96 protein-coding genes and 2 riboswitches (1 of these 98 cut by a window edge) are annotated in these 115,343 nt (G+C 43.5%); of the genes, 40 read left to right on the top strand and 56 right to left on the bottom strand.

The genetic code is table 11. The features are described 5' to 3' along the window. From JMX63_RS00990 to JMX63_RS00970, 5 genes are all read right to left on the bottom strand, one after another. Positions 1-562 carry the 5' portion of a hypothetical protein gene (locus JMX63_RS00990; RefSeq protein WP_201570172.1) on the bottom strand. Its footprint begins 74 nt before the window's first position, so 562 of the gene's 636 nt are visible here — the first part of the coding sequence; the start codon lies at positions 560-562; its stop codon lies off the left edge, out of view. 396 nt (positions 563-958) lie between these two features. Next, positions 959-1,942 carry an acrylyl-CoA reductase (NADPH) gene (acuI, locus tag JMX63_RS00985; RefSeq protein WP_201570170.1) on the bottom strand — a complete coding sequence of 328 codons (984 nt, stop codon included), beginning with the start codon at positions 1,940-1,942 and terminating at the stop codon, positions 959-961. An 81-nt stretch (positions 1,943-2,023) separates the two neighbouring features. After that, entirely contained in the window at positions 2,024-2,656 is a 633-nt protein-coding gene (gene acuR, locus JMX63_RS00980; RefSeq protein ID WP_201570168.1) for an acrylate utilization transcriptional regulator AcuR, read from the bottom strand. A 97-nt stretch (positions 2,657-2,753) separates the two neighbouring features. Further along, positions 2,754-3,338: a YqiA/YcfP family alpha/beta fold hydrolase gene (locus JMX63_RS00975; protein ID WP_201570166.1), complete on the bottom strand. Its 585-nt coding sequence runs from the start codon at positions 3,336-3,338 to the stop codon at positions 2,754-2,756. 57 nt (positions 3,339-3,395) lie between these two features. Beyond that, complete coding sequence (locus JMX63_RS00970) at positions 3,396-4,310, bottom strand: hypothetical protein (protein ID WP_201570163.1); 915 nt, start codon at positions 4,308-4,310, stop codon at positions 3,396-3,398. 739 nt (positions 4,311-5,049) lie between these two features. Between JMX63_RS00970 and JMX63_RS00965 the strand changes: the two genes are divergently transcribed. Beyond that, entirely contained in the window at positions 5,050-6,249 is a 1,200-nt protein-coding gene (locus tag JMX63_RS00965; RefSeq protein ID WP_201570161.1) for a sugar transporter, read from the top strand. 369 nt (positions 6,250-6,618) lie between these two features. Continuing rightward, positions 6,619-7,896, top strand: coding sequence for an MFS transporter (locus JMX63_RS00960; RefSeq protein WP_201570159.1), 1,278 nt, complete (start codon positions 6,619-6,621; stop codon positions 7,894-7,896). Between the two features lie 180 nt (positions 7,897-8,076). On the opposite strand, the gene arfB is transcribed toward JMX63_RS00960, so the two are convergent. The 6 genes from arfB to JMX63_RS00930 all read right to left on the bottom strand — a co-directional run bounded on the left by arfB (position 8,077) and on the right by JMX63_RS00930 (position 14,440). Next, entirely contained in the window at positions 8,077-8,490 is a 414-nt protein-coding gene (arfB, locus tag JMX63_RS00955; RefSeq protein WP_201570157.1) for an alternative ribosome rescue aminoacyl-tRNA hydrolase ArfB, read from the bottom strand. A gap of 346 nt (positions 8,491-8,836) precedes the next feature. Then, entirely contained in the window at positions 8,837-9,679 is an 843-nt protein-coding gene (locus tag JMX63_RS00950; RefSeq protein WP_201570153.1) for an HpcH/HpaI aldolase/citrate lyase family protein, read from the bottom strand. Between the two features lie 216 nt (positions 9,680-9,895). Then, the gene (locus JMX63_RS00945; protein WP_101205627.1) at positions 9,896-10,657 is read right to left on the bottom strand and encodes an SDR family oxidoreductase; all 762 of its coding nucleotides are present in this window, start codon (positions 10,655-10,657) and stop codon (positions 9,896-9,898) included. A gap of 161 nt (positions 10,658-10,818) precedes the next feature. Beyond that, positions 10,819-11,601, bottom strand: coding sequence for an SDR family NAD(P)-dependent oxidoreductase (locus tag JMX63_RS00940; protein ID WP_057760664.1), 783 nt, complete (start codon positions 11,599-11,601; stop codon positions 10,819-10,821). A gap of 3 nt (positions 11,602-11,604) precedes the next feature. Continuing rightward, the gene (locus JMX63_RS00935; protein ID WP_102091185.1) at positions 11,605-12,612 is read right to left on the bottom strand and encodes an NADP-dependent oxidoreductase; all 1,008 of its coding nucleotides are present in this window, start codon (positions 12,610-12,612) and stop codon (positions 11,605-11,607) included. A gap of 22 nt (positions 12,613-12,634) precedes the next feature. After that, positions 12,635-14,440 carry an acyl-CoA dehydrogenase gene (locus JMX63_RS00930; protein ID WP_201570152.1) on the bottom strand — a complete coding sequence of 602 codons (1,806 nt, stop codon included), beginning with the start codon at positions 14,438-14,440 and terminating at the stop codon, positions 12,635-12,637. A 181-nt stretch (positions 14,441-14,621) separates the two neighbouring features. Here JMX63_RS00930 and JMX63_RS00925 point away from each other — a divergent pair, with 181 nt between their 5' ends. Further along, on the top strand, positions 14,622-15,644 hold the full coding sequence (locus JMX63_RS00925; protein WP_114700239.1) for a GlxA family transcriptional regulator: 1,023 nt from the start codon (positions 14,622-14,624) through the stop codon (positions 15,642-15,644). Between the two features lie 19 nt (positions 15,645-15,663). Here the strand turns inward: JMX63_RS00925 and JMX63_RS00920 are convergent, their stop codons facing one another. Further along, positions 15,664-16,941: an LD-carboxypeptidase gene (locus JMX63_RS00920; RefSeq protein WP_201570151.1), complete on the bottom strand. Its 1,278-nt coding sequence runs from the start codon at positions 16,939-16,941 to the stop codon at positions 15,664-15,666. A 203-nt stretch (positions 16,942-17,144) separates the two neighbouring features. On the opposite strand from JMX63_RS00920, the gene JMX63_RS00915 reads away from it, so the two are divergent. Next, positions 17,145-17,624, top strand: coding sequence for a YkvA family protein (locus JMX63_RS00915; RefSeq protein ID WP_165597862.1), 480 nt, complete (start codon positions 17,145-17,147; stop codon positions 17,622-17,624). Between the two features lie 109 nt (positions 17,625-17,733). Here JMX63_RS00915 and JMX63_RS00910 read toward each other — a convergent pair whose 3' ends face one another. Further along, the gene (locus JMX63_RS00910; RefSeq protein WP_165597863.1) at positions 17,734-18,039 is read right to left on the bottom strand and encodes a hypothetical protein; all 306 of its coding nucleotides are present in this window, start codon (positions 18,037-18,039) and stop codon (positions 17,734-17,736) included. Between the two features lie 116 nt (positions 18,040-18,155). Then, on the bottom strand, positions 18,156-18,701 hold the full coding sequence (locus tag JMX63_RS00905; protein ID WP_227673194.1) for a hypothetical protein: 546 nt from the start codon (positions 18,699-18,701) through the stop codon (positions 18,156-18,158). Positions 18,702-19,051: 350 nt separating this feature from the next. On the opposite strand from JMX63_RS00905, the gene dnaQ reads away from it, so the two are divergent. The 8 genes from dnaQ to JMX63_RS00865 all read left to right on the top strand — a co-directional run bounded on the left by dnaQ (position 19,052) and on the right by JMX63_RS00865 (position 28,328). Continuing rightward, positions 19,052-20,698: a DNA polymerase III subunit epsilon gene (dnaQ, locus tag JMX63_RS00900; RefSeq protein WP_201570145.1), complete on the top strand. Its 1,647-nt coding sequence runs from the start codon at positions 19,052-19,054 to the stop codon at positions 20,696-20,698. A gap of 144 nt (positions 20,699-20,842) precedes the next feature. Beyond that, the gene (locus JMX63_RS00895; protein ID WP_201570143.1) at positions 20,843-22,525 is read left to right on the top strand and encodes a hypothetical protein; all 1,683 of its coding nucleotides are present in this window, start codon (positions 20,843-20,845) and stop codon (positions 22,523-22,525) included. 267 nt (positions 22,526-22,792) lie between these two features. Then, positions 22,793-23,731: an NAD(+) diphosphatase gene (nudC, locus tag JMX63_RS00890; RefSeq protein ID WP_201570141.1), complete on the top strand. Its 939-nt coding sequence runs from the start codon at positions 22,793-22,795 to the stop codon at positions 23,729-23,731. Between the two features lie 257 nt (positions 23,732-23,988). After that, positions 23,989-24,834 (top strand): RnfABCDGE type electron transport complex subunit B, encoded by an 846-nt coding sequence (locus JMX63_RS00885; RefSeq protein ID WP_201570139.1) that lies wholly within the window; start codon positions 23,989-23,991, stop codon positions 24,832-24,834. Between the two features lie 120 nt (positions 24,835-24,954). Beyond that, complete coding sequence (gene nth / locus JMX63_RS00880; RefSeq protein WP_057760685.1) at positions 24,955-25,650, top strand: endonuclease III; 696 nt, start codon at positions 24,955-24,957, stop codon at positions 25,648-25,650. Between the two features lie 489 nt (positions 25,651-26,139). Further along, a complete protein-coding gene (metK, locus tag JMX63_RS00875; protein ID WP_057760687.1) occupies positions 26,140-27,306 on the top strand; it encodes a methionine adenosyltransferase in 1,167 nt (388 codons plus the stop codon). Positions 27,307-27,382: 76 nt separating this feature from the next. Then, entirely contained in the window at positions 27,383-27,739 is a 357-nt protein-coding gene (locus JMX63_RS00870) for a DUF3144 domain-containing protein (RefSeq protein WP_102078350.1), read from the top strand. Between the two features lie 232 nt (positions 27,740-27,971). Further along, the gene (locus JMX63_RS00865) at positions 27,972-28,328 is read left to right on the top strand and encodes a hypothetical protein (protein ID WP_201570130.1); all 357 of its coding nucleotides are present in this window, start codon (positions 27,972-27,974) and stop codon (positions 28,326-28,328) included. Between the two features lie 143 nt (positions 28,329-28,471). On the opposite strand, the gene JMX63_RS00860 is transcribed toward JMX63_RS00865, so the two are convergent. The 13 genes from JMX63_RS00860 to JMX63_RS00800 all read right to left on the bottom strand — a co-directional run bounded on the left by JMX63_RS00860 (position 28,472) and on the right by JMX63_RS00800 (position 46,285). After that, complete coding sequence (locus tag JMX63_RS00860; RefSeq protein WP_057760694.1) at positions 28,472-30,124, bottom strand: BCCT family transporter; 1,653 nt, start codon at positions 30,122-30,124, stop codon at positions 28,472-28,474. A 242-nt stretch (positions 30,125-30,366) separates the two neighbouring features. Next, positions 30,367-32,019 (bottom strand): BCCT family transporter, encoded by a 1,653-nt coding sequence (locus tag JMX63_RS00855; protein ID WP_201570122.1) that lies wholly within the window; start codon positions 32,017-32,019, stop codon positions 30,367-30,369. 244 nt (positions 32,020-32,263) lie between these two features. After that, a complete protein-coding gene (locus JMX63_RS00850; RefSeq protein ID WP_160021307.1) occupies positions 32,264-33,907 on the bottom strand; it encodes a BCCT family transporter in 1,644 nt (547 codons plus the stop codon). 189 nt (positions 33,908-34,096) lie between these two features. Continuing rightward, complete coding sequence (locus JMX63_RS00845; RefSeq protein WP_201570120.1) at positions 34,097-35,374, bottom strand: PQQ-dependent sugar dehydrogenase; 1,278 nt, start codon at positions 35,372-35,374, stop codon at positions 34,097-34,099. 207 nt (positions 35,375-35,581) lie between these two features. Next, positions 35,582-38,179: an ATP-dependent chaperone ClpB gene (clpB, locus tag JMX63_RS00840; RefSeq protein ID WP_101205647.1), complete on the bottom strand. Its 2,598-nt coding sequence runs from the start codon at positions 38,177-38,179 to the stop codon at positions 35,582-35,584. 296 nt (positions 38,180-38,475) lie between these two features. Continuing rightward, positions 38,476-39,057: a L,D-transpeptidase family protein gene (locus JMX63_RS00835; RefSeq protein ID WP_201570118.1), complete on the bottom strand. Its 582-nt coding sequence runs from the start codon at positions 39,055-39,057 to the stop codon at positions 38,476-38,478. 111 nt (positions 39,058-39,168) lie between these two features. After that, positions 39,169-39,960 carry an SDR family NAD(P)-dependent oxidoreductase gene (locus JMX63_RS00830; protein ID WP_201570109.1) on the bottom strand — a complete coding sequence of 264 codons (792 nt, stop codon included), beginning with the start codon at positions 39,958-39,960 and terminating at the stop codon, positions 39,169-39,171. 72 nt (positions 39,961-40,032) lie between these two features. Continuing rightward, positions 40,033-41,751, bottom strand: coding sequence for an AMP-binding protein (locus JMX63_RS00825; protein ID WP_201570091.1), 1,719 nt, complete (start codon positions 41,749-41,751; stop codon positions 40,033-40,035). 304 nt (positions 41,752-42,055) lie between these two features. Further along, the gene (locus JMX63_RS00820) at positions 42,056-43,186 is read right to left on the bottom strand and encodes a DNA topoisomerase IB (RefSeq protein WP_201570089.1); all 1,131 of its coding nucleotides are present in this window, start codon (positions 43,184-43,186) and stop codon (positions 42,056-42,058) included. Positions 43,187-43,397: 211 nt separating this feature from the next. Continuing rightward, positions 43,398-43,682, bottom strand: coding sequence for a pyrimidine/purine nucleoside phosphorylase (gene ppnP / locus JMX63_RS00815; RefSeq protein WP_201570087.1), 285 nt, complete (start codon positions 43,680-43,682; stop codon positions 43,398-43,400). Between the two features lie 61 nt (positions 43,683-43,743). Next, positions 43,744-44,839, bottom strand: a protein-coding gene (prfB, locus tag JMX63_RS00810; protein ID WP_102078362.1) for a peptide chain release factor 2 whose coding sequence is annotated in 2 segments (ribosomal slippage) — positions 43,744-44,766 and positions 44,768-44,839 — 1,095 coding nt in all. Because the reading frame shifts where the segments join, the coding sequence is not laid out codon by codon here. Between the two features lie 124 nt (positions 44,840-44,963). Further along, positions 44,964-45,665 carry an HAD family hydrolase gene (locus JMX63_RS00805; protein WP_201570085.1) on the bottom strand — a complete coding sequence of 234 codons (702 nt, stop codon included), beginning with the start codon at positions 45,663-45,665 and terminating at the stop codon, positions 44,964-44,966. 83 nt (positions 45,666-45,748) lie between these two features. Continuing rightward, complete coding sequence (locus JMX63_RS00800; RefSeq protein WP_201570083.1) at positions 45,749-46,285, bottom strand: gamma carbonic anhydrase family protein; 537 nt, start codon at positions 46,283-46,285, stop codon at positions 45,749-45,751. A gap of 503 nt (positions 46,286-46,788) precedes the next feature. On the opposite strand from JMX63_RS00800, the gene carA reads away from it, so the two are divergent. From carA to JMX63_RS00775, 5 genes are all read left to right on the top strand, one after another. Next, positions 46,789-48,027 carry a glutamine-hydrolyzing carbamoyl-phosphate synthase small subunit gene (gene carA / locus JMX63_RS00795; protein ID WP_201570081.1) on the top strand — a complete coding sequence of 413 codons (1,239 nt, stop codon included), beginning with the start codon at positions 46,789-46,791 and terminating at the stop codon, positions 48,025-48,027. Positions 48,028-48,029: 2 nt separating this feature from the next. Next, positions 48,030-48,989 carry a restriction endonuclease gene (locus JMX63_RS00790; RefSeq protein ID WP_201570071.1) on the top strand — a complete coding sequence of 320 codons (960 nt, stop codon included), beginning with the start codon at positions 48,030-48,032 and terminating at the stop codon, positions 48,987-48,989. A 50-nt stretch (positions 48,990-49,039) separates the two neighbouring features. Beyond that, the gene (carB, locus tag JMX63_RS00785) at positions 49,040-52,303 is read left to right on the top strand and encodes a carbamoyl-phosphate synthase large subunit (protein ID WP_201570069.1); all 3,264 of its coding nucleotides are present in this window, start codon (positions 49,040-49,042) and stop codon (positions 52,301-52,303) included. A gap of 330 nt (positions 52,304-52,633) precedes the next feature. Further along, the gene (gene greA / locus JMX63_RS00780) at positions 52,634-53,110 is read left to right on the top strand and encodes a transcription elongation factor GreA (protein ID WP_057760725.1); all 477 of its coding nucleotides are present in this window, start codon (positions 52,634-52,636) and stop codon (positions 53,108-53,110) included. 471 nt (positions 53,111-53,581) lie between these two features. Further along, on the top strand, positions 53,582-54,475 hold the full coding sequence (locus JMX63_RS00775) for a hypothetical protein (RefSeq protein WP_227673193.1): 894 nt from the start codon (positions 53,582-53,584) through the stop codon (positions 54,473-54,475). A 189-nt stretch (positions 54,476-54,664) separates the two neighbouring features. On the opposite strand, the gene JMX63_RS00770 is transcribed toward JMX63_RS00775, so the two are convergent. After that, positions 54,665-55,216, bottom strand: coding sequence for a hypothetical protein (locus JMX63_RS00770; protein ID WP_165597199.1), 552 nt, complete (start codon positions 55,214-55,216; stop codon positions 54,665-54,667). A gap of 245 nt (positions 55,217-55,461) precedes the next feature. Here JMX63_RS00770 and JMX63_RS00765 point away from each other — a divergent pair, with 245 nt between their 5' ends. From JMX63_RS00765 to JMX63_RS00745, 5 genes are all read left to right on the top strand, one after another. Next, positions 55,462-56,730: a putative DNA modification/repair radical SAM protein gene (locus JMX63_RS00765; protein ID WP_179799254.1), complete on the top strand. Its 1,269-nt coding sequence runs from the start codon at positions 55,462-55,464 to the stop codon at positions 56,728-56,730. Positions 56,731-56,806: 76 nt separating this feature from the next. Beyond that, on the top strand, positions 56,807-57,679 hold the full coding sequence (locus JMX63_RS00760; protein ID WP_201570052.1) for a TIGR03915 family putative DNA repair protein: 873 nt from the start codon (positions 56,807-56,809) through the stop codon (positions 57,677-57,679). Between the two features lie 150 nt (positions 57,680-57,829). Then, positions 57,830-59,152 (top strand): glycosyltransferase family 4 protein, encoded by a 1,323-nt coding sequence (locus JMX63_RS00755; RefSeq protein ID WP_201570050.1) that lies wholly within the window; start codon positions 57,830-57,832, stop codon positions 59,150-59,152. 55 nt (positions 59,153-59,207) lie between these two features. Further along, entirely contained in the window at positions 59,208-59,417 is a 210-nt protein-coding gene (locus JMX63_RS00750) for an agmatine deiminase family protein (protein WP_265089080.1), read from the top strand. 120 nt (positions 59,418-59,537) lie between these two features. Further along, entirely contained in the window at positions 59,538-60,911 is a 1,374-nt protein-coding gene (locus JMX63_RS00745; protein WP_201570048.1) for an NAD-dependent succinate-semialdehyde dehydrogenase, read from the top strand. Positions 60,912-60,989: 78 nt separating this feature from the next. Here the strand turns inward: JMX63_RS00745 and JMX63_RS00740 are convergent, their stop codons facing one another. The 4 genes from JMX63_RS00740 to JMX63_RS00725 all read right to left on the bottom strand — a co-directional run bounded on the left by JMX63_RS00740 (position 60,990) and on the right by JMX63_RS00725 (position 65,683). Continuing rightward, complete coding sequence (locus JMX63_RS00740) at positions 60,990-62,432, bottom strand: APC family permease (RefSeq protein ID WP_201570046.1); 1,443 nt, start codon at positions 62,430-62,432, stop codon at positions 60,990-60,992. A 60-nt stretch (positions 62,433-62,492) separates the two neighbouring features. Continuing rightward, positions 62,493-62,669 carry a hypothetical protein gene (locus JMX63_RS00735; RefSeq protein WP_201570044.1) on the bottom strand — a complete coding sequence of 59 codons (177 nt, stop codon included), beginning with the start codon at positions 62,667-62,669 and terminating at the stop codon, positions 62,493-62,495. Positions 62,670-62,756: 87 nt separating this feature from the next. Beyond that, entirely contained in the window at positions 62,757-64,019 is a 1,263-nt protein-coding gene (gabT, locus tag JMX63_RS00730; RefSeq protein WP_201570042.1) for a 4-aminobutyrate--2-oxoglutarate transaminase, read from the bottom strand. A gap of 200 nt (positions 64,020-64,219) precedes the next feature. Beyond that, the gene (locus JMX63_RS00725) at positions 64,220-65,683 is read right to left on the bottom strand and encodes an NAD-dependent succinate-semialdehyde dehydrogenase (protein ID WP_201570039.1); all 1,464 of its coding nucleotides are present in this window, start codon (positions 65,681-65,683) and stop codon (positions 64,220-64,222) included. Between the two features lie 220 nt (positions 65,684-65,903). Between JMX63_RS00725 and JMX63_RS00720 the strand changes: the two genes are divergently transcribed. Beyond that, positions 65,904-66,665 carry an IclR family transcriptional regulator gene (locus tag JMX63_RS00720; protein WP_201570037.1) on the top strand — a complete coding sequence of 254 codons (762 nt, stop codon included), beginning with the start codon at positions 65,904-65,906 and terminating at the stop codon, positions 66,663-66,665. An 81-nt stretch (positions 66,666-66,746) separates the two neighbouring features. Here the strand turns inward: JMX63_RS00720 and JMX63_RS00715 are convergent, their stop codons facing one another. The 3 genes from JMX63_RS00715 to JMX63_RS00705 all read right to left on the bottom strand — a co-directional run bounded on the left by JMX63_RS00715 (position 66,747) and on the right by JMX63_RS00705 (position 70,562). Beyond that, complete coding sequence (locus tag JMX63_RS00715) at positions 66,747-67,817, bottom strand: histone deacetylase family protein (protein WP_201570035.1); 1,071 nt, start codon at positions 67,815-67,817, stop codon at positions 66,747-66,749. 147 nt (positions 67,818-67,964) lie between these two features. After that, positions 67,965-69,173, bottom strand: a complete 1,209-nt coding sequence (locus JMX63_RS00710) for a CaiB/BaiF CoA transferase family protein (RefSeq protein WP_201570247.1) — start codon at positions 69,171-69,173, stop codon at positions 67,965-67,967. Between the two features lie 204 nt (positions 69,174-69,377). Continuing rightward, positions 69,378-70,562: an acyl-CoA dehydrogenase gene (locus JMX63_RS00705; protein WP_179799224.1), complete on the bottom strand. Its 1,185-nt coding sequence runs from the start codon at positions 70,560-70,562 to the stop codon at positions 69,378-69,380. Between the two features lie 175 nt (positions 70,563-70,737). Between JMX63_RS00705 and JMX63_RS00700 the strand changes: the two genes are divergently transcribed. Continuing rightward, on the top strand, positions 70,738-71,565 hold the full coding sequence (locus JMX63_RS00700; protein WP_227673192.1) for an IclR family transcriptional regulator: 828 nt from the start codon (positions 70,738-70,740) through the stop codon (positions 71,563-71,565). Between the two features lie 73 nt (positions 71,566-71,638). Here the strand turns inward: JMX63_RS00700 and JMX63_RS00695 are convergent, their stop codons facing one another. From JMX63_RS00695 to JMX63_RS00680, 4 genes are read right to left on the bottom strand one after another with little or no spacing between them, the layout of a single operon-like run. After that, positions 71,639-72,637 (bottom strand): hypothetical protein, encoded by a 999-nt coding sequence (locus JMX63_RS00695; RefSeq protein WP_201570257.1) that lies wholly within the window; start codon positions 72,635-72,637, stop codon positions 71,639-71,641. Between the two features lie 18 nt (positions 72,638-72,655). Further along, positions 72,656-73,468 carry a Hint domain-containing protein gene (locus tag JMX63_RS00690; protein WP_201547794.1) on the bottom strand — a complete coding sequence of 271 codons (813 nt, stop codon included), beginning with the start codon at positions 73,466-73,468 and terminating at the stop codon, positions 72,656-72,658. Positions 73,469-73,501: 33 nt separating this feature from the next. After that, a complete protein-coding gene (locus JMX63_RS00685; RefSeq protein ID WP_201570033.1) occupies positions 73,502-74,323 on the bottom strand; it encodes a Hint domain-containing protein in 822 nt (273 codons plus the stop codon). A gap of 3 nt (positions 74,324-74,326) precedes the next feature. Then, the gene (locus JMX63_RS00680; RefSeq protein WP_160021331.1) at positions 74,327-74,542 is read right to left on the bottom strand and encodes a hypothetical protein; all 216 of its coding nucleotides are present in this window, start codon (positions 74,540-74,542) and stop codon (positions 74,327-74,329) included. Positions 74,543-74,810: 268 nt separating this feature from the next. On the opposite strand from JMX63_RS00680, the gene JMX63_RS00675 reads away from it, so the two are divergent. Together JMX63_RS00675 and JMX63_RS00670 are read left to right on the top strand one after the other, a co-directional pair. Further along, the gene (locus tag JMX63_RS00675) at positions 74,811-76,625 is read left to right on the top strand and encodes an FMN-binding glutamate synthase family protein (protein ID WP_165596781.1); all 1,815 of its coding nucleotides are present in this window, start codon (positions 74,811-74,813) and stop codon (positions 76,623-76,625) included. Between the two features lie 105 nt (positions 76,626-76,730). Then, positions 76,731-77,543, top strand: coding sequence for a phosphodiester glycosidase family protein (locus JMX63_RS00670; protein ID WP_201570031.1), 813 nt, complete (start codon positions 76,731-76,733; stop codon positions 77,541-77,543). A 232-nt stretch (positions 77,544-77,775) separates the two neighbouring features. Here the strand turns inward: JMX63_RS00670 and JMX63_RS00665 are convergent, their stop codons facing one another. The 5 genes from JMX63_RS00665 to JMX63_RS00645 all read right to left on the bottom strand — a co-directional run bounded on the left by JMX63_RS00665 (position 77,776) and on the right by JMX63_RS00645 (position 83,018). Then, positions 77,776-78,993 carry a globin domain-containing protein gene (locus JMX63_RS00665; RefSeq protein WP_201570023.1) on the bottom strand — a complete coding sequence of 406 codons (1,218 nt, stop codon included), beginning with the start codon at positions 78,991-78,993 and terminating at the stop codon, positions 77,776-77,778. A gap of 312 nt (positions 78,994-79,305) precedes the next feature. Next, positions 79,306-80,529, bottom strand: a complete 1,224-nt coding sequence (locus JMX63_RS00660; protein WP_201570021.1) for a vWA domain-containing protein — start codon at positions 80,527-80,529, stop codon at positions 79,306-79,308. A gap of 147 nt (positions 80,530-80,676) precedes the next feature. After that, the gene (locus JMX63_RS00655; protein WP_101205695.1) at positions 80,677-81,540 is read right to left on the bottom strand and encodes an AAA family ATPase; all 864 of its coding nucleotides are present in this window, start codon (positions 81,538-81,540) and stop codon (positions 80,677-80,679) included. Positions 81,541-81,839: 299 nt separating this feature from the next. Continuing rightward, positions 81,840-82,436 (bottom strand): hypothetical protein, encoded by a 597-nt coding sequence (locus JMX63_RS00650; RefSeq protein ID WP_201570019.1) that lies wholly within the window; start codon positions 82,434-82,436, stop codon positions 81,840-81,842. A 261-nt stretch (positions 82,437-82,697) separates the two neighbouring features. Beyond that, the gene (locus JMX63_RS00645; protein ID WP_057760762.1) at positions 82,698-83,018 is read right to left on the bottom strand and encodes a YcgL domain-containing protein; all 321 of its coding nucleotides are present in this window, start codon (positions 83,016-83,018) and stop codon (positions 82,698-82,700) included. Between the two features lie 249 nt (positions 83,019-83,267). Further along, positions 83,268-83,407, top strand: a riboswitch (glycine riboswitch). 69 nt (positions 83,408-83,476) lie between these two features. Further along, positions 83,477-83,625: riboswitch (glycine riboswitch) on the top strand. 168 nt (positions 83,626-83,793) lie between these two features. Here JMX63_RS00645 and gcvT point away from each other — a divergent pair. From gcvT to JMX63_RS00620, 5 genes are all read left to right on the top strand, one after another. Then, positions 83,794-84,978 carry a glycine cleavage system aminomethyltransferase GcvT gene (gene gcvT / locus JMX63_RS00640; RefSeq protein ID WP_201570017.1) on the top strand — a complete coding sequence of 395 codons (1,185 nt, stop codon included), beginning with the start codon at positions 83,794-83,796 and terminating at the stop codon, positions 84,976-84,978. A 117-nt stretch (positions 84,979-85,095) separates the two neighbouring features. After that, positions 85,096-85,476, top strand: a complete 381-nt coding sequence (gene gcvH / locus JMX63_RS00635; protein ID WP_057760766.1) for a glycine cleavage system protein GcvH — start codon at positions 85,096-85,098, stop codon at positions 85,474-85,476. A gap of 352 nt (positions 85,477-85,828) precedes the next feature. Further along, positions 85,829-86,587: a nitroreductase family protein gene (locus tag JMX63_RS00630; RefSeq protein ID WP_201570009.1), complete on the top strand. Its 759-nt coding sequence runs from the start codon at positions 85,829-85,831 to the stop codon at positions 86,585-86,587. A gap of 85 nt (positions 86,588-86,672) precedes the next feature. Continuing rightward, positions 86,673-89,570, top strand: coding sequence for an aminomethyl-transferring glycine dehydrogenase (gene gcvP / locus JMX63_RS00625; RefSeq protein ID WP_201570007.1), 2,898 nt, complete (start codon positions 86,673-86,675; stop codon positions 89,568-89,570). A 207-nt stretch (positions 89,571-89,777) separates the two neighbouring features. Then, positions 89,778-90,467 carry an esterase/lipase family protein gene (locus JMX63_RS00620; RefSeq protein WP_201570005.1) on the top strand — a complete coding sequence of 230 codons (690 nt, stop codon included), beginning with the start codon at positions 89,778-89,780 and terminating at the stop codon, positions 90,465-90,467. Between the two features lie 95 nt (positions 90,468-90,562). Here JMX63_RS00620 and JMX63_RS00615 read toward each other — a convergent pair whose 3' ends face one another. From JMX63_RS00615 to JMX63_RS00600, 4 genes are all read right to left on the bottom strand, one after another. Continuing rightward, positions 90,563-92,020, bottom strand: a complete 1,458-nt coding sequence (locus JMX63_RS00615; RefSeq protein ID WP_227673191.1) for a ribonuclease D — start codon at positions 92,018-92,020, stop codon at positions 90,563-90,565. A 135-nt stretch (positions 92,021-92,155) separates the two neighbouring features. Then, positions 92,156-92,749 carry a recombination mediator RecR gene (gene recR, locus JMX63_RS00610; RefSeq protein WP_057760773.1) on the bottom strand — a complete coding sequence of 198 codons (594 nt, stop codon included), beginning with the start codon at positions 92,747-92,749 and terminating at the stop codon, positions 92,156-92,158. Positions 92,750-92,866: 117 nt separating this feature from the next. Beyond that, positions 92,867-93,196 (bottom strand): YbaB/EbfC family nucleoid-associated protein, encoded by a 330-nt coding sequence (locus tag JMX63_RS00605; protein ID WP_045445429.1) that lies wholly within the window; start codon positions 93,194-93,196, stop codon positions 92,867-92,869. Between the two features lie 111 nt (positions 93,197-93,307). Next, positions 93,308-94,600 carry an O-succinylhomoserine sulfhydrylase gene (locus tag JMX63_RS00600; protein ID WP_201569996.1) on the bottom strand — a complete coding sequence of 431 codons (1,293 nt, stop codon included), beginning with the start codon at positions 94,598-94,600 and terminating at the stop codon, positions 93,308-93,310. A gap of 429 nt (positions 94,601-95,029) precedes the next feature. Here JMX63_RS00600 and JMX63_RS00595 point away from each other — a divergent pair, with 429 nt between their 5' ends. The 3 genes from JMX63_RS00595 (at position 95,030) to dusA (ending at position 99,292) form a co-directional block, all read left to right on the top strand. Next, positions 95,030-96,673, top strand: coding sequence for a phospholipase D family protein (locus JMX63_RS00595; protein ID WP_075106542.1), 1,644 nt, complete (start codon positions 95,030-95,032; stop codon positions 96,671-96,673). A 221-nt stretch (positions 96,674-96,894) separates the two neighbouring features. Then, positions 96,895-98,199 carry an MFS transporter gene (locus JMX63_RS00590; RefSeq protein WP_102093637.1) on the top strand — a complete coding sequence of 435 codons (1,305 nt, stop codon included), beginning with the start codon at positions 96,895-96,897 and terminating at the stop codon, positions 98,197-98,199. 109 nt (positions 98,200-98,308) lie between these two features. Then, positions 98,309-99,292, top strand: a complete 984-nt coding sequence (gene dusA / locus JMX63_RS00585; RefSeq protein WP_102093635.1) for a tRNA dihydrouridine(20/20a) synthase DusA — start codon at positions 98,309-98,311, stop codon at positions 99,290-99,292. Positions 99,293-99,358: 66 nt separating this feature from the next. Here dusA and JMX63_RS00580 read toward each other — a convergent pair whose 3' ends face one another. The 4 genes from JMX63_RS00580 to JMX63_RS00565 form a co-directional block, all read right to left on the bottom strand. Continuing rightward, positions 99,359-100,147, bottom strand: a complete 789-nt coding sequence (locus JMX63_RS00580) for a CPBP family intramembrane glutamic endopeptidase (protein WP_227673190.1) — start codon at positions 100,145-100,147, stop codon at positions 99,359-99,361. Positions 100,148-100,215: 68 nt separating this feature from the next. Next, positions 100,216-101,106 carry an alpha/beta fold hydrolase gene (locus JMX63_RS00575; RefSeq protein WP_102093634.1) on the bottom strand — a complete coding sequence of 297 codons (891 nt, stop codon included), beginning with the start codon at positions 101,104-101,106 and terminating at the stop codon, positions 100,216-100,218. A 280-nt stretch (positions 101,107-101,386) separates the two neighbouring features. Beyond that, the gene (gene sppA, locus JMX63_RS00570) at positions 101,387-102,439 is read right to left on the bottom strand and encodes a signal peptide peptidase SppA (RefSeq protein ID WP_102093633.1); all 1,053 of its coding nucleotides are present in this window, start codon (positions 102,437-102,439) and stop codon (positions 101,387-101,389) included. A 264-nt stretch (positions 102,440-102,703) separates the two neighbouring features. Further along, the gene (locus tag JMX63_RS00565) at positions 102,704-105,622 is read right to left on the bottom strand and encodes a ComEC/Rec2 family competence protein (RefSeq protein WP_227673189.1); all 2,919 of its coding nucleotides are present in this window, start codon (positions 105,620-105,622) and stop codon (positions 102,704-102,706) included. Positions 105,623-105,867: 245 nt separating this feature from the next. Between JMX63_RS00565 and JMX63_RS00560 the strand changes: the two genes are divergently transcribed. Then, on the top strand, positions 105,868-106,443 hold the full coding sequence (locus tag JMX63_RS00560; protein ID WP_227522947.1) for a DUF2062 domain-containing protein: 576 nt from the start codon (positions 105,868-105,870) through the stop codon (positions 106,441-106,443). A 63-nt stretch (positions 106,444-106,506) separates the two neighbouring features. Here JMX63_RS00560 and JMX63_RS00555 read toward each other — a convergent pair whose 3' ends face one another. The 3 genes from JMX63_RS00555 to JMX63_RS00545 form a co-directional block, all read right to left on the bottom strand. After that, positions 106,507-106,812: a hypothetical protein gene (locus JMX63_RS00555; protein ID WP_057760791.1), complete on the bottom strand. Its 306-nt coding sequence runs from the start codon at positions 106,810-106,812 to the stop codon at positions 106,507-106,509. Between the two features lie 178 nt (positions 106,813-106,990). Then, positions 106,991-107,671 (bottom strand): lipoprotein-releasing ABC transporter ATP-binding protein LolD, encoded by a 681-nt coding sequence (lolD, locus tag JMX63_RS00550; protein ID WP_057760792.1) that lies wholly within the window; start codon positions 107,669-107,671, stop codon positions 106,991-106,993. Between the two features lie 57 nt (positions 107,672-107,728). Then, on the bottom strand, positions 107,729-108,964 hold the full coding sequence (locus JMX63_RS00545; protein ID WP_102092330.1) for a lipoprotein-releasing ABC transporter permease subunit: 1,236 nt from the start codon (positions 108,962-108,964) through the stop codon (positions 107,729-107,731). A gap of 443 nt (positions 108,965-109,407) precedes the next feature. Here JMX63_RS00545 and JMX63_RS00540 point away from each other — a divergent pair, with 443 nt between their 5' ends. Then, positions 109,408-110,382 carry a hypothetical protein gene (locus JMX63_RS00540; protein WP_165596796.1) on the top strand — a complete coding sequence of 325 codons (975 nt, stop codon included), beginning with the start codon at positions 109,408-109,410 and terminating at the stop codon, positions 110,380-110,382. Positions 110,383-110,530: 148 nt separating this feature from the next. Here JMX63_RS00540 and JMX63_RS00535 read toward each other — a convergent pair whose 3' ends face one another. Beyond that, entirely contained in the window at positions 110,531-110,920 is a 390-nt protein-coding gene (locus JMX63_RS00535) for an SCP2 sterol-binding domain-containing protein (RefSeq protein WP_057760797.1), read from the bottom strand. An 866-nt stretch (positions 110,921-111,786) separates the two neighbouring features. Here JMX63_RS00535 and ccoN point away from each other — a divergent pair. The 4 genes from ccoN to JMX63_RS00515 are packed head-to-tail and all read left to right on the top strand — an operon-like array spanning position 111,787 to position 115,240. Next, positions 111,787-113,268, top strand: coding sequence for a cytochrome-c oxidase, cbb3-type subunit I (ccoN, locus tag JMX63_RS00530; protein ID WP_057760799.1), 1,482 nt, complete (start codon positions 111,787-111,789; stop codon positions 113,266-113,268). 9 nt (positions 113,269-113,277) lie between these two features. Beyond that, positions 113,278-113,916: a cytochrome-c oxidase, cbb3-type subunit II gene (gene ccoO / locus JMX63_RS00525; protein ID WP_057760802.1), complete on the top strand. Its 639-nt coding sequence runs from the start codon at positions 113,278-113,280 to the stop codon at positions 113,914-113,916. Then, positions 113,916-114,098 carry a CcoQ/FixQ family Cbb3-type cytochrome c oxidase assembly chaperone gene (locus JMX63_RS00520; RefSeq protein WP_010199605.1) on the top strand — a complete coding sequence of 61 codons (183 nt, stop codon included), beginning with the start codon at positions 113,916-113,918 and terminating at the stop codon, positions 114,096-114,098. Before ccoO ends, JMX63_RS00520 begins: the two co-directional genes overlap by 1 nt. Next, positions 114,095-115,240 carry a c-type cytochrome gene (locus JMX63_RS00515; RefSeq protein WP_201569994.1) on the top strand — a complete coding sequence of 382 codons (1,146 nt, stop codon included), beginning with the start codon at positions 114,095-114,097 and terminating at the stop codon, positions 115,238-115,240. The genes JMX63_RS00520 and JMX63_RS00515 overlap by 4 nt, the downstream gene beginning before the upstream one ends. Positions 115,241-115,343 lie beyond the last annotated feature (103 nt).

Raw genomic sequence — 115,343 nt, 5'->3', positions numbered from 1 at the left:
GATAAACTTTGATAACACCATCGTATGGCAAACTGCCCTCATACTGCTGATAATGCTCGCAGATGCTGTCTTGAATCACTGATTTACGTTGAGCATCGTCTAATTTGGCAAATCCATCTGGGAGACGTATGTGAGCCAAACGTGCAGCATTACCACGAGACACCCAATTATCGACACTCGTAAAGGTAAAATCCACTTCCGCTCGTAAGCTATATCTAGGTAGCGTATTAGAGTGGTTCGTCAAGTCATTTTTAATCTGAGCAATATCTTCTGCGAATGGTTGATATGGTATCTCAAGCACGACAAATAGCTTTGCCAAAAACTCATCAGCGGTAAAGTATTTGTCCATATAGCTGCTATCAAGTCCAAGATATCTATTCGACAGTACATGGCGCAAGCGGTCACAGGCAGGAATGGTATGCTTGATAGGATAACCCATGGCGCTGACAATATCTTGCAAACGTAGCTCAAGTGTGGCTATCTGATTGATTGCATATTGTGCTAAAAGATGGCGTGGGTGATAACGACGGGTATATTGAGATTGGTTGGCAATGTGGCTCATGATATTGAACACCTTAGACTCCTATAACTCCGACGAAAAAGGTTGATATACGCCCAAATAGGCAAAAAATCAGGCACAAATGAGGTTGTCGGAGTACAGGCTCATGCGCTTTACCAGAGTTGTTTTATATCGTGCTGGAAGTTGCAAGGTTTGTCATGCTGCCATGAGACGGTTGTCACAGACGGCGATAACAAAACTGTTAAACCCACGATAGTTCGTTCAATGATGATAGCACAACAGACAGCAGAAAATAAATACCGATATTTGTGACCGTTTGTGAATGGCTATTTTTCACTTTACGTACTCAAGCTCGGACACTTCTATACACTACTTATTCCTATACTAGTACGAGACTAAAGATCGAAAAGTCAGTGTTGAAGCATTAAAAATTATTGCCTAACGATTGACGTCAACGACTATTCGACCACGAACTTTACCATCCAACAACTCGCTTGCTGTCGGAATGACTTCGCTTAGACCAATCTCTCTGGTGATTGCATCCAATTGCGTCATATCCAAACTTGTACTCAAACGCTGCCATGCTTCTACACGCTCATCATAAGGTCGTGTCACACTATTGATACCAAGCAAACTGACTCCGCGCAAAATAAAAGGCGCAACAGTAGCAGGGAAATCCATGCCTTGAGCCAATCCACAAGTAGCGACTAGACCATCCTCACACGTGCTAGCACAAACGTTGGCCAGCGTATGACTACCAACAGAATCAATTGCGGCAGCCCATTTCTCCTTACCAAGTGCACGTCCCGGACTATTCAACTCTGCTCGGTCTATGATCGTCGTTGCACCGAGGCTTTTTAAGTATTCTGCTTCCTCTAGGCGACCCGTAGACGCAGTGACAGAGTAGCCTTGGTTTGCCAAAAGTGCGATGGCAAAGCTACCAACACCGCCATTAGCACCCGTCACCAATACTTCGCCACGCTCTGGTGTCAGTCCATTACGCTCTAACGCGATCAAGCAAAGCATCGCAGTATATCCTGCCGTACCTATTGCCATTGCTTGACTTTCAGTCATCGATTCAGGGAGCGGGATAAGCCAGTCACCGTTTAATCGCGCTTTTTGTGACAGACCGCCCCAATACTTCTCACCCACACTCCAACCATTTAACAACACCTTGTCGCCTGCTTCGTAGCGAGGATGGCTGCTTGTTTCTACAGTTCCTGCTAAATCAATACCTGGAACCATGGGAAATGTGCGTACCACAGGGCTACGACCCGTAATAGCCAATCCATCTTTATAGTTGAGTGTGCTATATGCCACACGGACCGTGACATCCCCTTCTGGCAATTGCGCGTCCTGTATCTCAGTCAGATTAGACTGATAAGCATCATCATTTTTTTCAATTAATATTGCTTTAAACATAGTAGCTCCTATTTAGACCAATCGTCTATAAATGAGTAAAAAATAATTTAGACCGGTCGTCTAAAAATATAGATAAAAAAATTACTTCTGTATCCCTGCTGCAAATCCTCGGAAAAAGGTATCTAATGGGCTGACGTCTTGTACCAACTTGGCACGCAAAACCGCACCTTCCCAACCAATCCAAAAGTAAGCAGCAAGCTCATCACAATCACTATGAGAAGGTATTTGTCCTTGTTGTACTGCCAGACGCAAGCAAGCCGCTAAACGCTCTTGCCAATCAAGCAATATATTTTCTAACTCACAACGAAAACTGTCAGGCAACACCACAATCTCTTGACCCAAGTTACCTACCAAACAACCGCGGCGAAATTCATGCTTGATCATTCCCGACTTAGCATCTTCAACAAAGTCACTAATACGCTGCATAGGAGACACTTGCTCGTTTAAAAAACAATGATCTAGCTTGCGAGCAAAATACAACGCGTACTGCCGCAACACTTCCTGTCCAAACGCTTCTTTGTTTTTGAAGTAATTGTAGAAAGAACCTTTAGGCACATTGATGCGTTTGAGTACGGCATCAATACCAGTGGTAGCAAAGCCTTGCTCTGTCATCATCTCCATCCCAGATCTCAAAAGAGCCTCACGGGTATCCGTAAACTCTCGTTCAACATTGGGTGGACGCCCTCGACGGGCTTTTGGCTTAGTAATCGTCATTCATAGATATTATGACCGATCGTCTTTAATGTCAATCGATTATTTTTAGCGGTTTATTTATCCATCAGTCGCGACAGTTTTTTGACTATCCTTGCTATCAGTCTTCACTATGATACGTCGCCTCATCCATCCAAACAATGGGATCTTCGCACAGATGAGTTAAGTGATACCAAATATCACTACTACGAGCGATACGGTGATGACCGCCTGCAAAATAATCGACGTCCCAGCTATCAGGCAGATTCACTAAGGTTCTTCTAGCCACTGCCACATCAAGACTTTCATCATCGACTTCTACCATGACTCGTACCATCTCGGTATTGTTTGTGGGAAAAGACAGCTTCATATCAACCACGTCAGGGATACGGTCAACCAATACCTCACTTGGATAGATACAAGGCGCAATCAACAGCGCGCGCAAGTTGTATTTATGGGCAAAATGATTGGCAAACCAACCATCAAGCGAATGCCCTGCCAACACCACTCGTGGATACTGTGTCATTTTCTCACAAATCAAAGCATCATAAATCTCAAATATTTCTGCAAAACTCTCGCGGTAATTGACCGTTTGACAGTATTTTGGCTCACGCGTGATAAAAGTATATTTATTGGTATCATTGCTGGAATCAAGACCATGAAAAAACAATAAAAACGTGTCGTTATTTTCGATAGGAAACATCATGAGGTTCTCCTTTTTTAATTATTATTTAGGTTTATTATTGACAACTTGGCTTATAAATCAAACTGGTGTCTGGCTAGCAACCTGCGCTTGATACAGGTTCAAAAACTCCTCACAAGCTTGCATTGAAATATTTTTTGTAAAACCTTCATTAAACCAAAAGTCATAAACTGCTTGGACAATAGCTTTCACCGCTTCCGTATTTTCTGGCTTTTGTGCGGTTAGTTTCATCGCAATGTCTTGCGCCTGTATATCCGACTCACTATAGGGCGCGCTCCAGCCCACGCCATAACGATAAAGCACATCATTGATTGCCAATATGAATATGGCATTTGATATGCCAAATGACCCGATAAGCCTGTCGAGCATTGCACAGCGCTCTTCGTAAATACTGACCTCTATCGGCATATCAGCTTGCTCAAACAGACAGTCACAACTCACCATGTGAGAGGGTTTACTGAAATCATTCCACAGCAATGAATAAGTTCCGCGAACTCCGCCCTTTTCCACTACATTAAATTGCCAAATCGCATAATGAGTATCTGGCCCCTTATAGGGCACATGTATGAACCACTGCATCATCGCATCACTGTCGTACATGATATGAGTACTACCAATCCGCACGCCCTGCTTAGGCAGTACATCTCGATACACGTTATCCATGCCATCACTATAAAGCTTCACTTTATTCAGGTTTTCATCACTGGTATCGCCTAACTTCGCTCGTGCTTCGTTTATATTTCGATAGGGTTTAAAAGGCGCTACCCAACTGAGCGTCTCATCGGTATTATTCACGAAGTAAATATCATCTTCATAACTGTCTACAGAAACCGTTTCGAGGTAAAACAATGGCTGTTTGCGTACTCGGCCTTTCTCATCATTTGCTAGTGCCGTTATACCAGATAGCTTTGAGCCATCCGACCATTGCATATTATCTAACCGTTTTTTCTCAAACTGATACGTTAATGTCGTCATCGTTATATCCTTATTATTTTGATTTTGGTTTTTTCGCTGCAGTTTTTCATTGTTGTTATATTCTGAATGCTGATTTCAAGCCAGCCGAGCCTATTCGCCATTGTTTAAATGACGTCATTATCTATAAAGTTACGTAAATTAATCGACTTGGTAAGGTAGTATTTTTTTAATTCCGATGGGCTTTTTAGCCACAGTTTTTTGCTGTTGCATTGCTTATATTTTTGCAATGTTAACGAGTTTTTTTCTACTAAGTTTTTTGTTTATCAATAAATATAATTTTTTGGGTTTATACAGGCACAGAAGTTTAGGATTAAACGTAAATAACACTACTAGAAAGACTGCGCTAAGATAGCGTTTAAAAACTCAATTAAGAAGTGAAGCATTGCGCTCCGAGGGTTAACTGGTTTTCATCTCATGTCATTTTGCCTGACCTAATAACTATAGTATAAGCTCACATAAAAATAAAGCTGTTTAAAACCTTATACGACAACTGGTGTCGCTTCTTCTTAAATGAATTGTAGTTTAATCATTAGCAAGTATCCCAACGCATTCAATATAATTAGCGACAGTTTCATATTGCTCAAGTATCTTCAATAAACGTCCAATTAACAATCCTTATCAAAAAACACCTTTCACGATTGGCTTGGGCTTGCTATCTTGCCCCGCAAACCTTGTATTCTACTTAAGCCTGCCCCACTTTGACCTATCACACGTAGTATTCGTATCTGTATTGGATTTTATGACACATAATAATGAGGCCAGCTCAAACGCTCGCCGAAATCAGTATTTTCAAGTATTTTTGATGGGCGTTAGTGCCTTTATTATGAACACCACAGAATTTGTTCCTGTGGCACTGTTGAGCGACATTGCCCAAGATTTCTCTATTACGACGGCAGAGACTGGCTGGATGTTGACACTCTATGCTTGGATTGTCGCAGCGATGTCATTACCACTAATGCTACTAACCAGTCGATTTGAGCGCAAGCGGTTGCTCTTAGGGCTTTTTGCCGTATTTATTGCCAGTCACGTACTGTCCGTATTTGCCTGGAGCTTTGATGTGCTGCTCATTAGCCGAGTTGGAATTGCATTATCTCATGCGATATTTTGGTCGATCACAGCTGCTATCGCGATACGCGTCGCACCTGAAGGCAAAAAAGCCATGGCGCTTAGTGTACTGGCGACGGGTACGTCGTTAGCAATGGTACTGGGTGTGCCGCTGGGGCGTTTGGTTGGGCAATGGTTTGGCTGGCGAGCGACCTTTGGCGGTATTGGCGTCATTGCCTTAATTGTATTTATTCTACAAGCGAGACTCTTACCAACGCTACCTAGTATGTTTGAGGGGTCTTTTAGAAAGATTCCAGAACTCCTCAAAAACCCCTTATTGGTCTGTCTATACTTGCTTATTTTATTGGTCTTTACAGCGCACTACACAGCTTATTCTTATATAGAACCATTCATGCGCAAAGTCGGTAATATCAGTGAAAATGCTGCTACTTTTGTACTGTTACTATTCGGTGCAGCAGGAATTGTAGGCAGTATTATTTTCAGTCGTTGGGGCGATCGGTTCAATACCAGATTGATGCTGATATCGACCATACTGATGCTCGTGTCTATGCTTGCGCTGTTGCTAGCAGTGACCTCTGTATGGGCCCTCAGCTTTATCGCCTTACTATGGGGCGCGGCGCTCATGCTACTAATTATCTCCATGCAGGCCAAAGTCATCATGGTCGATGTCAATGCGCAAGACATGCTGATGTCGATGTTCTCAGGCATTATCAACTTAGGGATTGGTACGGGTGCACTATTCGGCGGTTATGCCGTGACGCACATTTCACTATCTAGCGTAGGATATACAGGTGCGGCTATCGCAGTTGTGGCGTTACTCTTGATGCTATTTATGATCAAGTGCTTTCCTGAATTGAGTAAACGACTTGGCTAGCTAATAAACTGATATTAGATAATAGCCAAAAAACAGTAGTTAGTAGGTAACTGTCAGGAACAGCAAGCAGAATGCCAGCCATCTAAATGGGCTGGCTTTTTCTTTATGCGTGAATATAACAATGTAGCCTGTAAATCATTTCAAGGATTTTTTACACATTCATTGAACGAACGTTCAGGTGCGGTTATACTAATTTTATTGGACATGAGTATGCTTAGAATATAAGCGTATTCAATAAAGGACTGATAGGGATTAAGCACAAAAGGATGAGTGTGAAATGGATACTATTCAAAACAAGGAAGTCATTACCTACGATCTAAATTTAGTAACGATATATATTACGAGTTTTCAACTTGATGGAGATTCGTGATGGCTGACGGAATGACTCAACAAGACAGTCCAGATCAAAGAAATCAAGATAACACTGCGCCCCTTAGATTGGGTAAATTGCATTACGCTTGGATAGTCGCTGCGACAGGCTCTATAGCAATGTTCTGTGGACTTGGGTTAGGACGATTCGCATTTGGCATGTTACTACCGTCCATGTCGCCTTCTTTAGGGTTAAATTATACTCAAAGTGGAATCTTGGGATTCACTAACCTGATAGGATATCTGGTTGCAGTGCTTCTAAGCCCTTTTATTCTACCTCGGTTGGGTACTCGAACGACTGCGACGGCTAGTCTACTCCTCATTGCAGTCTCTATGTTCGGTATGGCTTTTACCATCAGTTCTCCCATACTTTGCGCGCTATATGTGTTGACGGGTATTGGTAGCGGCGGCGTGGTCTTACCAGTGATGAGCGTCATGTCGCATTGGTTTTTCCCTTCACACCGCGGGCTTGCTCTAGGACTGGTCATGGCTAGGCCTGGATTTGGTATCATTTTATCGGGATTTGTCGTACCCAAACTCTTACCCATCTCTACTCTACTGTCTTGGCAGACAGGTTGGCTAATTTTTGCCGTAATTAATATTGCGGTAGCTTGGCTTACCTTTACTTTGATTCGCAATCATCCAGACAATGTCAGCCAAAGCCCTTTTGGGCGCGCACCTACCTTACCTGTTAAAAATAAGAAAAAGCTAGAACGTAGCAATATTAAACTACTCGTACATCTAGGTGTCATTTTTGCTATTTATGGCGCTACTTATATGGTTTACGTTACCTTCATAGTGACCAGTATGGTTGGCTCGTATCAACTGAGTGAAGCGGCGGCTGGTGGTGTATGGGCATGGATTGGACTGCTTAGCATGTTCTCAGGCATGTTGTTTGGCTGGATTTCTGACCATATTGGTAGACGCCTTGGGCTTGCTTTGGCCTTTGTTTTCCTTGCCAGCGCTTACCTCTTGGTCGGATTGACTGATTGGCATTCAGGACTGTATTTGTCAATTATTCTGTTTGGCTTAGTGGTGTGGAGTGTGCCTGTCATCATGGCAGCTTCTGCAGGCGATTATTTCGGGCCTGCGGCGGCGGCAAGTGCGCTCGCAGCGCTGACTTTTGCTTTTTCAGGTGGACAGGCTCTTGGGCCAGTAGCCGCAGGTTATCTTGCAGAAATCACTAGAGATTTTAGTATCAGTTATATGATATCTGGTATCGTCGCTTTTGTAGCACTTGGACTCGCCTTATTATTGCGTCCACAAAAACAAGCTTAATTTCAGTTTACATAATATTGATACTGCTAGCTAGCTATACCTTACTCTTGCCGCCAGTGACATAGATATGCACACTTGGCCTGATTATCTTATTATGGAGTGCTGAGTTTATACTATATATAATTGAGCAGTTTTCCAAGTTGAGTAGCTAGATGACTAAACTATTGACCAAATAACTCTCTAAAAATCCACTTTACCGCGCAAAGCCTTTGTCTTACCGCGCTGGGTCTTTTTATCCACCCGTTTACGTTTGGCATTTCTGCTTGGCTTGGTAGGCCTTCTCGTTTTATTCACGTAAGTGGTTTTGGTGATAAAACTTTGCAAACGCTCAAGCGCATCTATTCTATTGCGCTCTTGCGTTCGAAACTGCTGCGCCTTGATAATTAGCACGCCTTCCTTGGTTATTCGGCTATCTTTACTATTTAGCAGTCGCTGCTTGTACTCATCGCTCAGACTTGAGTTATTAATATCAAAACGCAGGTGAATGGCAGAAGATACTTTGTTGACATTCTGCCCACCTGCGCCTTGCGCTCGTATGGCGCTGATCTCTACCTCATTATCATTGAGGCTAATATTATTATTAATAAAAATCATAGTATGCTGTTATCGAATGTGAATGGATATGGTTTATGATAAAGCATTATATAGTCAATCCTCTATAAATTAGGTACGGTGTCAGTCTCGCTTAGTATACTGCTTGTAATACTTCCACTCGGCTTTCTAGGGCGTGTCCTCATTTTAAGAATGGCGATAAAAATGAGATAAATCGCAGTCAAACAAGGAAAATAGCGCAGATAATAGTCAGCTATTTGACGCCATTTGGCAAGATTTAGCCGTTTTCAACCCATTTAGATAACTATCGATTAAATTGAGGACACGCCCTAGTAACCAAATTATATTGAACCGACTACTTATATTTAACTAAATATGGATTGGCCTGCTACTTTGCCAACAGTTGACGACTACGCTCAATCACTGGTGCATCGACCATCTCGCCATCTATTTTGAATACTGCCTGCCCGCTCCGCTCATACTCCTCGACTACATGCTGTGCAAATAACAAAGTCTCATCTGTTGGTTGCAATGTTTGTTGGACAACTGCCACTTGCTTGGGATGGATACATAGCATTCCTGACATCCCCATTTGTGACCATAACTGTACTCGATCGCTCAGTCCAACTTTATTGTTGAAGTCAGGATAAATGGTATCGATGGGTGGCGATAATTGGTGCACTTTGGACGTCAGGATTAGTTGATAGCGGATTTGATTGGCGATAATATCTGCGGCAGGTGTTCCTACTTGTACTTGCAAATCATTGCACAGATCTAAAAATCCATAACTAAATGCGGCCAGTCCGACTGCTTTTGCCATACTATCGATTTGATACAATCCTATCGCACTCTCAATCAGTGCAATCACGGGTAAATTGGTAAGCTGATGTACGCTTTCTATATCATCTACTTGCTCAGCTTTGGCCAATAATACTCCCGCTAAATGTGACATCTTCTGACAGAGAACTATGTCCTTAAAAAACTCCTCGCTACCTGCCTTATTAATACGTACCCAAATCGGCTGATAATCTTTACTGTCATGATACTGTTGCAATGCTTCACGTGCGGATGCTTTGTCTTCTGGCGCAACGGCATCCTCTAAATCGACAATAACCGCATCTGCTCCACTAGCAAATGCTTTCGCTACTCTATCGATGCGAGTCGCTGGCACAAACAGCCATGTTTTATTTTGAGAAATCATATTTATTTTATTTTTGATAACTGAATCCATGCTTAATTCCTATATTTTTCAAGTAGCGGTTAGCAGCTTTATTATGCCATTATATCGCTGTTCCTCATTCAAAATTAGCGATTTATTCGATAGTGCAAAACCAAGATTACTTAAACATTCCATTAAAAAACCAAATCAAAAGAGCCGCATGAAAATGAATCTCATGCGGCTCTTCATAGTAAATTGTTCTTGAACTTATATGCTGTATTTTGCTAATTAAGCTAACATACCGCCGTCGACAACGATAGTCGCACCTGTAGTATAGCTTGAAGCGTCCGATACTAGATACAATACGGTACCAGCCATTTCATCAGGCTCAGCCACACGTCCTAGCGGAATTGAGTGTAGCGCCATTTTTAAGACTTTATCGTTGGTAGTCAAAGCCGAGGCAAACTTAGTATCTGTCAAACCTGGCAATAGCGCATTAACACGGATATTAAGTGGGCCACATTCTTTAGCAAAGGCTTTGGTCATGCTAATGACTGCCGCTTTGGTGATTGAGTAGATGCCTTGCTTATCGCCTGCTACTAAACCATTGACTGATGCGGTATTCAAGATGACACCGCCACCCTGCTCTTTCATCATTTTGCCAGCGGCCGTCGACATAAAGAAGTAACCGCGGATATTAACTTCAACCGTTTTATCAAAGGCGGCTAAATCCGTGTCTAAGATATGGCCATAGTAAGGGTTGGCTGCTGCATTATTAACTAAGATATCAATTTGACCAAATTCACTTTTGATATGCTCAAAAATTGCGTCAATTTGCTCCATGTCTCCTACATGACAAGCGAAAGCACTGGCCTTGTGACCATCAGCTTTGATGCTATCTGCGACTGCTTGGCACGCATCAATTTTGCGGCTTGAGACAATCACATGTGCGCCTCTTGATGCCAATAGACGGGCAATAGACTCACCAATACCACGGCTAGCACCAGTTACTAGAGCAACCTTACCAGTTAAATCAAATAAATCTTTCATAGTTGTTCCTTATATTTTTATAAACTTTATATTTTCAATAATTCTTGAGCGCTAAATTCATGTATCTAAAATCAGATAACTAAATGCAGATAATCGTTGTCAAAACTAACAGCGATTATCGAGCACTAATGAACTAAACTGAAAGCGCTCAACGATCACAGTTACGCTAGCATACCACCATCTAAGGTGAAGGCATGGCCATTCATAAAGCTGCTTTCATCGCTGGCAAGCCACGCAATCGCACTAGAGATTTCACTGACGTTTCCTAGGCGGCGCAGTGGACTGGCCTTAATCGTTGCTTGCTGCGTACGCTCATCCATCGTTGCCATGGTATTGCGTACCATTGGCGTATCAATGAAGCTTGGGCATACAGCGTTAAAACGGATATTGGCACGGGCATACTCATGGGCAGCAGATTTGGTCAGACCCATGACCCCATGTTTAGCTGCACTGTAGGCTGATATCATAGGCGCTGAACGCAAACCTGCAATAGATGCGACGTTGATCACATGACCACCGCCATTAGGCAGCATACAATTGACTGCAGCACGCATACAGTGCCAAACGCCTTTTAAATTCACTGCGATATTACGATCAAAATCATCATCACTTAGCTCATGCATTGGTGAAGGCTTGTGGTCGATACCAGCGTTATTCACCACAACATCTAGGCCACCAAGCGTTTCTACTGCAAAGTCAAACAACGCACGCACTTCATCACCACTGGTCACGTCTACTTTTTTAAAGACGATACTGTTGCCAGCATCTTGGCCTTGCTTGGCAACCGCTTCACCCATCTCTTCTGCCATATCACCAATAACGACTTTTGCGCCGCGGCTGGCCAGCAACAACGCGCTTGCTGCCCCGATGCCTGATGCACCGCCCGTGATCAAAATTCGTTTGCCAGCTACATCTGATGCAATTCCATTTGTATTCAGTGTCATGATCTATCCCTCTACCTTAAGTACTAATTTGCCGAAGTTTTCACCATTAAAGAGCATCATCAAAGTATCAGGGAACGTCTCGATACCTTCAACGATATGATCTTTCACTTTCATATCACCTGACTGAATCCAGCCAGCAATCTCTTTCATGGCGATTGGGTATTCTTTGATATTATCGAACACCACGATGCCTTCCATGCGAGCACGATTGACCAACAGTGATAGATAGTTCGATGGGCCTTTTACTGCTGTGGTGTTGTTATATTGGCTGATAGCCCCGCAAATAACGATACGCGCATGTAGATTAATCTGAGTAAGCACGTCATTTAAGATATCACCGCCTACGTTGTCAAAGTATACATCGACGCCGTCTGGGCAGGTTTTTTTTAGTGCTTTTTTCACATCTTCGTTTTTGTAATCAATCGTCGCATCAAACCCAAGCTCATCGACCAAGAACTTGCATTTCTCAGCACCGCCCGCGATACCGACGACGCGGCAGCCTTTAATTTTGGCAATCTGACCGACCAAGCTACCAACCGCACCAGCAGCGCCAGAGACGACCACGGTCTCACCCGCTTTTGGCTGACCCGTCTTTAGGAGACCGAAATACCCTGTCATCCCCGGCATACCGAGTACACCCAAGTAATAAGACAGCGGCGCTAGGCTCGGATCAACTTTATGCAGACCAGTACCATCGCTGACCGCATATGACTGTACGCCGTCGTGACCTGCGACATAGTCACCTACTGCAAATTTTTCATTTTTACTTTCAATCACTTCACCCACGGTACCGGCGCGCATAACCTCACCAATTTGTACTGGTGCGATATAAGATTTGGCATCGTTCAACCAACCCCGCATCGCCGGATCGATAGAGATGTATTCAACCTTAATCAGCAACTGACCATCAGTAATCGTCGGTATTTCTGTCTCGGTATAATCCCAAGTCTCAGCGCTTGGCTCGCCTACAGGTCTTGCTTTTAGGCGCCATTGTTTGTTTATCGTTGTCATGTCTCTTTCCTTAGAGTTGTTCTTAGAACCAGTCCGCTTGCATATCAGTGCAAACCGAGTTGGTGTTGGTTAATAATTCGATGTCGCGTTTAACTAATGGTAGTTCCCAATCGATGAAGTATTTGGCCGCTTGTATCTTGCCTTTATAAAAATTCTGCTGCTCGACATCTTGCGTCGTACTTAGTAGCTGCTCGGCTTTACTGGCTTGGCGAATCCAAATCCAGCTCAGTACAATTGAGGCAAAAATATTCATTAATGCTTGAGCATTACCAGTCAATGTCAGCGCTTCTTCTGTCTGCAACACTTTGCCCAAATGCACGAGCACTTCATGCAGCTGACCCATGTAAGGCATCAGCTTGCCTGCAAGTTGCGCGCTCTCAGGCGTAGTGATACTTTCTAAATCTTGTGTAATCTCACGTTTTAGGATTTGAATGCCTAACCCACCTTTTTGCCATAACTTGCGGAATGACAAATCTAGCGCCTGCACACCGTTTGTGCCTTCATGGATAGGATTTAGACGATTGTCACGCCAAAATTGCTCAGCTTGATATTCACGCGTATAGCCTGCGCCGCCTAATACCTGAATACCTAAGTCATTGGCTTTTGGGCCATACTCAGATGGCCATGCTTTTAGCACTGGCGTTAGCAAATCCAACAACTCTGTTAGCTCATTTTTTAGCGTTTCGTCTTCACAGGTATTGATACGGTCAATTAGGTTTGAACCATATAGACATAATGAGATGCCGCCTTCAGAGTAAGCTTTTTGTGCCAACAGCATGCGCTTTACGTCACCATGCTGAATAATGGCCGTTGCATCATCTTCAGGCTTATTGTTTGGCGCAATGCGACCTTGTGTACGGTCTTTGGCATAATCTAGCGAGTACTGATAGCCACGATAACCAATCATAGAAGCGCCAAAACCGACAGCGATACGTGCCTCATTCATCATCTTGAACATATAACGCAAGCCAAAATGCTCTTCGCCGATCAAATAACCATGACAATCGCCTTCATCACCGAAGCTCAATGCCGTAGAAGTCGCACCTCTATAACCAAGCTTATGAATCAACCCAGTCAAATGTACATCGTTACGCTCGCCTACAGACATATCATCGTTCAAGCGATACTTAGGCACGGCAAATAAAGAGATACCTTTGACGCCACCTGGGCCACCTGGCACTTTGGCCAATACCAAATGTACAATATTGTCAGACAGCTCATGATCACCTGCTGAGATATAAATCTTGCTGCCTTTGACGCGATACGAGCCATCGTCTTGTTTTACCGCGATGGTTTTGATATCGGCAAGTGATGAACCTGCATGCGGCTCTGTTAAAGCCATAGTGCCAGTAAATTCACCTGTCAGCATACGCGGCATAAAGGCTGCTTTGATATCATCACTAGCAAAATGAGAGATGACGTTGATTGCCGCAGTGGTCAGAAATGGATAGGCAGTCGTTGATGGATTGGCTGCCATAAAGTAACCTGCCACAGCAGTCATCACCGTCTCAGGCAGCTGCATGCCGCCATCTTCAAAGCTATAACGACCGGCGATAAAGCCAGACTCGCGGAACGCATCAAAAGCCACCTTTACATCGTTTATCATGCTGACTTTCTTACCATCGAACTGAGGCTCGTTCTTATCCGCAATATGGTTGTGCGGTAAAAATAAATCTGTCGCAATCTTATTTGCCGTCTCTAATACAGCATCAAATGTCTCGCGGCTATGTTCGGAGAACTTTGCGTGTTCAGTGAGTGATTCTGTGCCTAGCACATCATACAATTGGAAAGGTAATTCAAAATCGTTTAGGAGGGTATCTGCGGCCATAGTATTCTCGTTAACTGATTAAATGTGGTTATCAATTGATATTAGTCTAATTTGACACCTGTCCGTATTGTCATTTATGACATAATTATGGTCAAATAAGACATAAACAGAGTGTCTAACCGGTTAAAATCAGCCAAATAATGGCTATTTTGGTAAGCACAGCAAAGGAAACGAGTGACTTATGCCCTATTTCAAACCTTTTAAAATGATTATTCTTGGCTTCGATGGTGTGCTCGGTAGTGTACTATCTGGCGCATTGGACTTGTTTTCATTCACGGGGGTCAGCTGGCAGCGCTTTTCGAATGAGTCTGTAGAGCCACGATTTAATGTACAGATTGCAAGCTTAGGTGGCGGTGATATCAGGTGCAGCAATCGGTTAATCATGCAAGCCCACTGTGATATCCGAGACGTGACAGAGTGCGACTTATTGCTTGTGCCCACCATTGGCGATTCTATTGATAAGGTATTGACGCAAAACAGTGAGCTACTGCCACATTTAGTACGGCTTGCGAATACCAAGGCCGATATAGCAAGCAATTGTAGCGGAGCATTTTTTTTGGCAAAGGCGGGATTGTTAGATCATAAGATAGCCACCACACACTGGGGCTATGCCAATAAGTTTAAGGCAGACTTTCCATTAGTGGACCTACAAGAGAATCAGTTTGTGACCCATTCAAGAAGCGAGTCGACAAACCAGTCGGGCAATATATTTTGTGCAGCTGGCGGCAGCGCCTTTTATGATTTAGGGCTATTATTGATTGAGCGATACTGCGGACGTGAGATCTCTACACAAGTGGCAAAAACCCAAATCATCGATAGCAAAAGAGGCAGTCAAAATAGCTATACCAATGTGACCCTGCACAAGCCGCATTCTGATCATTTGATTAAACAAGTACAAGAGTATATCGAAGAAAACTTTCAACATTCTTTGCAGGTCAGCAGTTTAGCCGCTATGGTAAATATTACCCCGCGCACTTTAAACAGGCGCTTCCAGTCCTGCGTGGCAATGCGACCGATTGAATATATTCAGGCCGTCAGAATTGAACAAGCCAAACGCTTACTTGAATTAGGCGATGTATCAATAAAATCGCTTGCCGATCAAGTAGGTTATGATGATATCTCTTCATTCACGCGTCTATTTAAACGTGCGACAGAGCTGACACCAAAAGAGTATCAAGATAAGTTTTCGCGGTTGGCTATTTAAAAAGGACAGTGATTAGCGTTTAAGCAGTCTGCCACAAGCCTTCCACTTGGATGGCATCAGCCTTGATGGTTGGATAATCGGTAAATACTAGCTGATAGCCACCATTTACATCAGGACTCATCTGGCAAGTTACTCCTAGCGGAAAACTGTATTTTTTGCCGATATGACCAAAAGGCATACCACTATATATCGGCAATCCTGTCAATTCATGCAGCTGACGAATGACTGTGGCGACATCATAACGTTTGTCATAGCTGTCCTCGCCCGTACCAGACAATGCTCCAAATACAATCGCTTGCTGATTTTTAAAGACGCCTGCGAGATATAAGTCATATAACATGCGCTCAATACGATACGCCTGCTCGCCGACATCTTCTAAAAACACAATACCGCCATCGATACGCGGTAAATACTCACTACCTGCCATCGCTGATACGACACTTAAGTTACCACCCCAAATCGTACCAGTTAACAGTTTTGGCTCACCCTTTGTCAGTATGGCAGGTAGCTGCTGACTGGTTAACGAAGCATCTTGTATACTGATAGTTAGATTGGGATTGGTCAGCACTTCAACAAACTGCTGACAGCTGACTTTATCAGGCGCGGTTTTACCAAACTCACTATAGAGCATCGGTGCTGCAAATGAGCTCATTGACCCTTTTGCCAATAGCGCACATTGAATAGCCGTTACATCACTGAATCCTGCGAGTATCGTGCCGCGCTCCTTCATAATTCGTCCTAGTGTCGACCAATCCACCATAGGCAATATGCGCATGGCACCGTAGCCGCCGCGCACACCTAACAGCAGCTTGGGCGCGGCTATTGCCCCAGTGGCAAGGTTTTGAAAATCGCTAGCACGCTGTGAGTCCGTTCCCGCAAAGCGTAAATACTGACGATTGGTAATAGCAGGATTCTCTACTTTAAACCCAGCACAAGCCACACGATCTAATGCCAACTGATTACGCTCATCACTACCACCCACATTGGAGCTAGCAAAAAGTCGCGTCTCAATCGTGGGCGTGATACAACCTGCCTGCGTCAGTGATTCCTGTGACGTTTGTGCTAATGAGCGATTATCCAATAACGAAGTTGGCAGATCATCCTTGGTCAGTTGCGAGTTATTGCCAGACTCGATGTGACTGGCTGCCAACGCTTGAGAAATACCTTGGCTCGCTAATACCGCTGTGCCTGCACTCACACCGATTCGACGTAGAAACTGCCGACGGTTTAGCCCAGATGTTGTTTCAGTTGCACGACTATTTTTATCATCTGTCCATGCCTGACGCTTAATCCCCATATCTTACTGCTACCTTATCGCTTTTATTTTTATGACTTGTGTTTTTAGACCTTGTGGCAGCATATTGTAGACGCTTTTCTGATGCTGATGGTTGCCTAATCTTTACCGATATTTACTTTTTCGCTACTGAGACACACAATATAGGTCAATTAGATTTGTTACTGTAAATACAAATTCATCGCAAAAAACAAAAGGTAATAATTATGTTTAATAAAAAAACCGATAAAAACAAGTCACTTGACTCTAATTTAGAATACTTGCTAGGTAAAGAAGACAAGCTGAAAGAAAAGTTAGAAGATAGCGGCTACCTTGAGCCGTTTAGTGATGATTTAATGCTATTTATGAGTCTTGTCAAAGACTATTATAAAGGTGACTACCGTAAGATTCCTTTTAAGACAATCTCAGCTGGCGTTATTGGTGCGCTCTATGTGCTAAATCCAATTGACCTTATTCCTGATTCTATTCCGTTTATCGGTCATATCGATGATGCGCTAGTACTTAAATTTTGTTTGAAGCAGGCCAGAAAAGATCTGCAAAAATACAAAGAATGGAAGCAGGAACAATCAGCTACTAAGGATAAGTTAGAATCTAACAATGATACGGATAAGACTGATAACGACAAGACTAGTACTGATGAGAAAGACAGCGACGAGACTGGTACTAATTTGAAGAAAGCCTCATAAATATTAGTACTTTCAGCTATGAAAAAACTGCACTATCGAAAAAGCCACGACCGCGAATTAATATTTCGGTCGTGGCTTTTGTTATTCACAATTCATTCAATACTGTATTTTAATCAGGCACTTCATAATTAGCTTTTTCTGGATTAAGACCAAACGAGTAGACGAATGTTGCAACGAGGCTATTGACAATAATGAAAGGTAGATCAATCGTAGCATGACCAAGTGCATAGCGACCAAGCAGCCAAGAGACGATCAACATGATAATAAGAAATGCACCCAAATATGCCAAAATCGCAGGATGTTTTAGATTATAAGGCTGCTCAGGCGTCGGTTGTTTGTCTAATACATACGTCCTTACCGCCCAACCAGCTGCATAAGAGAACCCACCTAACACCACGTAACTGAAAAAATTCATATCGCTTAACTCTAATGGTATGACTGTTTATAACAAAATGCTGTTTATACAAATATCATCGACCAACAATAATATTTATAGTCGATACTTATCCAAGTACTATCGTTAACGCTTATTTAAATACTATCATCAACATTATCGATAACAAGATTAGCATGTGGATTGGCTAAAATATCAGTATTCACCTCGTCGCACTCCACGCGGTAGATCGTGTTGGCACCTCGGTAAATATACGACAAGTACTCACTGTCTAAGAGCGGATCAATATTTGCATAGGCTGGTTTGACATGAGCCAGTACAAGTACTCGATCAGGACGACCAATAACTGCATTGACATTATCTGGATCGATAGAGAAGAACTGCGGTATGTCGCTATTTTCAATCACTTCTAACGGCTCTGGAGTATCCCAGACACGCTTAGCAGTGACGGGTTCTTTCATCTGCATCACCCAAGTGTCGTCTTGCTGGCTGACCTTTATCTGAGCAGGCTCATCTTGACTCACCGTATAACAACCTTCAAAGACAGACAGATCTGCCGCAACTTCGGTATCTGCTTGAGGGCTGGTATCATTACAAGCGCTCAGAAAAATCGCGCTGCTAGCAGTCACACTGAGCATTAAATACGTCAGTCTCTTATTAAATAAATTCGAGCGTAAGGACATAATGGGGTTATCCTGCAATCATGCATTAAAAACTTTTATTAAGTGTACTATTATCAAAATGTCACTAGATAGCTGTATCAGAAAAATGCGCTTGGGCATCTTTGTAGCAAAGGCAGCTCTGTAACTAAAAACTAGAGCCTTTCAGAGAGCTTCGCTATTTTAACAGAAAACCAAGACGTTACTATTATGTTATAAGTTACCGTAAGAGTTTTCTGACTTTGTGCGTCACGACTGCCCATATTTATGATAGATTTGCTATACTCACAACGTCATCATCATCGTTCGAATAACGTAAACGAGATGCTCTAATACTACCCTATGCTTACCACTTATCAGGTCCATACTCCTTTATGTCAGACAACCGTAATTCAATGCCAAACACTCATAAAGACAACGCGATTGATCCATTGGCTGCTAAAACAAATACCACTGTGGCCTATACTGATGGTGCTTGCAAAGGCAATCCTGGCGCTGGCGGCTGGGGCGCACATCTTATATTTAGTGATGGCAGCACGCAAGATTTGTACGGCGGCGACAAAGAAACCACCAATAACCGTATGGAGCTAATGGGTGCAATACAAGCCCTGACCCATAGCCCGCATGAGCATACTCTTGAGATTTGGACTGACTCCAGTTATGTCAAAAAAGGCATCACTGAATGGATTGAAGGTTGGAAGAAAAAGGGCTGGAAAACTGCCAGTAAAAAGCCAGTCGCCAATCAAGACCTATGGCAACAATTGGATAAGCTCTGCCAACAGCGTGATGTTAGCTGGCATTGGGTCAAGGGTCACGCTGGACATGCTGGTAATGAAAAAGCAGACGGGCTGGCAAACCTAGGTGTCACATCAAACAGCGGCCATTCAGCTATAGTCAGTGAAGCAGATACGACTAAAAAAAAAGACCACATAGCGTCTGATATTGTTATTAATATTGACGCTAACACTGATACCTTGCAAAAACCATCTAGCGCTGACTGGCTAAGTTTCGATCCATTGGGTCTAGATATAATGGACGATGAGTTTGATGAAGAGCTCTTAGAAAATGAGCCGCTAAAAGAAGATAGTCAGAGTACAGCTAACACCCTTAAGATGAATAAAGACATTGCTGTAGAATCTAGCAATCATCAAGACAATACATACAACCCGACGAGTACCAAAGCTATGCCAGATATTCAAACGCACCTAGATGATACCGTCGACAACGATATGTTGCCAAGTGTAGAATCTGATGCCCCTAAGTTCGATGGGGATACTAGCCGTGCCAACCCATATTTTAAGCCGCTACTACCAAAGCCGATACACCGCCATGAAGCAGATCGCCAGCTTATCATGGATACAGAAACTACAGGGCTTGATGCACTAAAAGGCGACCGTATTATCGAGGTCGGTATTGTGGAGCTGGTCGGACGTAAGTTTACTGGTGAAAAGCTGCACGTTTATATCAATCCGCAGCGCGGTATGGATGATGAAGTCATTCGTATTCATGGTATCTCTGAAGCATTTTTGACTGACAAGCCGACCTTTGATCAAGTTGCTCAGTCTTTGTATGACTTTATGGACGGCGCTGAGATTATCGCTCATAACGCTACTTTTGATATGAACTTCTTAAATATGGAGTTTGCAAAAGTTGGTCTGAATGATTTTGCTAATCGAGTGCAAGTAACCGATTCACTGGCGATGGCCAAGCAGCAGTATCCTGGGCAAAAAAACACGCTAGATGCCCTCGTGCGTCGCCTAAATGTTGGTAAGCAAGACCGTACTTTTCACGGGGCATTACTTGACTCAGAGATTTTAGCCGAAGTTTATCTGGCGATGACTGGTGGACAGGTCACGCTTGCCATCGAAGAGGATACAGATACCGATGGCGGACAAACCGCTCATGCAAGTTTCGCCAATTTAGCGAATTTATTGCTGGCATCAACGGCGGATGAAACTGCTGACCAAAGCTGGTATGCGGCTTTGGCAGAAGATTATCCTGCCCTAAAAGCTAGCATGTAATTGTCGTTCGAATTTTTATTGAACCGACATTTGTATAATTTAGTCTTGATTATTATGATAGAAAGCGTTAAAACATCACTAGCCAATACTTTCTGAATCAAATTTATATTGCTATTCTCATCAGTACATTATGGAAAAATACTTATGGACCAGTCTGCGCAAATGAAGCTAACCGCCCCAACGCTTAGTGTTACTGATTTTAACCTACCATCACTCCATTTACTGCATGATGAGGTTATAGCAACGCTTAAAGATACCGAGATTCATTTAGGTGAGTTCAATGATGATAGTAGTCAGGCGCCTTTGTTGTCAGATTCTATCGAAGTATTAAAGCAGCTGTCTTGTATTTTCAAACTCATTTCTTTGGTCGGTGCAGAAGCATTGAATGATGCCATTGTTGGTGGTTTACAGAGACTTTATGACAATGGTGATAATAACGATACTGATTTGATCATGGATCTATCAGAAGCCATCATGACCTTGGATCGTTATGTTGAGTTTGTCCTCTTGACTGAATCGGTAGAGCCTACTCTACTGATACCTGTAATCAACAAGCTTAATGCGCATAGTCAAGAAGCTCCTATTACGGCAGACTATTTCTCTGCATTTGGTAGCAGTAGTGTCATCATCGCCAACCCTGAACAAAACTTTGAATCTCTAAGCACGCTTAATCTAGACACAGAGCTGCTGACCAACGCGTATCGTAGTGGCCTTAGCATTGCACTACTCAATCAAGATGGCAAAATTGACTCAGCAGATCAGCAAAAGCTGGATGCTATGAGTGCAGCTTGTGCATTAATTGCCTCAAATACTGATAGCTTATTTTGGCAAGCGGCGACTGCTGCTGTGACTGATATCGCAGCAGTATTACCATTAAACTTGAGTCAAAAACACACACTTATCTATTTAGAGCAGCAATTTCAAAGCTATTTACCAGTCATGGATACCCGCTTTGCAGATTTAGTGAGCTTTGCCTGTCAACGTGATAACGAGCAAGCGCATCAACTACGTGAACAGTATGCCAGTAACCATTTAGAAGGTGCTCAGCTAGAACAAATGAAACGCTTTTTATTCGGTCCTAACCGCGAACTTACCGATACGTTAAACACAATTATTCAAAATCAGATCAATAATATTAAAGAACACGTCGATAGTTATGCACGTGGCGATTCAATCAACCCTATTGATATGCAGACCGCGCAAATTATCGAAGAGCTGACTGAGCTTAGTTCAGCATTACGTTTATTAGGTCTGTCCAACGCAGCCAATAGTCTTAGCGAAGCAGCAGAAGCTGTGAGCCATTGGCAAGCACCTTCCCCTGACGATTTTGATCATTTGCTACTAGCGTTAATGCATGCAGAGAACGCCGCCATTGCCATGGCAGAGATGCATACACCAGGGGCAATCTATCTGCCACTGAATAACCCGCATATCTCATTGCATCAGCTTAATACGGCTAATGATACCTTGATACAAGAAAGCCGAACTGCTATTGCTAGTGCCGAGCAAGCCATCAATGATTATTTGGCGGAGCCTGAGCGCGATATGCTCAATATCCAAAATATTCCTGGGATGATGCGTCAAGTAGCAGGCGCAGTACGCTTCTTACAACTGCCCACACCTTCCAGCATGCTGAGTCAGCTAGCCAACTACATTGAAAAGCGTATCGAAGGCGGACGACGTATCGAAGACAGTACGTTAGCCTGCATCGCTGATGTTATCATGGCGGTCGATCATCACTTAGATGGTTTTGAGAATAATCGCCCTGTCAGCAAACAAGCGCTTGATGTGGGGCAGCAAAGCTTAAGCCACCTACTTGCTGCTTAACTTTTCTTATTGTCATGGCATGGTTATTATCTCTTAGCCATGACATCTCATTTACGTATAGATAATTCAAGATAATGTAGGTACGAGTCAGGCACGTGAAAGCGCTACAGTCATTAGGTTGAACTAGCCTGGTCATGAGGCTGAACCAGCCTGGCAACATATATGGATATCTGGGTATCTGGTTTACATAGAATTGATGATATTTTACTCTAAAACAGTCTGTGTCTACGTCGATGCGGACTTACTTTATAATGTTTGGAATTTTATATGGCCCATGCTTTTGTATTAAGTGATGACAGTATCTTATGCCGTCAAATGCCAGATGGTTGGTGGCCTTTGCAAGTTCAGCTATCGCCCGATAGTAATGACTTAAGCGAGCAAGCTTATCAGGTTGGTCACGTAACGCTGCACGAGAGCCTAGCACCAAATCATTGGTTATCAGACGACAGCACTGGTAACGATGCAGATGATACGGTTGATGCCAATATGGCTCATAGCTTTACTGCCCAATCGACGAGCGCCATGACTTATGACTATGCAGTTGCTCATAACGTGACGCTACCAATTATTGCTGAAAGCAGTGGTAACACTTTTGTTCCTTATCGAAAACTGATGACTCATCTACCAGTCGCCTTGTCAGATCAGATTAGCCAGGCAATACAACTACTAAGCTGGCAAGCAGATACACAGTTTTGTAGTCGCTGTGCTAGTCCTACTGTACATGCTGACCAAGGCGAACGTGCCATGGTTTGTCCAATATGTCGATTGCGCCAATACCCTCGCGTACAACCTTGCGTCATCACTGCTATTACTCGGTCAAATCCAGTGACGGGTGAGATGCAAATCTTACTGGCTCACCATCACCGTCATGGACAGCAAAACCTGCCGCCAATGTATGGTTTGATCGCAGGGTTTGTAGAAGTTGGAGAGAGTCTGGAGCATGCCGTAGTACGTGAAGTCGCAGAAGAGGTCAATATCAGAGTATCAGATATCCGCTATGTGAGCAGTCAGCCATGGCCATTCCCCTCTAATTTGATGCTTGGTTTTCGTGCATCGTATGCCAATGGCGATATTATCTTGCAAGAAGATGAGCTAGCACATGCTGATTTCTTTGATCTCTCAAACCTACCCAGAATTCCACCAAAGGGTAGTATCGCTCGCGATTTGATTGATCAAGTGGCTAAAGAACAAAATATAGATTTATAATCAGTACTTATCTACAAATACCACATTACGCTATAGTATTGTATTTTCAATCTCATCTCTTTAAAATCGCTGCTCCTGTGATAAGCGTTTTACTTTAAATCTTATTTTTTAATAAGTAACACGCTAACCTGAGCAGTAAGACGCTGACAGAGCAGATGCTCTTATAGATACTGTTTTACAAAGACCGCTTTCTCAACCTTTTATCTCTATTTATACTAATACCAATTCTAACGACTGGTATTAAGGTCCTTAATTAAATGCAAAGTAGCACCAATATACGCTTAGTTAATCTACCTATCTTATTCGATGCATTACACATTGATACCTTGCCCGCTGACATACAGGCAAAAATTGCACGTGTGGATGCTTGTTTGCCACAGACGCAGTGCGGGCTATGTGAGCATCCAGATGGTTGCCTGCCATATGCCGCTGCGATTGTATTAGATGGCGAGCCGTATAATAAATGTGTGCCTGGTGGTCAGCCAGTCACCAATGCGATTGCTCAGACTCTCGATATAGATACTCTTGACACTACGCTGACGGCGGTGCCTTCACAGTGGCCAATAGATGCCACCTCTGAACGTCCGACCGAGGTTCGTGCGGTTATCCGTGAAGATGACTGTATCGGCTGCACCAAATGCATCCCTGCTTGCCCAGTCGATGCTATCGTTGGTACTGGCAAGCATATGCATACGATTTTTACAGATTTGTGCACGGGCTGTGAGCTATGTATCGCGCCCTGCCCTGTTGATTGCATTGACTTAGTTACGATTGAGCGAGAAATATCTGAGCCTGAGCGAATAGCAGAGCAAGAGGATTTGAGACAACGCTACCATACCCATTTAAAACGCGTCACAGAACAGCTTGCTGATACGAGCAATAGTAGACCTGTCGTTAGTATGGTAGAGGCTAAGCTCAATAATGCAGCAAGCCAGTCTCTAAACATCAGTGAGTCACAAGCAAAAAACACCATTGCTGCTGCCAAGCTCCGTACCAAAATCAAAAAACTAGAAAAGCAACTGAGTGTGCGTGCAAACGATAAGAATCAAGCAGAGCTCGAATCTTTACAAGCCGAGCTTGAGTCATTGCAAGTAGCGCTATAACGGTAATAACTGATTACGCAGTTAGTTCATTAATAAATTGATACTTTAATCATTAACATGAATGCTAGCGCTAGCATATAATTTGGCACCACCATTCATCAAAATAATAGCCAAAATGCCATGAGTAAAACGGTCAAACATAAAACAGCTGACACGCCGCCCTCTAGACGAATGCCCAATCGTGACGTGCGTCCATTCTTTGAAAAGCTGGCAGCGACTATTGATGAGCCTGTCACCGAACTCAATTATGACAGTAATTTTGAATTACTTATCGCGGTAATTTTGTCCGCACAAGCGACTGATGTCAGTGTCAATATTGCTACCAAGCAATTGTACCCTGTGGCCAATACACCTGAAGCCATACTGGCACTAGGCGAAGACGGTCTAAAATCCTATATCAAAAACATTGGTTTATATAATGCCAAAGCAAAAAACGTCATCAAAACCTGCCGTGATTTGATTGAGAAATTTGATAGCACCGTTCCTGATAACCGCAAAGACTTAGAGTCACTGGCAGGTGTCGGCCGTAAAACTGCCAATGTCGTGCTAAATACGGCCTTTGGCCAGCCGACCATGGCCGTTGACACGCATATCTTTCGTGTGGGTAATCGTACTGGGCTTGCTACTGGCAAAACCGTACTCATCGTCGAAAAAAAGCTGGTCGAGCGCATTCCAGAAGACTTCATCGTAGACGCCCATCATTATCTTATCTTACACGGCCGCTATACTTGCCAGGCTCGTACACCCAAATGCGGCGCTTGCCCTGTCTATGAAGAATGTATGTTTAAAGATAAAGCTGCATTTTTAGAGTTGTAACGTATTGTTCATTCCAAGCAGACGCTACTGCTAGCTAATCACTCAGCTAAATAAACCGCTATCCAGTAACCAGCTTTGATTGCAATGAACTGCTTGTTGAGCATTTCTTATAGTAGAGCAAGTGTTGCTCACTAGAGTTTTATAACGTTTCAAGGTAGAATAACCCTATTTTGCGTTAAGAGATTTTGGCCATTACCCTGCTTCTGATAAGGCAATCTGCACATTAGCGTTGTCTATTAGGGCAAGTACTGACCCAACTCGTTACCGCCAAGACCATATTAGAGCGAGGCAGTATCATTTTATATATTGATTGAATGATAGTCCGCTCACCCTTTGGTCATATTTATTAGAAAAGATTTTAGTCAAAACCGATTTTAAATTAAGAAATACCAATTATCTGCCGCGTGAATGCGTGGTCAAAATTAATTAGAGCAGCACCCAGATGTGCTGCTTTTCCTACCCTTATTGATTCAATTAAGCGATCCCATTATGCGTGAATACAACTTATTTACCTCAGAATCTGTGAGCGAAGGCCATCCTGACAAAATGGCTGACCAAATATCAGACGCTATCCTTGACGCTATCTTACGTGAAGATCTGCACGCACGTGTGGCATGCGAAACCTTAGTAAAAACAGGCGCAGTCATACTTGCAGGTGAAATCACTACAACGGCAAATATTGATTTAGAGCGTCTGGTTCGTGACACCGTAAATGGCATTGGCTATCACCATTCAGACCTAGGCTTTGATGGCGAAACTTGTGCAGTCATCAACATGCTAGGCAAGCAATCTCCTGAAATCGCGCAAGGCGTCGATCGTAGCGACCCTGAAGAGCAAGGTGCAGGCGACCAAGGTTTGATGTTTGGTTATGCAAGTAATGAAACCGAAGTACTGATGCCAGCGCCTATCGAGTATGCTCATCGTTTGATGGAGCGTCAGTCGGAGCTGCGCCGCGCAGGTGAGTTGCCATGGTTGCGTCCAGATGCCAAAGCGCAGGTAACCTTGAAGTATGACGGCAATCGTCCTGTCGCCATCGATGCTGTTGTATTATCAACACAGCATGATCCAAGCATCTCGCAGTCAGATCTACAAGAAGCGGTGATGGAATCTATCATCAAGCAAGTGCTACCAGCTGACTTATTGCACGCTGGCACACGCTATCATATCAACCCAACTGGTAAGTTTGTGATTGGTGGTCCTGTTGGTGATGCTGGTCTGACTGGTCGTAAAATTATTGTTGATACTTACGGCGGTATGGCACGTCATGGTGGCGGTGCGTTCAGTGGTAAAGATCCTTCAAAAGTGGATCGCAGTGCTGCTTACGCGGTACGTTATGTGGCCAAAAACATCGTAGCAGCAGGTCTTGCTGAGCGCTGTGAAGTACAGGTCAGCTATGCGATTGGTGTCGCTGAGCCTACCTCTATCTCTGTTAATACCTTTGGTACTAGCAAAATCAGCAACGATGAAATCATCCGCTTGATTCGTACGCACTTTGACCTACGTCCTTACGGCATTACCCGTATGTTGAACTTACTACAACCAATGTATCAGCAGACTGCTACCTTTGGACACTTTGGTCGTCCAGGTTCAGAGACTGCCTTTACGTGGGAAAAAACAGACAAAGCTGATATCTTAAAAGCAGACGCTGGTTTATAAGAGTCACTACTTTAAAACGTTTACCAACCATTTTTATATACTAAAAACTACTGACACTTATTATTAGGAGTTGCTTATGTCTCAAGACAATATTCAAGACCAAAACGCTGATGCTAACATCGAAATCACCCCTGAAATGCAGGCATTTTATCAACGTGCTGACGCTATCATCGGTATCGCCAACAGCCAGCTAGGCCCTGAAGCACATTCAGGTCAAGTAGGTGCTTCTTTATTGTATGCTGCAGCACGCTATAGCGCGTCAGTTGCCTCTATCGGCTTCGTCAAAGGTGATGATTTCGCCAAAGAAAAAGATGATATCGTCGAGTTTTATGTCAAACAGTATCGCCAAATGCTAAGCGATAATTTAACTGATTATGCTCAAAACTTTGACAAATACGTGCAGCTAAATCAAGATGACAAACCAGCTGAATAAGCGAATCTCGTCATTCTAGATGTCTTTGATTTAGACATACTGTTGTAAAATTAGTATTTGATAGCAGAAAACAAAACCCCAAACTCAATTGAGCTTGGGGTTTTTGTATGGTGTTTAAGTGGATAGCTACTGACAAATGAGCTACCATAAAAGACTAAATATTTATCATTAGTAGGCAAATCCATTATCGATAACAGGACGCTATCGAATATTATTAATAAGGACATTTTTTATGAAACAAGCTCTATCTACTCGTCGATTTTCCACAATTAATCAATCTCCGTTCAAACCATCATCACTTATATTGATATTAGTTCTAGCTTTAACGGGCTGTAGCTCTATGTCTGATATCGGTACGTCGGGTCAAACACCTACCCCATCCAGTCCTGATATCAGTCAACAATTTGAAGGTGCTCTGACTCAATGCCCGCCCGCTAACCCTGCCAACAATATCTGTACAGCCCAGTATGAGCCGGTCTGTGTAAAAACGAAAGTTGGAGCAGTTGTTAGCTACCGAACGGCTAGTAATGCCTGCTCAGCCTGTAATATTCCTGAAGCCGTTGGTTATTCAAAAGGCGAATGTAGCTAATCTACAAAGTGGTTGTATCGAGATCTGCTGTACTGAAAGCTGATGTATTGAAAGGTTTTTTATTAAAAATATTGAGCATCCATAAAAATACCCAGCTTATGACAAGCTGGGTATTTTTGTAGCTAAGAAATAAACTCTAAAGCTTAAGCATCTTTCTCAAGTGCTGGTGGGCCTTTTAGCAACTCTTCATCACGGAACTCATTAGCCGAGTTGTGCTCTGCTGACTCTTCTGTGGTGAACCATTGCTGATTACGATACAGTATCAAGCGATCTCGACTGAGACCGCGCAATAGAGAATACATCATCACGACAATCACAATAGCAAAAGGAAAACCTGAGACAATCGATGCCGCTTGTAATGCACTTAAGCCACCTGCTGCTAGCAATACAGCAGCGATAACACCTTCAGAACCAGCCCAAAATAAGCGCTGAATCTTTGGTGGATTGGTATCACCACCTGATGTCAGCATATCGATGACAAAACTGGCTGAATCTGACGAGGTAACAAACCATAATACAATCATCACCACGATGAGCAAGTTGACCGCACCTGTTAATGGATAAGACTCCATCAATTTAAAGATAGCGCTACCCGTATCGGCTTTGACCGCTTCGATCAGACCTGGGCTAACTATGTTAGGGTCTGCTGCTGCTACCAACTCCATATTTACCGCAGAACCACCAAAAGCAGTAAACCACAGGAACAATATCGTGATAGGAATTAACAGTACGCCTAATATAAATTCACGGATGGTACGGCCACGAGAGATACGTGCAACGAATACCCCAACGAATGGTGACCAGCTAATCCACCATGCCCAATAGAAAATCGTCCAAGAAGCTTGCCAATTTTCTTCGCCTCTATAAGACTCTGTCCATAGACCTAATGGCACGATTTGATGCAAATAGTTGCCGATGTTTTCTACGAAGCTGTTAAAGATAAACTGCGTAGGCCCAAAGATAATCACAAAACTTAGCAATATCACAGTGAACAATATATTGGTATCACTTAGACGCTTGATGCCTTTATCCAATCCCATAAACAGAGATAACCCTGCTAGCATGGTGATAAGGCCAATCAAAATAATCTGCACCGTAATATTATTGGGTATACCAAATAACGTCTCAAGGCCTGAGTTGATCTGCAAGACGCCAAGACCTAACGTGGTCACTACCCCAAACATCGTACCAAATACGGCGAGCGTATCTACCGTATGTCCCCAACCGCCGTAGATTTTTTTACCCAATATTGGATAAAGTGTCGAACGGATAGCCAGTGGTAAACCTACTCGATAATGAAAATAAGCAAGCGATAGCGCAACCATGCCATATAGCGCCCATACATGTAGACCATAATGTAGGAACGAGATATTCATCGCTTGCTTGGCAGCGGCAACTGTCTCCGCCTCGCCTAATGGTGGTGCCATGAAATGATACAATGGCTCAGCGGTGCCCCAATAAAGCAGCCCAATACCGATACCGGCTGAAAACAGCATACCAATCCAAGAAACCATATTGTACTCTGGCCTCTCATTCTGATGACCGAGTCTGATATCGCCGTAGCGGCTAAATATCATATAAATACTCATGACCAATGTTAAATTGACCACGACAATAAAGAACCAGCCAAAGCGTAAAGAGACAAATGCTTTTGCTTGGTTAAATACGACTTCTGCTTGTTCGTTGAATAAAGCGCCAAAAATAATGAACGCCAGTATCAAGATTGCTGAAGTCAAAAATACAGGTTTACTTACCCGCGGAAAAGGGCCTAATCGGCCAACTTTTACATGATCCATAGGTATATCCCCAAAAAAGTGCGTAACCATACCAAGGTATGAACGAATTATCAAATATAACACCTTGTAAATACTGCCGAATGTATAGAAATGGTAGTAACATTTCGGTAATAATTTTCAACAATCCGAATTTGTCCTGAATAAATTTAAGTATCTTTACCCAATAAAGAAGCCCCAATTTAAAAATAAATTGGGGCTTCTTCTGTTAAAAGCTTGAGTAGCTGTCTTACTTTTACCTACTTTTAGTCACCTTTAACAATCTTAGGTGGCCCTTTTAGTAGGTGCTCATCAGCAAATTCATCTGCCGAGTTGTGATCTGCTGATTCTTCAGTAATATAATGCTGCTGCGCTCTATATAATATCAATCGATCGCGACTCAAACCACGCAGTAGCGCATACATCATGGCAAATATAACCAAAGCAAATGGCAATCCTGCTACGATAGCGGCTGCTTGTAACGCGCTCAATCCACCAGCAGCCAACAAAACAGCAGCAATGACGCCTTCAGTGCTTGCCCAAAATAAACGTTGAATCTTTGGCGGATTGGTATCACCACCAGCCGTCAGCATATCGATGACAAAACTTGCTGAATCTGATGAGGTCACGAACCACAATACAATCATAATCACAATCATAAATGTGATGGGTTGCGCCAATGGATAGTACTCAACCAATTTAAAAATGGCACTACCAAAATCTGTTTGTACTGCCTCGACCAGTCCAGGACTAACCAACGCCGGATCAATAGCAGCGAGCAGCTCCATATGAATAGCAACGCCGCCGAAAGTTGAAAACCAAAAGAACAATATGGTCATAGGGATAAGTAATACCCCAAGTACAAACTCTCTAATCGTACGACCACGGCTGATACGAGCAATAAACACGCCGACAAACGGTGCCCAACTCACCCACCATGCCCAATAAAATATCGTCCATGCTGACTGCCAGTTTGCCTCACCTTCATAGGACTCACCCCACAGACCTAATGGCACAACCACTGAAAGATAGTTGCCGATATTTTCTAGGAAGCTATCAAAAATGAAAAGCGTCGGTCCTAAGACGACCATAAAACCAAGTAGAATAGCCGTTAAACCGATGTTCACATCACTTAGACGCTTGATACCCTTATCCAAGCCCATCATGACAGAACAGGCGGCTAAAGCAGTAATAAAAGCAATCAGAGCGATTTGTATTGTGAGAGTATTAGGAATACCAAATAACTTCTCAAGCCCTGAGTTAATTTGCATAACGCCAAGACCGAGTGACGTCACCACACCAAACATCGTACCGAATACGGCTAAGATATCAACGGCATGACCCCACGAGCCATATATCTTTTTACCCAATATAGGATAAAGGGTTGAGCGAATCGATAGTGGTAAGCCACGGCGAAAATGGAAATAGGCTAAAGATAGCGCTACAATCGCGTACAATGCCCAAGCATGTAAGCCCCAATGTAAAAAGGTAATATTCATCGCCTGTTTGGCGGCTTCTATCGTTTCCTTTTCACCGAGTGGCGGTGCCATAAAGTGATATAAGGGCTCTGCTGTACCCCAGTAGACAAGTCCAATACCGATGCCAGCAGAGAACAGCATACCGATCCACGAAAATAGACTGTACTGTGGTGTCTCAGTTTGAGCACCAAGACGAATATCGCCATAACGGCTCATAGACAAATAAACACAAAGTCCTAAGGCCACATTAACGAGAATAATGAAAAACCAACCAAATTTATCGGTAATAAAGCCTTGTAAAAAACTGAACAACGTACCGGCAGATTCAGTAAAAAAAACGCCAAGAACAATAAATATAATAATAAGTAATGCTGAAGTTAAAAAAACAGGTTTACTTACCCGCGGGAAAGGGCCTAACCTGCCAACTTTTACATGATCCATAGGTATATCCCCAAAAAAGAGCGTAACCATAGCAAGGTATGAACGAATCACTAAATATAACACCATGTAAATACTGCCGAATGTATAGAAATCGTAGTAACATTGCAGCAATAATATTTCGACAAACTGAATTTGTTCTGAACAAATTTAAATATCTTTACCCAATAAAGAAGCCCCAATTTACTTTTAAATTGGGGCTTCTTCTATTAAAAGCTTAAGTAGCTGTCTTAATCCTATCTACTTCTTAGTCACCTTTAACAATCTTAGGTGGCCCTTTTAGCAGATGCTCATCAACGAATTCATTCGCTGAGTTATGGTCTGCTGATTCATCCGTAATAAAGCCTTGTTGCGCTCTGTATAGAATCAGACGATCGCGACTCAAACCACGCAGTAGCGCATACATCATGACAAAGACCACTAAGGCAAACGGTAGTCCCGCTACGATAGCCGCCGCCTGTAGCGCAGACAATCCACCAGCCGCTAGCAAGATAGCGGCGATAACGCCTTCTGTCGTCGCCCAAAATAAGCGCTGGATTTTAGGTGGGTTGGTATCGCCACCAGCAGTCAACATATCGATGACAAAGCTAGCAGAATCTGACGAGGTCACAAACCATAGCATAATCATGACGACAATCAGTAGCGTAATCGGTTTTGCCAATGGATAGTACTCGACCAACTTAAAGATGGCACTACCAGAATCCGCTTGTACTGCTTCAACCAATCCTGGGCTAACACCTGACAGAGCAGAAGCAAGCTCCATATGAACAGCAACGCCGCCAAAGGTGGTAAACCAGAAGAACAAAATCAGCATTGGAATCAGTAGTACACCAAGCGTAAATTCACGGATAGTACGGCCACGAGAGATACGAGCAATAAAGATACCAACGAATGGTGCCCAGCTTACCCACCATGCCCAATAAAATATCGTCCAACTACTTTGCCAATCTGTACCGCTATAAGACTCACCCCATGTACCTAGAGGTACAATCACAGTCAGATAGTTGCCGATGTTTTCGATAAAGCTATCAAAGATAAATAGCGTTGGTCCTAAGATGACCATAAACGCTAATAAGACGATAGTGAAACCAATATTGATATCACTTAAACGCTTAATACCTTTATCCAAACCCATCAAGACTGAAGCTGCTGCTAGCGCTGTGATGAAAGCGATCAAACCAAACTGTACGGTAAGACTGTTAGGCATACCAAACAGCTTTTCGAGTCCAGAGTTGATCTGCATAACCCCAAGCCCGAGTGAGGTAACCACACCAAACATCGTACCAAACACAGCCAAGATATCGACCGTGTGTCCCCAACGACCATAGATCTTTTTACCAAGTAAAGGATACAAAGTAGATCGAATCGATAATGGTAGGCCGCGACGGAAATGGAAGTACGCTAAAGATAGCGCTACAATCGTATAAATCGCCCAAGCATGTAGACCCCAATGCATAAACGAGATATTCATTGCTTGCTTGGCGGCTTCTACTGTCTCGGCATCGCCCATTGGTGGTGCCATAAAGTGATACAACGGCTCGGCTGTACCCCAGTAGACAAGTCCAATACCGATGCCGGCAGAGAATAGCATGCCAATCCAAGAGAACAGATTGTACTGCGGTCGTTCTGTTTGGTTACCTAGTCGAATATCACCATAGCGACTCATTGCCAAGTAAATACAAAGCGCAAGCGCAGTATTAACTAGAATAATGAATAGCCAACCAAACTTATCGGTAATAAAATTTTGTAAAAAACTAAAAACAGCCCCTGCTGTTTCGGTGAAAAACGCACCGAAAATAATAAAGCCAACAATCAGCAGTGACGATGTAATAAACACAGGTTTACTTACCCGCGGAAAAGGTCCTAATCTGCCTACTTTTACTTCTTCCATGTGCAAGTCTCAAATTTCAAGGAACGTTACCTTAACAAAATAGGTCTTAACTATCAATCTATTACAAAATAAAACTTGATAAAACTATTAATTTACTCTAAAAGAATTCGATAGTTTTATTAAAATAATTAAATATACAGGTAGATAAATACGTCTTTAATTTGATGTTTTTTCAATATTGTTTCGATGTTATTTGGGCAATAATCTGAGTAATTGTGCATCATTACCGTCTTCAAGTGTCCACACTTGCCCGTCTACTGCTAGCACACTGCGTACACGCTCTCCCATGTCATAGCGATAACGCTCAGCCGCGGTATTGTCGTCGTTTATGCCCACTACGATAAGCGCTTTAGACGATAAGCCACTGATAAGCGCATTGCCCTGCCAGCTAGGAAAGTCATTATGAGTACCAGCCGCATAGATGCTCATAGCAGATGGTGATATGACAGGTGTCCAAGTAATTTTGGGTGCCGCAAACTCTGGCTTAGTATCATGGTCAGGAATATCTAGACCTGAATAATTGCGTCCATTGGATACCACTGGCCAGCCATAGTTGTTACCCTTCTCAATAATATTAAATTCATCCCCGCCCTTTGGTCCCATCTCGTGCGCCCAAAGCTGTCCGCTATCGTCAAATGCCATACCAAGCACATTGCGATGTCCGATGGTCCAAAACTGTTTGGCCAACTCATTATCAGTAAACGGATTGTCTGTCGGGGCGTTACCATCAGGACTCAACCGTATTATCTTACCCAAATTACCACTCATGTCTTGTGCTGGGTCTTTGTCTTGACGCTCGCCTGAGCTGATATATAGATAGCGGCCATCGGGCGAAAACAGCAGGCGATGACTATAATGTCCTTGCCCTGTGACTTTCGGAGACTGTTGCCAGATAGGCGTGATATCTTGCAACGTAGGTGTGGTTGTCTCTAATCCTGAAAGTGTCGCTTTGATCACTTTAGCACCAAATTTATTGCTATCACTTCCTGTTCCTGCTTCCGCGTAGCTAAGATAGACGGTATTGGACGTCGCAAAATCTGGAGCCACGATGATGTCTCCTAAACCGCCTTGACCACCGTAAGCGACTGTAGGAACGCCTTCGATTTTGGACTTATTACCCGTCGCGGTATCTACGATAAATAGCTCACCTGTTTTTTGTGTTACTAGTAATTTTGGCGCTTTGCTATCTGTAATGGGTAACGCTGTCATGGCCCAAGGCTCATCAAAGGTAGCGATTGCCTTAGTGGTAAAGTCAGGCTTGCTAGTCTTTGTTTGTGTGGTCGTTTGTGTGGCGGTTTGAGTATCGCTATCTGAAGTGGAAACTTCTGTAGACTCTGTTGCAGTGCTTTTGTTATTGCTAGGACTTACTGTAGAAGGATTGGAGCACGCGGCAGTGCTAAACAGCAATGCTGCAATGATTAGTGGCGAAGTTAAAGGTATATTTATACGTTCAATATGGGCTGTCATCGGTCTGTTTCTCCATTCAGTTGATACTGGTACTATTAGTCATTGATTTAGTTATAGCATAGTCCTGATACTTAAGAGATATCGAAATGGTAAAAAAACAGTAACGTAAAACGCGCCTTATAAATAAAAACCCCTTACCTACGATTGTAGATAAGGGGTTTGTTTTAAGCGTAAAGTTGGGTCATAAAGACATCGATGCCAATACGATTAGCTCATTCTAAGCTTATCAAAAGTTAGCTTGTCATCGGCACCCACATCGACTTTGATAATATCACCAGCGACAAAATCACCTGCTAATAGTTTCAATGACAATGGGTTTTCGATCTCTTGTTGAATGGCACGCTTCAAAGGACGAGCACCATAAACAGGGTCATAACCCACGGCAACCAATTTATTCATCGCATCTGCTGACAGCTCAATATCCATCTCACGCTCTTGGATACGCTGACGCAATCGATCCAATTGAATATCTGCAATACCTGCCATCTGTGACATACCAAGCGGATGGAAAACTACGATTTCGTCAATACGGTTGACGAACTCTGGACGGAAATGCTGCCCAACAGAATCCATTACTTCCGCTTTGATATCCTCGTAGCTCTCGCCAACCATTTCTTGAATCTTATGCGAACCTAAGTTACTGGTCATGATGATCACAGTGTTTTTGAAATCTACCACCCGACCTTGCGAATCGGTTAAGCGGCCATCGTCCAATACTTGCAGTAAAATGTTGAACACATCAGGATGCGCCTTCTCTACTTCATCGAACAATATGACGCTGTATGGCTTACGGCGTACCGCTTCAGTCAACGTACCGCCTTCTTCATAACCGACATAACCTGGAGGCGCGCCTACCAAACGGCTGACACTGTGTTTTTCCATATACTCACTCATGTCGATACGTACGATTGCATCTTCAGAGTCAAACAAGAAGTTTGCTAGTGATTTGGTCAGCTCAGTTTTACCAACGCCTGTAGGCCCCAAGAATAAAAACGAGCCTGAAGGACGGTTTGGATCAGACAAGCCTGCACGGCTACGACGTACCGCATTGGCCACCGATTCGACCGCTTCGTTTTGACCGATAACACGCTCATGGAGCTTTTCTTCCATTGCGATCATCTTGTCACGCTCGCCTTGCATCATTTTGCTGACAGGAATACCAGTCGCGGCCGCAACCACTTCGGCGATTTCGTTGTCTGTCACCTTGTTACGTAGCAATTTAACACCGCTACCTTCACCTGTCTGCTCTTTTTGCTCAGCCAAATCAGACTCATGAATACGTCGCTCTAACTGCGGAATAGTTTCGTACTGCAGCTTACTCATGGTCTCATAGTCGCCTTCGCGGCTAGCCTTGTCATACGCAATACGGGCTTTATCTAGCTCGTCTTTTAACTGTTGACTGCCTTTGACCAGTGCCTTCTCTGCCTGCCAAACCTCGTTGAGATCAGCATACTCTTTTTCCAATTCCGCTATTTGCGCATCGAGCACTTTACGCTCGGCTTGCGCGCCAGCATCTTCTTCATTTTTGAGCACTTCACGCTGCATTTTTAGCTGAATGAGGCGACTATCGAGTTTACCTAATGATTCAGGCTTGCTGTCCATCTCCATACGCAAGCGGCTGGCTGCTTCGTCAATTAAATCAATCGCCTTATCTGGTAGCTTACGGTCAGTGATATAGCGATGGCTCATGCGCGCAGCAGCAATGATGGCGCTATCTTGAATATCGACGCCATGGTGCAGCTCGTAACGCTCTTTTAAACCCCGTAATATCGCAATGGTATCTTCGACTGTTGGCTCATCGACCAAAACCTTTTGAAAACGACGTTCAAGCGCAGCGTCTTTTTCGATGTACTGGCGATACTCATCAAGGGTGGTCGCACCAACGCAGTGCAGCTCACCGCGTGCCAAAGCAGGTTTTAGCATATTACCCGCATCCATCGCACCTTCAGACTTGCCTGCACCAACCATCGTATGCAGCTCATCGATGAACAGAATGACATTGCCTTCTTGTTTGGCCAAGTCGCTCAATACGCTTTTGAGGCGTTCTTCAAACTCACCACGGAATTTTGCCCCTGCAATCAGCGCGCCTAAGTCTAATGACAGCACTTCTTTACGGCGCAGACCTTCTGGTACGTCGCCATTGATGATTTTTTGTGCCAAGCCTTCGACAATCGCCGTTTTACCAACGCCCGGCTCACCGATGAGCACAGGGTTGTTTTTGGTACGGCGCGACAGTACCTGAATGGTACGGCGAATTTCTTCGTCACGGCCAATGACTGGATCTAGTTTGCCAAGCTCTGCTTGCTCAGTCAGATTAATCGTATATTTGTTGAGTGCATCACGCTGATCTTCGGCGTTTTGGTTATTGACGGTATCATCACCGCGCAGCTGCTCAATGACCGCTTTTAGTTTGCTTGCCGTCACGCCTGCACTTTCAAATATTTTTTTGGTTTCGCCTTGCTCAGCGAGTGCCAACATGACCCATTCAGTCGCAATAAAATCATCGCCTTCTTTTTGCGCCTGACGATCTGCCAAGTTCAATATTTTTACCGAGTTTGGGTTTAGATTGACGTCACCTGTCGGCTCCGAAATGGTCGCTTGGTTATCCAATGCTTTAGCAACGCCATTTTTTAACGCTGGAATAGAAGCACCTGCTTGTTGGCAGATAGATAAATTAGACTCATCTTGTAGCAACACGGCAAGCAAATGCACAGGATCGATACCCGTATGATCGCGACCTAATGCTAGGCTTTGTGCTTCTTGAATGGCGGATTGCAGTTTTTGAGTAAACTTCTCAAATCTCATGTCTATATCCTTTTATAATTGGTATTTTCAGTCGCACCTCTAAGGATTATCTTAGTCTAGTGCCTACTGTTATCTGTCACTTATATAAGGTATATATACACCTATTTCAAGAAGATTACCAAATAAAACCTTACTTAAAACAATGATATTTATTATTAATAATATTTAAAGGGATTGTTAATTATAGATAAAATAAATCAAAAGGGTAACAAAGCTATTTATTGGTGCAAATAAATGATAAATTCTGCCGAAAATAGTAATGAGCAATGCACTTATTTGTCATAAACCTAACGGTATTACTCCACAATTTCGATAGGAGTACCAAGTTTCACCGCTGCCATAATTTCATCCATCGCATCGTTAGTGACAGCGATACAACCATCTGTCCAATCACGTCGTTGATTAAATAATGCCAAGTATCCAAAGCCGTTCATTTGCCCATGAATCATGATATCGCCACCCGGATTAACCCCTAATGACTTCGCTCGCGCTTTGTCTTCATCATTGGGATAACTAATATGAATAGAACGATGCGCAATAGAGTTCTCATTTTTATAATCTAAGGTATAAACCCCAACTGGCGTACGCTGATCACCTTCTTGTTGCTTATGACCCACTGGACTACCCCCTAGCGCAATACGATACGACTTAATGGCTTTACCATCGCTCATCAGTTTTAAGACACGATCTGATTTGTCGACGAAGACTCGGTCAATCACTATAGAAGGAGGAATGGGATTCTTGGGTTTTGAGGTGCTTTTGACATAAGCAATAGCGCTGGTGCTGACAATGGCAGCAAGACTAAGAACAATAGTAATAGGCAGCCAAGGCATACGCTGCTCATTTGATGAGTAAGATTTTTTATAAAAAAATAGCATAGGCTTTGATTCCCATAATTAATTTTTTGTCATTAATCATATGTATCAAAGCACTATGCCAGTTTCTGTAGATACGTTTTGTGCAAAAGTGATGAATCACTCAATAGACTGCTACACCATACGAATTGCACCATCTAAGCGAATAACTTCACCATTTAGATAAGCATTATCGATGATGTGAGTGACCAATTTAGCAAATTCATTGGGAGCTCCTAAACGTTTAGGATATGGCACACCTGCTTCTAGCTGCTCGCGTGCCTTTTCAGGAATACTGTCCATCATCGGCGTAGCAAAGACACCCGGTGCGATAGTCATAACACGAATCCCATGCCGTGCCAACTCACGAGCAAGTGGCAAGGTCAGACCAACCACACCTGCCTTAGACGAAGAATAGCTGGCTTGACCTATTTGACCATCAAAGGCTGCGATAGATGCTGTATTAATAATAACACCTTGATCTATGCTATTTTTTACATGGTCACCTGCAGTACCATCACTCGCTATACGTTTAGCAATGCTAGCAGCGACCAAACGGGCGACGTTAAATGAACCGACCAGATTGACATTGACCCCGCGGCTAAATGCCGCCAGGTCTGCTGGATTATTATCACGATCTAGCAGCTTTTGTACCACTACGATACCAGCACAGTTGATTGAGCCTTGTAAGCCGCCGAAAGCTGACTCTGCTATCTCAACCGCTGATTGTACTTCATCGCCATTAGTGATATCACAGCGCACAAAACGTGCGCTATCACCCAGCTCAGCGACCAGTGCTTGACCTGCTGCTTCGTTTAGATCAGCGATGACGACGTTACCGCCTTGAGAGACAATTGCCCGAACCACTGACTCGCCCAAACCTGATGCGCCGCCTGTGACCAAAAAGCTGTTTTCTTTAATTTGCATGATTATTCCTTTAAATCTTCACTTTTTATTAGCTGTTTTCTATGAATTATCTATAAACGCTCTATTGGGTAGTTACGCAGCAGATAAACTACGCAGCAAAAAGCGTTGAATCTTGCCACTTGGTGTTTTTGGTAATTCGGTCACAAACTCGACCTCACGTGGATAGGCATGAGTGGATAGACGTTTGCGCACCAGCTCTTGGATTTCTTTGGCGATTTGCTCACTGCCTTCGATACCCTCTTTTAACACCACATAAGATTTGATCGTATGTCCACGCACTTCGTCTGGCACGCCTACCGCCGCAGATTCTGCCACTGCGTCATGCTCTAATACCGTGTTTTCGACATCCGTAGGCCCTACGCGGTAACCTGCCGTAATGATAATGTCATCATCACGCCCTGAGAACCAATAACTGCCATCACTATGACGCTCAACCACATCACCTGTCAGATAGTAGTCATCTACAAAGGCTTGTTTTTCGTTCCAGCTATAACCACGGAAATAAAACGCAGGTGACTGACTGACGACAACTGCTAGCTGACCCTGCTCTCCATCTGGTAGTACATTCATATCATCATCTAATACCACTAGCTTATGACCTGGTAGTGCCATTCCCATCGAGCCTACTGGAGATTCGTGTTTTAGCGCATGATGCGCACAGCAAGTCATGCCCGTTTCTGTCTGACCGTACTGATCTTTTACCTGACAGCCCAGATAGGTTTCGACCCAGTTGACCACTTCGGTGTTCAGTGTCTCCCCTGCTGAGTTCGCACAGCGCAAAGCGAGTTTGGCATTAGTATCAAGGTCATCTTGACTGTCGTCTTTATTGTCAAATACGCCGCTGGATTTCATCATACGAAATGCGGTGGGTGAAGACGCTAAATTGGTAATCTTATGACGCACCATAAAGTCACGCGTATTGGTCGCGTCAAATCCTGCTTCATTAAAATAAGTCGTGATACCCAATAGCAGCGGCCCTGTGATGGCATAATATAAGCCATATGCCCAGCCGGGATCGGCCATGTTCCAATATTGATCGTCTTCGCGTAGGTCAATGGCATAACGCATATAGAGGTAAAATGCAGGTAAGGCTGATAATGGCACACTCACGCCTTTAGATTTGCCGACTGTCCCAGAGGTAAACATTTGCAAAAATGGCGCGTCCGTATCGAGCGTGACGGGTTCCATCGTTTGCGGCTGTGCTGTCATAGACTGGCTATAGTGATCGTCACCCCATGCCTGGGCATCTTCTATACTGCCGACCAATACCATTTTGGTTTGCTCAGCCAAATCTTCAAACTTACTGCGATTTTCTAAGTTAGTAAAAACGACTTTGGTATCGGCTTTATCCATCCGATACTTGATTGAATCATAGCCAAAAGCAGTAAATAGTGGCTGATATACGGCGCCGATACGCCAAGTTGCTAACACAACAGTGAGCAGCTCTGGCGTACGCGGTAGCATCGTCGCTACTTTGTCGCCCGCTTTTACCCCATACGACTGTAGTAAGTTAGCGATTTGAGCACTTGCTTTATCAAGCTCACCAAAGCTCATGCGCGTTATATTGCCTGCGGTGTCTTCGTGTACTAGCGCGGCATTGTCAGCGCGGCCGTCACGTACATGACGACCACAGCAAGCCATATAAGCATTTAGTCGATCACCTACCTGCTCGCCAAATATTTCTGACAGCAGTGTATTCATATCAAAATTATTATAGTAATCGGTATAGTTTTTTGGCGTGATGGTAATATCTGTATCAATATTCGTCGGGGTTTGAGAGGCGGTGTTCATAAGCTAATCCTTTAGCAATAGCAGGTAACTGGTAAAATGGTATTTATGATTGAATAACGGCCACATCCTATAGACCGTTTCATAGGTTCGTATTTATCATGCTCTATTAGTAACGCATTTTTACGTTTATTTCAATACATAACGTATCATTTTTATTTTATAGAAATAGAGATAATCCATAACTAATTATCATTAATTCGCTATAAGTCCGCGAAGACACCTACAATAGCTAAGGTACTGCCACATATTTTCAATTTCCTATTAAAGAATTAACACCTTAATATTATTATCTAAAACCTCACACTTAAACATTAGCTCTTAAAAACCCTAACAACGCTTTCTCTTCACAGCTTTGGTATTTTTTGGTTCGACCACGGCGTGCTTGTTTGTAAGTCTCAAAAAACTGCCCTGCCAAAAAACGCTCAATGACAATGGGATGAATATAAGAAGCACGGCATACGGTCGGCGTGTTGCCCAGCTCTGCTGCCACACTTTTTACCATATCAGTGACTAACTGCTGTCGCTCAGCGCTTTCTGGCGCACTGGCTAGTATGCTAGCGCCTGCAGACGTTTGTAGCTCGTCGTAGAGGTAGCTTGCCGCGAGTACACTTGCCATCCATGTACGAAAATCTTTTGCGCTGTATAGCTTGCTTTCGCAGTCCATGCCGCATGTGTGCATCCGTAAGTAGTCATTGATATCGCTACTGTCAACGACTTGCTTATGTCCGTTGTCATCTAGATATTTGAATATCTGATAGCCTGGCAGCTCAGAACAGGCTTGCACGATGTCAATCAATCGCTCATCTTGCAGCTCAATGTGGTGTTCTTTTGCGCTTTTGCCGACGAAATCAAACGCCAGTCCATTGTCGGTTTCACTGACATGCTTGCTGCGTAGCGTACTCAGACCATAGCTTTTATTTTGCTTGGCGTAGCGGCTGTTGCCAATACGAATCAAAGTGGTCTCTAGCAATTTAACGACGGCAGCAAGCACATTAGTACGTGACAACGACTCTGCTTCTAAATCTGCCTCCACCTGCGCGCGTAGATTGGGCAGTGCCTCTGCAAATCCTATCATCGCATCAAACTTTGCTTGGTCACGGATATTGTTCCATGACGGATGATATAAGTACTGTTTGCGCAATTTTTCGTCTCGCCCTGTTGATTGCAGATGTCCTCGTTCGTCTTGGCATATCCACACCTCTGACCACATGGGCGGTATCACCAATGCATCAAAACGTTGGCGCAATGCTTTGTCTTTGACCGTATTGCCCGTTGCATCACGATAAGTAAAGCCGCGACCCCAACGTCTACGCTCGTAGCCTGGTTCATCGTCACTCACATAACGCAAATTGGCACGGCGTGCGAGATGCTCGTAATCATGACGCACGTCTTTGGTAGTTGTCTGCTGGCTTGTCTGTAATTTTGCCTTTGTCATAAACCTGTATACCTTTAAGAATTCATGGTTTTAGCATAATTAATGGCGGTAGTTTTTGCTGTTTATTTGGCACAGACAAAGTGTAATCCTGTGTAAAACATTATTCTCATAATGATAGCTTAAAATTCATTTGAAATATGACACACAAAAAAACGCCAAGCATAAAATACTTGGCGTTTTTCGTTTTGATACTACTATAACTTAGAAGTCATTATCTACCGTATACACATAGATAAGCGGTTTCGACGTCTACTTTCACTTGGAACTTTTTATCAGCTTCAACAGTAAACTGCTTGCCAGCGTTAAAGGTTTGCCACTCATCACTCTCTGGTAGCTTGACAGTCAATGCACCGCTCACCACGCTCATGGTTTCAAATTCACTGGTGCCAAACTCATACTCACCAATTTCCATAACGCCGACAGTTGCAGGCTTAGTAGCCGTTTGAAAGGCAATAGAAGTCACTTTATCATCAAAATAATTATTAACGCTTGGCATAATTTTCCTTAATTAAATATTGGTTACTATTTTAAAACGGCTGCTTGTTTAAAACGGCCTTTTACAGTCCTGCTTTTAAACTCGCTTCGATGAACTGATCGAGGTCACCATCTAGTACGGCACCAGTGTTAAAGGTTTCAACACCCGTACGCAAGTCCTTGATACGAGAGTCATCGAGCACGTATGAGCGAATTTGACTGCCCCAGCCAACATCAGACTTACCGTCTTCTACCGCTTGCTGTGATTCCATACGTTTTTGCATTTCAAGCTCATAAAGCTTAGCACGTAGCATCTTCATGGCGGTGGCTTTGTTACCATGTTGACTACGCTCATTCTGACAGGTCACTACCACGCCCGACGGCTCATGGGTAATACGTACCGCAGAATCTGTCGTGTTTACGTGCTGGCCACCCGCTCCAGATGAGCGATAGGTATCGATACGCAAGTCAGCTGGATTGATATCAATCTCGACGTTATCATCTATTTCAGGTGAGACAAATACCGCTGCAAACGAGGTATGACGACCATTATTACTATCAAATGGAGATTTACGCACCAAACGGTGGACGCCAATCTCGGTACGCAACCAACCAAACGCATAATCGCCTTTGATCTCAATCGTTGCCGACTTAATACCAGCCACGCTGCCTGAAGATACTTCAATCACATCTACTTTAAAGCCATGAGCTTCTGCCCAGCGCGTATACATGCGTAGTAGCATTTCAGCCCAATCTTGCGCTTCAGTACCGCCACTGCCCGACTGAATATCTAAGTAGCAGTTATTTGGATCCATCTCACCGCTAAACATCCGGCGAAATTCTAAATCAGCAACGCGTTTCTCAGCGCTATCTAGCTCGCTCTGCACATCGGCTAGCAATGACTCATCTTCTGCTTCGACTGCCAACTCTAGCATGGCAGACGCGTCTTCTAGTGTCGTCTCAAGAGAGACCACCACATCGATAACACCATCAAGGTGACTTTTTTCTTTATTAATTTTGGTCGCACGCTCTGGATCGTTCCATAGCTCGGGGTTTTCTAACTCTAAATTAACTTCTTCTAAGCGTTCTTGCTTACCATCGAAGTCAAAGATACCTCCGCAAGTCCTGACCACGCTCTGATAAATCTTTAATCTGCTCTTGATACGGATTGATTTCCATAAATGTTCCTGTTTTTCTAATAAAATAAATAACGCATGTGGCGCTATTTTAAATGAGATTGAGACTAAATGGTTCGCTAATTGTCGCTATTGCCAATGTTGCTACTATTACTAGCTTAAATAATCTAGATCGACCAATCTTCTACTGCCCAGCGATGGGCCAAAGCATGCGCATGTAACGCATCATCAGGTGACACGCAAACGGCCACATCTGCCCATTCGAGCAATGGGATGTCGTTCTTAGAATCTGAATACGCATACGTTTTTTCAAAGGTAACACCAGCTAACTGCTGCTTATTCACCCATTTGTCTAGATGATATATCTTACCTTTTTTAAAATTGGGCTTGTCCGCTAACTTACCTGTATAGCGATTGTCTTTTATCTCGAGCGGTGTTGATAACACATTGGCGGCTTCTATACCAAAACGTTTGGCAATGGCAGAGACCACAAAATCATTGGTCGCAGAAATAATCACGACTTCGTGTCCTTGCTCAATGTGCTGACACAATACTTCCATCGCTTTTGGGCGAATATGTGGCTCGATTTCGCTTTTGATATAGTCTTCTCTTAGCTCATCAAGTCTATCAAGCGGCAAACTACTCAAAAACTGCGCAACGAATTCATTGTACTCTGTCGCGTCTAGCGTACCTTCAATATAGTCATTATAAAATTTCTGATTGGCCGTACGGTACTGCGCCTCATCGACAAGGTCATGCTTGACGATATACTCGCCCCAAAGATAATCGCTATCGACATCAAGTAATGTATGATCTAAATCAAATAACGCCAGTTGTTTTTGTTGTGTTTGTGCTTGATTTGCCTGCATGGTGAGACCTTATCGTTGGTTGCGAAAAAATATGGAGTGTTGAATAAAAGGGTATAAAACGTAGGAGACAAGTCTATCTGTCTTTAGTCAGGCATAGTTATTTCTGTTAAACCAGTTTTGAATTTTTGGCAACGCTCAGCATAATGTAGCGCTGACATTTTTAGCATCGCTGCTTGCTCATCGGTCAGCGTCTTGACCACTTTTGCAGGCGCGCCCATCACTAGCGAGTTATCAGGAATAACCTGACCTTCAGTAATCAAGGCTTTCGCCCCTATCAGACAGTTTTTACCGATTTTGACATTGTTAAGTACCACAGCACCAATGCCAATCAGGCTGTTATCACCGACTTCACAGCCATGTAGCATAGCCAGATGACCGATAGTCACGTAATTACCGATTTTCACCTCAATACCTGCATCAGTATGAATCACACTGTTTTCTTGCACATTACTATAGTCACCGATATGGATACGATCGTTGTCACCGCGTATCACTGCACCGAACCAAATATTGGCCTGATGGCCTAAATACACATCGCCCATCACTTGCGCTGAATCTGCTACCCAACCGTTGAACGGTGCGGCAAACTCAGGGGTTTTGTCTAAATACTGATAAATCATAACGACTCCTTGTCATCTTCATTATTGTTATAACAAACGATCATAAAAATTGGGTCTAGCGCTTCGCTGTCCATTGTGGCAAAGCCAACTGCGAAAATCCAGCGCTATTAATACACGCTGGATGTTGATTTTGATAAAAGAAAAGGTAGCTTTTATTCGCTTAGGCTATTTCTATAGAGTCAATATCTTTATAAAGACCCTATTATTAGCCATGAAATGACTATTAATCCAGTAAATCGGCTAGCTATAACCGTCTATTTTGTATATAATACGCAAAATCTGTGCCTAAGCGAGCGGACATGATGCAAGTTACCTATTCACTATCTAGTGGGTTTTGTAGTTTTCATCAATAATGTCTTCTCGCTTTTTTGTGGAAAATTTTTGTGTATCGCCCTTTTTTTACTTTTATATGACAACAGTCAAATGCCGTAAATAAAAGGATACGGAGCAATTTTAGACCAACAAAACACGATGGCACTCACCAATAACAGCGGAGGCAATCCTTGAATTCATCGGCAGAAATACAAGCAATTTTGGCACTAGCAGACGGTACAATCTTTCGCGGTGTCAGTATCGGCAGCCTAGGTCATCGTATTGGTGAAGTGGTATTTAACACAGCCATGACAGGGTATCAAGAAATCCTAACCGATCCAAGTTATGCCCGCCAGCTGGTGACTTTGACTTACCCTCACATCGGTAATACAGGCACCAATAGCGAGGACACAGAATCTGGCAATGGCCACAAAGTATGGGCAGACGGTCTTATCATCCGTGATGCCACCATGGCAACTTCGAACTTCCGTAACTCTGAGTCACTCAGCGACTATTTACAGCGTAATGAAACAGTGGCTATCGCTGAAATTGATACGCGTCAGCTAACACGTCTATTACGTGATAAAGGTGCACAGAACGGCTGTATCATGACTGCCTCAAACGGCGAGACGATCAGTAGCGACGATGAGCAAAAAGCGATTGAGTTAGCAAAAGGCTTTGCAGGTCTAAAGGGTATGGACTTGGCAAAAGAATGCTGCACTACAGAGAACTTTGAGTGGACAGCGGGTACCTGGGATTTATCAGACACCCTACTCAACCGTGATATTCCTGGTAGTCATGATAGTGGTACTGGCGGCTTCTTTAAGCAACTCGGCACTCACATCGATTCTAAATACAACGTCGTCGCTTATGACTTCGGTAGCAAAACCAACATCCTACGCATGCTCGTTGACCGCGGTTGTCACGTAACGGTTGTACCAGCACAGACCCCTATCGCAGATGTGCTAGCAATGAACCCAGATGGCATCTTCTTATCAAACGGCCCTGGTGATCCTGCAGCTTGTGATTACGCTATCGATGCGGTACGTCACATCATTGAGCAAACTGACGTGCCAACGTTTGGCATTTGCTTAGGCCATCAACTGATTGGTCTGGCTAGCGGTGCAAATACTATCAAGATGAAAACTGGCCATCATGGTGCCAACCATCCAGTACAAGACTTAGCGACTGGCACGGTTATGATCACCAGTCAGAACCATGGTTTTGCGGTTGATGAAGACACGCTACCTGACAACGTTAAATCTACTCATCGCTCACTGTTTGATGGTACTAACCAAGGTATCGAGCTAACCGACAAGCCTGTATTTAGCTTCCAAGGTCACCCAGAAGCCAGCCCTGGTCCACATGATGCTGCACCACTGTTTGATAAGTTTGCAGACATGATGGCAGCGGCAAAGGCTAAACAATAAAGATGACCATTCCACATTTTGATGACCTGAGAAAACCCATACTGATGCTATCAAGCGACGGCGAGATATGGAAAAAATCAAAATTTACTGACCCTTTGATAAAGCACTTTAATCTTACTGATGAAGAAGCAACAAAGGAATATGAATCAGGTAATGGTCTTATTTTTGTTGATAGAATTTCTTGGGCATTAAGCTATTTTGCTCTTACAGGAATATTGAATAGACCTAAAAGAGGCTACTATGTTATTAGCTCTTTAGGAAAAACTTTTCTAGATAAAACTAATGAAGAAATCAATATTTTTGTTAAGCAAAAAATGGCAGAAAGACAAGCAGAAAAGCTAAACAATACTGAATTAGGGCAAGATGTTGAAAAAAACAACATTAACCAAAATGCTAATACACCGCAAGAACAACTTTATGCATCTTATGAAACTATTCGTCAAGAAACCTATGAAGAAATACTAGATACTATCTTAACAAAAACACCTATGGCTTTTGAGCGTCTGGTTGTTGAGTTGTTACAGAAAATGGGTTATGGCGGTGCGGTTGAAAAAGCGGGACGAGTAACGCAATACTCTAAAGACGGTGGTATTGATGGTGAAATCTATGAAGACGTATTGGGCTTAGGACGAATACACATTCAGGCAAAACGCTATCAAAAAAGTAATACTATTGGTCGTCCTGATATTCAAAGTTTTGCTGGTGCTTTATTGGGTGATAACGCAAATAAAGGCGTCTTTATTACCACCTCAAAGTTTTCTGCTGATGCCATCATTTATGCTCAAAACCTATCAAACGCAAGAATTGTCTTAATAGATGGTCAAAAACTGGCTGAATATATTTACAAGTATGGTTTGGGTGTGCAGGTTGAACAAACCCTTAGCATCAAGAAACTTGATACAGACTATTGGGATAATATTCCTGATGACGTAAGTTCAACTATGACTCATCTTTCTATATAGTTTCATCGTAAATTCGCAACATATAAATTTAAAACTAAAAGGTCTTACTTATGCCAAAACGTACCGACATAAAAAGCATTCTTATCATTGGCGCAGGCCCTATCGTCATCGGCCAAGCATGTGAGTTTGACTATTCAGGCGCGCAGGCGTGTAAAGCGCTAAAAGAAGAAGGCTACCGCGTCATCTTGGTCAACTCAAACCCTGCGACCATCATGACCGACCCTGTCATGGCTGACGCGACCTATATCGAGCCGATTACTTGGCAAACCGTTGAGCAAATCATTGCCAAAGAACGTCCAGATGCAATCTTGCCAACAATGGGCGGACAGACAGCACTAAACTGTGCGCTAGAGCTGGACAAGCACGGTGTATTGACTAAGTATAACTGTGAATTGATTGGCGCGACCAAAGACTCAATCGAGATGGCAGAAGACCGCAACTTGTTTGATAAAGCCATGAAACGTATTGGCCTTGAGTGCCCTCGCGCTGAAACGGCTGAAACCATGGAAGAAGCCTTTGCGACTCAAGAAAAAATGGGCTATCCGTGTATCATTCGTCCATCATTCACGATGGGTGGCTCAGGCGGCGGTATCGCTTATAACCGCGATGAGTTCATTGAAATCTGCGAGCGCGGTTTTGATTTGTCTCCAAACCATCAGTTACTTATCGATGAGTCATTGATTGGTTGGAAAGAGTACGAGATGGAAGTGGTTCGTGACAAAAACGACAACTGCATCATCATCTGTGCCATCGAAAACTTTGACCCAATGGGTGTGCATACCGGTGACTCAATCACCGTCGCACCTGCACAAACCTTGACCGACAAAGAATACCAAATCATGCGTAATGCGTCATTAGCAGTACTACGTGAGATCGGTGTAGAAACAGGCGGCTCAAACGTCCAGTTCGGTATCAACCCTGATACTGGTCGCATGGTGGTCATCGAGATGAACCCACGCGTATCACGCTCGTCTGCCCTAGCCTCAAAAGCCACTGGCTTCCCGATTGCCAAAATCGCAGCGAAACTGGCCATTGGTTATACGCTAGACGAATTGCAAAACGACATCACTGGTGGCAAAACGCCAGCCAGTTTTGAGCCTGCGCTTGATTATGTCGTGACTAAGATACCTCGTTTCAACTTCGAAAAATTCCCGCAAGCAGACAACATCCTATCGACTCAGATGAAATCGGTCGGTGAAGTGATGGCGATTGGTCGTAATTTCCAAGAGTCGATGCAAAAAGCCTTACGCGGTATGGAAACAGGTGCGGATGGTTTTGATGAGCAAATTGACTTGTTAAAAGTAAGCGCCGAAAAAGCGCGTAGCGAAATCATCAACCGCCTAACCATTCCAACACCTGAGCGTATCTACTACGTTGCTGATGCATTCCGCGTCGGTATGAGTGTCGATGAAGTGTTTAACTTTACCAAGATTGACCCATGGTTCTTGGTACAGATCGAAGACATCGTTAAAACAGAAGCTACCGTAAAATCACTTGGCTTTGGTGGATTGAACGAGAAAAATCTACGTAGCTTTAAACGTAAAGGCTTGTCAGATTTGCGTTTGGCTAAATTGCTTGGTATCTCACAAAAGCAGCTACGCAAAAAGCGTTGGGATCTAAACGTCTATCCAGTCTATAAGCGTGTTGATACGTGCGCCGCAGAGTTTGCGACCAGCACCGCTTATATGTACTCAACCTACGATAGCGAATGTGAAGCCAACCCAACAGACAAAAAGAAGATCATGGTTATCGGTGGCGGTCCTAACCGTATCGGTCAAGGTATTGAGTTTGATTACTGCTGTGTGCATGCAGCGCTTGCTATGCGTGAAGATGGTTACGAAACCATCATGGTCAACTGTAACCCTGAAACGGTTTCAACCGATTATGACACTTCTGACCGTCTATACTTTGAGCCAATCACGTTAGAGGACGTGCTAGAGATCGTCCGTATCGAAAACCCTGATGGCGTGATTGTGCAGTTCGGTGGTCAAACGCCATTGAAACTTGCTCGTGCACTAGAATCAGCAGGCGTTAAAATCATCGGTACTAGCCCAGATGCAATTGACCGTGCCGAAGATCGTGAACGCTTCCAGCATATGATTCAGCAGCTAAACCTAGTACAGCCATCAAACGCACTAGCAACCAGCTTAGAAGACGGCTTGGTTAAAGCAAAAGACGTAGGCTATCCATTGGTTGTACGTCCATCTTATGTATTAGGTGGCCGCGCGATGGAAATCGTCTATAACGAAGACGAGCTAAGACACTATCTACGTACTGCGGTACAAGCATCGAACGAAGCGCCTGTCCTGCTAGATCGCTTCTTAGATGATGCTATCGAAGTCGATGTAGACTGTGTATGTGATGGTACTGATGTCGTCATCGGCGGTATCATGCAACATATCGAACAGGCTGGTGTCCACTCAGGTGACTCAGCATGCTCACTACCACCATACTCACTGTCTAAAGAGCTATGTGATGTGATGCGTGCACAGACGGTCGCCATGGCAAAAGAGCTAGGCGTTATCGGTCTGATGAACGTACAGTTCGCAGTAAAAGGTGAAACGGTATATATCCTAGAAGTGAACCCACGTGCTGCACGTACAGTACCGTTTGTCTCTAAGTGTATCGGTACTTCGTTAGCACAGGTTGCTGCTCGCTGCATGGCTGGCACTTCGCTTAAAGATCAAGGCTTTACTACTGAGATTGTCCCAGCATTCTATGCGGTCAAAGAAGCGGTATTCCCATTCGCTAAGTTCCCAGGTGTTGACCCAATCTTGAGTCCTGAGATGAAATCAACGGGCGAAGTTATGGGCGTGGGCAAAACCTTTGGCGAAGCATTCTACAAGGCCATTATCGGTAGTAATGAGCGTCTGCCAGGTCTACCGACTGAAGGCGAGACAAAAACCGTCTTTATCTCAGTTCGTGATAGTGACAAAGCCCAAATCGCTCCGATTGCTCGTCAGCTTGCAGAATTTGGCTTTAAGATTGTCTCGACCACTGGCACGCAAAAAGTACTGAGCGACGCTGGTATCGAAAGTCAGCAAATCAACAAAGTTACTGAAGGTCGCCCGCATATCGTTGATGCCTTGAAAAATGGCAAAATCGACCTTATCATCAATACCACTGAAGGTAAGCAAGCTCAAGAGGATTCGTTCTCTATTCGCCGTAGTGCGCTACAGGGCAAAGTATTCTACGTCACCACGTTAGGTGCCGCTGATGCCGTCTGCAAATCTTACGCGATTGACTTACCGTTTGATGTCTATAAGTTACAAGATTTGCATGAGCAAGCAAAGTCTATTGACGTGGCTGAATAATTTCAGTAGATTAAGCATAACCGTTAGGCTTGCCTAAAAGCTCACTCAAGTATCGTTGTTTGCTTTAAATATAGCCAACCATGCTTGAGGAACGATACCTTTACCGTGATAGACCTAAAAAGCATAGTGGCTAAATTGCGACTATGCTTTTTATTACGTAAGCTTAAGGGCGCCTATGCTTGAATTGAGGTGAGATACACTCATAAATGATAGCCAACTTATTCATTACATCGTCTTAATTATCACTCTTTTATATTTTATATCCATTGCAACAACACTGACACCATCTCATTATGAGGTGGTGTGGTGTTATTGGTTTAAGGAAAAAACATGCAACGTTACCCAATGACTCCGCAAGGACACGCGGCTTTAGAAGCCGAATTAAAACAGCTAAAAAGTGTCGACCGTCCACGCATCACAGCATCGATTGCTGAAGCACGCGAACACGGCGATTTGAAAGAAAATGCTGAATACCATGCTGCCCGTGAGCAACAAGGTTTTTGTGAAGCACGTATCCGTGATATCGAAGCCAAACTTGGTGGCGCTCAAGTCATCGATCCTTCGACACTGCCAAAAGAAGGCCGTATCGTGTTTGGCGTCAGCGTCGTGATTGAAAACATGGACACCGAAGAAGAGAAACAGTACAAAATCGTTGGCGATGATGAAGCTGACTTTAAAGCTGGCAAAATCTCAGTCAACTCACCAATCGCTCGTGGTTTGATTGGTAAATTCGAAGGCGACGAAGTGCGCATCGAAACGCCAAAGGGCGTGGTTGAATATGAAGTCATGAAAGTTATATACGACTAATAGCTACACTACGTTCTAATCTATAAACTTGATATTCTCAAAGATAGACAGTTTGGGAGATGACTTTTAGATAATAGTTTTTATGACAATGATTGCGGTTAGCTACTTAGTTATGCCATTTCATAAATGAAAGCTGTACTACACATAGATAGCATTTATACCATTTCGGTTACACAATGCTGCTTTTATCCATGATTTGTTTTGGCGCATAATTATTTGAGTTTGAGTGCACCATAGCTTCAATATTAAGTTTATTCAATAAGAAATAGTTAAGATTGAATAGCTTTTATACAAGTGAGTATTGCTGCGCTCTTACTAAAAATAATGATGGTCTGCTCGCACACATAGGCTAATATCAGCACTACTACCCTCGTTATTTGGCATATTTTTCGGTGTCATTTAGCGGGGGTTTTGTTTATCTAAGCATTATCTCTTGTTGTATTACTTACTATTATTTTTGAGGAGTCTTTTATGATTACGAACAATGGTTTTCAAGCATCAACTACTAAAACGACTATGGCAAAAAATGCAGCTATGTCTGCAATGCTAGCAGGTATCATGTTGGCCGCATCATCCGCCAATGCTGCCCCTGAGATTGCCATTAGCTCATCTGCGAGCGGTAGCACCACGGTGGTCGAGCAATACTCTGATGGTAAAACTGCTACGATTACGGCGACGCCAAACGGTATCACTATGCAAGATGGTATGCCATACGCGGTAACTCAGGTGACCACTGTGCCACGCTATGTCGTGCGTCAGTCTCCTATTGTCCAAGGTACGACGACCGTTACTAGCGTACCAGTGACTAACTCTATTACCAATAAAGTCACTAAAGTAGATGTGATTACCACGCCTGCCAGCAGCGTGACGCAAGTACTACCTGTCGCAACCAATGTCACCCCGCCAGTGATTATGCAGCAGCCAGTGACCAATCAAGTAACGACCACGACGACAACTTTGGATACGTTGCAACTAACCCCGACCTTTAGCACGCCTGGCGTAGTCAATGCCAACACCAAAGTCATGAAAATTCTAAAAAATGCTGATGGACGTGAAGTTGCCGTTCCTGCCAATCATATTGCTCCAGGCGATGTAATCGAGTATCACACCACGTACACCAATACCACGGCACAGCCAGTCAATGACATCAACGCCATGATCTCATTACCAAGTGGCGTCCAGTTAGTCTCGTTGAATAGTCCTCTGCCGACGCTTGCTACCACTGGCGGAGACAGCTATCAAACCATTCAGCAAGTTGGCAATACGGTGGTTGTGCAAGAAAACTACTCTGGTCTAAAATGGAACTTGGTTAACTTTGATGCCAATGCAGCCAAAACCGTCGTCATACGTGCCAAGGTTCAATAAAAATTAGGTTATAGCGTATTATTATTGAATAGATACCAGTATATGTAAAAGGTCTTGTGGACTAGCTATCTAGTCAGCAAGACCTTTTTTGTGTCGGTGGCTTGGTTTTGAGTGTGGTAAAGCACTGCTTTAAGCTTAGGATATAAATGCTTGATGCAGTGGCAGAAATAGCTGAGCTTTTAGAGAAGATTATTTTTCTTTATACAGAATAGGCCGATTAATTAGATTATTAAGTTTTGTCATAAAAAAGATAAAACCAAAACCAAAGATTGACGTAGTGAGCACTCTTATCATGTTTTGATCGAACATTAGGTTTTTGGTATCTTCGTAAGTTATTTGCAGATCTTCCTCTGATTCTCTAATGTCTAAGCTGACTAATTGCGGTAAATTATTCGATACGCCTAAAAAATTGGGCTGATAGTACCAACCAACTCTTGCGTACTTGCCAAGCCTAGGTTCAAGGTATGTAGGACCCATACATGACCCAGTATTAATAAAGCCAAATACATTATAGCTACAGCCGTAAAGCGTTATTTGTTTAGGATTTTTGATAGATTGCAAGGCTATACTAAATCCCGTATCAGTGATAATGCCTTCACTATATTGTAGCTCCGACTCCTGCGGAAAATCTCTACCCTGCCATTCCAAAAAATTGAGTGCAATGAAAAAAGATATAAACGAGACATTTAGAAACGTATCGAACTTTTGAGATGCTGATTTTTCTTTAAATTTTTTGAGCATAAAATCCCTCTAAAAGAGCCTTTCTTGGAATGTTTGGAAAAATATATATTCGCACTTAAAAGATAGATATATTAAGCCACAAAGTTTAGCCTTTAAATAAACCTCAAACTACTGTTTACTATATCAGACACAGATCATACGACATTATTTGTCGTGCTGTTTTTGGGATTATCCTATTAATACAATGACTTAGAGATAATTTTGGTAAAATAGTCTCTCAATAATTAATTGGTAAAACGCGACTTATGGCAAACATCAATTATGAAAGATTACAGGGCAAACTCAATATCTTGGCCGATGCTGCCAAATATGATGTCTCTTGCTCATCCTCCGCTGGTACTCGTAAAAACCAAGGCGGCGGACTAGGCGATGCCTCAGCAACGGGTATCTGTCACAGCTATACCGAAGATGGTCGATGTGTCAGCTTGTTAAAGATTCTTTTGACCAATCACTGCATTTACGACTGCGCTTATTGCACCTCGCGCAAGAGCAATGATACGCCGCGCGCCGCGTTCAGTGTCGAAGAAGTCGTTGACTTAACCATGCAGTTTTATCGCCGTAACTATATTGAAGGTCTCTTTCTTAGCTCTGGTATCTTTAAAAGTGGCGACTATACAATGGAGCGACTGGTCGAAGTTGCCAAACTCTTACGTACGCGTGAGCGCTTTAATGGTTACATCCATCTAAAGACCATTCCAGGTGCGTCAAAAGAACTGCTGCTAGAAGCAGGATTATATGCTGATCGTTTGAGCGTCAATATCGAGATTCCGACCAAATCAGGGTTGGCTTTGCTTGCGCCAGAGAAATCACATGACCAATTAAAAGCACCGATGGAAACGGTAAAAGAAGAAATCATTACTATTCGTGAAAGCCGTAAGACTCATAAAAAAGCGCCTAAGTTCACGCCAGCAGGTCAGACCAGTCAAATGATTGTCGGTGCGAGTAACGAGACTGACTTGCAGGTGATTCAACTATCGAGTCACTTCTACAAAACGTACGATCTCAAGCGGGTCTATTACTCAGGTTATGTACCTATGCTCTCTGATAATCGTTTGCCTGCGATTGGAACGCCCGTGCCGATGGTACGTGAGAACCGTCTTTATCAGGCGGATTGGTTAATGCGCTTTTATGGTTTTGACGCGCATGAGATTGTGGAGCCGGAGTCACCGTTTTTAGATTTGGACTGCGATCCAAAACTGGCTTGGGCAATACGCCATCGCGAGCATTTCCCAGTCAATATCCAGACAGCGACTTATGAGATGATTCTACGTATCCCAGGTATCGGTACAAAGACTGCTAAGAAAATCGTCAAAGCACGTAAGTTCAATCAATTGACGCTATACCATCTAAAAAAAATGGGCGCTGCAGTCAACCGTGCTAAATACTTTATCGCAACCACTGGCAAAAACGAACACCTTGCACATCTAACGCGCGATAATTTCCGTCAGTATGTATTGGCTCAAACGCAAACCAAGTTTAACGATCAGCGTACTGGGCAGTTGGCTTTATTCTAGAATGGCTCTAGATAGTGTGCGCTAGAGAAAGTCGCTATCTCGCTACTGTATTTATGATAGAAATGTAGGATAAAACATGTCAGCACTTATGCAAAACGACTCTTACGCTGTTGGTCAATTGACGCCTAGCATTGTACTGTATGAGCCTAGCTTTGAAGGTTGGCTGAGTGCGGTGTTTTATGTCTATGCCAATCGTCTACAGAACGATGTGGCGCTAAAGCTAACCGCTCAAGATTGCTATGTGCCATCACTCATCGCTCAGGCGATTAGCGTGGCAACCGATGAGGATAAAGCCGAGCGGGTGTTAGTCAAATTGAATACCTTATTGGGTCACTCAGGCATGCGAAATATCTTATGGGGATTTTTATCAGAGAAAGACGATATCGGTACGACATTGTTTCGCGTGGTCAAATACGCCATCGACTACCCTAGCCGTCAGATCATGCAAGATTTAGGTAATTTAGATGTTCTGGAGCTAGTACAGACAGTCAAATCTGTCGGCCGTGAGAAACATCGCATGGAAGCGTTTGTACGTTTTGAGCATACGACTGATGATATTTATTTTGCACGTGTAGAGCCTGATTTTAATGTATTACCACTGATCGGAGAGCACTTTCGGCAGCGCTATCAGGATCAGCACTGGGCAATCTATGATCTAACGCGGGGCTATGGCATCTATTATGATAAAAGTAATAGTACGCCATCACGTCCAGCAAAGCTGCAAACCATCACTGATCTTGATGATGCGGTACTACGCAATCCTGCTAGCATCCACAGTCCTGATGAGCAGCGCTATCAAAAATTTTGGCAAGGTTACTTTACCAACGTTAATATCAAAGAGCGTAAAAACCCTAAGCTGCATAAGCAATATCTCCCGCAGCGCTACTGGAAATACTTGAGTGAAAAACAAGTGCTACCCAATGCTGAGCATTTACAAAAACGACGCTAACGGCTTTTGGTGTTTATTAATCCATGTCTTACGCTTATATAGTCTAAAAACCACCTATCTAACCTCATCTTTTGATCTTGATGGTTGAGTTTTAATCGCTTTTAACTGACAATAGCAAATTGATATTACTAACCGGTGACCAACGCTATTATGAAAGTTATGCGCTTACTATCGTCTTTAAAGCATGATGAATCCGAGCGCGGCATTTTTCATCTTGGGCGGGCATTGGTCAAAAATGAGCATACCTCTATCATTGTCTCGAGTGCCGATGAAGATAATGACTTGGTTAGACGTCTCAAACGTGATGGCAATATTTACCATCAGCTACATGTGAATAAAAAGTCTTGGCTATCGCTATTGCAAGTCTCTGCACTACGGCATTTAATAGAAAAGTACGAACCTGATGTCATTCATGTACATTCGCGTACCCCCGCATGGATATTGCATTTGGCACTGCGCCGCGCACGCGTCAGGCGTTTTCCCAAATTGGTCTCGACCATGTATGGTTTCTATCCAATCAATAAGTACTCTCAGGCTCTACTCAATGTTGATACGATAATCACCGTATCTGATAGTGTCACTCAATACTTAAAAAAAGGACTGCGCATCGAAGACGTAGATCCTAAGGTCATCACGCGTATCTATCGTGGTATCGATACTCGGCGCTACCCTTATCGTCATAATCCGTCGGTCTATTGGTTACGTCATACCTTTGCTGAATACCCTGAGCTTGAGCACAAAAAATGGCTCGTATTCCCAACCGTCATCGGCAATGAGTACGGGCAAGAGTGGCTGATAGATATCTTGGGTAACTTGCAAGAACAGTTCCCAAATATTCATGTCATTATTATGGATGAAGACTATAAAGACGGCGATGTCGCTCATGAAGATTTCCGCCAACGTACCAACAGCTTAGGCTTAGCTGAACGCATTACCTATGTGGGTAGCAAGCGTAATGATATGCGGGAATGGCTATCGGCGGCCAATATTGTGATGGCACTTGCCAATGAGCCCGAGTCAATCGGTATCAATGCCCTACAAGCCATACATCTAGGTACGCCAGTTATTGGCTGGGATCAAGCCGCCTTTAGCGAGATTTTACAACCGCTCTACCCGCAAGGACTTGTAAAGAAGTACAATGCCAATGCGCTTTGTAAAGCAGTTAGAAACCAGCTAGAAAGTGTGACGCGTCCTGAAATGACCAACAAATTCACCATGCGTGAGATGATTGAAAAGACGCTTGAAGTATATCAAAGCTTACATGATACGGCGCTTGCCGAAGAACAAGCCGAAGCAGATGCTATCGCAGTTCGACGCATCAAACGCAGTCTAAAGAAAGCATCTAAACCTGCCCTAAATGTCGCTGTAAAAAATATCGAACCTGTTGCTAAAAATCCAAAAATAAAGCTAACCAAAGAAAAATCTAAGACAGCAGATAATGTAGATACGACAGAAACGACAGAAGACAATTAACCACTGTAAACACTCTCCAATCTGATGATGCCAAACCTCGCCTAACGGGTGATGTTTGGCATCATATGTCAACTTTTTGATTTGTAATGACGCGGTCATCGTACCGCAATATGATGATATAAATGATGCACTCGCCATCGAGCAGCTTGAAAAAATCTTTCCGCAGCATCAAGTAGTGGGAGTACGCACAAAAGAGATTGTCTATGGCGGCGGTAATATTCATTGTATTACCCAGCAACAACCTGTAACCAAAGCGTCACTCTAAAACACGCCGCTTGGTATAGAGTGAACCATAATAAATCGCACTTATTAGCAACTGAAAGTATAAGCATAAACCCAAAAATGGATTTTAAACCCAAAAACACGCTAAAAATAAGGAAAAAGTATGAGCGATTATCAAATCAACAATCCAGCCACTGGCGAACTAGAAGCCACTTACCCTACCGCCACTGAACAAGATATCCAACAAGTCATTGAGCAAGCAGATACCGCTTATCAAGACTGGCGTAAAGTGCCATTAAATGAGCGCAGTGCATTACTGCATAAAATCGCTGATATCTATCTTGAGCGTCAAGACGAGCTATCACGTATCGTTGCAAATGAGATGGGCAAACCTGTTGCCCAAGCAAAAGGCGAAATTGGTCTGGTGGCTGATATATATCGCTACTATGCAGATAACGCTGAGCAGCTACTGGCAACCAGTACCATTGAAGTTGATTCAGGATCAGCATCGGTAGAAAAACACCCTGTAGGCGCGCTATTAGGTATCATGCCGTGGAACTATCCACATTACCAAGTAGCCCGTTTTGTCGCGCCAAACTTTATGGCGGGTAATACAATTATTCTAAAACACGCACCGCAGTGTCCAAACACCGCAGAAGTCATCGTCGATATCTTCAAAGATGCAGGCGTACCTGAAGGCGTTTATAACAATATCTTTGCAACCAATGATCAATCAGCGACCATTATCAATGACACACGCGTACAAGGTGTCTCGCTAACAGGTTCTGAACGCGCTGGACAAGCCGTGGCAAAAGAAGCTGGCGGCGCACTCAAAAAAGTCGTTTTAGAATTGGGTGGTTCAGATGCCTTTATCGTCGCAGCCGATGCCGATATCGAACAAGCGATACAAGGCGCTATCTCTGGTCGTTTTGGTAATACTGGACAAGCCTGTAACGCAGCCAAGCGTTTGATCGTCATTGAATCAGTCTATGACAAATTCGTCGAAGGCTTTACCAATGCGGTCAGCAACATGACTTTGGCCGACCCGCTTAAAGAAGATACGTTTATTGGCCCAATGTCATCAAAAGCCGCTGCGGTCAACTTGCAAGCGCAGTTAGACAGTGCTATCCAAGCAGGTGCGACAGTATTAGTAGAAGGCGGCATGGACAAAGACAAGCCTGGTGCTTGGTTTAAGCCTGCGGTACTGACAGATGTAACTGAATCCATGGATGTATATCGTGAAGAGCTGTTTGGTCCTGTAGCAGTCGTCTATAAAGCAAATGATATCGACCATGCTATCAAGATTGCCAACGATGTGCCTTTCGGTCTTGGTGCCTCTATCCAAACGCAAGATGCTGCCCTAGCTGCTGACATTGCTGACAAATTGGAAGTGGGCATGGTCACGATCAACGCACCTTCTGGTACGGAAGCAAACACACCATTTGGCGGCGTTAAACGTTCAGGATTTGGTCGCGAGCTTGGCACTCTTGGTATCACTGAATTCTTAAACTATAAGCTGATCCGTGATAAGTCTTAATAGATTAAAATCTTAGTTAAATAAAAAAAGCCTAACGTTTGACGTTAGGCTTTTTTATGAAAGGTAATTTAAGTAAGTCTACTTTTTATATGGATTTTCTTTTAACCATTGCTGGTTAGCCGTTTTTAGCTCATGCAGCTCGTGATCCATAATATCTTTACTCTTACCAGGATTCTTCATCGTAGCATAACCGTACAATACCCCACCAAGTACGATCCAGCCAAGGAAAATCCACCACTCAATAGCGACAAGTGCTGATGGCATACCTGGTAGATATAGTGCCAACATACCGAGACTTAAGATAATGGTGATAATGCCAACCAATTTACCTGCTGGTACTCTAAACGGACGTACCATATCAGGCTCACGGTAGCGCAGCACTAAGAATGAAAGAGCCACACAAGTATAAGCAATAACAATACCGAACCCGCCAGCATCTACAATCCATACCAGCATTTTGCGACCAAATAATGGCGCAAGTGTCGCGAGACCACCGATTAATAAAATCGCATTGACGGGCGTATTATATTTCGGATGCAGTTTGCACAAAAACTGCGGCAACATGTGCGTTTTGCCCATAGCATATAGCAGACGACTACCACCGATAAGAAACGCATTCCAGCTCGATAAAATACCTAGCACGCCGCCAATAACCAGTAACGTACCAGCCCATTTACCATTCCAAGCATTGGTCATCGCATCAGCCGTTGCCAATGTTGAGTCTTGCGCCTGTAATAGCGGTAAAGTCTTGCCCACACTCCAGGCGACTGCTACATACCACAGTACAGCGATAATAATAGAGACGATCAAAAACTTACCGATGTTCGGACGAGATAGATTGATTTCTTCTGCCGCTTGGGGAATGACATCGAAGCCAACGAACAAGAACGGTACCATTACCATCACCGTCATGATGCCACCCATACCGCCAATAAAGTTAGGCGCTTGTACGGTATTAGAAGTTTCAGGACTGAACAGTAACGCCCCTACGAACAGTAATATACCAACTAGAAAGATACCGACGACTGCTGTTTTTTGGAACCACGCGCTGACTTCCATACCGCGTATGTTCAGCCAAGTAACAATCACTGAACCGAGCATCCCGACGCCTACCCAAGTGGCGTAAACATCCCAGCCAGCAACATTCCAAAGATACCCTTGGCTATAATTGGGAATAATGTATTCGACGACGGTGGGCAGCGCCACGGCCTCGAACGCGACGACTGAGAAGTAACCGAACAAAATACTCCATGAGCAAATAAAGGAGACATTGACCCCTAGTGCTCGGTGAGTATAAGTATGCTCACCGCCAGTAATTGGCATAGAGGCTGCAAGTTCAGCATATGTCACACCAATCAATACAACTACCAGACCGCCTATCAAAAAGGCGCTAATTGCGCCCCATATACCTGCCGAGATGATCCAACTACCTGCCAGTACAACCCAGCCCCAACCGACCATTGCACCGAATGCCAGTGCAATGATATCGAACACCCCTAGCGACTTTTTTAATTCAGACATAACCTACTCCTTGTCTGTGTTTCATCCGTGTGAGCCTGTTACAGCTACACTATTTTTGTTTCATGGGATCATACCCATCATGTTTGTTGTGTCTGTCGCGTCGCCGCAAAGTTTAGCTTTGCCGTCGGTATAGTATTCAAACAGCAAATACAAAAACGGCGTCTTGACTTGCAAGGCGCCGTTAAAAAACTCACTCAAAGCGAGCGTCATAAGGGCAACCTTGCCGTTATCTTTCATACAATCTTTTAACCAATATAGGTACTTGAACTAGCTGTACTTGGTTAAAAGCGCTCCATCGCTAAAGTAAATAACACTCAGTATTGCTTATGCCGTTAGAATACCTTTGATAATATCAAGGCCTTCTTGTAGCACTTCATCTTCAACCGTCAGTGGCACCATCACACGAATGGCATTGCCATACATACCACAAGACGCTAGTAGCAAACCTTGCTCAAATGATTTTGCTTTTAGATTGGCTGCGGCGGCTGCATCAGGTTTGCCTTCGCTATCAATCAATTCAAACGCTAGCATAGCGCCCTTATGACGGATATGACCGATACTGCTAAGGTTCAAGCCTTTTAAGAATGAAGCAATGGTATCGCCAATCTCGATACTACGCTCAAGTAAGTTTTCTTCTTCGATCACTTCCATAACAGCAAGCGCCGCCACACAAGCAAGTGGGTTACCAGAGTAAGTACCGCCCAAGCCGCCTACTTGCGGCGCATCCATGATGTCAGCACGACCGATGACCGCAGAGATAGGATAACCACCCGCCAAACTCTTCGCAGCAGTCATTAGATCAGGCTCAACGCCTAGCTGTTCAGTGGCGAACAACGTACCGGTTCTGGCGAAACCACACTGTACTTCGTCAAAAATAAGCACGATGCCATGCTCATCACAAATCTCGCGCAAGGCTTTGGCAAATGACGGCGTTACTTGATGGAAACCACCCTCACCTTGGACTGGCTCGATAATCATTGCCGCCACTTCACTAGGATCGATGTCTGCTTGGAAGATCATGTCAAGGCTGTGCAGTGCTTGCGCTTCTGTTACGTTCAGCTCTTCTGCAGGGAACAATGCATGGAATACAGGTCCTGGCATCGGGCCAAAGTTCTTTTTGTATGGCAATACTTTGCCAGTTAGGCTCATACACATCATGGTACGACCATGCCAGCCACCAACAAAAGAAATCACGCCTGGACGACGGGTTTTAGCACGAGCAATCTTGATGCAGTTCTCAACCGCTTCTGCGCCAGTGGTCAAAAAGAATGCTTTGGTATCGCCACTGATAGGCGCTTTTTCACACAGCTTTTCAGCCAGATCCACGTAGCATTCGTAGTTAATCATTTGCGCTGCAGTGTGCGTAAATTTGTCTAGCTGCTCATGGACACGTTGGGTAATTTTTGGATGGCTATGACCCGTGTTCAATACTGAGATACCACCGACAAAGTCGATATAGCGCTTGCCTTCGATGTCCCAGATTTCTGAGTTCTTTGCTTTTTCTGCAAAGATAGGAAAGGCAACCCCAAGTCCTGTTGGTAAAACAGCTTTGCGGCGCTCAAGTAATGATTGATTGGTAGTCGTCATGGGAATGTCCTTTTCTGTGTTCGTAACATAAGTGCCATCTAAAGATTGGCGGTTTATTTGATGTCTGTTTTTTACTCAGTAGATATCATATGGTGTTTATTTGACCCAAAACACCATAGATATCCAAAAATTTGCGCTAGTTGATGCTTTGCTCATTGTTACTTTGCTAACCATTAAACCAACTCATTAGGTTATGGCTATTAGGTGATATCAGAGCACCAGTATTTGGTCGTGATATAGTCTTCGATACCGTATTTTGAACCTTCACGGCCAAAGCCAGATTGCTTCACGCCGCCAAATGGGGCAACTTCTGTAGAAATTAGACCAGTATTATGACCGATAATGCCGTACTCCAACCCTTCTGTAACACGCCATGAGCGTGCATAGTCGCTACTATAGAAGTAAGCGGCCAAGCCATAGATAGTATCGTTAGCAGCACGGATAACTTCTGCTTCGTCTTTGAAAGTAAAAATGGTTGCAATTGGTCCAAAAATTTCTTCAGAGGCGATGTCCATATCACTGCTAATATCTGTAATAACCGTTGGGTTATAAGTCAGCTCTGAGGCGTCATTGACACTACCACCAGTGACCAGTTTTGCGCCTTTATCTAGCGCGTCTTTTAGCAAGGCTTGGACTTTATCTAACGCTTTTTTGTTGATAAGAGGGCCGATATCTACGCCTTCTTCTAAGCCGTTACCCACTTTTAATTCAGCGACTTTTTTGACAAAGACATCTAAGAATTTATCTTTGATGCTATCTTGTACATATACACGGTTGGCGCAGACACAGGTCTGACCAGCATTACGATATTTGGAAGCGATTAAGCCGGTAGCGGCTTTTTCTAGATCGGCATCATCAAAGACGATAAATGGCGCATTGCCACCCAATTCTAACGATAGCTTCTTAATAGTCGGCGCGCATTGTGCCATCAGCGTACGGCCTACTTCTGTAGAGCCTGTAAATGACAGTTTATGAATGCGTGCATCACCCGTTAGGATGTCGCCGATGACAGAAGACTTACCAGTGACGACCTGAATGACGCCAGCAGGAATACCCGCTTGCTCTGCCAATACACCTAGTGCCAATGCAGAGTATGGTGTCTCGGTAGCAGGTTTGACGATAATCGTACAGCCTGCTGCTAGTGCAGGAGCAACTTTGCGCGTGATCATCGCAGCTGGGAAATTCCAAGGCGTAATAGCGGCACAAACACCGACTGGCTGCTTGAGAACGACATGACGTAGCTGCGCGCTATTGGCAGGAATCACATCACCATAGACGCGTTTGCCTTCTTCGGCAAACCAACGGATAAAGCTGTTGGCATAACCCACTTCACCACGTGACTCAGTCAGCGGCTTACCTTGCTCAGCAGTCATAATGATGGCCAAATCTTCTTTATTGGCATCGATTAGATCAGCCCATTTTTGCAATAACTCTGCACGCTCTTTGGCTGTTTTTGCTGCCCAGTCTGCTTGGACATCATGAGCATAAGCAACGGCTTCGTTGACATCTTCTGTGGTGAGGCTTGGTACAGTACCAATGAGATCGCCATTAAAAGGATTGTTGACATCAAGTACAGCTTCATCACTAGCAGCATGCCAGCCGTCTTTGATGAAGCAAGATTGTTTGAGTAAATCTGGATTTGATAACTGCAGCGCGTGTGACATGTTGACGCTCCTTGTCATATAGGGTGTATTTATAATAATGGATACAATGGTAAGTCGTAAATAATTATTGATAATTCATTATTTGTTCAATATACTGAACACGTATTCTATATACGAGACGTCATTATAAGAACGATATGACGCGATTTGCAACCCTTAATCTCATTATTTTAAAAATTATCTTGTACTTCTTTCTTTTATTTCACTTTATAGGTTATTTATGAGCTCGACTGCCGTGCCTGCGCTAGACAAAACGTTTCAGATTTTGGACTTGATTACCGATAGCTCACAGCCTCTGACAGCGGCTCATATCGCAAAAGAGCTTGGGCTACCGCGTAGCTCCACTCACAACATTTTACAGAGTCTATTGACCAAACATGTCATTTACAAAGACCCTGAAAGCCGTTTTTATTTGGGTTCATATTTGATGTATTGGGCAGGAAAATACGAACAGCAGCAAGGCGTAGTGCAGTTGTTTAAAGATTTGATTGTGCAGTATCCGGTACTTCTTCAGCACACAGTTACCTTGTCAAAACTTGATTTGGGCGAAGTGGTATTTTTGGCTTGTCATGAGTCACCTGCACCGCTTGGCTTTACCTTTCGTGCAGGCGTTCGCGTACCTGCCGTATTTTCAGCGACAGGCAAAGCCATGCTATCGACGTTGTCGCTGGACAGTATCAAATCATTGTATAAAGATACTTTTCCGACGCCGATGACCCAACATGGGGTCAAGAATTTTACCGATTTGGCCACTGAGCTTGCAGCGATACAAGAAAGCCGAGTGTCTCTCGATGATGGACAGTTGCGCGATGGGATGTACTGCTTGGGCACTTATATTCGTAACGCATCAGGCAATGCGGTCGCTGGTATGGCCGTGAGTTTTTTGCAAGGAGAGTATGAGTCTAAACGGGCTGAGGTCAGTGCGGTATTGATTGAATTGGCCGAGCAAATTGAGCAGCATTTAGGTTTTACGGCAAATTGATAATTGGTAAGAATCTATAGAAAATAGGTCGCAGTGTTTACTCCTATACTCTACGACCTATTTTATTACTTTTAATTTAATTTAAATATTACTGCTGCTCTTGCTGTTCTCTTCCATCAGTCCTAATAGGAATGCTTGCAGATTGTCATTGAGCTTTTGAAGGTAGTAACCACCTTCCACTAAGACAATCAATGGCTTGTTTAAGGCTACCATCTTTTGTGCCAATATTTTAAATCCTTCGGTACTGACGGCACATCTCGCTTCTGGGTCGTTTTCATAAACATCAAAGCCCAATACATGAACTATCACATCAGGATCAAATAGCATCATCGCCTCAATAGATTTATCAATATAGTCAAAGAAGCCTGTTTCATCGGTGCCATGCGGCATTGGGAAATTGATGTTGTAACCTTCGCCCTCTCCTATACCTTTTTCAAACGCATGCCCTGTCACTGCTGGATAAAAATTAACGGGGTCACCATGTACTGAAGTATAGAGTACGTCTTTACGGTCGTAGAATATTTCTTGGATACCTTGTCCGTGATGCATGTCCGTATCTATAATGGCGATTTTTGCGTATTTCTGCCGTAGATGTTCGGCGATGATGGCAGCATTATTAAGATAGCAAAACCCACCCGCAGCGCTCTTACGCGCGTGATGACCAGGCGGCCGTGAAAAGCAAAGCTGTATATGATTGTCAGCACGCTCAGCGTCTGTTGGCTTATCATTTAGCAGTGCTTCGGCTGCGTTAAGTGCTGTTTGCGCCGACCAATAGATAGATGTCCAAGAATGCTCGCTGATGGGTGCACTGTCATCCGCTTGATACTTCGCCGCTTTTGCCATGATGCCTATACCGAGGTTATCATACGGCACATAAATTCCCGTCTGCACCTGCGCACCCAAATCTTCCTCAACCGCCATCCACTCATCATAGCCATGTTTGAGAAACTCAACATAACCAAAGTCATGAACCGCCAATATTGGTGCGATGCCAACATCGGTAGCAGTAGTGACTTCTAGACCCAAAGCCACTGGTGCTTTCAACAGCTCAACCATACGCTCTGGTATTTCTAACGGTTCGTGCATTTTCCCATAAGAAAAATAAGGTAACGGTCTATGCAGACTTAGATTTTCATGGCTGTATATTTTCATGCTCAACATTCCTTGTTTGACACTACTTGGTTTTACATTATTGATTGGGATACTGCTTTATTTAACATTGTTTTTTTTAAGAAGTTCCATTTTCTAGCTTGTGTGTTTAGTCTCTATCGCTGTAAATATACGGCTGCCGACGCTACTTTAAACAATTCCATCGGCTTTTAGCTTTGCGATCATCTCGCTGTCATAGCCCAGTTTAGCAAGTGTACTATCAGTATGCTCGCTCAACTGCGGTGGCGGCGTGCGATAGCTGACTGGTGATGCGGACAATTTGATAGGATTGCCAAGTGCTCTGACTGGACTGCCTTGCTCGGTGAAATTAACAATCATATTCCTTGCTTTTGCTTGCGGCATAGCCAAGGCTTCAGCCACATTATGAATCGCGCCGCATGGAATACCTGCTTGATCTAAAACCTCTAGCCAATAGGTACGTGGCTGCTTGGCAAATTGCTTAGACAGCTCACCGCACAGCAGTTCGCGGTTGGCAACGCGTTGTGGATTGGTCGTAAAACGCTCGTCGGTATGCCAATCAACTGCGAGCACGTCACACAGTTTGGCAAACTGACTGTCATTACCACAGGCTAAAATAAAGTGCTGCTCGCCCTGACCTGCAAATACTTGATACGGCACGATATTAGGATGTTGATTGCCTAGCCTTGGCGGTATCTTATCGGAGGCCAAATGATTCATACCGACATTGGCCAGCATGGCAAGCGCACTGTCGAGCAACGCCACATCGACATGTTGACCAACGCCAGTATGTTGACGAGCTAGTAGCGCTGCCTGAATACCAATCGTTAGCTGCAAACCTGCAAACAGATCAACCACTGCCACGCCAACTTTGTGCGGCTCGCCATCGCTTGGACCCGTGATACTCATCAGTCCCGACAACCCTTGGATAATATAATCATAACCGGGACGCTTGGCATCTGGACCTGTCTGTCCAAACCCTGTCAATGAGGCATAAATCAGACGCGGATTGTCTTGCTTGAGACTGTCATAGTCTAAGCCATATTTTTTCAGACCACCGACTTTGAAGTTTTCGACCAAAATATCACTCTCAGCGATTAGCTGCTTAATGATAGTTTGCCCTGTTGGTGTAGTGATATCGACCGTCAGCGATTTTTTATTGCGGTTAATCGTAGCGTAATAAGCGGAGGTGTTATCGCTGAATGTCGGCGGTGCCCAATGACGCGTTTCATCACCGATATGCGGACGCTCAACCTTGATGACTTCGGCACCAAGATCAGCTAACACTTGCGTACAAGAAGGCCCTGCCAACACTCTCGATAAATCAAGCACTTTAATACCATGCAATGCGCCCTTTGGCATATTAGCCATATCAATCATATCTGTCATGAGCTTCCCTTACTCTGTCGCGTATTTTGCGACTTTTAATCATAAAATTGTTATTCATGATTTAGCTATTTAACCGTTGAATCATGAATAACAACTGAAAAACGTACGCTACTGTTAATGCTCTTTTGATAAAAAGCCAAGCAGTAACGTACGTCATAAAATACAGTTGTACCAAAAATTATTAGCTAAAAATTCTTAAAAGAACGCTTGAATGCCTGTCTGTGCACGGCCTAGGATAAGCGCATGAATATCATGTGTACCCTCGTAAGTATTGACGGCTTCCAAGTTCATCACGTGACGGATAATATGGAACTCATCAGAGATACCGTTACCGCCATGCATGTCACGAGCGATGCGAGCGATATCAAGCGCCTTGCCGCAGTTATTACGCTTAATAAGTGAGATCATTTCAGGTGCTGCATTGTCTTCATCCATCAAACGACCCACGCGTAGCGCCGCTTGTAGACCTAAGGTGATTTCTGTCTGCATATTGGCAAGCTTTAGCTGTACCAACTGCGTTGCCGCTAGCGGACGACCAAACTGCTTACGATCGAGCGTGTACTGACGAGCCGCTTTCCAGCAGAATTCAGCCGCTCCCATCGAACCCCAAGCGATACCATAACGGGCTTTGTTCAAGCAGCCAAAGGGCCCTTTTAGACCACGGATATCTGGGAAAGCATTGGCTTCAGGAACGAACACTTTGTCCATGACAATCTCACCAGTGACTGATGCACGTAATGAGAACTTGCCCTCGATTTTCGGCGCAGATAAGCCTTTCATGCCTTTGTCTAAAACAAAACCGCGAATCTCGCCAGCATCGTCTTTTGCCCACACGACAAATACGTCAGCGATAGGACTGTTGGTGATCCACATTTTATTACCAGTCAACTCATAACCGCCATCTACAGCGCGCGCACGAGTAGACATCGATGAAGGATCAGATCCTGAGTCTGGTTCAGTCAGACCGAAGCAGCCTACATACTCACCTGTGGCAAGCTTAGGCAAATAACGCTCTCTTTGCTCTTCTGTGCCATACGCCCAAATAGGATGCATAACCAAGCTTGACTGTACGCTCATCGCTGAACGGTAGCCCGAATCAACGGCTTCTACTTCCTTGGCAATCAGACCATAAGCAACACTCGATAAGCCAGCACAGCCATAACCTTCAATCGTGACACCAAGCAGACCCATTTCACCCATTTGACGCATGATATTACGGTCAAAATTCTCATTGCGATTGGCCTCAATAATGCCAGGCATCAGCTCTTTTTGAAAAAACTGACGCGCGCTGTCGGTGACCATGCGCTCTTCTTCAGTGAGCTGGTCACGTAGTAAAAAAGGATCTTCCCAATCAAAGCGTGGGCTAGTAGATGTTGCCATGTGGATCTCCTTGGTATCAGTCATCCTGACTGACGAATAGTGATTGATACATCATTTGGTCTAACAAGTCATTGACTTCATTATTCCGCTGTGCGAAACTTAGTTTCATAATTTAAATCTATTTAAACAAAGTTTTACCGCGCTGTAAACCTTTATCAAAAAAATTGAGCATAAAATGACGAAACCCTTATCAAAAGCTACTCCGCTACTCGAACGCATGCATGCAACAATGAGTCAAAACAAGGAAGAGAATGACCGACAGTTTGTGACGGCATTGGGACGGGGACTAATCATACTGGCGGCTTTTGAGCACCATGAGCGGCTCACCCATCAACAGCTATGTCAGATGACCGAACTACCGAAAGCAACTATTACCCGCCTTATCCATACTTTAACCACGCTTGGCTTTTTACGTGTCACTGAGCACGGACAGTATCAATTGGGCAGTAGTGCTGTACGGCTCAGTGCGACCGCGTGGAGTCGTCATGACATGGTGGCATACGCTGAGCCATTACTGCGACAGTTCGCTAGTGAAAACGAAGTATCGGTGAATTTGGCAACCGAAGTCGAAGGAGAAATGCGCTATCACGCCTGTTGCCGTAGTCCTGCTCGCCTATCAGTCAACTTGCAGGTTGGCTCCGCCGTACCTGTCGCACGCACTGCCATTGGACGTGCTTTTTATGCGGTAAGTACGCAAGCGAGAAAGGCGGTCATCATTAGTAATCTACAAGAGAATTTGTCTGTTGAAGATTATAACCATGCGCAAACTGCCCTAGCCAGCGCAGCAGAGCATTATGAAAAATACGGCTATACCGTGTCTGATGGGGAGTTTTCTACTGACATATTAGCAGTCGCGGTTGGGGTATATGATGTCGCAAAAGGACAATACGCGTATTCGCTGAATGCCAGTGTGCCAAGTGCAAACTGGAAAGCGGACGACTATGCGGCAATGATAGTGCCTAAGTTGCAGGCATTAGCGGAGCGGATTGGTGGTGGGGTTTAAAACAGTAATATGGTGAAGATATAAGCCTTCCAGCCAGTCATAATTTTTCTATTAATATAAACTAAAGAGCTGGTTAATTGGCTGGCTCTTTAGCGTCCAGTACCCACACCGCATCATGCCCGACAAAATACGTATGATGGTCCGCCACTTCTATGTTATAAACATGGTCTTCATAAGGATTGGGGCAGACATCGTTATAGCGTCGCATCTGCTTATGAATACTTTCGTCTGTTAATCCCATTGAATCGCCATACTTTTTGATACTGGCTAAAGCTTTTTTGAATAAACCTTCATCACCAATTCTATTTTCTTTGATTATTTTTCCCTCAAAGATTAGAGGTGAGTGCATCTCTCTTACAAACCTTTCTGCACTATGTGTCTTAGGCGCTATGTCTTGACGTAATCTTACATTCAATGTTTTATAAAGATCAGGGTCTATAATAAAGGGTGCCTTTTCATTAATAAGTAACTTGGCATCAGAAGTTTGCAGATTGACGGTTTTGATTTCTTCTTTGAACGCTTCTTCTGTATTGGCTAAACTGACAAACTGATAGCCATCATCCGTAAATTTTACAAACTGAACCAGACCGTCTGTCTCCCATAAGTCATGTTCCTCAATACTCTGAGTATACGCTGTACCTTCAGGGAAGTTCGGTAAGGTGCGTACAGGGATAAACGAGTAATCATCAAGTGCAATCGTATCACCATGAGCAGACGTTAGATATCCAGCTGGTAAACGCTCCGCCGACAACCATTCACCTTCCGTATCTTCAGGCTGGCGAGTTACCCAAAATGGGTGGTTGCTGGTACATAAGATATAGTTTCTACCCTTCTCACCTTGCTTGGCTACCGTTTCGTTAAAGTATTCAACTTTAAAGATTCTTTCCTTTTTCGGGGATGTAAACGTACTTATGACAGGCTTATACTCTATATCACCGCTACCATCTTCAGGCTTGAAGAGTACAGGCTTTGATAAAATTAAGTCGCCCACTTTGATATCTTGGATTGGCACTAGACCCTTATCCGTATGTACCAATGTACCTGCGACAAATCCTGGAACGTTTTTATTCATATTATCAACTCACTGAGATTATTTATTATAAAATTCACCGTCATACACCCAAATGCCTTTTTTTCCTACAAAATAAGTATGAGTATCGGCGACTTCAATGTTATAGACATAATCAGTGAAGGCATTGGATGTAGCTCTGGAGTCATTCTCCCAATCTGGCACTCTGTAGGCTGCAACTAACTTACTATAGTACTCTATCTCGACACGATTCTCAGGATTGTCTTTGTCTAAAAACTTATGAAACTTCGCATAAGGTTCAGAACCATCCTCCGAATGTAAGTCCCTACCTAAAAGACTATTGTCATCATTAGTAAACACCTCTACAGCTTCACCATTCCTAAAGTCAATCACCCCTATATCAATTTCACCTGGATCTGCATGCTTATCTTGACAGCTGTGCATATACAACCCAACCTTTGGATCGCTAGTTGCTATGACATACTTTCCTCCAATTTGATAAGGATCATACACCTCTTCGTGATATCTACCAGATATGTCAAGTATTTCACCTTGATGGCCTCTTTCTGGAAAAATATAATTAACAATATCGTTAGATGTAATGAACTTTGCAGCTACCCATCTTGGTTTTTCCTCATCACTGACATGCGTCCAGAATGGATGATTATCAGTACAGTAAATACCCTCAACAGGCGTTATAATCTTTTGTTTAGTAGCAGACTTGATGGTTCTTATCACAGGCTTATAGACCAGTTCTCCTTCACCACTTTCATCCTTAGACAGTACTTTATCACCGATTTTTAACTCCTGAATCGGTACTAAACCTTTATCCGTATGTACCAATGTACCTGCGACAAATCCTGTGTTGTTCATTAATCTTCCTTTCATTTTTTATTATTGATGTGGTTAGTTATTTAAACTCGCATCATGTACCCATAGTCCAGCTCGACCAATAAAATAGGTATGATTGTCTGCCACCTCAAAGTTATAGACGGTTGCCTGATATAAAATGTGCTCACCTTGCGCGTTGGTCAATTGATTGAACATCCGCATGGTGCCTCCATTATCTTCAATATGTTGGCCCAAATAGCCTTTCTCCTGATAAAAGCTAATGTCATCAACATATCCCATACCCTTATATTCTACTTCGCTGTAGTCGAGCATATGCGCTTCGGCATCTTGTACATAATCATCGTAGTAGTCTTCATGATAATGCTTTTTATACCAGTAATAATTTGGATTGGCTTCTAAGTTATCATTAGCGACTTGATAGGTAGGTTGCACACGCTCAACGGTATACATTACGCCATCAGTATTCACAGCAATTTCATACTGCTGTAGTTCGTCCACACGTTTAAAGTGAGGCCGGTCATAGAACTCAATATCTTCCTGTGGGTTCTCCATGGCACCGACTACCCAAACAAGGTGATTGGGCGTCGCTAGAAAACTACTAAAGCGGCTAGCTGACTTGTATGTTTGATAATCAACCATCTCGCGATTTTTATTAAACTTCTCAATATTTTTCTCTAAACGCACGATCCACATCTCTTTGTCTTCATGCACAAAGGTCTTGACCACAGGCTTATACTCTATGTCACCACTACCATCTTCAGGCTTGGAGAGTACAGGCTTTGATAAAACTAAGTCGCCCACTTTAATATCCTGAATCGGCACTAGTCCTTTATCCGTATGAACGAGCGTTCCTGCCACGAATCCTGTGTTATTCATGTCTTATCCTTTTTGATCTTGTCGTTTTAACCCATCAAACCTCAGTCCAAACTTTAGCAGATACTTACGCAGTCGGTCGCTGTCGTTATTGCTTTTTAGCTGATTTCTAGAGTTGGCATACAGATAGCGCCCTGCTGGCGCTTGGTTTCTATGATTAATACAAATCTCAATCACACATGCCAATTGCACCGCATCAAATGGATCAATAGTTGTCAGCATGTCTTCATCGAAATATCTTCTTAAAATATTATGGCTACCCTGCTCGATGGTTTTCGCTATCTAAAGTAGCATATGAGCTATTTTTAATCACTTTATTGCATATACTGTCATTACTTGTTTGTGCAACCGAACTAACGCAGCTCCTAACGAAAGTGATTCTGACCAAACTGTTACCCATTGATACCGACGTAATGACGTCATGCGTGTATGATGTACGCGACAAATGTAAGCATCTTATCTATATCAATCATTACTATTGAGCCTCGCTATGCCTGAATCTCGTACCAATCTAAACCCTGAACCCAAAACCAGTTCGCCGTACTTTATCGGATTATTACTTCGCTATAGCACGTTTGGCGCGGCGATTTTAATTCTATTAGCGGGCTTATTATTGGTAAGTTGGTGGCTGATTGTGATCGGTGGTTTGGCTGTGGCACTTGGTATCTATGATTTGATTCAGTCCAAGCACGCTATCTTGAGCAACTACCCTGTCGCTGGACATATTCGCTATGTATTAGAGGATTTTCGCCCTGAGATTCGCCAGTACTTGCTTGAGGACGATAAAGAACAAGTACCGTTCTCACGTCAGCAGCGCGCACTAGTCTATCAACGTGCTAAGAATGTCAGTGACACCAATGCCTTTGGTACGCTAGATAATTTATATACTCATGGTAAAGAGTGGTTTTTGCAATCTACCATCAGTGCACCACTAGAAAACAAAGACTTTCGAATTATGGTCGGCGGTGAGCGTTGTCAGCAGCCACACGATATGTCAGTATTCAATATCTCAGCAATGAGCTTTGGCAGTCTCTCAGCGAACGCCATCATGGCACTCAATCAAGGCGCAAAATTGGGCGGATTTACTCATGACACGGGCGAAGGCGCGATCAGCCCTTATCATCGTAAGTTCGGTGGTGATTTGATTTGGGAGTTGGGTACGGGTTATTTTGGTTGCCGTGATAATGATGGTAACTTTGATCCACAGTCTTTCGCTGAAAAAGCCGTCGATCCGCAAGTTAAAATGATTGAAATCAAGCTTTCACAAGGTGCCAAGCCTGGTAAAGGTGGCGTCCTTCCTTCTAGCAAAATTACGCAAGAGATTGCAGACACACGTCAAGTACCTACGGGTCAAGACTGTATCTCGCCTTCTTCGCATACCGCATTTAGCACCCCGCGCGAGTTAGTCGCCTTTTGGCAGCAGCTGCGTGAGTTATCTGGTGGCAAGCCAGTTGGCTTCAAGCTATGTATTGGTCAGCCATGGCAGTTTATGGCGATTGTCAAAGCGATGATAGAGACGGATAACTATCCTGATTTTATCGTTATTGATGGTGCAGAAGGCGGCACAGGTGCAGCGCCTGTCGAGTTTATGGACAATGTCGGCATGCCAATGGTTGAAGGGTTTTTGCTCGTACATAATACTTTAGTCGGTGCAGGTATTCGTGACAAAATTAAGCTTGGCGTCAGTGGCAAGATCGTATCAGGCTTTGATATTGCGCGCATGATTGCGCTAGGTGCCGATTGGTGTAACTCAGCACGTGGCTTTATGTTTGCGGTTGGCTGCATTCAGTCGCGCTCTTGTCATACCAACACTTGCCCAACGGGTGTAGCTACCCAAGATCCATATCGTCAAAAGGCGCTCGACGTCCCTAGTAAAGCTGAGCGTGTTGCAAGTTTTCATAAAAACACGCTAAAATCGCTTGCCAGTATCGTAGGTGCGGTTGGTTTACAGCATCCTAGCCAATTACAGCCGTATCATATTGCACGCCGCTTAGACGATGGGCAGATTAAGCTGTTATCCAAATTCTTCTACTTTACTGATAAAGGCGCATTGCTCGATCATAGTGCCCGTGCCGATGTATTTAACCAGATGTGGGTCATGGCAAACCCTGATAGCTTCTTAGCCAATAATGACGCACTCATTGCTTATAACAAAGACTCGCGTGATAAGGGCAAGGAAACTGGCGCGCCAACAGAACACAGCGCTGGGTATAATTCTGAGCACTTGACCAATCTCACCGATGGTGGACGATTAATTGGTAATGTGAACAATACAATCCGTGACTTTCCGCCTACTAATGACTGAATCAGTGCCTAAATCGTTGTATTTAAAAAGTAGTGATGAAGAAGTAATTAAGCGGTAGATAGTAACCAAACTCAAATAATTTACACATTAAAAGACGCGTGATTGATGCCAAGTTCTATTTTTAACTTATTCTTATCAACGATAGTGCTTGCGCTAGGCCTGAGCGCTTGCCAGCAGACAAATACCAATGCGGCTAGCAGCGACACCGATAGCTGGTCATGTCAGACTGAAGACACGCCTTTTACTTATAGTTTTTGCCGTGTCGATGCTACCGCGTTAGCGAGCGAGCGTTATTCATTACAACTGTTTTGGCAATCTTCTGATAACAATAAGCCTTTGCTAACCTTTGATGCGTTATTGGCCACATTACCGAACAGTAAGACCCTTAACTTTGCCATGAATGCAGGCATGTATAATGAAAACTATGCACCGATTGGCTATACAGTCATCAAAGGCAAAGAACTCAAATCGTTAAATGTAAGAGAAGGTGGCGGTAATTTTCATCTATTACCTAATGGAGTTATGTGGTGGGACAAAGCTGGCACAGTGCAAATCACCGAAAGTAATGCGTTAAATGAGCAGCTAAAAAATGGTGATGTGCAGCCTTGGTATGCGACGCAATCTGGTCCTATGTTGGTCATCAATGACGAGATACACCCACAGTTTAACTCTGATAGCAGCTCAATCAAACTGCGTAATGGTGCAGGCGTTTGCCGTGACGGCAGTATACAGCTTGTTAATAGCGATGAGCCTGTGACCTTTTATCAGTTTGCAGAATTATTTAAGGATGAGCTGGGTTGTTCAAACGCGCTGTTTTTAGACGGTGGTATTGCCTCAGCGTTGTATGCGCCTAGTATCGACAAGCAGGATAAAAAAGAGATGGGCGTGATGATTGGATTGGTTGAAAATAAAGAGTAATACGTCTTTATATCTTTAGGTTAATCTCTTTCTTCTCATAGTATGTTGCATAAAAAAGCACTTGGCGTGATTATTTCATGCTAAGTGCTTTTTTATAAACGTTTATTTTGAGTATTATAGTTAAAGAACTCTAAAATGGGTACAAGGCAGCCGACTGCAAATAGTACAAATAGTCCATCTAAGGAGGGTAACGACGTAGCGGTTTAGTAGTTCACCGACTATATGTTAAAAACTAGCCACCCAAACTCATTTTGGGGCCAAATGGTTCGTAGTGGACGCTATCGACACCATGATCTAATGCTACTAACCCATCAATCATGCTCTCCATAAATGGCATCGAGCCGCATACATAGATATCAGCAGGCTTAGACAAGGTAGCAAGCCATGTCTCATCTAATATCTGCCCAGACTCAAAGTAAAATATATGCTTTTCTACACTCTCAGCCTGTTCGAGTAACTTACTAACTTGATCAGAAAAAGCATGATGAGCGATATTTTGACATGCATAAACCCAGATAATAGGTCGTTTAGGATTGGCTAATACTTGCGCCTCTAGCATAGACAGTACAGGCGTAACCCCGACCCCTGCACTCATTAATACCAATGGAATATCATTTTGCTGTACCAAATCTTGATTGAGCGCGAAGTCGCCAGCTGGTGCCGACAGCAATACCGTGTCACCCACTTCTAGTTGATCATGCATATAGTTAGAGACTAAGCCATGATGCTCATTACGGTTATCACGTCGAACCGCAAACTGAATGCCCGTATCGGTACTGGCAGAGTATAGAGAATAATGGCGCAAGGCTATATGGTCGCTGTCTTTTGGGTCTGTTTGTACTGTGATATATTGACCAGCAGTTAAGGTCAACTTACTCAAATCAATATCTTGAGCGTTTGCTAAATCATCACCTGTTTTGTTCTCACTCTTATCGACTGGTGCCACGGTAAAGGCTGCGATATCTGTAGCGACCGCTTCCTTTTTAATTACCTTAAACGGTGCAAACCCCTGCCACATTGCTTCTTCATACATACCATGTTCAATCTGGATAAATACTGAGGCAATTTCATCATAAGCTTCTGTCCAAGCAATAATGATGTCGTCAGTGGCTGCCTCTCCTAGCACTTCTTTTATCGCCCCAATTAAATGCTTACCGACGATAGGATAATGCTCAGGCAAAATCTGTAAGGCTCTATGTTTATGGCTAATCTGGGTCACTTGTGGCAATAGCGTAGCCAGTTTGTCCAAGTGCTTGGCAGCGGCCAATACTGTCATTGCTAGCGCCGTCTGCTGTCTTCCCAATTTTTGATTGGTCTCATTAAAAATATCTAACAGCTCAGGATGCTCATTAAACATATTTTTGTAAAACACAGTGGTAATCGCAACGCCATGCTCTTCGAGTACAGGAACAGTTGCGGTGACGATTTCTAACGTTTTTGGTGAGGCCATGTTGTTTCTCTTAGTCATTAACTTCATTGGTAAATTGAGATGTTAAAAATAATCCGTCTAAACTGGCAATAATGAGTAGACTTTTTTACAGTGGTTATCAAAATTTTTAGCCGACTAATTCAGAAATACTTATAACATTCATTTTAAATAAATGTTAACACACTTTATTAGACATACCAATATAGGATGACTATAGAACCTATTTGCATCGACAAAAAAACAGCCGCTATGTCGTCATAACGGCTGTTGTTATAATGATTTACTCTGTGTTAACAGGCTTTATTTATTCATCAATCGGGCTGAATATCAAAATTACCGTGCCATATATTGAGTCATTTCTTCAACACCATGTAGCGTCATCGGATACATCTTATTTTCAAACAGTTTTTTAATTTCAACGATGGTTTGCGTATATTGCCAATACGACGGGTTTTCAGGATTGAGCCAAGTGACTTTATCAAAATGCTCCAGTACACGCTTTAACCATACGATGCCCGCTTCATTATTCATATACTCTACGCTGCCGCCTACTGTCATCAGTTCATAAGGCGACATCGATGCATCACCGACGAAGATAACACGATACTCACGGCCATATTTATTGAGTAGCTCAAACGTTGGCATCGGCGCACTATGGCGACGATTGTTGTCCTTCCACACATAGTCATACAAACAGTTATGAAAATAAAAGAACTCTAAGGTTTTGAATTCATTTTTTGCCGCAGAAAATAGTTTTTCGAGCGCTTCGACATGGATATCCATACTGCCGCCCACATCAAACAGCATCAACACTTTGACACGGTTACGGCGCTCTGCCTGCATATGTATATCGAGCACACCCTTTTTTGCCGTGCGCTTAATCGTCTCATGAATATCAAGCTCATCAGCACTGCCAGTCCGCGCAAACTGACGTAGATTGCGTAGCGCCATTTGAATTTGGCGAGTACCGAGCTGATTATCGTCATCGAGATTGCGATATTTACGCTGCTCCCAGACTTTTGCTGCGCTACGTTTGCGAGACTCACCGCCGACACGTACGCCTTCTGGATGATCGCCATAGGCACCAAATGGCGAAGTACCGCCTGTGCCTACCCATTTACTACCACCTTGATGACGCTCTTTTTGCTCTTTTAAACGTTCCTCTAACGCCTTCATCAGCTCTTCAAGCGAGCCATATTTTTTCAGTAATCGTCTTTGCTCTTCGGTCAGATTTTTGGGATCGAGCTTCAGATCCAGCCACTCTTTGGGCACATCTGTTAGCTTGGCCAACAGCTCATCCATATTGAGACTATCGACACCTTCAAAATAATCCGCCATGGCCCGATCGAACTTATCAAAATGGCGCTCGTCTTTGACCATGCACAGTCGAATCAGCCGATACATATCTTCGCGGCTAGCAAAAGTAGTCAGTGCTGGATCTTCAGGATGCGACTGCATCATCAGCCCTTTATCTAACGCGGCATTGAGATCGAGCAGCTCGCGCGTACTGACTGGCACGCCATAAGTACGCAAGGTATAGAATAGTTTGATAAACATAAGAGTCGTATCACTTATTGGCTGATATTATTATCTGGTGATATTGCTGATATCATTAATTGGTACAGGTTGAGCGCTTGCGTTGACTTTTACATCAGACATTCGATATTGGATATAAAAGGTTAAAGCCAATGCAAGCGGCAAACATTAACGACGCATCATATTGGCAAAACGCTGTAATAAACTCACATCTGCCTCGTTTTTGAGCAACGCACCATATAGTGGCGGGATAGATTTCTCACCGCGCAGATTTTCTTCTAATTCGTCCTGAGCCATATCATCAGCAAGTAACAAGGTTAACCAATCGACCAACTCAGACGTTGATGGTGGCTTTTTAAGACCTTGAATACCACGCAGCTTATAGAAGATATCCAATGCATCATTGACCAGTTTTTCTTGAATGTCTGGAAAATGCACTTCGATAATTTGGCGCATGGTTTCTTCTTCTGGGAAGTCGATATAATGGAAAAAGCAACGACGCAAAAACGCATCTGGCAGCTCTTTTTCATTGTTTGAGGTAATAATAACTACTGGACGCTGCGCCGCTGTAATAGTCTCGCCCGTCTCATAAACATAAAAAGACATCTTATCAAGCTCATGTAGCAAATCATTTGGGAACTCGATATCGGCTTTATCAATCTCATCAATCAGTAGTACACTACGCTCTGTACTGGTAAAAGCGTCCCACAGCTTGCCCGGCTTGATATAGTTGGCAATGTCATAGACCTTATCATCACCCAACTGTGAATCGCGCAGGCGTGATACCGCATCATACTCATACAGTCCTTGCTCCGCTTTAGTCGTCGATTTTACATGCCAAGTAATCAGTGGCATACCTAAACTCTCAGCAACTTCTTCGGCAAGCAACGTCTTACCTGTGCCAGGCTCACCTTTAATTAATAATGGCTTTTGTAAGGTCATAGCGGCATTTACGGCCAGTTGCAAATCATCGGTAGCAATATAACTACTGGTACCAGTAAAGTTTTTCTTAGTATTGTCAGCTGTGGTCATAATCAGATCTCGATTGTTGTTATAGATAAGTTGTTATAAATGGATAGGTCTAAAACATAAATGACTAATAAAGGATAAATTAGTAAAGAATAAATTAGATTAGCACAGCCTGATGCATTGCCAAAATACTCATGCGTTCGCATTTATTAACAATTGTTATGTGCAATGTATAGTGAGCAATTATTTATATGTCTAATAAACAGTCGAGCATAAAAAAAGACACGCAGCGGTGTCTTTTTATTCGGGTATCAAATAAATTCTAAAACAATAGTACTATCTTAGTGCCTAGCCTATTTTTATCACTTATCAGACGTATCGCTATCTGTTTTTTTAGCCAATGTACTGTCTTTTTTTAAGTTTACATTGGTGTCAGGCTGTTCGGTTACGGTAGCGCCTTCTGGCAAATAACTGCCTGTGGTCATTTGCAACGTGGCCTGCGTATCTTCTGCGCTGCGGCTACGGGCTTTGTCCAAACTTGATGCAAATGCACTGCGTATCAGTTGCCATACAAAACCAACGAACAACCCTGCGACCAGTATCACCAATATCGGCAGCATATTGGCAACCGCGCCTGCGTAATCTTTCATCATCACAGCATAGACGACGCTAATACTGGCTGGTGCAAGCTCGCTCGGATCACCAAGCGCTGTACCTGGTGCTAGTAATACTGCAAACAGAACCATCCAGCTCATACCGCCCAATGGTTTTGGCAGTACACGAGCAACGAGTATCCATAGTACTAGTACCAAAACAGCACCGCCCAGATAAGCATACATAGGCAAATCAGCGGGCGGGACATCCTTTACCATTTGGCCCCACCAAATGGCAATCTCACCGAGAATGTCACTGATAGACTCTAGCGGTAAGCTATGTAAGATATTTTTTAACCAGTCCATGCGTGTTTATTTACCTGCGTTTATCGCCGGTGACACAATCTGTGTCTAGCGGTATATGTGCGTTCTGTAGAACCAGAATGAGGCCAAATACATAATGAACTTGTGCATTATGTAGGCTTATATATGCATTGCGTAGGGTGTCAGTTTATCACGACTTTCTACTTAAATGCATGTGAGCAAATGTGTCGTAGGTTTTTATCAACGCTGTTTTCAAGGTAGCGTACTGATATTTCCTACCATACTTACTTGCTGACAAATCCATTAATTATAGATGCTGTCCTGCGATTCACGAGCACGCAGTTCTGCTTGGCGGCGCATCACATCTTGCGGCGGCAACTGCACAAAGTAACCTTGAGACTGTAGTTTTGCCAGTACTTCTTCTTTGTCGACACGAGCGAGCTTATCTTTAGTTGATAAGTCCAGATGCATGACGAACTTACTACGGCCTAAACCTGCACGGAAATCTTTTGGTAATACACCAAGCCAGTCTTTGATTTCATCAGTATCATCAGGATAATCAGGACGCGCAATGTAGATATACATGTCGTCGTGTTTGGGAAATTTATAAATATCGCAATGCATAAAAACCACCTATCAGAAACTATGGGCGTAGGTTAGCATATTTCAGGCAAATACCAGTAGTCGCTTTGCGTTTTGCTATGGTAATTTTTGTCAAAACACACAGATAAAACGCTGATATGAGCGATAAAAATATCGTTGTAAAACATAACCTATTTAACAGACTGCCCTATCAAAACATCATTTTTGCCAAATTTATTTATTTTAATGGCTTTGATGACTTGTAAAAGCGCTTTGAACCTTTCATAATAAAAGCGTTTTTCAGGAGAGAGTTTATCAGCATCGTTTTTGTATTGAACCCTATTGGTTATACAACTATCGCAATTGCTAGATAACCACCGAAGGCGCATCCACCCTGCCAATCGCTCAGGTAAAAGGACTGAAAAACGCATGTCACTGTTGTTTGATAATGTTTAGTAGTATGACGCTCATAGCGCACTACTTTTTTATCAAACATAAGGCATAACAAATCTGGAGAGTGGTAAGCACGGACGACGTCTTACCCACCGAAGGGGAGAAAATACGCTATCATCGATGATAGGGCTCATATAAATGCCCAAGAATGATAATTCGTGTTGAAAATCTCAGGTCACAGGACAGATAGGGCTTTAGCTCAAACTGACGTATAGCGTCTGTTTGGCTTACGTCTTCATCTTTGCTTTCTGTGTCACCCTTTGATGTGATATTTGCACCTTGCAATATTGCTTCTCGCTACTTTTACGTTGCGCATCACTCCTTACTCTGCCGAGTACGACTGATGTACACATAAGGATTTGTTATGACTGATACCCATTCTCAAGACATTACTTCTCAAAACCAAGCCCCTCAGCGCACCCCTTTTTACCAGTCTCATATTGATAGTGAGGGCAAATTGGTCGATTTTTCTGGTTGGGAATTGCCCATTCATTACGGTTCACAAATCGAAGAGCACGAAGCGGTACGTACAGATGCAGGTATGTTTGATGTCTCACATATGGTTGTGACTGATATCAAAGGCGCTGATACCAAAGCATGGCTACAAAAGCTACTCGCAAACGATGTCAACAAACTCACTACCGCTGGTAAAGCGCTGTACTCTGGCATGCTCAATGAGCAAGGCGGCGTCATCGATGATTTGATCGTCTACCTCATGAACGCAGAAGAAACTGAGTACCGTATCGTCTCTAACGCAGCCACTCGTGACAAAGACTTAGCACAGTTTAATAAAGTCGCTGAAGGCTTTGATATTACGATTACCGAGCGTCCTGAGCTTGCTATGCTTGCCGTGCAAGGTCCAAATGCTATTGCAAAACTGGCTCAAGCCAAACCAAGCTGGGCAGATACTTTAGCAGGACTAAAACCTTTCGTTGGTGCTGACTTGACCGATATCGAAGGCACCGATTGGTTTGTGGCTCGTACTGGCTATACTGGTGAAGATGGCGTCGAAGTCATTATGCATGCCGATGATGCCCCTGCTTTTTTTGAACAACTAAAAGCAAATGGCATCAAACCTGCCGGTCTTGGCGCACGTGATACTTTGCGTATGGAAGCGGGCATGAACCTTTATGGCCATGACATGGACGAAACCATCATCCCTTACGAGTGCAACATGGGCTGGACGCTAGCGCTCAAAGATGAGCGTGCCTTTGTCGGTCGCGAAGCATTGGTCAGCAAACGTAAGCAGTCAAAAGAAGACAACACCGCTATGAAGCAAGTGGGTCTGCTATTGACCACGCGTGGCGTATTGCGTGAAGGCATGACAGTGACTATCAATCAAGGCACTGACAATGAGCAAACCGGCATTATCACCAGTGGTACATTCTCCCCTAGCCTAAAAAACTCAATCGCGATTGCCCGTGTGCCTGCCAGCTTATCAGAAGATGACAGTGTACAAGTCGATCTACGCGGCAAAGGTAAATTCGTCGATGTACGCGTATTGAAGCTACCTTTTGTCCGTAACGGCAAGCAACAGTTTGACTCTTAGGTCTTATAAATTCTATCATTAGAGCGCGTTGTCATTTTACATACGATTATAAAAGTGACGACACGCCTAGCCTCCATTATTTTTGTTAATTAACCTCTATCACTTAGGAGAGAGACCATGAGCAACATCCCAGCAGAGCTAAAATATATTGCGAGTCACGAGTGGCTACGCCTAGAAGACGACGGTACGATCACTGTTGGCATCACTGACCATGCTCAAGATCTATTGGGTGATGTGGTATTCGTTGAGCTACCAGATGTGGGCGATATCATCGCTGTCGATGACGAAATCTCAGTTGTTGAATCAGTAAAAGCGGCGTCTGACGTTTATGCCCCTATTTCAGGTGAAGTCATCGCTATCAACGAAGCACTAGAAGATGATCCTGAAATCATCAACTCTGACCCATACGGCGAAGGTTGGTTCTTCAGAATGAAGCCTGACAACATCGCTGACTACGAAGCACTAATGACTGCTGACGAGTACGAAAGCGATTTATAAGCTAAGCACGTAAGCTAATCATGCTCTCGCAAGACATTAACATTTGTAAGATATTAGCTCGTACAAAGCACTAGCCCCGACTAAACAACATAGATACTGGCAGCAGCTGGTATCTATACTCCCTATTTAAACGATTTAAAAACCTTTCTCATTAAAAGTATTGTCTTAGTGACCATGCTTGTTATTTGAAAGCAGCTTTATATATAGATCTCCAACAATCATTATCGTCCGATGTTATTGCTCTCAAGCGTTATCTCATTGACTCGTATTGATCACCTCTTCGAATTCCAATGAATACGTACTATCAATAACGACGCAAACTGATAACCCAATTCTCAGCATGGATCCTAATATGAATGCCAACACCGATAATAAAGACCCCATCGCCACACCAAACCATACACCGCAGCTACAAGCCTTTCGCGATATCGTAGAATCACGCCGTTCCGTGCGCCGTTTTACTGACACGCCCATCCCTGACGACGTACTGGCAGACTGTCTGCGTTTGGCCATGCTAGCACCAAACTCTAGCAACTTACAGCCGTGGGAGTTTTATGTTATCGATGATGCTGACAATCGCAAACGCGCCATCAAAAACTGTATGAACCAAAACGCGGCAAAAACATCGGCGCGCTTAATCGCTATCGTTGCTCGCACCGACATCTGGCGTGAGCATGCTCAGCAAATATTGCGCGAATACCCTGATCAGCCAGTCCCTAAGAAAGTGAAAGACTACTATAACAAAGTCGTTACGATGGACTTTTTGCGCGGCCCAGCCAACGTGGTTTCGGCTGCAAAATGGGGCGCCACGCAAGTGGTCAGACGCGTCAAAGGCCCTCTCAAATCGCCTTACTATACCTTTGAAGACACCAAAAACTGGGCAACCAATAACACCGCGCTTGCCGCCGAAAACCTAATGTTGGCACTACGTGCTCATGGTTTTGATAGCTGTCCTATGGGCGGCTTTGATGAGCCTGCCATGAAAGCGTTGCTCAATCTTAGCGACGACCATCATATCGTTATGATGATTGGCGCAGGTGAGCGTGCTGACAATGGCGTTTACAACACCCAATTCCGCTTTGATCAAAAACAGTTTGTGCATTACGTATAACGTACCGCTCACAGTGTTTCCTTAACTGCTCACAATGTTTTCTTAATTGCTATTTTGTTTATTACTCCCTTAACCAAGGATTGTCATGACTATCTCTCAAAACCCATCGTTTGATACCTTTCAAGGATTGTTCAACGAAGCTGAATTTGTCTATCACCACTTAGGTTCGAATGAGACCAAGCAAGCTGACCTACTCAGCGCTGTTGGTTATAAAGATATGCAAAGCTTTATCAATGACACTGTGCCTGAGCCAGTACGTTTGCACAAAGAATTGGATTTGCCAGTGGCGATGAGTGAGCACGCTGCACTTGCCAAACTGCGCACGATGGCAGACGACATCACTGTCAACAAGAGCTATATCGGTCAAGGCTACTCTCCTGTTCGTATGCCGGCTGTCATTCAGCGCAATGTGCTCGAAAATCCAGGCTGGTATACCGCTTATACGCCTTACCAAGCGGAAATCGCTCAAGGTCGTCTAGAAGCATTACTGAACTTCCAACAAGTATGTATCGATTTGACTGGTCTTGAGCTGGCTGGTGCATCATTGCTTGATGAAGCAACGGCAGCGGCAGAAGCAATGGCGATGTCAAAGCGTGTGAGCAAAAGCAAATCAACACAGTATTTCGTCGATGAGCGTGTCTATCCACAAACGCTGGATGTTATCAATACTCGTGCGAAATACTTCGGTTGGGAAGTCGTTGTTGGTGATTTTGAAACGGCTAAATCAGGCGACTATTTCGGTGCGCTATTCCAGTACGTTGGTGCTGAAGGCGACGTTAAAGACTTAACAGACGTCATCAGTGCCGTAAAAGAAAACAAGACCTATGTAAGTGTCGTCAGTGACATTATGAGCTTGGTGTTATTAAAATCACCAGCCGATATGGGTGCCGACGTAGCGCTAGGTAGTACTCAGCGTTTCGGTATTCCAATGGGCTTTGGCGGTCCACATGCCGCTTATTTTGCGTTCTCTGATAAAGCCAAGCGTTCAGCGCCTGGTCGTATCATTGGTGTCTCAAAAGATGCACAAGGCAATACTGCATTACGTATGGCTCTACAAACGCGTGAGCAGCATATCCGCCGCGAAAAAGCCAACTCAAATATCTGTACCTCACAAGTATTGCTAGCCAACCTCGCTGGTATGTACGCGGTATACCATGGTCCAGACGGCGTGAAGCGTATTGCCACTCGTATTCATGCGTTTGCCACTGCGTTTGCTGATGCTATCACAGAATCTAATGACAGCAGCTTGAGCGTGGTACATGATCAATTCTTCGATACAGTCGTGGTTGATTGTGGTTCAGAGAAGCTTGCTACTCAAATTTTCAAAAATGCAGACAACGTTGGCTACAACTTATGGCGTCTAAGCGACACCAAATTGAGCGTTGCCTTTAGTGAAACCAGCGATCAGCAAGATTTCAACACCTTGACTCAGCTATTCGTCAACAAGTCACACGACCTACCTGAAACCGCTCGCGTCTCTCTAGATAGCGCACACTTGCGTACGGATGATATCTTGACTCATCCAGTATTCAACTCGCATCACACCGAGCATGAAATGCTACGCTACCTAAAGTCGCTTGAAGACAAAGACCTAGCGATGAACCGCAGCATGATTTCACTGGGTAGCTGTACCATGAAGCTAAACGCCACCAGTGAGATGCTACCGATTACTTGGCCTGAGTTTGCCAATGTGCATCCTTTTGCACCGCGTGATCAAGTTACTGGCTATATCGCGATGATCGATAGCTTGCAAGATCAATTAAAAGCCATTACTGGTTTTGATGATGTCTCTATGCAACCAAACTCTGGTGCTTCTGGTGAATATGCTGGTCTGTTAGCAATTCGCCGTTATCATGAATCACTAGGCGAAACCAATCGCGATGTTTGCCTGATTCCTATGTCGGCGCACGGTACCAACCCTGCTACTGCCATGATGATGGGTATGCAAGTAGTCGTGGTCAAAACTGATGAAAACGGCAACGTTGATATCGACGACTTAACCGCCAAATGTGAAGAGTACAGCGATCGCCTAGGTGCTTTAATGATCACTTATCCATCGACGCACGGTGTGTTCGAAGAAGGCATCCGTCATATCTGTGATTTGACCCACAAACATGGCGGTCAGGTCTATATGGACGGCGCGAACATGAATGCTCAGGTAGGCATGATGCAGCCTGCAGACGTTGGGGCTGATGTACTACACATGAACCTGCACAAAACCTTTTGTATCCCGCATGGCGGCGGTGGTCCAGGCATGGGCCCTATCGGTATGAAGGCGCATTTGGCAACATTTATGGCCAACCATACGCTAAGCCCTGTGCATAATGCACAAAAAGACTGCTCAGCGGTATCGGCTGCGCCTTATGGTTCAGCGAGCATCTTGCCTATCTCATGGATGTACATTGCCATGATGGGCCGTGATGGTCTGCTAAAAGCGACCGAGCTTGCCCTGCTAAACGCTAACTACGTAGCAGCTGAGCTAAAAGGTCACTACCCTGTCCTGTATGCAGGCAAAAACGGCCGCGTGGCGCACGAATGTATCATCGATATTCGTCCGTTAAAAGAGGAGACTGGTATCACTGAAAGTGATATCGCTAAGCGCTTAATGGATTATGGTTTCCACTCACCAACGATGAGCTTCCCAGTCGCTGGCACGCTGATGATTGAGCCCACAGAGTCTGAGTCAAAAGAAGAGTTGGATCGCTTTATCAGTGCGCTAAAATCTATCAAAGCTGAAGCCATGAAAGCCAAAGCTGGTGAAGATAACTGGACGCTAGAAGACAACCCATTAGTCAATGCACCGCATACGGCTGCTATGATTACTGGCGAAGAGTGGACGCATCCTTACAGCCGTGAGACTGCTGCATTCCCACTGCCGTACATCCGTGCAAACAAGTTCTGGCCAAGTGTCGCTCGTGTCGATGATGCTTATGGTGACAAGAACTTAATGTGCTCTTGCCCAAGTATCGAAAACTATATGTAGTTATTATTTCGGATAGTTATTCTCTGTAGTAAAAAACCTCCAAGTCAGCAGCTGACTTGGAGGTTTTTATTTGTCTGACTTTTTATCTATTACGTTAGCAGGTAATATTATCAATAAAATAAACGATAAGAACTCAATGTAATAAAAGCTTATATTGATAATAAGCTATTCATCCTAAATTTCTGAAGCAATCATTTGGACACTGCTATGCAACATAAAGCGCCTAAACAAAAAACTCGCGTCATTCTAATACATGGGCTACACCAAACCCCATGGATCATGCGACCATTAGCCAAGCGCCTGCAATCAGCAGGATTTGATACCCATCAGTACGGCTACCGTAGTATGCGTGATGGTATCAAAACCAATAGCGCCCGCCTAAATAGCTGGCTAGAAACAAACCATCACCCAGATCATCCTATAGATTTGGTAGGGCATAGTTTAGGTGGTTTGATCATTCGTGATTTTGTCGCTCAGTATCCAAAATGGCAAATTGGACGTTGCGTGACGCTAGGGACACCACATATAGGCAGTGTTTGTGCAGATTATATCTGGCGATTAACTCCTGCTGTCGTAGGTCGCTCGTATGTCGACGCCCTCGACGGCACAGTCGCGCCATTGCCCAAACATGTAACGCTAGGCGTTATCGCTGGCAACCGCCCTTATGGTCTAGGTCAGCTATTCTTACAATATCATAATCGCAAACTGCGCAAATCTGACAAGCCACCCCTTAACGAGCAGCTTGCACATGACGGGACAGTATATATAGAGGAGACGAAAATAGAGTCTGCAGCTGATCATATCATCATGCCAGTCTCACATACTGGCATGCTAGTAAATCCAGAGGTCGCCGAGCAGACTCGATACTTTTTAGAGCATGGACGATTTAAACGCTAAGAGCTGTATGAATACTTGAAGGTCAGTTTTCAGTCTTATCGAACGATTTCTTGTTAAACGGTGCCTTATTAAACACCGTATTATCGAACGATTCCTTATTGAACACGAATACCCATGCCCTGCTGCAGTTCGGTTTTATGCTTTTTGATGACTGGAATTAAGATTTTAACAACCCAATCGTTACGCCAACCTTTTAGCCCTTGCGGCAGTTCGCTCACGTCTTTATCAAGAGCAACCACTTCATATAATTGCCCTAGCCATTTTTTGCGCATCAATACGCTAGCAGGTATACCGATTTCGCGCGCATGCTCATCAATCGCTTGCTGCACTGCTTTTGATAATACTTTATTTTTTGAGCGATATGGTGGCACTAGACAGTCTGGATGCTCTGTAGGGGGTAGACTCTTGGCATCTCTGATTACTTTCAGCAGCTCTTCGCCATATAGTCGCAGCATACTACGGTGCATGGTCGTTTTATGTGCCAGCTCGCGCATACTGTTTGGCTTTTCAGTGACAATCTCACGTACTGCTTGTTTTTTTATCACAAAGGTACGGGGTTGATTGGTCGCACGTGCCAGCTCTTCTCGCCATGTAGCCACTCCTTTGAGTATCGCCATTTGCTGTGAGTTATAGCGATAATCTGCCATCGTTAGATACATCGCTTCATCTTCGACGTGTTGCGTATCATACAAATCACTGGCATAGAGCTGACAGTCGGCCCAGACATAATCATATAAACCTTGCGCCTTAAGCTCATGCTCGATACTGAGATACAGCGCTGGCAAATAACGCACATCATCGATAGCATATTGCTCTTGTTCATCTGTCAACGGACGCTGGAGCCAATCAGACTGACTATGTTCTTTATCGATATGCATATCTAGCTGATCAGCCAGTGCCTGCTGATACCCCATTTGCAATTGACCCGTTAGATAAGACAACGCTATTTGCGTATCAAATATATTGGTCAATGGCGGACAACCAGATAGCAGATAAAAAATACCCAAATCTTCGCCACAGGCATGCCAGATAGCTACATCTACTTTGCGTAGCGCTTCCCACAGCTCAGCCAGTTGCAACTGGGGTGCATCCAGCAAATAAACATGATTGCCAGTATTTAATTGCACCAGTGCCAAGCGCGGATAATAAGTGTCGCGCTTGATAAACTCGGTATCTAAGGCCACGCGTCCGCAAGTCGCTAAGGCATCGATGACCTCATCTAAATCGCCTTGCTTACGTACCCATGTAATAGCAACGTCATCAGCAATATCCAATAGTGAATCAATATCTAGCACCTCAGCATCTGGAGTATTAGACACTGACTCAGATGAAGTGGCTGCTGACATTGGCTCAGTATTAGCGGCTTCTTGTAATGAGCCATCATTATCCAATAGTGCATCAATATCTAGCAACTCAACATCTGGAGTATTAGACACTGAATCAGATGAAGTGGCTGCTAACATTGGCTCAGTATTAGCGGCTTCTTGTAGTGAGCCATCATTGATATCAGAAGTATTTGATTGAGCTGAGGCGTTTGAAACGTTATTGGACACGGGCAGATACCTGCATTAATAGGAGAAAATAAAACGCTAAACCGCGCCTTAATAAAATTAAAAGATAAACAATAATAAAGTAATTATAGCAATTCCAAGAAATGAATTGGGTAAGACTTTGAAGCAATCAAAACATTATAAAAAAGAACGATTTTGCATAGCTTGACCAAGCGTCATACTATCCAGATACTCAAGCTCACCGCCCATCGGGACACCTTGTGCTAAGCGCGTCACTTTATTGACATGACGACTGACAGCTTCACTGATAAAGTGCGCAGTAGTCTGCCCTTCGACAGTCGTACCTGTTGCCAGTATCAGCTCTTCGACAGGTTCTTGCTTCACTCGCCATACGAGCTGATCAATATTTAAATCATCAGCGCTGACACCATCAATTGGCGATAGATGCCCGCCCAACACAAAATAACGACCACGGTAGCCAGCTGTCTGTTCAATCGCCATCACATCTGCTGCTGTCTCGACCACGCATAGCAGACTGTCATCACGTCTAACATCTTGGCAAAGCGGACATACAGCCTCATCACTAAAGCTATGGCAACGTTGACATTCAACAATATCACGCATAGCTTCATCTAGTGCTTGGGCTAGTGCCATGCCTTGTGGGCGTTTTTTACTGAGCAGATGTAGCGCCATTCGTTGGGCACTTTTTTGACCGACGCCTGGCAATATACGCAGCTGTTTGACCAGCTGATCAAATTTGGCTGTAAGCAAAGTAGCTTCCTTTAGTTGACTTTATCTAACTGAATTTATAAATCGTAGCTATAAAAATGGGGTCGTATCGTATCGATAACAACCCCATTTTTGTCTTTAGTATGAAGTATTTAATGCTTAAAACATGCCTTGCATACCTGGTGGCAGACCCATACCTGAAGTCGCGCCAGCCATCGTTTCTTCATATAGTGCATCTGCTTGACGAACCGCATCATTAATAGCAGCAGCGATAAGATCTTCAATCATATCTGGCTCATCTTCTAGCAGACTTGGATCAATAGTCAAACGCTTAACCACATGACGACCAGTCATCGTTACTTTAACTAAGCCACTGCCCGCTTCTGCTTGTACTTCTTTATTAGCAAGTTCTTTCTTAGCGTTTTCAACGTTTGCTTCTACTTTCTTTTGCATCGTTTGTGCTTGTTGCATCAATGCTTGAATGTTCATAGTTGCCTCTTTTGTTATTTATGGTTTGTATTTTATGCTAGTGCGTATAGTAATGAATAATTAACAACGTAAAGTTAATGCAATGCGTTAGTGCAGATTATACCGTTATCTTTACAAACTGTCTAAACCACGTGCTAAGTCTTTGATAATATCGTCTACATCTTCTAGACCTACCGACAGACGAATCAGGCCATCTTTAACGCCTGCTTCAGCACGGGCTTCAGGAGTCAGGCGGAAATGTGTGGTCGTTGCAGGATGCGTAATAGTGGTTTTGGCATCGCCCAAGTTATTGGTGATAGAGACCATTTGTGTTGAATCAATCACATGCCACGCCGCTTCTTTGGTATCACGGCTATCAGATGCCTTGACTTCGAAGCCCATGATAGCACCGTAGCCATCTTTCATATGATGCTGACGTGTGGCAAGTTCGTGTGCGCTATGATTGCTCAAGCCTGAAAAGTGCACGGTACTAACGTTGGGATGATTGACCAAAAACTCTGCGACTTGATTGGCATTGTTACAGTGCGCCTGCATACGTAATTTAAGCGTCTCCAGTCCTTTGGTGAATACCCATGCATTAAACGGGCTCATGCTGATACCACCTGAGCGCACCACAGTAAAGGCTTCTTGCATCAGCTTATCACTACCAACCAACGCACCGCCCAACACTCGTCCTTGTCCATCTAGATATTTGGTCGCCGAATGAATAACCACGTCTGCGCCCAAGTCTAGTGGGCGCTGTAATGCTGGCGTGGCAAAGCAGTTATCAACGACTAGTAAGATATCATTGGCTTTACATAGCCCACTTAAGTAACCGATATCGCAAATCTGCGCCAGTGGATTACTTGGGCTTTCACAATAGATCACTTTGGTGTTTGGTTGAACGGCATTGGCCCATGCTTCATTGTCAAAGCAATCAACATAGCTAACTTCAACGCCAAACTTGGCCATATAGTTATTAAACAGCCCAATAGACGAGCCAAATAACTGATTGGCAGCGAGCAGATGGTCACCCGCTTTTAGATATGCCAAGCACATGGTCAGGATTGCACCCATACCAGAGGCCGTTGCAACCGCACGCTCACCGTTTTCTAGCGCGGCGAGACGACGCTCAAAAGTACGGACGCTTGGGTTGGTATGACGAGAGTAAACGTTTCCTGTCTTTGTACCGTCAAAATGTGCCGCAGCATCAGCGGCTGATTGATAAACATAAGAGCTGGTCGTAAAAATCGGCTCTGAATGCTCGCCCTCGTCGGTACGGTGTTGACCTGCCCGCACAGCAATCGTCTGCATACCGTAATCTAATCCTAAATCTAAGGCATCGTTACGCCAGTTTGGATCTAACCCATCGTTTGAGTTTTTTTGGTTCAAATTATTCTCATCTTTCGTTTGCGACTGACTCATAGACGTTCCGTTGCTTTGTTTTGGTTGGTATAAAAGGACTGCTTATTTTTTTGATTATTAAGCAAATTCATCAGCGTTATCATAACATGCCGACTTATTCCACACATCTGGTTTCAGATAACTTCTAATTATTAATTTTGCCTATTAAAATAACTGTATGTTCAATATGACAGCCATTATGCAGATTTAACCGACAATAAATCACGATAAAATCAATCGTCAAACCTAACAAAAATAACGTATTTATAATAGGCAGATATGCTAACAGCTGCTAAGCTTAGCAACGATTTGAATTTTGGCGTTGGTGATATTTTTATAGACCGTCCAATCAATGCTATCATCCTTAAAAATAGATGAACAATTTCAGCAAATTACTTATCCATGCATTTTATTTATCAGTATATTTAGGCTCATCAAGGTAAATTCGTTATGTCGATGTTCAGTATAGAACCAAGCAGCTTATCGTTGAGTCTGACACTTGGGCTGACTTTAGGTCTGAGCGCTTGCCAGAGCCTACCCAAACAGCCACATCTACCTGAGAGCCAAGCGCTATCAGCGCGAGTCAATGCTTTATACCAACAAGAAGACAGCCCAAAGATTGAGCAAAATACAGCGACTACAACCAACAATACTGATCTAGTGGCCGCTGTTAGTGCGCAGAATGAAATTCATCCTGATTTGTCAGGCTATCATCCGATCGTCACTGGGGCAAATGCGTTCGCCGCCCGTAGTATGTTAACAGGTATGGCCACGCGCAATATCGATGCGCAGTATTATATTTGGCATAATGATCAGGCTGGCCAACTGCTATTAAAAGACTTGTGGGAAGCGGCTGAGCGCGGTGTGATCGTGCGTTTGTTGTTGGATGATTTTAATAACAGTGCAAAGTTTGATCAGCACCTATTACGTTTTGCGAGCCACCCTAATATCGCGGTGCGTATCATCAACCCATTAATGCACCGTAAGTTTTCAACATTGAACTACGTCACAGGTTTGCCGCGTATCAATCGCCGTATGCACAATAAAAGCATGACGTTTGATAAACAGATTACCATTATCGGCGGACGTAATATCGGTAATGAGTACCTGAGTAACGATCAAAGCAGCCAGTTTGCGGATTTGGATGTTTTACTGATTGGTAAAGTCGTCGCAGACATTGATAATAGCTTTGCCAGTTACTGGTCATCGCCGCTGTCGTTTGACATCGAAACTTTAGCCAAGTTCGACGATGACGTCACGCCTGATTTTTTGAAGGCATTAGACAAGCTGGGTATAGATGAGGAAAATAACGAAGGCAGTAGCTTGACGGTTTATAAAGCCGCCATCAAAGACTCGACGATAGACACTGATCTGATCAACAAACGCGTGCCGTTTCGTTGGACAGACATGCAGTTTTTGAGTGACGATGTTGGCAAGCTGTCCAAAAGCGTCTCATCTGAGACCAACTTGGTGCATCAACTGCGTACGTTACTCGGTAGCCCAACCAAAAAACTGACAATCATCTCGTCTTATTTTGTCCCGACCAAAGATGGGGTCGATACTTTGGTGAAGCTCGCCGAATCTGGCGTTGATATCAAAATATTAACCAACTCATTTGATGCAACCGACGTGACCGCTGTTCATTCTGGTTATAGTCAATGGCGCCCTAGCCTACTGCGGTCAGGCGTAAAAATATACGAGCTAAAATCAACGGCAGCTGAAGAAAAACGTGACAATAAACTCTGGCGTGCACGCAGTCAGTCATCAACCAGCCTACATGCAAAAACGTTTGCGGTAGACGACTATCAAGTGTTTATCGGCTCCTACAACGTTGACCCTCGCTCTGCCAATATCAATACTGAAATGGGTGTAATCATCAATGATGATGAGTTGGCAAGACAGCTGCACGGGGCGCTGAGTGATGATTTACTAAACCAAGCTTATGAAGTTAAGCTGCTAGACAACGGTAGCTTGGAGTGGCACACCATGGAAGATGGCAAAGAAGTCGTTTACGAGTCAGAGCCACGGGTCGATATGAGTGATCATATCTGGCTTACTATTATGTCTTGGTTACCCATTGACTGGCTGTTGTAGATATATAGCTTATTAATTTTGACAGTTCTAGAACACTTAGTTTTGCGACTCAGTTGTATTAAGTAAACAAAGTACTATTCAAAAACTTTTATTTTAAACCCCAACTTATTGTTTCGGCAAATCATCTTTTATATATCTTGATTTGCCGTTTTTACCATGGCCGGTTATCCAAACGATGATCGTCTTAATGACCACTTTACTCTGTGGATATGTGATCTATTATGCCGACTCGTTCTCAATACGCCCTGATGTCTAAAAAAGACAAAAATACAGTCATATTCGTAAGCTTTATCAGCGCTGTAATCTTTTTTGATTTTTTGATTTACTTGTATATCTCAGATATTGTTTCAGCGGCGATTTTTCCTGCTAATGCTGACCCTAGAGTTGCTAAACTGCAAGGAATGGGGCTTTTTGTTATCGGTTATTTAGCACGTCCAATCGGAGGTGTTCTCATCGGTCGTTATGGTGATATAAAAGGTAGAAAGCCAGTTTTATTGCTAAGTATAATAGTTACCGCATGTAGTCTCCTAGCAATGGCATTTTTACCCACTTATGCACAATGGGGGGCTGCTGCGCCTGCCTTATTTATATTGTTAAGAATCATACAGGGTATGGCGTTTGGTCTTTATGTACCGCTATCTTGGGTATTTGTAGCAGAGCATGTGCCCAGACAATATCTGTCAGTTGCCTGTAGCTATGCGACTGCTAGCTTCTTTGTAGGTGTGCTGTTTTCAAATGCCTTTTTTATGTGGTTATCTAGCTTTATGACGACGACTGAGCTAACTGATTATGGTTGGCGTTTACCATTTTTAGTAGCGGCGGCTCTTAGTTTCTTACCACTCTTATTTTGGCGATTCATCGGAGAAACACCCTTTTTTCTGGCACTTACAAAATTAAATGCCGGCAAAAACTCAGGCAAGCCGCTTACCATACTCTTTAAACACTGCAAACACTCTGTGTTTGTCGGCATGGTGCTGACGTTAGTGATTTCTAGCATTACCTCTGTGGTTGTTCTACTATTGCCAGACTTGATAGAGATAAACTTTACGTTAGACAGCGATTTGTTTGGATTCTCCCATAGCTTGGGCATCGTATTTATGATTTTTGGCTGTATATTCTATGGGATAATTTCTAATCATGAGAATTTTGGTAAGGTTCTAGTAATTGGTTCGATACTCCTCATTGCTCAAATACTAGCCTTCTTTTATCATCTACAAGCAGGTGGCGATTACATTTTAATTATGTACGCGCTTTTGGGATTCTGTGCTGGTATTGTCGGTATGGTTCCTGCTATCTTGGTGCAATTGTTTCCAACCAACGTGCGTCTCACAGGTATCTCTTTTTGTTATAATGTGACCTACGGTATCGTTGGTGTACTGATACCTTTTGGTCTTGGTTATGCCACAACTTTAGTAAGCTTTTCACCAGCACTATACATTGCCTTTATTGGCTTTATCGGTATTATCATGGGGCTTTATTTCTATAATTTGCCTGAATTCAAAAAGATTGATCATGTTATTTTATAAATAATAGATCAGTCACTAATTCGAACGATGTTTAAAACTAAGGTGCAATGAGACATCTCATTGCACCTTATCCATTTGTTTAAGACACAGATATTAAGGCTTGATAACCATGGTTGATATGACCAACAAACGCCTATCAGTCGCTCCTATGATTGATTGGACAACGACAGACTATCGTTACTTTGCGCGACTATTTAACCCGCACACGTACCTGTATACCGAAATGATTAGCACCGGTGCATTGATACACGGTAACCGCGCACGGCACCTACGCTTTGACACACTTGAGCATCCACTGGTATTGCAGCTTGGCGGAGCAGATATCAGTGAGATGACACAATGCGCCGAATTTGCTCAGCAATACGGCTATGATGAAGTCAATATCAATGTTGGTTGCCCTTCTGATCGTGTGCAACACAACAAGATAGGTGCCTGTCTAATGGCAGAGCCAAAAACGGTGGCTGACTTGGTCAAGCACATGCAAGCTGCAGTCGATATCCCCGTGACGGTCAAACACCGTATCGGTATCGATGATTTTGACAGTTACGAGTTTATGGTGGATTTTGTGCAGACCGTTGCGACTGCTGGCTGTACGCGTTTTATCGTTCATGCACGTACCGCGTGGCTACAAGGGCTGAGTCCTAAGCAAAACCGCGAGATACCACCGTTACGTTACGAGGATGTCTATCGTCTAAAACAAGACTTTCCTGAGCTGGATATTGAGATCAATGGCGGTATTGATACCATTGAAGACATAAAAATGCATTTGCAACATATCGATGGCGTGATGATTGGTCGGGCGTTTTATCACAACCCGTATCTATTAGCAGAAGCCAATAGCTTATGGAACGAGGCAGCACCCGACGCGATACCTAAGCGCTCAGAGATTTTAGAGCAGCTCTACCCTTATCTACAAGAACAAATTGCCAAAGGCGAAGCACTACCCACGATGACACGGCATTATCTAGGATTGTTTCAAGGGTTGATGGGTGCACGCAAATGGCGGCAAGCATTGAGCGGCAAACCTCAGCTCACGCTCGATGACATTAAACGAGCAGCCGATGAAGTATTATTGTTAAATCCTGACGCATAGCTAAATGCTGATATAACTGGCTTGATAGAATTCACATGCTATCCATTATCGTGGCTAGCATGTTATCTACGCCGCTTGCGCAAGATACTGCCACATCGCTGCGCCATTATTAATGATATGTAATACGATTGGCAGTAATAGCGACCCTGACTTGATACGTGCATAACAAAATATGAATGCCAAAACCACAATAGTACTGATTTCATAAATGCCATACTGCACATGGATAGTGGCAAATATCAAACTGGTCACGATACTTGCTACTATCGCACCGTGATGCACAGAGTATGACGGTGCGGTGAACTGCTCTTTGATGGCTGACCATAATATGCCACGAAAAACCACTTCTTCGTAAATAGGTGCAACCACGACCATTGCAAAGACCAGCAGCCACACTGAACTAACAGACTGATACAACGGATCTACAAATACCAGCGGCGTCATGTCCAGCATATAAGTCAGCGCCTGACTGGCAATCATAAATATCAGTAGTAGCCCAAGCATGCCTATACCTGCCGACAGTGAGAACGGCTTTAAGGCTAGATATTGACGCAGACTGCCACCTTTTAAACGAATGATAAGCATGCTAATTGCCACTAGCAATACACAGCCGATGAGTATAGACAGGCTCACAACTGTTCCATCATTACTACCAAAATAGAATATCTGCCCTATCGATGTCCTTTCATCGGCAGGTAATACCAGCTTGCCAGCGACATAAACACCTACCAACTGGCTGATAAAAAACGTAAGCACCATTCCTACTGTTAGCACGAATGTACCCACACGCGAAAATAGCGGCAGAGACTTAGGTGAGGCAGTCGTACTAGATGGCGCAGTTAGGTTTTTTGGCATAAAGGCGTCACTTAAAAATACTCTGGCAGCTCATATTTATTACAAGCATGACTGATGGTATGTTGCATTTATTTTGACAGTTGCTGCTTGATCAATCCTAGCACCTGCATTGAGACAGACTCTGGATGCTCAAGTGGGAACATATGTCCTCCTTCGTGAGTCTCATAAGGAATACCCAAGCGCAATTTTATCTGCTGCGGAAAGCGACGTTTCAAAAAGATACTGTCTTGACCAATGATTAAAGTTACAGGCACTTTAGGACCACGATTCGGTGCCAGCCAATACCAAGATGGATTGGTACGGAACACAGCAACTTCGCTAGCTTTAGGGATAGCCAATGTCACTTTGCCATCCGCGCGCTCATGCAAGCCATGATCGATATATCCTTGAAAGCTACGCTCATTAAAATTCTTAAAAAACCCTTTATGTCGCATTTTCTCATATGCTTCATCCCGGCTATCCCACACATCACGGCGATGCTTAGACACGCCAGCTGGTGACAGTTTGTCCATCAAGCGGTTATTCATAAGTGGCAATCTATCTGCTGTTTTTGCTAAATGCCACAACAAGCTGACTTTGCCATAAATCCAAGGCGGATCCATAAGTACTGCTTGTGCAAACAGTTCAGGCTGACGATACGTGGCCTGCAAGGTACACATGGCCCCAAGCGAATGCCCTAATCCTACTACCTGTGCAACGCCATGCTTTTTGCAGGCACTGTTTACGCTATCAATAATTTGCTGCGTTAGACTACGCCAATGATCGTCCACCGGATAATCAGGCGTATCACCCAACATCGCAATATACTCAATCGTAAAAAATTCTGATAAACCTTCAAAAAACGGTTCATATACCGCGCTTGGCATTCCATTAGCATGGGCAAAATGCAGCACAGGTTTATTGGTTATTTTAGAGACAGGCAGTTTAGCAAAAGACTGCAAATTTATTTCATCACTCATGACAGACTCTCGTGGGATCGTTTATGTTATATATTATTTTAATGATTGAACCTTGTACCCTTATTAAAATCAACAGCATCAAAACTAATCCCTTCAAAATCAACTATGTTTATATGGCAAATTTGACGACTGTGTTCGATGGTTATAGTTGTATAGCCAATTTAATCAGGCTATCACTTGGGCCAAGGTTTCTTATCTGGTATTACATACAATTAAGGCTGAGCACAATTATATGCTCAGCCTTAACAATCATACACATTATATCTAAAACATAAAACGCTTAACGCATCTGTCCAGTGTTGCTTTCTTGTGGCAATACATCAAGACTAACGCTAGAGCCAATACCTGCACCTAATTTCACTGCAAAACGGTCCATAAACATTTGGAACGGATCAGTTGGGCTATAGCTAATGATAGTATCTAGATCTAGTTGCTTACTTAGACTTGTGATACTACCTGTTTTGTCTGCTAGGCCTAGCTCAATAGACTGCTCACCTGTCCAGAATAGCCCTGAGAACAGTTTGTTTTGCTCAGGATTTTTCAGACGGTCGCCGCGCCCTTCTTTGACAGCATTGATAAAATGCTTGTGCGTGTTTGCTAGTACTTTTTCAACATGATTTTCTTCATAGTCAGTCAACGGACGAGATAAGCTTAAGATATCTTTATACTCACCAGCCGTAATCGTACGATCTTCTACACCAACTTTGTCCATCAAGCCTTTGACGTTGTAGCTTGGCATAATGACACCGATAGAGCCAACTAAACTTGACGGATTGACATAAATCTCATCTGCGGCAGACGCAATATAATAAGCACCTGAAGCACCGATATCACCAATCACCGCATAAAGCTTTTTGTCTGGGTATTCTTGGCGTAAGTCCATCATGGTCTGCCAAATCTCATCAGACTGTACCGGTGAACCGCCAGGTGAGTTAATGTCCAATGCCACTGCTTTTGAGTTACTGTTTGAAAAAGCGTCTCTCAATGCTTCATTGACATCATACGCATTAGCCACATCGTCATTACTGATGACACCTTGCAGCTCAACCACTGCCAAATGTGGATCGCTAGTATCGACTGCGTCCATACCTGTTGGCGTACTGCTGCAACCACGACCAAGGGTCAAAAATATCAATAAGATATAACCAAAGGTCAATAGTTTAAAAAAGATACTCCAACGACGAGCGCGGCGCTGCTCAACCACACTCGCTAATAACGTGTTTTCCAGCACCTTCCATTCTTGTCCACTTGGCGGGCTTGGTTGCTGCAGTTGCGTTGACTGATTTGCCGAGTTATCAGGACGTTTGTTAGGGTCTGGTGGCCAGTTGGGCATATAACTTCCTAAGTTAGAAACAATCTAAAACAATGAAATGAGGTTGTCGAGAAATACAGCTAGAACAGTGGTGTATACCTGACTGATACTGTCTCACAGTATCTGTGACCTGTATTAATAGGCTGCTAAGTATGGTGGTATTTCGATAATGGTTCAATAGTATAACTGTGAAATATCACTATATTGTAACACTGATAATATAAGCCTTATTTTTGAGGGTTAGTAGTTTCGGCATTGGGAGTGCTATTAATGTTATTTAGCGATTTAGTTGTTTAGCAATAATGCCGCGTCTAAGGGTTTATTATCATAGGTTATAACTTCATCGACTCTTTGACGACTTATGGCATCAGCTGTAATTTGCGAGGTACTATGACCAAGCCAACGTGTATTTTTGAATAGCATGTCATCATTATTCGATTCAACTGAACATAGTAATGACCACAGTTGCCAAACGCGTTGATGAGTGTCAGCATTTAAAATCAAACGCGACTGGAAAGACTCTGACTGTTTGCCAGTTAACTGGTTAGATGCTACTTGTGCTTGAGGGCTGACAGGTGAATTGACAGGTAACGAATTGAGTGGGTCTGCCGCATTGTATCTCAGAACGCGTATAGGCAGATTAGTATCAAGAGCAATCGTACAGTCCCAAACGCTAGTATCACCTATCTTGGTCCAACCAGTGATGACCTGCACTGACAATTCATCGTTAGTCGACTGCCATATTTTTCCTTGCTCACAACGTTGAGCACTGATAGTGGGCGTATCTTCAGATTGCCTAACTGTTTTATAGGCTTGCTGAAATGCAGACCAACGATCAGAGCGCCCTGCTTGCCAATATTGGCTAATGGCTAAACGGTCATTTAATTGAGCAACAGTCATCGGTAGTAGTTCAGAATTTTTAGTATTAGCAATATTCTTATCGTCAGGAATTAACGTATCAGTCAGGCCGTCACTGCTGCTCTGTACAACAATACTCTCTAACTTATTGACAGATAAGCTGCCCAGTTGCTGCTCTAAATTTTCAGATAATTTGTCTGCTGTCAGGCTGCTGGGCATCGTTCGTGTAGAGGCTGGTCTATGGTCAGCTAAGAACAACCAATTGGTATTGTCTTCATTGACGGTAGGATATTGTAGCAATGCTGCCGTTATATACGAATCACCCGTTGGCAAAATATATAGGGTCGATACAGTTACCAGTGACTGCTGATTGGCATACACTGTCATCATCAGTAACGTTAATGGTGGCAACATCAACCAACGGCTGAGTAAACCTCGTGGCAGCAGCCAAGGCAATGCACTTAGCAAAGCCATCGAGAGTATCGCGATATTAACTGGTGTATAGAGCCACGCATCCGATAGCGCTGGCAATGACGTCAGCCAACTCATCAAATCGTGTAGATGACCAACTATCGTACTAATAATTACCCAAAGAATATCAGCGATACTTGGCACCAAAAGATAACACAACCCGGCTAATAAATTGAGCGGTACAATCACCCAACCAAATAGCCCGATAGCAAATAAATTGATGAAAAGGCCCCATAACGATGCCTTACCAAATAGAAGCAACGTAACGGGTAATAAAGTAAGAAACAGCCAAAACTGTAATTTAAACACACGCTTGATCGTTTGCCAAACACGGTTAGATAGCGCGTTATTGATATGAGTACGTGGCTTACTATCGTGTACAGTCGTTGCAGCAGTAGTCTGATGCTGATACGACGTATCGTCATACTTGAGTAATAACGCCACTGCAATAAAAGATAGCCAGTAACCTGCCTGCCACAATACGTAAGGGTCATGCCAGGCCATCAACACAGCCAGTGCCAATAGCACGCGCGTCGTACTAATAGGAAGCAATGTTAGTCTGATAAATCCAATCGCCAATAACATCCAAGCCGTACGGGCAGCAGGCACGTCAAAACCAGTAAATAGCGCATAAATAAAAGCGGCACCAATCATTACCCACCAGCGCACTTGCCAACGCGGAATACGACGATAAATCGTTGAATAATTACGATCAAACAGCAGTACAACTATACCTGCTAGCACAATAGCTAAAAACAGTACGTGCGTGCCTGAAATAGCGAGCAGATGTGAGATACCCGCCAGTTGATATAAGTCCTTAGTATCACGATTAATCAAGCTACGATCACCCGTGAGCAGACTTAATGTCACGGCTTTTGCTTGTTGCTCTGCTGTCGTTTGTGCTGACCAGTCTTGATAGAAATGCTGTCGTAATCGCCAACGCCCTTGATCAATATGAGTACGAAAGCGCTGAAGATATGAATCAGAGTCTAGCGACTGCTTCGAATATTTTTTATCGCTGATTTCATTGCTAATTTCGCGACTATTTACCAATGTAGGGCTAACGGCCAAAATATTTGCAACGCCATCAATATGCCGACCTCGTAACCAGCGATAACTGTCAAAACCAGTAGGGTTATTGACTGCTTGCTCAGAAGTAGCCAACGGCGCCAGTGCTAGGCTCATGAATATCTCATCACCGGGCTGCAAATCGTTTAAGAATGCAAACTGGCTATCATTTGCAGACTTTCTTGGATAGGCGTTAAGTAAGATTCTGTGTTCGCTAATCTTGAGAACAACTTCATTGAGATTAACATCGTGATTGATGCTTAGGCTATTTTTATTCGCATGTAAGTAGTCGGATGTTTTGGTTGCTAACTCTTGGGGCGTCAGCTCAGCGACCAATGGAGTGATGTTCGTTATCACTGCTACTTGGCGATACCCGCTGTCTGTAGTAGCATCATAAACACTGTCGCTCAACCCTTCGATACGCACGAGTGCTTGTACTCGTATCGGTGCAGTTATTTCAGTGGTTTCTGCTTGTTGATGAGTAACCAAAGCTTGCAGTGCGCTGCCTATCACTAACGCAGTCGCTAGTAGAGCTAAGACTAAGTATCTAATAATTCGGAAAGGAAGTTTAATATGACGAGATGTGTTGTTAGAGGTATTGCTATCAGCGTTGTGGCTGTCTATCGAGGGTATGTTAAATTGAGCAGACGCCAACAGAATTGTGGCAAATATAGTCAGTGCCAACGACAGATTAGAGGTACCAACTGTCTCTAGCAAAGACAAATCAGTTGGCATTATCACATTATCTGCGACTGCCAATACGCCCATCATAACTATAATTATGAGGCTACCAATCAACCAGTACACCAGCACTCCTTGCTTGATGACTTAAATATTATTCGGCCAAATATGGTTACTTACTATAGCAAATGACACGCGATGCAATAGCATTTATATTTATATTACCCTATACTGAGGCAACGTATTAGGTGGTAACTATCTGACACCACCATTCTGTGTGTTCTAACCTTTATCCTACTCACCATATATTACTTTATACCAGCTTCTCAATACCATTGAGTAGACTGTAGTTAATGATTAAAGGCGATCCTGTGCCCCAAAAACGTCTAAAAGACCTACTTCCTACACCAGAGAAAATCTTAGAAAGTCGCACTTTAAAGCTGTTTGCACCGCACTTGGCTGATCCAAGGTTATGGCATTTCAATCGACACAGCCTAAATAAGGCCGTCTATATCGGTGTACTAAGTGCATTTTTTCCGCTGCCAGGACAGATGTTACTGGCACTTATTGGCTCGCTTATTTTTCGTGCCAATGTCCCTATGGCGCTTGGTTTGACATGGATTACCAACCCAGTCACTAGCTTGCCCATCTTTTATGCTGGATACTATATCGGCGCAAAAATCATTGATGCACCTGTGATTAGCTTGCGATTCATCGGTAGAATGATTGCTGATTTTAGCTTATGGGCATTATCAAATGGTGCCAATCCGTTCATTACTTATCGCGGTACAGTATCACTTGCTGCATTTTGTATCGGATTAACGATTTTGGCCGTAGTCACCAGTCTTATTTGCGGTTTGGCATTTAAGGCCATTTGGCGTTATAAGACCGTAGCGAGCTGGCAGAAACGTCAGCAAAAACCTTCTGACGAATCTGACAAGTTATAATGCAATTTATCTTTGTTATATAGCTATAACGCTTACGCCCTAGCTAAGCTTAGCTAGCAAAGCTTATTCTTCTTTACTGTTCTCTATAGCATTTAAGACTTTGTCAGTAAAGTTGCTATCCATCGGTACAATCTCAATGACTTCATCATTTTTGCAGAGCGTATAACGCTTACCTGTCGCGCTATCTTGGACTTTTAGGTCGTAATCAACCCCAGCTAAAGTAATGGCATCAAATACAGGTGTTAGTAGCTCAGTTTGCGCCTGTCTATCAAGTGTTTCAAACAAAGTTGGATCGATGTAAGGCTTTAACGGCTCATCACCCTCTTCTGCACTGCCAAAAGCCGCAATTGGATTATCATCTTCACGCATTTTACGCATCCTTATAAAATAGATAAGGCGGCTGGCTCACAACCGCTTAATCGCTAGTTTCTATGATATTTTTTCTTAGTAATATAACAATAACTTTTCAATATGATAGCCATCACATCCATGACAGACGCCAATAAATGGCGTTTCGGTCAGTTTTTCGACCTAATACAAAAAATTATTAATACTGTTCCCAATGTCCATTGCGAAGCAACAACTGACGGTCAGCAAGCGCCGCTAAATTGCGATCATGCGTCACCATAAGTAGCGCCGTTTGCATGGTGCTTTGTAGTTCTGACAACAGACCAAAAACGCTTTGTGCATTGTCATAGTCCAAGTTACCTGTTGGCTCGTCCGCCAAAATAAGCGATGGCTTGGTCACTAGCGCGCGTGCAATCGCTACACGTTGACGCTCGCCACCTGATAGTTCACCTGGTCTATGCATCAGACGATGCTCAAGACCGACATTTTCTAGAATCTCAACTGCCTGCTTACGAGCATCAGTCGTTGATACTTCTGGACGCATGAGCAACGGCATGGCTACGTTTTCGATTGCTGTAAACTCTGCCAACAGGTGATGAAACTGATAAATAAAGCCCAAATGCTTATTTCGCATTGCACCGCGCTCAGTTTCATTCATACTATTTAATAGCTGACCATGCAACCAAACCTCACCACTGGTTGGCGTATCTAGACCACCAAGCAAATGCAGCAACGTACTTTTACCTGAACCACTGGTTCCAACGATAGCGATGCGCTCACCCGCATGAACAGTCAGATCAAGACCAGTCAATACTTGTGTACTGACCGCGCCTTCATCATATATCTTATTGATATTGGTCGCCTCTAAAATGGCAGACATAGCGCTTCCTTTATTTTATTTATTTCGGTATTTATTTCGATATTTAGGCGTTTGCGATTACTCATAGCGTAGCGTTTGAGCAGGCTGAATCTTAGCCGCTCGGCGGGCTGGATAAATCGTTGCCAAAAAGCTCAATACAAACGATGCACCTGTGATTAATACCACATCTAACAAACGCAATTGCGATGGCAAATAATTGACAAAATACGCATCAAATAGATTCAGACCAAAGGCTTGATTAATAAAGCCTAAAATATCGCTGACCGTAAGTGCAAATATCACACCCAGTATCGTACCAGCGATAGTACCGATAACCCCGATGACCACACCTTGGACCATAAAGACTTGCGTAATCAAACGAGGAGACGCACCAAAGGTTTTTAAGATTGCGATATCTGCTTTTTTATCGGTCACTAGCATGACCAGACTTGAAACAATGTTAAAAGCGGCAACTAAGATAATCAAAAATAGCAATAGGCCGACCATGGCTTTTTCCATTTGAATTGCCCCAAACAGATTGCCATGAGTTTGTGTCCAGTCATTTGGATATAGCTTTTCAGGTGCGATAGCAGCTGCTTTTTCTGCTGCTATCGGCGCAGTAAAGATATCGTTAAGCTTCATGCGTACGCCCTGTGCGCCTTCTGGCAGACGCAGTAACTTTGCCGCATCTCCCATCGGGATAAACGCCATAAGGCTGTCTACTTCTGGGCTGATCGTAAAGATACCTGTCAGAGTAAATCGCTTAAATCGCGGTATCACGCCTGCTGGTGATGGTGACGCTTCTGGCAATACTAGCGTCACTTTATCCCCTATTTGCAGACCCAAGGACTGCACCATCTCCTCGCCCAACACGATACTGAAGTCACCACTTTTCAGAGTGTCAATACTACCTTCAATCATGTGCTCGTTGATGATGGAGACGTTTTTTTCGTATTCAGGCTCGACGCCTGTCACCATGATACCTGCGACCTGACCATTTGATGTCAGCATCCCTTGCAGTTGAATGAATGGTGCCACAGCTGCCACTTCTGGGTCTTCTTTGATCTGATCAGCGAGCTGTTCCCAGTCGCCAATAATTTCTGATGAGACCACAGTAGCCTGCGGTACCATTCCCAAAATACGGGTTTTCAGTTCACGGTCAAAGCCGTTCATCACTGATAGCACCGTAATCAATACGGCAACCCCAAGCGTCAGACCAATCATCGAGATGAGTGATATAAAGGAGATAAAGCCATTACTACGTTCTGCTCGGGTATATCGTAAGCCGATAAATAACGCTAAAGGACGAAACATATTCAAACTCTTTATCTTATCTACGTGCGACTTTATATAGGTTGCATAACGAGCAGTAGTAAATGCATCATACAGTTGCTACTACTCACATATAAATCAAACACAAAAACAGGGGGTCAGACGAGCCAATAACAGCTGTCAAAAGGGAGCTAGTTTGACACAAACTAGCTGATATGTGCCAGTCATTAGCAACAACTGAGAGTATTTTTTACCAAAAAACTGGGTTTTGTTATTATTTTTTATAGGGGGCTTGCTATTAGCTGTACCAATACCTATATATTATATGCTAAAGACAATTGTCATTAACCCCTCATTGAGGTTTCTGATCTTTTACTGGCTAGGCTGCTGACCATCATAAACCAATCATTTAAAATGTTGGATGGTACACAAGCAAACACAGTATTAGATATAAACCTCACGCTGACTTAATTTTGAGTATTTTCATGACCATAAATTATCAATACAAAAACATTCAATCTCCCACCAAGATCACGTTGACCGATGAGCAGTCTGCAGGTCACGCCGATCACTGGCGTATTCTGACCGATGATATGAGTCATGATGTGCCTGAATGGCTACAAAAAATGATCGAAGTCGCAGCGATGCCTAAAGGCCTGAACAACAACGTCAGTGCAAAAGACAGCTGCCTGCTTTTATCAGAAGATCAGCCATGCCATATTAATCAAGTGCTCGCGATGAAAGATGGTAAGCCAGAATGCTTTATCAATGCCTATCCTTGTGTCGATAGTCCTTACGGATTGAACTGCAAAATTGAGCGTGTCATCGCCAATGACAACTCGCACGATGCCGTGTTGCGCTTACGTACTGCTGATGGCAGCATTATTTATGCGTTTGATCAGCTCTATACGACCAATCGCCATCTCTATCAACGCGACACCTCTTACTATGTGAACTTTAGTGCTTGGGCGCACGAAATTAAGCTAAGCGAGCAAAACGAAGTCATTATGGTCGAAGACCAAGAATCTATCCGTTACCATCGTGCCTTTAACGACATCGTGGCAGCAAATGACGGAAAAATCCCTGACGACCTGCAAGAGCAAATCAGTGAATGGAAACCTGAAACCAAAGAGCAAATGGCACCCGTCGAGATTAACTTGGGTCATATGTGCGCTTACTTGTTTGGCGATACGCTAGGACAAGAAGACGAGGCTTGGTGTCAAGGTCAAGTGCTTGGCAAGCAAGAAACCGTCTTCAATGGTAAATCTATCATATTATTTGATGTGGTGACGCTACGTGAGCAGGATGCAGATCCGTTTGTAGTGCGTATTGGTGCGCTCAACACTGCTGAGACTAATAGCATCAAAGTACATGACTACGTCCAAGCAAACGTATGGCTACAAGCAGCAATATACAAAGAGAACCAATCAAATGCGACGCAGCAATCAAAAGCTAGCTAGGCTGTTCGAGAGACTTTCTACAGCTTTTTATGCTGCTACTTATGTAATTACCCAATAAAAAAGCCCCTAATATGAATTAGGGGCTTTTTTGTGCCTTATAGATTCTTACAATGCACAAACGTAACGCAAAAATCGTATAAATATGCGATTAAGCCATCGTCGTCATTGATTTGATGCGAGTGTATAGCTCTTTTTGCTCTGCGCTTGGACGTGCAGTCTGTACTGCCATTAGCTGTGACATATCACCTTCGACACGGATTTTGCCACTCATAAACGCACCCATGATTTGATTGGTATCAAAATCAGTGATGATAGACTGTAGAATATCGCGATCTAGTAGCAGTGTCGTTGTTGCATTATCGTTTAAGCCGCGATGTAGCAAACCATTTGCAAAATTGGCTTCGATAGTTTTATCAGCTTCAGCCACTTTTAGGTTGACGACCATATTGGCAAGTACTGGCGGTAAATTTAACTCACCTGCTTCGTTGCCCATTTTTTCTACTTGCTCAAACCATTCATCTGTCAAAAAAACTGCCATATTATATTATCCTTAATTGATATTCTGTCAGACCAATATCCCTTGAGGCACTATTGGCCTAACTATTAGAATTATTAAAATGATTGCTATCAATAGACCTATGCGATACATAGCCATTAATGACGTTCAGCCTCATTATAAAGGGCGACTTGATAAGAAGTAAAACCTATTTATCGGCTCAGCAATGTTATTGTTACAAAACTTCTTTGCAAGCCTACGCTTATGTCTAGCGAGCGCTTCCCCTATTCAATCAAAATGAGCATCTAGAATAGTGACAAAATTGTGTATAAAATAGAGGAGTAGCACAGCAATAATAAGTTGCTCGCTAACATTTATACCAAAGAGTTTGTATTTTGGCGCATAGTTCTGATGATATTTAATTAGGATTGCGTTACAATACCCTTAAACAGAGTCGGGAGTTTTAACCAAACATTACATAATCGTGTTTTTTGTCAGCCGCCGCTAGCATACATCTATGGTCAATGCGTTTTAATAGCCCTATAGATATGGGTATCTATCTTCATTAGTACAGATTTTTTCGTAATAATTAAGATACATATTTAGCCTTATGAGATGTTTGATGCTCAAAACGGCGCGTCTTCTTATTTACCTTGATGATCTATTAACAATCCTACTATCGATTGACCTTGAGCAAGGTGTATGAAATGCCTATTTCTATTTATTAGTATTAACTAATAGACAGTAAGGGCCTAAATCGATAGTTAATGACGTCATTGCGCTAAATAAGCCAAAAAACAACATGTGTTGGCGCTAGTATAAATACAAATTTGAGAGTATTTATAGTGCAGACAACATAGATTGTTGGTTAATTCTGTTGATAATTCGGGCTGTAAAGGAATCATCCAATGAGTTTACAAAACACAGCAGTCGCCCCAGTTGACCGTGAGTATGAAATTACTATCGTAAGATTTTTTACGATCATGGCTGTCGTTTGGGGCATCGTCGGCATGAGTCTTGGTGTGTTCATTGCTTCACAGTTAGCATGGCCAGCACTCAACTTTGACATTCCATGGCTGACCTTTAGTCGTTTAAGACCACTGCATACCAATGCGGTGATTTTTGCGTTCGGTGGCTCTGCCCTGTTCGCAACGTCTTACTACATCGTTCAGCGTACCTGTAAGACGCGTTTATTTGCGCCATATTTGGCTTGGTTTACCTTTTGGGGTTGGCAAGCGGTTATCGTATCCGCTGTTATTACCCTTCCTCTAGGTTTGACCTCAACTAAAGAATACGCTGAGCTTGAGTGGCCGATCGATATCCTAATTGCCTTGGTATGGATCTCTTATGCCATTGTATTTTTTGGTACGCTCATCAAACGTAAAACCTCACATATCTATGTGGCTAACTGGTTCTTTGCCGCTTTCATCATTACGATTGCACTACTACACATCGTAAACAGCATGGCGATTCCAGTTAGCGCGTTCAAATCTTATTCGCTATTTGGCGGTGCAACTGATGCGATGGTGCAGTGGTGGTACGGGCATAATGCGGTAGGTTTTTACTTAACGGCAGCCTTCCTTGGAATGATGTATTATTTCGTTCCTGTACAGATTGGTCGTCCTATCTATTCTTATCGTTTGTCTATCGTTCACTTTTGGGCATTGATTGCTTCATATATGTGGGCCGGTGGTCACCATTTGCATTATTCAGCGCTTCCTGATTGGACGCAGTCTCTTGCTATGGTCTTCTCAATCATCCTGTTTGCACCATCTTGGGGTGGTATGATTAACGGTGTACTAACGCTATCAGGTAGTTGGGATAAGCTGCGTACCGATCCAATCATTCGCTTTATGATTGTTGCATTGTCGTTCTACGCGATGTCGACGTTCGAAGGCCCAATGATGTCTATCAAAACAGTGAATGCGCTATCGCATAACACTGACTGGACAGTTGGTCACGTACACTCAGGTGCACTTGGCTGGGTTGGTATGATTACTATTGGTTCGCTATACGTACTGTTACCACGTATTTATAACAAACCGAAGATGTACTCTATCAGCTTAATCACCACGCATTTTTGGCTTGCGACTGCAGGAACGATTTTCTATATCGTGTCTATGTGGATCTCAGGTATTGGCCAAGGCATGATGTGGCTTGCTACTAACCCAGACGGTACTTTGGTATATAGCTTCGTTGATACTGTTGAATTCTCGCATTTCCCATATATTGGCCGTGCATTTGGTGGCTTCTTATATGTATCGGGTATGTTTGTAATGGCTTATAACTGCTATAAAACACTCAAAATGCCAGAAGGTAAGCCTGTAGATGTCGCTGATCCAACGGATCATGAACCTAGTGTCGAAAAACCTTCGACAGCTAACGTATAAGGAGCGATCATGGCTGGTACACCGCATGAAATTATTGAAAAAAATACAGGCTTGTTAGTCATTGGTATCGTGATTGCTATTAGTTTTGCAACGCTAGTTGAAATCGTGCCATTGATCTATGACAACAAGGGTCCTGAAGAAGGTGGGGTGAACGCTCCCCTTCCTGCTATGGAGCCTTGGACAGCGCTTGAATTTGAAGGTCGTGATATTTATATCCGTGAAGGATGTCACGTTTGTCATACTCAAATGGTTCGCCCATTACGTGCAGAAGTTGAACGTTATGGACCATACTCACGTGCCGCTGAGTCGACGTGGGATCATCCATTCTTATGGGGATCGAAACGTACTGGACCAGATTTAGCACGTGTTGGTGGCCGTTATTCTGAAGATTGGCAAAAGCAACATTTGATCAATCCACGTTCGCTAGTGCCTGAGTCAGTTATGCCTGGTTTCCCTTGGTTGGCGACTAACGAAGTAGATGGCGAAAACATTCAAGCTAAAATGCGTCTATTCCGCGATCGCTTCGGTGTTCCTTATACTGAAGAAGATATTGAAGGCGCTCCAGATGCAGTGCTTGGCGCTACTGAGCTTGACGCTTTGGTCGCCTATCTACAGCAGTTAGGTACCGCAATGGAAGGACAGCGCTAATGGGTATTGGTGAATTACAAACAATTGCGACCGTTTCTGCCTTTGTTGCCTTTGTAGGCGTTGCATGGTGGGCGTATTCGCCAAAAAACAAAAAACGCTTCGAAGAAGATGCACAACTTGCGCTTGATGACGAGGATATAAAATCTCTGTCTGAAGAGCAGCGCAATAAGGATAAACGATGACATTTTTTTGGAGTTCTTGGATCACTGTATTTAGTTTTGCTTGTTGGCTATTTATTCTTGGCGTCCTTTTGATGGTTCTAAAGTACAAGCCAGAAGTAGAAGAAGACGGTACAACAGGTCATGAATATGATGGCATCCGAGAATACGACAAACCCCTGCCCAAGTGGTGGTTAGTGATATTTTTTGGCTCAATCGTCTGGGGCATCGCTTACTGGGTGTTTTTCCCAGCCATGTTCCCTAAGCATTGGGACGGTATTGCCACAGTAGAAGTCGATGGCGAAACGGTACCTTGGACCTCTAAAAACGAGTTGTTCAGTGAACTTGAAAGCAACAACAAAGTATTTACCGATAACTTTGAAAAAAGCATTTTGGTAAAAGCAGATGCTGCAGGCGCGACTGCGACACTTGGTACGCTAAACGAGTTACAAGCGACCATGCGTCGTAGCGAAAACCCACCAGCAGATCTACAGACTAAAATTGACGAAAAAGTTGCAGAACTTGCTCCTTATGTCGAAAAATTGTCTGAAAATCCAAATGCTTTAAAGGTTGGTAGCCGCTTGTTCCTACAGAACTGTTCTGTATGTCATGGCTCTAACGCTAAAGGTGCGACAGGCTACCCCAACCTAACAGACAATGATTGGTTATACGGCGGCGAAGCTAGCAACATTCTGACCACGCTACACAATGGTCGTATCGGTGGTATGCCTGCTTGGCGTGATCAGATCGGCGAAGACGGTGTACGTGCAGCATCTGAGTATGTATTGTCACTATCTCCAAACAACGGTAGTAAGAGTAACGGTGAACTTGACCAAACTTTGGTTAATCAAGGCGAAGCTATCTTTAAGCAGCAGTGTGCACTATGTCACTCTGAAAGCGGTAAAGGTATGATTTCAGCAGGTGCACCGAACTTGACTGACAATATCTGGTTGTATGGCGGTGAGCGTGAGACTGTACGTAATACATTACGTTATGGCCGTGCTGGCGTTATGCCTCAGTGGGAAACTAAGCTAGGTAATGAGCGTATCATGCTACTTGCTGCTTATATCTACTCACTATCAGATAAAACAGGCAAATCACCTGAAGCAGCACCAGTTACTGCTGCTACTCAGCCTGTAGCAACTGAAGAAGCAACTGCTAACTAAGACGTTGTTACTGTACTAAATATGGATGAGATTTAATGAAGGGAGAACTGTTATTGCAGTTCTCCCTTTTGCGTATAGTGGTATTGATTTTCATTTAGAAATG

The sequence above is a fragment of the Psychrobacter nivimaris genome (assembly GCF_904846365.1).
In the GTDB taxonomy this organism is placed as follows: domain Bacteria; phylum Pseudomonadota; class Gammaproteobacteria; order Pseudomonadales; family Moraxellaceae; genus Psychrobacter; species Psychrobacter nivimaris_B.
Note: the sequence above shows the minus strand (reverse complement) of the source record. Positions and strands in the feature narration are given on the sequence as shown.

Coding starts and splice junctions, on each gene's coding strand:
- acuI (WP_201570170.1), bottom strand. CDS start 1,942: ATGTTTAAAGCAATATTAATTGAAAAAAATGATGATGCTTATCAGTCT.
- acuR (WP_201570168.1), bottom strand. CDS start 2,656: ATGACGATTACTAAGCCAAAAGCCCGTCGAGGGCGTCCACCCAATGTT.
- JMX63_RS00975 (WP_201570166.1), bottom strand. CDS start 3,338: ATGATGTTTCCTATCGAAAATAACGACACGTTTTTATTGTTTTTTCAT.
- JMX63_RS00970 (WP_201570163.1), bottom strand. CDS start 4,310: ATGACGACATTAACGTATCAGTTTGAGAAAAAACGGTTAGATAATATG.
- JMX63_RS00965 (WP_201570161.1), top strand. CDS start 5,050: ATGACACATAATAATGAGGCCAGCTCAAACGCTCGCCGAAATCAGTAT.
- JMX63_RS00960 (WP_201570159.1), top strand. CDS start 6,619: ATGGCTGACGGAATGACTCAACAAGACAGTCCAGATCAAAGAAATCAA.
- arfB (WP_201570157.1), bottom strand. CDS start 8,490: ATGATTTTTATTAATAATAATATTAGCCTCAATGATAATGAGGTAGAG.
- JMX63_RS00950 (WP_201570153.1), bottom strand. CDS start 9,679: ATGGATTCAGTTATCAAAAATAAAATAAATATGATTTCTCAAAATAAA.
- JMX63_RS00945 (WP_101205627.1), bottom strand. CDS start 10,657: ATGAAAGATTTATTTGATTTAACTGGTAAGGTTGCTCTAGTAACTGGT.
- JMX63_RS00940 (WP_057760664.1), bottom strand. CDS start 11,601: ATGACACTGAATACAAATGGAATTGCATCAGATGTAGCTGGCAAACGA.
- JMX63_RS00935 (WP_102091185.1), bottom strand. CDS start 12,612: ATGACAACGATAAACAAACAATGGCGCCTAAAAGCAAGACCTGTAGGC.
- JMX63_RS00930 (WP_201570152.1), bottom strand. CDS start 14,440: ATGGCCGCAGATACCCTCCTAAACGATTTTGAATTACCTTTCCAATTG.
- JMX63_RS00925 (WP_114700239.1), top strand. CDS start 14,622: ATGCCCTATTTCAAACCTTTTAAAATGATTATTCTTGGCTTCGATGGT.
- JMX63_RS00920 (WP_201570151.1), bottom strand. CDS start 16,941: ATGGGGATTAAGCGTCAGGCATGGACAGATGATAAAAATAGTCGTGCA.
- JMX63_RS00915 (WP_165597862.1), top strand. CDS start 17,145: ATGTTTAATAAAAAAACCGATAAAAACAAGTCACTTGACTCTAATTTA.
- JMX63_RS00910 (WP_165597863.1), bottom strand. CDS start 18,039: ATGAATTTTTTCAGTTACGTGGTGTTAGGTGGGTTCTCTTATGCAGCT.
- JMX63_RS00905 (WP_227673194.1), bottom strand. CDS start 18,701: ATGTCCTTACGCTCGAATTTATTTAATAAGAGACTGACGTATTTAATG.
- dnaQ (WP_201570145.1), top strand. CDS start 19,052: ATGTCAGACAACCGTAATTCAATGCCAAACACTCATAAAGACAACGCG.
- JMX63_RS00895 (WP_201570143.1), top strand. CDS start 20,843: ATGGACCAGTCTGCGCAAATGAAGCTAACCGCCCCAACGCTTAGTGTT.
- nudC (WP_201570141.1), top strand. CDS start 22,793: ATGGCCCATGCTTTTGTATTAAGTGATGACAGTATCTTATGCCGTCAA.
- JMX63_RS00885 (WP_201570139.1), top strand. CDS start 23,989: ATGCAAAGTAGCACCAATATACGCTTAGTTAATCTACCTATCTTATTC.
- nth (WP_057760685.1), top strand. CDS start 24,955: ATGAGTAAAACGGTCAAACATAAAACAGCTGACACGCCGCCCTCTAGA.
- metK (WP_057760687.1), top strand. CDS start 26,140: ATGCGTGAATACAACTTATTTACCTCAGAATCTGTGAGCGAAGGCCAT.
- JMX63_RS00870 (WP_102078350.1), top strand. CDS start 27,383: ATGTCTCAAGACAATATTCAAGACCAAAACGCTGATGCTAACATCGAA.
- JMX63_RS00865 (WP_201570130.1), top strand. CDS start 27,972: ATGAAACAAGCTCTATCTACTCGTCGATTTTCCACAATTAATCAATCT.
- JMX63_RS00860 (WP_057760694.1), bottom strand. CDS start 30,124: ATGGATCATGTAAAAGTTGGCCGATTAGGCCCTTTTCCGCGGGTAAGT.
- JMX63_RS00855 (WP_201570122.1), bottom strand. CDS start 32,019: ATGGATCATGTAAAAGTTGGCAGGTTAGGCCCTTTCCCGCGGGTAAGT.
- JMX63_RS00850 (WP_160021307.1), bottom strand. CDS start 33,907: ATGGAAGAAGTAAAAGTAGGCAGATTAGGACCTTTTCCGCGGGTAAGT.
- JMX63_RS00845 (WP_201570120.1), bottom strand. CDS start 35,374: ATGACAGCCCATATTGAACGTATAAATATACCTTTAACTTCGCCACTA.
- clpB (WP_101205647.1), bottom strand. CDS start 38,179: ATGAGATTTGAGAAGTTTACTCAAAAACTGCAATCCGCCATTCAAGAA.
- JMX63_RS00835 (WP_201570118.1), bottom strand. CDS start 39,057: ATGCTATTTTTTTATAAAAAATCTTACTCATCAAATGAGCAGCGTATG.
- JMX63_RS00830 (WP_201570109.1), bottom strand. CDS start 39,960: ATGCAAATTAAAGAAAACAGCTTTTTGGTCACAGGCGGCGCATCAGGT.
- JMX63_RS00825 (WP_201570091.1), bottom strand. CDS start 41,751: ATGAACACCGCCTCTCAAACCCCGACGAATATTGATACAGATATTACC.
- JMX63_RS00820 (WP_201570089.1), bottom strand. CDS start 43,186: ATGACAAAGGCAAAATTACAGACAAGCCAGCAGACAACTACCAAAGAC.
- ppnP (WP_201570087.1), bottom strand. CDS start 43,682: ATGCCAAGCGTTAATAATTATTTTGATGATAAAGTGACTTCTATTGCC.
- JMX63_RS00805 (WP_201570085.1), bottom strand. CDS start 45,665: ATGCAGGCAAATCAAGCACAAACACAACAAAAACAACTGGCGTTATTT.
- JMX63_RS00800 (WP_201570083.1), bottom strand. CDS start 46,285: ATGATTTATCAGTATTTAGACAAAACCCCTGAGTTTGCCGCACCGTTC.
- JMX63_RS00790 (WP_201570071.1), top strand. CDS start 48,030: ATGACCATTCCACATTTTGATGACCTGAGAAAACCCATACTGATGCTA.
- carB (WP_201570069.1), top strand. CDS start 49,040: ATGCCAAAACGTACCGACATAAAAAGCATTCTTATCATTGGCGCAGGC.
- greA (WP_057760725.1), top strand. CDS start 52,634: ATGCAACGTTACCCAATGACTCCGCAAGGACACGCGGCTTTAGAAGCC.
- JMX63_RS00775 (WP_227673193.1), top strand. CDS start 53,582: ATGATTACGAACAATGGTTTTCAAGCATCAACTACTAAAACGACTATG.
- JMX63_RS00770 (WP_165597199.1), bottom strand. CDS start 55,216: ATGCTCAAAAAATTTAAAGAAAAATCAGCATCTCAAAAGTTCGATACG.
- JMX63_RS00765 (WP_179799254.1), top strand. CDS start 55,462: ATGGCAAACATCAATTATGAAAGATTACAGGGCAAACTCAATATCTTG.
- JMX63_RS00760 (WP_201570052.1), top strand. CDS start 56,807: ATGTCAGCACTTATGCAAAACGACTCTTACGCTGTTGGTCAATTGACG.
- JMX63_RS00755 (WP_201570050.1), top strand. CDS start 57,830: ATGAAAGTTATGCGCTTACTATCGTCTTTAAAGCATGATGAATCCGAG.
- JMX63_RS00745 (WP_201570048.1), top strand. CDS start 59,538: ATGAGCGATTATCAAATCAACAATCCAGCCACTGGCGAACTAGAAGCC.
- JMX63_RS00740 (WP_201570046.1), bottom strand. CDS start 62,432: ATGTCTGAATTAAAAAAGTCGCTAGGGGTGTTCGATATCATTGCACTG.
- JMX63_RS00735 (WP_201570044.1), bottom strand. CDS start 62,669: ATGAAAGATAACGGCAAGGTTGCCCTTATGACGCTCGCTTTGAGTGAG.
- gabT (WP_201570042.1), bottom strand. CDS start 64,019: ATGACGACTACCAATCAATCATTACTTGAGCGCCGCAAAGCTGTTTTA.
- JMX63_RS00725 (WP_201570039.1), bottom strand. CDS start 65,683: ATGTCACACGCGCTGCAGTTATCAAATCCAGATTTACTCAAACAATCT.
- JMX63_RS00720 (WP_201570037.1), top strand. CDS start 65,904: ATGAGCTCGACTGCCGTGCCTGCGCTAGACAAAACGTTTCAGATTTTG.
- JMX63_RS00715 (WP_201570035.1), bottom strand. CDS start 67,817: ATGAAAATATACAGCCATGAAAATCTAAGTCTGCATAGACCGTTACCT.
- JMX63_RS00710 (WP_201570247.1), bottom strand. CDS start 69,173: ATGATTGATATGGCTAATATGCCAAAGGGCGCATTGCATGGTATTAAA.
- JMX63_RS00705 (WP_179799224.1), bottom strand. CDS start 70,562: ATGGCAACATCTACTAGCCCACGCTTTGATTGGGAAGATCCTTTTTTA.
- JMX63_RS00700 (WP_227673192.1), top strand. CDS start 70,738: ATGACGAAACCCTTATCAAAAGCTACTCCGCTACTCGAACGCATGCAT.
- JMX63_RS00695 (WP_201570257.1), bottom strand. CDS start 72,637: ATGAATAAAAACGTTCCAGGATTTGTCGCAGGTACATTGGTACATACG.
- JMX63_RS00690 (WP_201547794.1), bottom strand. CDS start 73,468: ATGAACAACACAGGATTTGTCGCAGGTACATTGGTACATACGGATAAA.
- JMX63_RS00685 (WP_201570033.1), bottom strand. CDS start 74,323: ATGAATAACACAGGATTCGTGGCAGGAACGCTCGTTCATACGGATAAA.
- JMX63_RS00680 (WP_160021331.1), bottom strand. CDS start 74,542: ATGCTGACAACTATTGATCCATTTGATGCGGTGCAATTGGCATGTGTG.
- JMX63_RS00675 (WP_165596781.1), top strand. CDS start 74,811: ATGCCTGAATCTCGTACCAATCTAAACCCTGAACCCAAAACCAGTTCG.
- JMX63_RS00670 (WP_201570031.1), top strand. CDS start 76,731: ATGCCAAGTTCTATTTTTAACTTATTCTTATCAACGATAGTGCTTGCG.
- JMX63_RS00665 (WP_201570023.1), bottom strand. CDS start 78,993: ATGGCCTCACCAAAAACGTTAGAAATCGTCACCGCAACTGTTCCTGTA.
- JMX63_RS00660 (WP_201570021.1), bottom strand. CDS start 80,529: ATGTTTATCAAACTATTCTATACCTTGCGTACTTATGGCGTGCCAGTC.
- JMX63_RS00655 (WP_101205695.1), bottom strand. CDS start 81,540: ATGACCACAGCTGACAATACTAAGAAAAACTTTACTGGTACCAGTAGT.
- JMX63_RS00650 (WP_201570019.1), bottom strand. CDS start 82,436: ATGGACTGGTTAAAAAATATCTTACATAGCTTACCGCTAGAGTCTATC.
- JMX63_RS00645 (WP_057760762.1), bottom strand. CDS start 83,018: ATGCATTGCGATATTTATAAATTTCCCAAACACGACGACATGTATATC.
- gcvT (WP_201570017.1), top strand. CDS start 83,794: ATGACTGATACCCATTCTCAAGACATTACTTCTCAAAACCAAGCCCCT.
- gcvH (WP_057760766.1), top strand. CDS start 85,096: ATGAGCAACATCCCAGCAGAGCTAAAATATATTGCGAGTCACGAGTGG.
- JMX63_RS00630 (WP_201570009.1), top strand. CDS start 85,829: ATGAATGCCAACACCGATAATAAAGACCCCATCGCCACACCAAACCAT.
- gcvP (WP_201570007.1), top strand. CDS start 86,673: ATGACTATCTCTCAAAACCCATCGTTTGATACCTTTCAAGGATTGTTC.
- JMX63_RS00620 (WP_201570005.1), top strand. CDS start 89,778: ATGCAACATAAAGCGCCTAAACAAAAAACTCGCGTCATTCTAATACAT.
- JMX63_RS00605 (WP_045445429.1), bottom strand. CDS start 93,196: ATGAACATTCAAGCATTGATGCAACAAGCACAAACGATGCAAAAGAAA.
- JMX63_RS00600 (WP_201569996.1), bottom strand. CDS start 94,600: ATGAGTCAGTCGCAAACGAAAGATGAGAATAATTTGAACCAAAAAAAC.
- JMX63_RS00595 (WP_075106542.1), top strand. CDS start 95,030: ATGTCGATGTTCAGTATAGAACCAAGCAGCTTATCGTTGAGTCTGACA.
- JMX63_RS00590 (WP_102093637.1), top strand. CDS start 96,895: ATGCCGACTCGTTCTCAATACGCCCTGATGTCTAAAAAAGACAAAAAT.
- dusA (WP_102093635.1), top strand. CDS start 98,309: ATGGTTGATATGACCAACAAACGCCTATCAGTCGCTCCTATGATTGAT.
- JMX63_RS00580 (WP_227673190.1), bottom strand. CDS start 100,147: ATGCCAAAAAACCTAACTGCGCCATCTAGTACGACTGCCTCACCTAAG.
- JMX63_RS00575 (WP_102093634.1), bottom strand. CDS start 101,106: ATGAGTGATGAAATAAATTTGCAGTCTTTTGCTAAACTGCCTGTCTCT.
- sppA (WP_102093633.1), bottom strand. CDS start 102,439: ATGCCCAACTGGCCACCAGACCCTAACAAACGTCCTGATAACTCGGCA.
- JMX63_RS00555 (WP_057760791.1), bottom strand. CDS start 106,812: ATGCGTGAAGATGATAATCCAATTGCGGCTTTTGGCAGTGCAGAAGAG.
- lolD (WP_057760792.1), bottom strand. CDS start 107,671: ATGTCTGCCATTTTAGAGGCGACCAATATCAATAAGATATATGATGAA.
- JMX63_RS00545 (WP_102092330.1), bottom strand. CDS start 108,964: ATGTTTCGTCCTTTAGCGTTATTTATCGGCTTACGATATACCCGAGCA.
- JMX63_RS00540 (WP_165596796.1), top strand. CDS start 109,408: ATGACCATAAATTATCAATACAAAAACATTCAATCTCCCACCAAGATC.
- JMX63_RS00535 (WP_057760797.1), bottom strand. CDS start 110,920: ATGGCAGTTTTTTTGACAGATGAATGGTTTGAGCAAGTAGAAAAAATG.
- ccoN (WP_057760799.1), top strand. CDS start 111,787: ATGAGTTTACAAAACACAGCAGTCGCCCCAGTTGACCGTGAGTATGAA.
- ccoO (WP_057760802.1), top strand. CDS start 113,278: ATGGCTGGTACACCGCATGAAATTATTGAAAAAAATACAGGCTTGTTA.
- JMX63_RS00520 (WP_010199605.1), top strand. CDS start 113,916: ATGGGTATTGGTGAATTACAAACAATTGCGACCGTTTCTGCCTTTGTT.
- JMX63_RS00515 (WP_201569994.1), top strand. CDS start 114,095: ATGACATTTTTTTGGAGTTCTTGGATCACTGTATTTAGTTTTGCTTGT.